Origin of the sequence: Veillonella agrestimuris (genome assembly GCF_943193065.1) — a bacterium.
Classification (GTDB): domain Bacteria; phylum Bacillota; class Negativicutes; order Veillonellales; family Veillonellaceae; genus Veillonella; species Veillonella agrestimuris.
In genome coordinates this window covers 1-115,343 of the sequence record NZ_CALPCS010000003.1, presented here as the reverse complement: position 1 = coordinate 115,343, position 115,343 = coordinate 1, and the positions used below count along the sequence as shown (strand labels likewise).

The 115,343-nt window shown below is 39.6% G+C and carries 112 protein-coding genes, 4 tRNA genes and 1 pseudogene (1 of these 117 running past the window's edge); 14 read left to right on the top strand and 103 right to left on the bottom strand.

The window, feature by feature from the left end; all coding sequences use genetic code 11:
• From NFR29_RS02430 to NFR29_RS02300, 27 genes are all read right to left on the bottom strand, one after another.
• Window positions 1-598 carry the 5' portion of a DNA polymerase III subunit alpha gene (locus NFR29_RS02430; RefSeq protein ID WP_251422707.1) on the bottom strand. 2,810 nt of this gene lie to the left of the window's left edge, so only the first 598 of its 3,408 coding nucleotides appear in the window; its start codon is at window positions 596-598; its stop codon lies off the left edge, out of view.
• An 11-nt stretch (window positions 599-609) separates the two neighbouring features.
• Window positions 610-1,356: a M48 family metallopeptidase gene (locus NFR29_RS02425; RefSeq protein ID WP_251422703.1), complete on the bottom strand. Its 747-nt coding sequence runs from the start codon at window positions 1,354-1,356 to the stop codon at window positions 610-612.
• Between the two features lie 141 nt (window positions 1,357-1,497).
• Window positions 1,498-2,061 (bottom strand): YagU family protein, encoded by a 564-nt coding sequence (locus NFR29_RS02420; RefSeq protein ID WP_251422700.1) that lies wholly within the window; start codon window positions 2,059-2,061, stop codon window positions 1,498-1,500.
• Between the two features lie 22 nt (window positions 2,062-2,083).
• Window positions 2,084-2,545, bottom strand: coding sequence for a helix-turn-helix domain-containing protein (locus tag NFR29_RS02415; protein WP_251422697.1), 462 nt, complete (start codon window positions 2,543-2,545; stop codon window positions 2,084-2,086).
• 9 nt (window positions 2,546-2,554) lie between these two features.
• Window positions 2,555-3,856, bottom strand: coding sequence for a glutamate-1-semialdehyde 2,1-aminomutase (hemL, locus tag NFR29_RS02410; protein ID WP_251422694.1), 1,302 nt, complete (start codon window positions 3,854-3,856; stop codon window positions 2,555-2,557).
• An 11-nt stretch (window positions 3,857-3,867) separates the two neighbouring features.
• Window positions 3,868-4,845 (bottom strand): porphobilinogen synthase, encoded by a 978-nt coding sequence (hemB, locus tag NFR29_RS02405; RefSeq protein WP_251422691.1) that lies wholly within the window; start codon window positions 4,843-4,845, stop codon window positions 3,868-3,870.
• Between the two features lie 23 nt (window positions 4,846-4,868).
• On the bottom strand, window positions 4,869-6,389 hold the full coding sequence (cobA, locus tag NFR29_RS02400) for a uroporphyrinogen-III C-methyltransferase (protein ID WP_251422688.1): 1,521 nt from the start codon (window positions 6,387-6,389) through the stop codon (window positions 4,869-4,871).
• Window positions 6,386-7,324 (bottom strand): hydroxymethylbilane synthase, encoded by a 939-nt coding sequence (hemC, locus tag NFR29_RS02395; RefSeq protein WP_251422685.1) that lies wholly within the window; start codon window positions 7,322-7,324, stop codon window positions 6,386-6,388. Before hemC ends, cobA begins: the two co-directional genes overlap by 4 nt.
• Before the next feature lie 3 nt (window positions 7,325-7,327).
• Window positions 7,328-8,599, bottom strand: a complete 1,272-nt coding sequence (gene hemA / locus NFR29_RS02390; RefSeq protein WP_251422682.1) for a glutamyl-tRNA reductase — start codon at window positions 8,597-8,599, stop codon at window positions 7,328-7,330.
• Window positions 8,568-9,212 (bottom strand): precorrin-2 dehydrogenase/sirohydrochlorin ferrochelatase family protein, encoded by a 645-nt coding sequence (locus NFR29_RS02385; protein ID WP_251422679.1) that lies wholly within the window; start codon window positions 9,210-9,212, stop codon window positions 8,568-8,570. Before NFR29_RS02385 ends, hemA begins: the two co-directional genes overlap by 32 nt.
• A gap of 94 nt (window positions 9,213-9,306) precedes the next feature.
• Window positions 9,307-10,092, bottom strand: coding sequence for a YlmH family RNA-binding protein (locus NFR29_RS02380; protein ID WP_251422676.1), 786 nt, complete (start codon window positions 10,090-10,092; stop codon window positions 9,307-9,309).
• Window positions 10,092-10,880, bottom strand: a complete 789-nt coding sequence (gene proC / locus NFR29_RS02375; protein ID WP_251422673.1) for a pyrroline-5-carboxylate reductase — start codon at window positions 10,878-10,880, stop codon at window positions 10,092-10,094. The genes NFR29_RS02380 and proC overlap by 1 nt, the downstream gene beginning before the upstream one ends.
• A 28-nt stretch (window positions 10,881-10,908) precedes the next feature.
• Window positions 10,909-11,397 carry a cell division protein SepF gene (locus tag NFR29_RS02370; protein ID WP_251422671.1) on the bottom strand — a complete coding sequence of 163 codons (489 nt, stop codon included), beginning with the start codon at window positions 11,395-11,397 and terminating at the stop codon, window positions 10,909-10,911.
• Between the two features lie 35 nt (window positions 11,398-11,432).
• A complete protein-coding gene (locus NFR29_RS02365) occupies window positions 11,433-12,119 on the bottom strand; it encodes a YggS family pyridoxal phosphate-dependent enzyme (RefSeq protein WP_251422667.1) in 687 nt (228 codons plus the stop codon).
• A gap of 76 nt (window positions 12,120-12,195) precedes the next feature.
• Window positions 12,196-13,056: a purine nucleoside phosphorylase YfiH/LACC1 family protein gene (locus NFR29_RS02360; RefSeq protein WP_251422664.1), complete on the bottom strand. Its 861-nt coding sequence runs from the start codon at window positions 13,054-13,056 to the stop codon at window positions 12,196-12,198.
• Window positions 13,053-14,777 carry a radical SAM protein gene (locus NFR29_RS02355; protein ID WP_251422660.1) on the bottom strand — a complete coding sequence of 575 codons (1,725 nt, stop codon included), beginning with the start codon at window positions 14,775-14,777 and terminating at the stop codon, window positions 13,053-13,055. Before NFR29_RS02355 ends, NFR29_RS02360 begins: the two co-directional genes overlap by 4 nt.
• Complete coding sequence (locus tag NFR29_RS02350; protein WP_251422657.1) at window positions 14,774-15,430, bottom strand: DUF421 domain-containing protein; 657 nt, start codon at window positions 15,428-15,430, stop codon at window positions 14,774-14,776. The genes NFR29_RS02355 and NFR29_RS02350 overlap by 4 nt, the downstream gene beginning before the upstream one ends.
• Before the next feature lie 8 nt (window positions 15,431-15,438).
• Window positions 15,439-15,894: a DUF3290 family protein gene (locus tag NFR29_RS02345; protein ID WP_251422654.1), complete on the bottom strand. Its 456-nt coding sequence runs from the start codon at window positions 15,892-15,894 to the stop codon at window positions 15,439-15,441.
• A gap of 110 nt (window positions 15,895-16,004) precedes the next feature.
• The gene (gene ilvC, locus NFR29_RS02340; RefSeq protein ID WP_251422650.1) at window positions 16,005-17,012 is read right to left on the bottom strand and encodes a ketol-acid reductoisomerase; all 1,008 of its coding nucleotides are present in this window, start codon (window positions 17,010-17,012) and stop codon (window positions 16,005-16,007) included.
• Between the two features lie 113 nt (window positions 17,013-17,125).
• Window positions 17,126-17,920 (bottom strand): ABC transporter ATP-binding protein, encoded by a 795-nt coding sequence (locus NFR29_RS02335; protein ID WP_251422647.1) that lies wholly within the window; start codon window positions 17,918-17,920, stop codon window positions 17,126-17,128.
• A gap of 73 nt (window positions 17,921-17,993) precedes the next feature.
• On the bottom strand, window positions 17,994-18,482 hold the full coding sequence (ilvN, locus tag NFR29_RS02330) for an acetolactate synthase small subunit (RefSeq protein WP_251422644.1): 489 nt from the start codon (window positions 18,480-18,482) through the stop codon (window positions 17,994-17,996).
• A complete protein-coding gene (gene ilvB / locus NFR29_RS02325; protein ID WP_251422641.1) occupies window positions 18,475-20,190 on the bottom strand; it encodes a biosynthetic-type acetolactate synthase large subunit in 1,716 nt (571 codons plus the stop codon). The genes ilvN and ilvB overlap by 8 nt, the downstream gene beginning before the upstream one ends.
• A gap of 25 nt (window positions 20,191-20,215) precedes the next feature.
• Window positions 20,216-21,439 (bottom strand): threonine ammonia-lyase, encoded by a 1,224-nt coding sequence (gene ilvA, locus NFR29_RS02320; protein ID WP_251422638.1) that lies wholly within the window; start codon window positions 21,437-21,439, stop codon window positions 20,216-20,218.
• A gap of 37 nt (window positions 21,440-21,476) precedes the next feature.
• Window positions 21,477-23,147: a dihydroxy-acid dehydratase gene (gene ilvD / locus NFR29_RS02315; RefSeq protein WP_251422635.1), complete on the bottom strand. Its 1,671-nt coding sequence runs from the start codon at window positions 23,145-23,147 to the stop codon at window positions 21,477-21,479.
• A 518-nt stretch (window positions 23,148-23,665) separates the two neighbouring features.
• Window positions 23,666-23,751 (bottom strand) — tRNA-Leu (locus tag NFR29_RS02310).
• A 14-nt stretch (window positions 23,752-23,765) separates the two neighbouring features.
• Window positions 23,766-23,841, bottom strand: a tRNA-Phe gene (locus tag NFR29_RS02305).
• A gap of 19 nt (window positions 23,842-23,860) precedes the next feature.
• Window positions 23,861-23,936: transfer RNA gene (locus tag NFR29_RS02300), tRNA-Asp, on the bottom strand.
• Between the two features lie 177 nt (window positions 23,937-24,113).
• Between NFR29_RS02300 and NFR29_RS02295 the strand changes: the two genes are divergently transcribed.
• Entirely contained in the window at window positions 24,114-24,749 is a 636-nt protein-coding gene (locus NFR29_RS02295; RefSeq protein WP_251422633.1) for a hypothetical protein, read from the top strand.
• A gap of 106 nt (window positions 24,750-24,855) precedes the next feature.
• On the opposite strand, the gene NFR29_RS02290 is transcribed toward NFR29_RS02295, so the two are convergent.
• The 26 genes from NFR29_RS02290 to NFR29_RS02165 form a co-directional block, all read right to left on the bottom strand.
• Window positions 24,856-25,239, bottom strand: a complete 384-nt coding sequence (locus tag NFR29_RS02290; RefSeq protein ID WP_251422630.1) for a PaaI family thioesterase — start codon at window positions 25,237-25,239, stop codon at window positions 24,856-24,858.
• An 85-nt stretch (window positions 25,240-25,324) separates the two neighbouring features.
• A complete protein-coding gene (menC, locus tag NFR29_RS02285) occupies window positions 25,325-26,470 on the bottom strand; it encodes an o-succinylbenzoate synthase (protein WP_251422627.1) in 1,146 nt (381 codons plus the stop codon).
• A gap of 14 nt (window positions 26,471-26,484) precedes the next feature.
• Window positions 26,485-27,957: an o-succinylbenzoate--CoA ligase gene (menE, locus tag NFR29_RS02280; RefSeq protein WP_251422624.1), complete on the bottom strand. Its 1,473-nt coding sequence runs from the start codon at window positions 27,955-27,957 to the stop codon at window positions 26,485-26,487.
• Between the two features lie 134 nt (window positions 27,958-28,091).
• Window positions 28,092-28,934, bottom strand: coding sequence for a 1,4-dihydroxy-2-naphthoyl-CoA synthase (menB, locus tag NFR29_RS02275; RefSeq protein WP_251422620.1), 843 nt, complete (start codon window positions 28,932-28,934; stop codon window positions 28,092-28,094).
• Window positions 28,935-28,938: 4 nt separating this feature from the next.
• On the bottom strand, window positions 28,939-29,799 hold the full coding sequence (gene menH / locus NFR29_RS02270; protein ID WP_251422617.1) for a 2-succinyl-6-hydroxy-2,4-cyclohexadiene-1-carboxylate synthase: 861 nt from the start codon (window positions 29,797-29,799) through the stop codon (window positions 28,939-28,941).
• A gap of 117 nt (window positions 29,800-29,916) precedes the next feature.
• Entirely contained in the window at window positions 29,917-31,656 is a 1,740-nt protein-coding gene (gene menD / locus NFR29_RS02265) for a 2-succinyl-5-enolpyruvyl-6-hydroxy-3-cyclohexene-1-carboxylic-acid synthase (protein WP_251422614.1), read from the bottom strand.
• Window positions 31,657-31,713: 57 nt separating this feature from the next.
• Window positions 31,714-32,856 (bottom strand): isochorismate synthase, encoded by a 1,143-nt coding sequence (locus NFR29_RS02260; RefSeq protein ID WP_251422611.1) that lies wholly within the window; start codon window positions 32,854-32,856, stop codon window positions 31,714-31,716.
• Between the two features lie 61 nt (window positions 32,857-32,917).
• Window positions 32,918-33,871 (bottom strand): magnesium transporter CorA family protein, encoded by a 954-nt coding sequence (locus tag NFR29_RS02255; protein ID WP_251422608.1) that lies wholly within the window; start codon window positions 33,869-33,871, stop codon window positions 32,918-32,920.
• A gap of 236 nt (window positions 33,872-34,107) precedes the next feature.
• Window positions 34,108-36,234, bottom strand: coding sequence for a heavy metal translocating P-type ATPase (locus NFR29_RS02250; protein ID WP_251422605.1), 2,127 nt, complete (start codon window positions 36,232-36,234; stop codon window positions 34,108-34,110).
• A 241-nt stretch (window positions 36,235-36,475) separates the two neighbouring features.
• A complete protein-coding gene (gene dnaB / locus NFR29_RS02245; protein ID WP_251422602.1) occupies window positions 36,476-37,828 on the bottom strand; it encodes a replicative DNA helicase in 1,353 nt (450 codons plus the stop codon).
• Between the two features lie 79 nt (window positions 37,829-37,907).
• Complete coding sequence (rplI, locus tag NFR29_RS02240; protein ID WP_251422598.1) at window positions 37,908-38,354, bottom strand: 50S ribosomal protein L9; 447 nt, start codon at window positions 38,352-38,354, stop codon at window positions 37,908-37,910.
• Window positions 38,351-40,378: a DHH family phosphoesterase gene (locus NFR29_RS02235; RefSeq protein ID WP_251422595.1), complete on the bottom strand. Its 2,028-nt coding sequence runs from the start codon at window positions 40,376-40,378 to the stop codon at window positions 38,351-38,353. Before NFR29_RS02235 ends, rplI begins: the two co-directional genes overlap by 4 nt.
• Window positions 40,379-40,397: 19 nt before the next feature.
• Window positions 40,398-41,354 (bottom strand): DUF2232 domain-containing protein, encoded by a 957-nt coding sequence (locus tag NFR29_RS02230; RefSeq protein WP_251422592.1) that lies wholly within the window; start codon window positions 41,352-41,354, stop codon window positions 40,398-40,400.
• A 159-nt stretch (window positions 41,355-41,513) separates the two neighbouring features.
• On the bottom strand, window positions 41,514-43,661 hold the full coding sequence (locus tag NFR29_RS02225) for a ribonuclease J (protein WP_338146896.1): 2,148 nt from the start codon (window positions 43,659-43,661) through the stop codon (window positions 41,514-41,516).
• 410 nt (window positions 43,662-44,071) lie between these two features.
• On the bottom strand, window positions 44,072-44,911 hold the full coding sequence (locus tag NFR29_RS02220) for a uracil-DNA glycosylase (RefSeq protein ID WP_338146895.1): 840 nt from the start codon (window positions 44,909-44,911) through the stop codon (window positions 44,072-44,074).
• An 11-nt stretch (window positions 44,912-44,922) separates the two neighbouring features.
• Window positions 44,923-46,185 (bottom strand): phosphoribosylamine--glycine ligase, encoded by a 1,263-nt coding sequence (gene purD / locus NFR29_RS02215; RefSeq protein ID WP_251422585.1) that lies wholly within the window; start codon window positions 46,183-46,185, stop codon window positions 44,923-44,925.
• A 46-nt stretch (window positions 46,186-46,231) separates the two neighbouring features.
• Window positions 46,232-47,761, bottom strand: coding sequence for a bifunctional phosphoribosylaminoimidazolecarboxamide formyltransferase/IMP cyclohydrolase (purH, locus tag NFR29_RS02210; protein WP_251422582.1), 1,530 nt, complete (start codon window positions 47,759-47,761; stop codon window positions 46,232-46,234).
• Window positions 47,754-48,374, bottom strand: a complete 621-nt coding sequence (gene purN / locus NFR29_RS02205; RefSeq protein WP_251422579.1) for a phosphoribosylglycinamide formyltransferase — start codon at window positions 48,372-48,374, stop codon at window positions 47,754-47,756. Before purN ends, purH begins: the two co-directional genes overlap by 8 nt.
• A gap of 77 nt (window positions 48,375-48,451) precedes the next feature.
• A complete protein-coding gene (gene purM, locus NFR29_RS02200) occupies window positions 48,452-49,516 on the bottom strand; it encodes a phosphoribosylformylglycinamidine cyclo-ligase (protein ID WP_251422576.1) in 1,065 nt (354 codons plus the stop codon).
• Window positions 49,503-50,921, bottom strand: coding sequence for an amidophosphoribosyltransferase (gene purF / locus NFR29_RS02195; RefSeq protein WP_251422573.1), 1,419 nt, complete (start codon window positions 50,919-50,921; stop codon window positions 49,503-49,505). Before purF ends, purM begins: the two co-directional genes overlap by 14 nt.
• Window positions 50,922-50,935: 14 nt before the next feature.
• Complete coding sequence (gene purC, locus NFR29_RS02190; protein WP_251422570.1) at window positions 50,936-51,664, bottom strand: phosphoribosylaminoimidazolesuccinocarboxamide synthase; 729 nt, start codon at window positions 51,662-51,664, stop codon at window positions 50,936-50,938.
• A 91-nt stretch (window positions 51,665-51,755) separates the two neighbouring features.
• Entirely contained in the window at window positions 51,756-52,241 is a 486-nt protein-coding gene (gene purE, locus NFR29_RS02185; RefSeq protein ID WP_251422567.1) for a 5-(carboxyamino)imidazole ribonucleotide mutase, read from the bottom strand.
• Window positions 52,242-52,591: 350 nt separating this feature from the next.
• The gene (locus tag NFR29_RS02180; protein WP_251422564.1) at window positions 52,592-53,032 is read right to left on the bottom strand and encodes a hypothetical protein; all 441 of its coding nucleotides are present in this window, start codon (window positions 53,030-53,032) and stop codon (window positions 52,592-52,594) included.
• Window positions 53,033-53,041: 9 nt separating this feature from the next.
• Window positions 53,042-53,491 carry a YbjN domain-containing protein gene (locus NFR29_RS02175; RefSeq protein ID WP_251422561.1) on the bottom strand — a complete coding sequence of 150 codons (450 nt, stop codon included), beginning with the start codon at window positions 53,489-53,491 and terminating at the stop codon, window positions 53,042-53,044.
• Between the two features lie 143 nt (window positions 53,492-53,634).
• Window positions 53,635-54,210, bottom strand: a complete 576-nt coding sequence (locus tag NFR29_RS02170) for a xanthine phosphoribosyltransferase (RefSeq protein WP_251422558.1) — start codon at window positions 54,208-54,210, stop codon at window positions 53,635-53,637.
• Between the two features lie 158 nt (window positions 54,211-54,368).
• The gene (locus tag NFR29_RS02165) at window positions 54,369-55,274 is read right to left on the bottom strand and encodes a LysR family transcriptional regulator (protein ID WP_251422555.1); all 906 of its coding nucleotides are present in this window, start codon (window positions 55,272-55,274) and stop codon (window positions 54,369-54,371) included.
• A gap of 188 nt (window positions 55,275-55,462) precedes the next feature.
• Between NFR29_RS02165 and NFR29_RS02160 the strand changes: the two genes are divergently transcribed.
• The 4 genes and pseudogenes from NFR29_RS02160 to tnpA form a co-directional block, all read left to right on the top strand.
• Window positions 55,463-59,206, top strand: coding sequence for a phosphoribosylformylglycinamidine synthase (locus NFR29_RS02160; protein WP_251422551.1), 3,744 nt, complete (start codon window positions 55,463-55,465; stop codon window positions 59,204-59,206).
• A 163-nt stretch (window positions 59,207-59,369) separates the two neighbouring features.
• Window positions 59,370-60,608, top strand: coding sequence for an FprA family A-type flavoprotein (locus NFR29_RS02155; RefSeq protein WP_251422550.1), 1,239 nt, complete (start codon window positions 59,370-59,372; stop codon window positions 60,606-60,608).
• A gap of 167 nt (window positions 60,609-60,775) precedes the next feature.
• Window positions 60,776-60,866: transfer RNA gene (locus NFR29_RS02150), tRNA-Ser, on the top strand.
• A 195-nt stretch (window positions 60,867-61,061) separates the two neighbouring features.
• A pseudogene (gene tnpA / locus NFR29_RS02145) lies at window positions 61,062-61,385 on the top strand (IS200/IS605 family transposase); the annotation flags it as partial.
• A 67-nt stretch (window positions 61,386-61,452) separates the two neighbouring features.
• Here tnpA and NFR29_RS02140 read toward each other — a convergent pair.
• From NFR29_RS02140 to NFR29_RS02090, 11 genes are all read right to left on the bottom strand, one after another.
• A complete protein-coding gene (locus tag NFR29_RS02140) occupies window positions 61,453-61,776 on the bottom strand; it encodes a CxxCxxCC domain-containing protein (RefSeq protein ID WP_251422547.1) in 324 nt (107 codons plus the stop codon).
• Window positions 61,773-63,437 (bottom strand): phage tail family protein, encoded by a 1,665-nt coding sequence (locus tag NFR29_RS02135; RefSeq protein WP_251422545.1) that lies wholly within the window; start codon window positions 63,435-63,437, stop codon window positions 61,773-61,775. The genes NFR29_RS02140 and NFR29_RS02135 overlap by 4 nt, the downstream gene beginning before the upstream one ends.
• Window positions 63,438-63,443: 6 nt before the next feature.
• Window positions 63,444-64,484, bottom strand: a complete 1,041-nt coding sequence (locus tag NFR29_RS02130; protein WP_251422543.1) for a hypothetical protein — start codon at window positions 64,482-64,484, stop codon at window positions 63,444-63,446.
• Window positions 64,485-64,568: 84 nt separating this feature from the next.
• Complete coding sequence (locus tag NFR29_RS02125; RefSeq protein ID WP_251422541.1) at window positions 64,569-64,976, bottom strand: hypothetical protein; 408 nt, start codon at window positions 64,974-64,976, stop codon at window positions 64,569-64,571.
• A gap of 125 nt (window positions 64,977-65,101) precedes the next feature.
• On the bottom strand, window positions 65,102-65,962 hold the full coding sequence (locus NFR29_RS02120; protein ID WP_251422538.1) for a hypothetical protein: 861 nt from the start codon (window positions 65,960-65,962) through the stop codon (window positions 65,102-65,104).
• Window positions 65,963-66,329: 367 nt separating this feature from the next.
• Complete coding sequence (locus NFR29_RS02115; RefSeq protein WP_251422535.1) at window positions 66,330-67,373, bottom strand: helix-turn-helix transcriptional regulator; 1,044 nt, start codon at window positions 67,371-67,373, stop codon at window positions 66,330-66,332.
• Window positions 67,374-67,479: 106 nt separating this feature from the next.
• On the bottom strand, window positions 67,480-67,644 hold the full coding sequence (locus NFR29_RS02110; protein WP_251422531.1) for a hypothetical protein: 165 nt from the start codon (window positions 67,642-67,644) through the stop codon (window positions 67,480-67,482).
• A 222-nt stretch (window positions 67,645-67,866) separates the two neighbouring features.
• Window positions 67,867-68,967: an MBL fold metallo-hydrolase gene (locus NFR29_RS02105; protein ID WP_251422528.1), complete on the bottom strand. Its 1,101-nt coding sequence runs from the start codon at window positions 68,965-68,967 to the stop codon at window positions 67,867-67,869.
• Between the two features lie 167 nt (window positions 68,968-69,134).
• Window positions 69,135-70,148: a homocysteine S-methyltransferase gene (gene mmuM, locus NFR29_RS02100; protein ID WP_251422525.1), complete on the bottom strand. Its 1,014-nt coding sequence runs from the start codon at window positions 70,146-70,148 to the stop codon at window positions 69,135-69,137.
• A 17-nt stretch (window positions 70,149-70,165) separates the two neighbouring features.
• Window positions 70,166-70,951 carry a basic amino acid ABC transporter substrate-binding protein gene (locus tag NFR29_RS02095; RefSeq protein ID WP_251422522.1) on the bottom strand — a complete coding sequence of 262 codons (786 nt, stop codon included), beginning with the start codon at window positions 70,949-70,951 and terminating at the stop codon, window positions 70,166-70,168.
• A 223-nt stretch (window positions 70,952-71,174) separates the two neighbouring features.
• Window positions 71,175-73,115: an OPT family oligopeptide transporter gene (locus tag NFR29_RS02090; RefSeq protein ID WP_251422519.1), complete on the bottom strand. Its 1,941-nt coding sequence runs from the start codon at window positions 73,113-73,115 to the stop codon at window positions 71,175-71,177.
• Between the two features lie 206 nt (window positions 73,116-73,321).
• Between NFR29_RS02090 and pepT the strand changes: the two genes are divergently transcribed.
• Window positions 73,322-74,545: a peptidase T gene (gene pepT, locus NFR29_RS02085; protein ID WP_251422515.1), complete on the top strand. Its 1,224-nt coding sequence runs from the start codon at window positions 73,322-73,324 to the stop codon at window positions 74,543-74,545.
• Window positions 74,546-74,650: 105 nt separating this feature from the next.
• On the opposite strand, the gene NFR29_RS02080 is transcribed toward pepT, so the two are convergent.
• The 3 genes from NFR29_RS02080 to NFR29_RS02070 all read right to left on the bottom strand — a co-directional run bounded on the left by NFR29_RS02080 (window position 74,651) and on the right by NFR29_RS02070 (window position 77,228).
• A complete protein-coding gene (locus NFR29_RS02080) occupies window positions 74,651-75,265 on the bottom strand; it encodes a DNA glycosylase (protein ID WP_251422804.1) in 615 nt (204 codons plus the stop codon).
• A 107-nt stretch (window positions 75,266-75,372) separates the two neighbouring features.
• Window positions 75,373-76,311 carry a hypothetical protein gene (locus NFR29_RS02075; RefSeq protein WP_251422513.1) on the bottom strand — a complete coding sequence of 313 codons (939 nt, stop codon included), beginning with the start codon at window positions 76,309-76,311 and terminating at the stop codon, window positions 75,373-75,375.
• Window positions 76,312-76,430: 119 nt separating this feature from the next.
• Window positions 76,431-77,228 carry an MBL fold metallo-hydrolase gene (locus NFR29_RS02070; protein WP_251422510.1) on the bottom strand — a complete coding sequence of 266 codons (798 nt, stop codon included), beginning with the start codon at window positions 77,226-77,228 and terminating at the stop codon, window positions 76,431-76,433.
• 225 nt (window positions 77,229-77,453) lie between these two features.
• Here NFR29_RS02070 and NFR29_RS02065 point away from each other — a divergent pair, with 225 nt between their 5' ends.
• Window positions 77,454-78,080, top strand: coding sequence for a TetR/AcrR family transcriptional regulator (locus tag NFR29_RS02065; RefSeq protein ID WP_251422507.1), 627 nt, complete (start codon window positions 77,454-77,456; stop codon window positions 78,078-78,080).
• Here the strand turns inward: NFR29_RS02065 and NFR29_RS02060 are convergent.
• From NFR29_RS02060 to NFR29_RS02020, 9 genes are all read right to left on the bottom strand, one after another.
• The gene (locus NFR29_RS02060; RefSeq protein WP_251422504.1) at window positions 78,077-78,790 is read right to left on the bottom strand and encodes a helix-turn-helix domain-containing protein; all 714 of its coding nucleotides are present in this window, start codon (window positions 78,788-78,790) and stop codon (window positions 78,077-78,079) included. The two genes, NFR29_RS02065 and NFR29_RS02060, sit on opposite strands and share 4 nt — an antisense overlap.
• Before the next feature lie 174 nt (window positions 78,791-78,964).
• Complete coding sequence (locus NFR29_RS02055; protein WP_251422500.1) at window positions 78,965-79,645, bottom strand: hypothetical protein; 681 nt, start codon at window positions 79,643-79,645, stop codon at window positions 78,965-78,967.
• Window positions 79,646-79,654: 9 nt separating this feature from the next.
• Window positions 79,655-80,611 (bottom strand): flotillin-like protein FloA, encoded by a 957-nt coding sequence (floA, locus tag NFR29_RS02050; protein ID WP_251422497.1) that lies wholly within the window; start codon window positions 80,609-80,611, stop codon window positions 79,655-79,657.
• A gap of 15 nt (window positions 80,612-80,626) precedes the next feature.
• On the bottom strand, window positions 80,627-81,097 hold the full coding sequence (locus NFR29_RS02045) for an NfeD family protein (RefSeq protein WP_251422494.1): 471 nt from the start codon (window positions 81,095-81,097) through the stop codon (window positions 80,627-80,629).
• A 24-nt stretch (window positions 81,098-81,121) separates the two neighbouring features.
• On the bottom strand, window positions 81,122-82,405 hold the full coding sequence (gene uraA / locus NFR29_RS02040) for a uracil permease (protein WP_251422491.1): 1,284 nt from the start codon (window positions 82,403-82,405) through the stop codon (window positions 81,122-81,124).
• Window positions 82,406-82,436: 31 nt separating this feature from the next.
• Window positions 82,437-83,714 carry an FtsW/RodA/SpoVE family cell cycle protein gene (locus tag NFR29_RS02035; protein ID WP_251422488.1) on the bottom strand — a complete coding sequence of 426 codons (1,278 nt, stop codon included), beginning with the start codon at window positions 83,712-83,714 and terminating at the stop codon, window positions 82,437-82,439.
• A gap of 1 nt (window position 83,715) precedes the next feature.
• Complete coding sequence (trmB, locus tag NFR29_RS02030) at window positions 83,716-84,372, bottom strand: tRNA (guanosine(46)-N7)-methyltransferase TrmB (RefSeq protein WP_251422485.1); 657 nt, start codon at window positions 84,370-84,372, stop codon at window positions 83,716-83,718.
• A gap of 28 nt (window positions 84,373-84,400) precedes the next feature.
• Entirely contained in the window at window positions 84,401-85,093 is a 693-nt protein-coding gene (locus NFR29_RS02025; RefSeq protein WP_251422483.1) for a carboxymuconolactone decarboxylase family protein, read from the bottom strand.
• A gap of 214 nt (window positions 85,094-85,307) precedes the next feature.
• Window positions 85,308-87,062 (bottom strand): 1-deoxy-D-xylulose-5-phosphate synthase, encoded by a 1,755-nt coding sequence (locus NFR29_RS02020; protein ID WP_251422480.1) that lies wholly within the window; start codon window positions 87,060-87,062, stop codon window positions 85,308-85,310.
• Window positions 87,063-87,238: 176 nt separating this feature from the next.
• Between NFR29_RS02020 and NFR29_RS02015 the strand changes: the two genes are divergently transcribed.
• Complete coding sequence (locus NFR29_RS02015; RefSeq protein WP_251422477.1) at window positions 87,239-87,736, top strand: MerR family transcriptional regulator; 498 nt, start codon at window positions 87,239-87,241, stop codon at window positions 87,734-87,736.
• Window positions 87,737-87,834: 98 nt separating this feature from the next.
• On the opposite strand, the gene NFR29_RS02010 is transcribed toward NFR29_RS02015, so the two are convergent.
• Together NFR29_RS02010 and yedE are read right to left on the bottom strand one after the other, a co-directional pair.
• On the bottom strand, window positions 87,835-88,086 hold the full coding sequence (locus NFR29_RS02010; RefSeq protein ID WP_251422474.1) for a putative Se/S carrier protein: 252 nt from the start codon (window positions 88,084-88,086) through the stop codon (window positions 87,835-87,837).
• A 64-nt stretch (window positions 88,087-88,150) separates the two neighbouring features.
• Window positions 88,151-89,212, bottom strand: a complete 1,062-nt coding sequence (gene yedE, locus NFR29_RS02005; protein WP_251422471.1) for a YedE family putative selenium transporter — start codon at window positions 89,210-89,212, stop codon at window positions 88,151-88,153.
• 103 nt (window positions 89,213-89,315) lie between these two features.
• Here yedE and NFR29_RS02000 point away from each other — a divergent pair, with 103 nt between their 5' ends.
• Window positions 89,316-90,464, top strand: a complete 1,149-nt coding sequence (locus NFR29_RS02000) for an aminotransferase class V-fold PLP-dependent enzyme (protein WP_251422468.1) — start codon at window positions 89,316-89,318, stop codon at window positions 90,462-90,464.
• Between the two features lie 25 nt (window positions 90,465-90,489).
• On the opposite strand, the gene NFR29_RS01995 is transcribed toward NFR29_RS02000, so the two are convergent.
• From NFR29_RS01995 to NFR29_RS01960, 8 genes are all read right to left on the bottom strand, one after another.
• Window positions 90,490-91,320, bottom strand: a complete 831-nt coding sequence (locus NFR29_RS01995) for a radical SAM protein (RefSeq protein WP_251422465.1) — start codon at window positions 91,318-91,320, stop codon at window positions 90,490-90,492.
• A gap of 12 nt (window positions 91,321-91,332) precedes the next feature.
• A complete protein-coding gene (locus NFR29_RS01990; RefSeq protein WP_251422462.1) occupies window positions 91,333-92,052 on the bottom strand; it encodes a 4Fe-4S binding protein in 720 nt (239 codons plus the stop codon).
• Between the two features lie 55 nt (window positions 92,053-92,107).
• Window positions 92,108-92,971 carry a substrate-binding domain-containing protein gene (locus NFR29_RS01985; protein WP_251422459.1) on the bottom strand — a complete coding sequence of 288 codons (864 nt, stop codon included), beginning with the start codon at window positions 92,969-92,971 and terminating at the stop codon, window positions 92,108-92,110.
• Between the two features lie 178 nt (window positions 92,972-93,149).
• On the bottom strand, window positions 93,150-93,380 hold the full coding sequence (rpsR, locus tag NFR29_RS01980) for a 30S ribosomal protein S18 (RefSeq protein WP_004693795.1): 231 nt from the start codon (window positions 93,378-93,380) through the stop codon (window positions 93,150-93,152).
• Window positions 93,381-93,419: 39 nt separating this feature from the next.
• A complete protein-coding gene (locus tag NFR29_RS01975) occupies window positions 93,420-93,818 on the bottom strand; it encodes a single-stranded DNA-binding protein (protein ID WP_251422456.1) in 399 nt (132 codons plus the stop codon).
• Window positions 93,819-93,838: 20 nt separating this feature from the next.
• Complete coding sequence (gene rpsF / locus NFR29_RS01970) at window positions 93,839-94,123, bottom strand: 30S ribosomal protein S6 (RefSeq protein WP_251422453.1); 285 nt, start codon at window positions 94,121-94,123, stop codon at window positions 93,839-93,841.
• A 123-nt stretch (window positions 94,124-94,246) separates the two neighbouring features.
• On the bottom strand, window positions 94,247-95,638 hold the full coding sequence (locus NFR29_RS01965; RefSeq protein WP_251422450.1) for an alpha/beta hydrolase-fold protein: 1,392 nt from the start codon (window positions 95,636-95,638) through the stop codon (window positions 94,247-94,249).
• A gap of 7 nt (window positions 95,639-95,645) precedes the next feature.
• Window positions 95,646-96,821, bottom strand: coding sequence for a multidrug effflux MFS transporter (locus NFR29_RS01960; protein WP_251422447.1), 1,176 nt, complete (start codon window positions 96,819-96,821; stop codon window positions 95,646-95,648).
• 274 nt (window positions 96,822-97,095) lie between these two features.
• On the opposite strand from NFR29_RS01960, the gene NFR29_RS01955 reads away from it, so the two are divergent.
• From NFR29_RS01955 to ychF, 3 genes are all read left to right on the top strand, one after another.
• Window positions 97,096-98,325, top strand: coding sequence for an LL-diaminopimelate aminotransferase (locus NFR29_RS01955; protein WP_251422444.1), 1,230 nt, complete (start codon window positions 97,096-97,098; stop codon window positions 98,323-98,325).
• Window positions 98,326-98,415: 90 nt separating this feature from the next.
• On the top strand, window positions 98,416-99,390 hold the full coding sequence (locus NFR29_RS01950) for a diaminopimelate dehydrogenase (RefSeq protein WP_251422441.1): 975 nt from the start codon (window positions 98,416-98,418) through the stop codon (window positions 99,388-99,390).
• Window positions 99,391-99,649: 259 nt separating this feature from the next.
• Window positions 99,650-100,756 carry a redox-regulated ATPase YchF gene (gene ychF, locus NFR29_RS01945; protein ID WP_251422438.1) on the top strand — a complete coding sequence of 369 codons (1,107 nt, stop codon included), beginning with the start codon at window positions 99,650-99,652 and terminating at the stop codon, window positions 100,754-100,756.
• Window positions 100,757-100,865: 109 nt separating this feature from the next.
• Here ychF and NFR29_RS01940 read toward each other — a convergent pair whose 3' ends face one another.
• From NFR29_RS01940 to NFR29_RS01925, 4 genes are all read right to left on the bottom strand, one after another.
• Window positions 100,866-101,120 carry a putative Se/S carrier protein gene (locus NFR29_RS01940; RefSeq protein ID WP_251422435.1) on the bottom strand — a complete coding sequence of 85 codons (255 nt, stop codon included), beginning with the start codon at window positions 101,118-101,120 and terminating at the stop codon, window positions 100,866-100,868.
• Window positions 101,120-101,737, bottom strand: coding sequence for a sulfurtransferase-like selenium metabolism protein YedF (gene yedF / locus NFR29_RS01935; RefSeq protein ID WP_251422432.1), 618 nt, complete (start codon window positions 101,735-101,737; stop codon window positions 101,120-101,122). Before yedF ends, NFR29_RS01940 begins: the two co-directional genes overlap by 1 nt.
• Window positions 101,738-101,756: 19 nt before the next feature.
• Window positions 101,757-102,788, bottom strand: a complete 1,032-nt coding sequence (gene selD, locus NFR29_RS01930; RefSeq protein ID WP_251422429.1) for a selenide, water dikinase SelD — start codon at window positions 102,786-102,788, stop codon at window positions 101,757-101,759.
• 106 nt (window positions 102,789-102,894) lie between these two features.
• A complete protein-coding gene (locus tag NFR29_RS01925) occupies window positions 102,895-103,110 on the bottom strand; it encodes a DUF951 domain-containing protein (RefSeq protein ID WP_251422426.1) in 216 nt (71 codons plus the stop codon).
• A gap of 580 nt (window positions 103,111-103,690) precedes the next feature.
• On the opposite strand from NFR29_RS01925, the gene rbr reads away from it, so the two are divergent.
• Entirely contained in the window at window positions 103,691-104,239 is a 549-nt protein-coding gene (rbr, locus tag NFR29_RS01920; protein ID WP_251422423.1) for a rubrerythrin, read from the top strand.
• Window positions 104,240-104,370: 131 nt separating this feature from the next.
• Here the strand turns inward: rbr and thiD are convergent, their stop codons facing one another.
• Genes thiD through modA form a run of 4 tightly spaced genes read right to left on the bottom strand, consistent with a single transcriptional unit; the run spans window position 104,371 to window position 107,259 of the window.
• A complete protein-coding gene (gene thiD / locus NFR29_RS01915) occupies window positions 104,371-105,162 on the bottom strand; it encodes a bifunctional hydroxymethylpyrimidine kinase/phosphomethylpyrimidine kinase (RefSeq protein WP_251422801.1) in 792 nt (263 codons plus the stop codon).
• Between the two features lie 12 nt (window positions 105,163-105,174).
• On the bottom strand, window positions 105,175-105,798 hold the full coding sequence (locus NFR29_RS01910; protein WP_251422420.1) for an ATP-binding cassette domain-containing protein: 624 nt from the start codon (window positions 105,796-105,798) through the stop codon (window positions 105,175-105,177).
• 13 nt (window positions 105,799-105,811) lie between these two features.
• Entirely contained in the window at window positions 105,812-106,480 is a 669-nt protein-coding gene (gene modB / locus NFR29_RS01905) for a molybdate ABC transporter permease subunit (protein ID WP_251422417.1), read from the bottom strand.
• Window positions 106,481-106,491: 11 nt separating this feature from the next.
• A complete protein-coding gene (modA, locus tag NFR29_RS01900; RefSeq protein ID WP_251422414.1) occupies window positions 106,492-107,259 on the bottom strand; it encodes a molybdate ABC transporter substrate-binding protein in 768 nt (255 codons plus the stop codon).
• A gap of 268 nt (window positions 107,260-107,527) precedes the next feature.
• On the opposite strand from modA, the gene NFR29_RS01895 reads away from it, so the two are divergent.
• Window positions 107,528-108,517, top strand: a complete 990-nt coding sequence (locus tag NFR29_RS01895; protein ID WP_251422411.1) for an AEC family transporter — start codon at window positions 107,528-107,530, stop codon at window positions 108,515-108,517.
• Window positions 108,518-108,619: 102 nt separating this feature from the next.
• Here the strand turns inward: NFR29_RS01895 and NFR29_RS01890 are convergent, their stop codons facing one another.
• The 9 genes from NFR29_RS01890 to NFR29_RS01850 form a co-directional block, all read right to left on the bottom strand.
• Window positions 108,620-108,904 carry an ArsR/SmtB family transcription factor gene (locus NFR29_RS01890; RefSeq protein WP_251422407.1) on the bottom strand — a complete coding sequence of 95 codons (285 nt, stop codon included), beginning with the start codon at window positions 108,902-108,904 and terminating at the stop codon, window positions 108,620-108,622.
• Between the two features lie 89 nt (window positions 108,905-108,993).
• Complete coding sequence (locus tag NFR29_RS01885; RefSeq protein ID WP_251422404.1) at window positions 108,994-109,440, bottom strand: universal stress protein; 447 nt, start codon at window positions 109,438-109,440, stop codon at window positions 108,994-108,996.
• Window positions 109,441-109,684: 244 nt separating this feature from the next.
• Window positions 109,685-110,947, bottom strand: coding sequence for a hypothetical protein (locus tag NFR29_RS01880; RefSeq protein ID WP_251422402.1), 1,263 nt, complete (start codon window positions 110,945-110,947; stop codon window positions 109,685-109,687).
• Between the two features lie 58 nt (window positions 110,948-111,005).
• On the bottom strand, window positions 111,006-111,764 hold the full coding sequence (locus NFR29_RS01875; RefSeq protein WP_251422399.1) for an amino acid ABC transporter ATP-binding protein: 759 nt from the start codon (window positions 111,762-111,764) through the stop codon (window positions 111,006-111,008).
• A gap of 9 nt (window positions 111,765-111,773) precedes the next feature.
• Window positions 111,774-112,427 carry an amino acid ABC transporter permease gene (locus NFR29_RS01870; protein ID WP_251422396.1) on the bottom strand — a complete coding sequence of 218 codons (654 nt, stop codon included), beginning with the start codon at window positions 112,425-112,427 and terminating at the stop codon, window positions 111,774-111,776.
• 67 nt (window positions 112,428-112,494) lie between these two features.
• On the bottom strand, window positions 112,495-113,304 hold the full coding sequence (locus tag NFR29_RS01865; protein WP_251422393.1) for an amino acid ABC transporter substrate-binding protein: 810 nt from the start codon (window positions 113,302-113,304) through the stop codon (window positions 112,495-112,497).
• A 133-nt stretch (window positions 113,305-113,437) separates the two neighbouring features.
• Window positions 113,438-113,929, bottom strand: coding sequence for a hypothetical protein (locus NFR29_RS01860; protein ID WP_251422390.1), 492 nt, complete (start codon window positions 113,927-113,929; stop codon window positions 113,438-113,440).
• On the bottom strand, window positions 113,926-114,423 hold the full coding sequence (locus tag NFR29_RS01855; RefSeq protein ID WP_251422387.1) for a hypothetical protein: 498 nt from the start codon (window positions 114,421-114,423) through the stop codon (window positions 113,926-113,928). The genes NFR29_RS01860 and NFR29_RS01855 overlap by 4 nt, the downstream gene beginning before the upstream one ends.
• Window positions 114,424-114,679: 256 nt before the next feature.
• Complete coding sequence (locus NFR29_RS01850; RefSeq protein ID WP_251422385.1) at window positions 114,680-115,156, bottom strand: hypothetical protein; 477 nt, start codon at window positions 115,154-115,156, stop codon at window positions 114,680-114,682.
• Window positions 115,157-115,343 lie beyond the last annotated feature (187 nt).

Here is a 115,343-nt window from a genome sequence, read left to right as displayed (position 1 = left end):
GATCGTATTCCTTAGCCAATTCACACAATACTTGCTCAGCTCGCAATTCTTCAGGCAAACCATGATTTTGAATTTCTAAAAAGAAATTATCTTTCCCATAAGTTTCTATATACCACTCAATAGCACGGCGAGCGCCATCTAAATTATCTTGTAAAATCAGTTGCGGAATCTCCCCTTGAACGCAAGCGCTGAGAGCAATAATACCAGTATTATATTGGCGCAATAAATCTCTGTCTACGCGGGGCCGAAAATACATGCCTTCTGTAGATGATTTAGAAACAATCTTAACGAGATTACGATACCCTTCCATCGTTTCTGCTAAGAGAATCAAATGTTTCAGTTTTTCCCTGCTTCGCCCTTCCGGTTTGTCAAATCGAGTATGATCCGTCAAATAGACTTCACATCCAATGATTGGTTTAATTCCTTGGGCCACACATTCTTTATAAAAATAAATAGCTGCATACATATTGCCATGATCAGTCAGCGCTAAGGCTGGTTGATTCAATTCTTTGGCACGGCGCACCATATCAGACAACCGGCTAATGCCATCGAGCAAACTAAATTCAGAATGGCTATGTAAATGAACAAAAGGCTGCATGGTACACCTCCTTACGGTCTATGAGCAAAATATAGATTCAATGATTTTTTACGCTCTTTCCAATCTGGTAAAAATTGAGCCACTAAATGATGAAAGTTCTTGGAATGGTCCCAATATTTAAAATGAGCAAATTCATGGATCATCACATATTCAATATATGCTTGTGGCCCTTCTAATAAACGCATATTCATTTTAATCAACTCTTTCGTTGGCGTACAAGAACCCCAACGACTTTTCATACGTTGCTGCTTCACTGTTGGCATTGGCACATCAATACCAGCTTGTTGAAATCGTTTATACACAACTTGTGCCCAATGATGGAATACTTTTTCTCCTAATTGACGCCAAAAGATATCCATCAATTTATACTTATCTTCATACGTATAACCAGGTTTTACAAACATCGATAAAAGCCGAGCTCCATCAAATTTAATATGTGCTTTCTCATTCGTTTCTACTACTTCTAATTGAACTGGCATGCCTAATATCGACATAGTCTCGCCTGTAGTATATGTTAACGCTTCTATTTTCTTTGATGTTAAAGCTTCCAATTTAAAGAGAGCGCGCTTAATAAAAGGTACATTATCAATAACAAAAGCATCGATGCGATGGTCTGGTACATAAGCATTGGCCGATACATGAACAGTGCCATCTTTAGCGATGCGCATATTTACATTTTTAACCTTTTTGATAGTTAATATATATTCTATTATTTCCCCATTATAGGTAATCCTTCTAGTTTCTCTTCTATCATTCATATATATTATTTTACCACATCTGTATATAGGGCAAAGAGAAAATAAAAAAGCCATTATAGGAGAAGTTATAATACTCTACGAGTCCTCTCTATAATGACTTTTACTATTGTTTTATGGCCTATGTAAATAATCTATATTTGATTATCGACTACCTAATGGAAACTCAGGATCTGGTTCGTTTGTAATACGGTTACGAAGATCTCGACGAGCAATTTCCATAATCCATAACCACCAAAGGTGACCAAATAATTCAGAGAATTGTTCATCAAATGGAATTTCGCTTACTGGTGGTACTAAACCCATCCAAGGCATTACCATGTTGTGTGCAATGATGAATACGAAGAAGCCGAATACGCAACCTTGCCACATTTTAATGCGCGGCCAGTATTCTGCAATTACGCAGTACATCAAACCAAACACAATAGAGAATAATACGTGAACGATAAATACATCCATTGGCAATGCGTAGCCAGAGAAATGTACCGTCCAATCGCTAACACCAAACATGTCTAAGAAAATTTTAGGTGGTGTTACACGGCTCATAGCATCAACAGGCCAGAATACATCTGGATTACGTGGTGGGAATGGCACCTCCCACCCCCATTTAGCAATGGCACCAATAATACCTACAATAATACCAAGAATTACAGATAAGCCCACACGACGACGGGATGGTTCTGTAATATAAGTAAAACCTGCTTTCATAACTATCTCCTTTCATGAAATTCTAGCGGTTTGTATCTTGCCGTTTTGCACCGCGGCTCCCGGCAAGGTTAGATCCCAACATACCTCCTCGATTAATATGAGGATTAATTCCTTTAGACGACTCGTCCTTTACAAGTTTTGATTTTTCAAATTGTTGAAATAATCTGTCTAATTCTTTAATAATCACTTTCTTTTGAGATTCTTTTAAGGCATACACAGCGCCTTTAAAACCGATATATTTCCCTTTCACGAGAGGATGTAAATCATAGACTTTAATTGTATCATCTGTATCTACATTAACTAACTCATCTAAAGTAATACCATAATAACGAGCCAATGAAGCTAAGGTCTGCAAATCTGGTTCTCGATAGCCTGTTTCATAATTTGATAAAGCTGCATTACTAATACCTACAGCTTTCGCTACTTCAATTTGCGTCTTTCCCATGCGCACCCGTGCGCGTTTTAAGTTTTTATAAAACTGCATACCCTTCACCTACAGAGTATTAGCGATTTCTTTAAACGCTTCTTCTGCAACAGCTAATGTCCGTTCAATATCGGATTGTTTATGAAATACAGATAAGAAATTGCTTTCATAAGGACTAGGCGCCATATAGATTCCATGACTCAAATTGTAATGGAAGAATGTTTTAAAATGCTCTTCATTACATTGACTAGCATCATCAAAATTTTGTACTGGTTTATCTGTAAAGAACACCGTAAACATAGATCCAACACGTTGCACCACAATAGGCACATTATATTTAGCGCCTAACTGTTCGTAGCCTTCACACAATGTTTTTGTCGCTTCCTCTACTTGTTTGAAAATAGTCGGATCTCGTTGCAACATAGATAATGTAGCAAGGCCGGCCGTAACGGCAACAGGATTGCCGCTCAAAGTACCAGCCTGGTAAATAGGACCAGATGGAGCAATTTGAGACATAATTTTCACAGAGCCCCCAAAGACAGCCATAGGCATGCCACCACCTACAATTTTACCTAAACAAGTTAGATCAGGCTTAATATTATACAGCTTTTGCGCGCCTCCACTGCTAGCGCGGAAGCCACACATAACTTCATCAAAAATGAGCACTGCCCCATAATCTTTCGTAAGACTCCGTAACGCTTCAAGGAAACCTGGTACTGGTGGAACACACCCCATATTACCAGCTACAGGTTCTACAATGACAGCGGCAATGGTATCTCCCATATCATCAAATAATTTAGTAATTGCTTCAATATCGTTATATGGCAATGTGATCGTATTTTCCGCTACCGCTTGTGGTACGCCAGGACTATCTGGAACGCCAAAGGTAGCAAGTCCTGAACCAGCTTTTACCAGTAAAGAATCACTATGACCATGGTAACAACCGATAAATTTTACAATTCGATCGCGACCTGTATAACCACGAGCTACACGAAGCGCACTCATAGTTGCCTCTGTGCCAGAGCTAACGAGACGAATCATTTCCATGGAAGGCATGAAGGCTTGAATTTTTTTAGCCAATTCTGTTTCCAATAGCGTCGGCGCACCATAGCTAGTTCCGCGAGGAATGGCTTCTTGTAAGCTAGCCACTACTTCAGGATTCGCATGTCCAAGAATCATAGGCCCCCAACTAAGCACATAGTCAATATACTCGTTATTATCGATATCATAAATACGGCTACCACTAGCAGAGCTAATGAAAGGTGGATTAGAACCTACACTGCGATAAGAGCGAACAGGGCTATTTACACCGCCTGGCATATATCGTTTTGCTTCTTCAAAAGCTTTTTCAGATTTGCCTAATTGTAACATAGTCTCTCCTCCTACTGCTTAGCCAACCAACGCGCTACGTCAAGAGCGTGATAAGTAATGATGATCTTAGCACCAGCGCGTTTCATAGATAACATAGTTTCCATAACGAGGCGCTCTTCATCAATTAAACCAGCTTGGGCTGCACTTTTTACCATAGCATATTCACCAGATACATTGTAAACAGCTAATGGTAATTCATACCGATCTCGTGTTTCTCGTACAATGTCTAAATAAGACAAGGCTGGTTTAATCATGATAATATCAGCCCCTTCAGCAATGTCTAATTCAATTTCACGCATCGCTTCTAAGCGATTAGCTGGATCCATTTGATAAGACTTACGATCTCCAAATTGAGGCTTAGAGTTAACGGCACCACGGAATGGCCCATAGTAAGCAGATGCATATTTCGCAGCGTAACTCATAATAGATACATCTGTATACCCAGCTTGATCTAAGGCTTCACGGATAGCACCTACGCGACCATCCATCATGTCCGAAGGCGCTACCATATGAGCGCCTGCTTCTGCTTGACTAACCGCCACTTTGCACAATAATGGCAATGTTTCGTCATTCAAAATTTCATGATCTTCAATCATCCCACAATGACCAGTAGACGTATACTGACATAAGCAGACATCGGCGATGACCAATAAGTTAGGTACTTCTTTTCGAATCTCTTTAATCGCTTGTTGCACAGGCTCATTCATATCCCAAGCAGATGATCCTTGTTCATCCTTATAGGTAGGAATGCCAAAAATTTCAACGCCTCGAATTCCTAGTTCATAAGCCTCTTTCGCCACTTTTACCGCTTCATCAACGGAGAGATGATATTGTCCAGGCAATGTATCAATTTCACGTTTAATACCTTCACCAGGAACGATAAACAAAGGATAGATTAAATCGGATGTATCTACCGTTGTTTCTCGCACCAAGTCTCGCATTTCTGGGGAAATGCGAAGACGGCGAGGACGATATGTTAAATCATACATAGTCGTACTCCTTCATATATAGATTAATTATTTTCTCGTACATCTTCTATAATAGCATCTACAAGACCATCTGTAGTATATACAGGACTGATAACGTGAATTTCTAAGCCTTCACTCATCGCCGTAGCTGCTGTAATAGGGCCAATACAAGCGACTTTTGTATTCTTTAATAGCTCTAGGGCATTGTCCCCTAATAATTGTAATGTATTCGTTACCGTAGAGGAGCTAGTAAATGTAATATAATCTACTTCGCCTTTTGTAAGCGCTTCCACTAAAACTTCTTGTTGCGATGTATCTTGCTGTGTTTCATAAATGCGCAAAATATCTACTTGTACATCCATATGACGCAATTCACGAGGAATGACATCTCTCGATTTTTTCGGCTGAATCAACAGAACTTCATCGCCAGCACTCACTTTACCGTCTAAAGCGCGCACTACCGATTCAGCTTTATAATCAGTAGGCACAATATCAGGAATAATACCAAAATGCATCAATTCACGCGCTGTTGCACTACCGATGGCACATACTTTTGCATACCCTAAGGCGCGAGCATCTCGTCCCATGTCTTTCAATAGGCTAAAGAAGTAGCGTACGCCTTCACCAGAGGTAAAAACAATGGCTTTATATTGATCGACGCGGTCCATAATACGGCGGTCTTCGTCGAACAATTCTAAAGCTGTCGTCTTGATGGCAGCGCTTTGAATAACACGGGCACCTTGTTCCTGCAAAGCTTCTTTGAAGCGACTCGCTTGGGATCGCGCACGAGTAACCACAATAGTTTTGCCAAATAATGGTTTATTGTCGAACCATTGCAATTGCTCCCTCAAATTAACAACGTCGCCTACAACAATAATAGCAGGGGCTTTTAAATTCGCCTTCACTACGTCTTCTACTACATGTTCTAAGGTAGATACTAAAACTTGTTGAATCGGTTTCGTACCCCACCGCACTAAAGCTACTGGCGTGTCTTTAGGACGGCCGTGTTTCATCAAGTTGTGAGCAATCATTTCTAGGTTTGTAACACCCATAACAAAACAGAGTGTATCTACAGCGGTTGCCAAGCCTTCCCAATGAATGCCAGACACAGATTTTGTTGGATCTTCATGGCCTGTAACGACTGCAAAGGACGTCGCCATTGCTCGTTGTGTCACAGGAATCCCTGCATAAGCTGGTGCTGCTACAGGCGATGTAACGCCAGGAACAAATTCAAAAGGAACTCCCCCCTCTTTAAGGGCCATCGCTTCTTCACCACCGCGACCAAATACGAGTGGATCACCGCCCTTCAAACGGGCTACGATTTTACCTTCTTTCCCTTTTGCTACGAGGAGTTCGTTAATTTCCCATTGGTGCATCGTATGATCTCGGCATTGTTTTCCCGCATAGATCAATTCCGCATCAGGTCGTGCCCACCCAAGAAGGTCTATATCTGCCAAGTAGTCATATACAATTACATCTGCTTTTTCAATGCATTCTCGGCCTTTTACAGTGATTAATTTAGCATCTCCAGGGCCAGCACCGATTAAATATACTTTACCTGTCATTTTATGATTCCTTCCTTTACAAGAGCATCCACAATATGTTTGCCACCCTCTTCGTACAATGCTTTAGCTAGATTTTTGCCTAACATTTTACTTTTACAAGCAGGGCCAGATAACTCGCCTTCATAGACAGTTTTTCCATCTAATGATGCAATGAGCGCTTTCAAAGTCAATTGCCCTTTATCAATAGTGCCATATACCCCCATCGGCACTTGGCAGCCGCCATTCAATTGATTGAGGAAACTCCGTTCCCCTTCCACAGCTAACCGAGTTGGTTCATCGTCGATGTGTGAAAGCATAGCTAACATTTCATCATCATCAGCACGGCATTCAATAGCTAATGCCCCTTGTCCGACAGCAGGAATCATTTCATCAGCCGTAAAGACTTGCGTAATTTGATCCTCCAAACCTAGTCGCTTTAAGCCCGCTTGAGCAAGCACTACTCCATCTAAGCCTTCAGAGTTAATTTTATTCAACCGCGTCTGTACATTGCCGCGAATCACTTTGATTTTTAAATCAGGACGAACGTGCAGCAATTGTGCTTGACGCCGCAAGCTACTAGTCCCTATGCGCGCACCTTGCGGCAGTTGATCCAGTGTTTTATATACAGGGCTGATTAACGCATCATGAGGTACTTCACGTTTTGAAATAGCCCCTAATGTCAAGCCTTCTGGTAGTTCCGTGGGCATATCTTTCAAGCTATGTACAGCGATGTCGATGTCTCCAGCTATCATAGCAGCTTCTAATTCAGCCGTAAATAAACCTTTTCCCCCTACTTCAGCGAGAGGTTTTTCTAAAATACGATCACCTTTTGTGTTGAAGTGAACTAATTCAACAGTAATCCCTGGATATAATCGTTGTAATTCATCTTTGATATATTCAGCTTGCCACAATGCAAGGGCACTCTTACGAGTACCAATTTTTATATGGTCTCTCATGTGCTATCCTTCTTTCTTCAGATTGAACATATCTTTGAATAAGTCCCAATATAAGCCTTCTTCTTCTGTTCCGGCGATTTCATTGAAATGAATCATCGGTTCTCTCAACATTTTGCGGACGATCATGCGACTCATAGAGTCCATAATGCGACGTTCTCTATCGGAAATATCTGGTAATTTAGCTAAGGCACGATGTAATTCACGACTACGAATGCGATCTGCTTTATCCGTCAATAAGGCCATCATAGGGCGAACTGATAAATAACTTAATTTATCTAACACATCTTCAATAGCTTCATGAATAATCGGCTCAGCTCGTTTAGCCTCTTCTTCCCGTTGCTGTTTATTTTCTTCTACAACGCTTTCAAGAGCATCGATATTGAAAAGATAAATTCCATCAATATCCGCTACAGCAGGGTCAATATCGCGAGGTACAGCAATATCGATCATAACCATAGGCATTCCATTTCGTCGCGCAGCAATACGTCGAGCTTCTTTTTCATTAATAATATAATGCGGCGCCCCTGTGGAAGTAATTAAAATATCTGCTTCTACCGCATAGTCTACTACATCGTCTAACTTAATGGCGTGCCCATTAAACTTCTTAGCCAATGTTTCTGCTTTAGCAAAGGTTCGATTCGATACAAAAATCGTTTTAACTCCTTTTGATTGCAAATGAATAGCTGTTAGCTCACTCATTGTACCCGCCCCTAAAATGAGGACTGTCGCTTCTGAAAGCGGTTTATCTAAGCTATCTTCAGCAAGGTTAACTGCGGTATAGCTAACCGATACAGGCGTATTGGCAATACCTGTATTAGTACGCACTTTTTTACCCACACTAATGGCGCGTTGGAATAAAATATTAAATACTGTGCCTGTAAACCCAGCACTATATGCCTCTATGTAAGCCACTTTTAATTGACTTAAAATCTGACCTTCCCCCAATACGAGAGAATCTAAACTGGCGGATACGCGGAATAAATGATCCACACACTCTCGATCTTGGTAGAAGAAAAAAGCAGATTCATCAATAGAATCAGCGTCTTTTAAGTCTTTCATAACATCTAACATGTATTGCTTTGGCTGTTCTACATCTTCTAATACAGCATATAGTTCTGTTCGATTGCAAGTAGATAATATAACACATTCTGAAATTCTATCGTATTCATAGATTTTATTAAGAGCTGCTTTGACTTCATCTTTCTCAAAGGAAAAGCGTTCTCGTACCGCTACTGCAGCACTTCTATGATTTAGACCTAATACCACTAATTGCATAGTGTAGTTTCTCCTCTATATAAGGCCAATTTCCGTCTAAAATAGCCTGAAACGCAGTTTCATCTAAATGGGTGCGCCAAAATTGTTGACGCTCCGCTACACTGGGAAGAATCGATTTGACCTCTTCCCTTATTATTTTAAGTCTCGGTATAGCAATTTTCAACTCACTATAACGGTTTGTCATATCTTGCCGAACGAGACGATTAATGCGTGGACCTCCATTATTAGCGCCAATAGCAATCTGCAAATCACCAACTTCTAAGGTAGCGGGGATTGTAAAATCACAAGCTTCTGGTTTATCGCTGCGATTCATCCACACCTTATAATCCTTAGCGAGGGATTCAAGTTTATCATTCAATTCTCTATTGTTGGTGCTAATAAAAAGAAGTTTACTCGCTTTTAATAACTCTATATATGTATCAGTAAATGGTGTCTCATGCCAAAGAATCAATCCTTCTACAGCCCACTTACGAATAGTCTCTGTTACAGTAGGGCTAATAACAACACAACGAGCCTCATTCATCACTAAGGATATTCTTCGTTCCGTTACGTCACCGCCACCAATAAAAAGGATGGTATCATCTTGCCGTAATTGTAATGTAATAGATAGCATAGAAATACCTCAATCTATAATTTCTAGTATACCAATCAATCTAGAGAATATATAAAAAAATCGGCTTGACAGGCCAAGCCGATTTTCAATTTTCTTACATAAATCGTTTCAAGTACACGCCAATGCGTCCCTTTCTCGATGTGCCTGTTATGGCTTCTACTTTCATTCGGCCGCGACCGCGCATAGAAATCACATCTCCTTCTTTTACTTCTTGAGATGGTCCTTTCGCAGGTTGCCAATTCACTTGCAATAACCCAGCGTTAATAGCGCTCACCAACTTTGTTCGAGACACGCTAAACCCAGAGCTAGCTACTGCATCTAATCGCAAAGATGCGACAGTAGTACGTACTTCTTTAATTTTTTCTTCTTTCGGTGCAATATCATCTAGCGAAATGATCTCTGCCGAAACAGTAACCATCGCGATTTTTGTAAAGTTTTGGACAATAAAATCGGCAATAGTATTATCAACTAATACTTGAGCGTCCCCTTGAACCATAATAATATCGCCAAATTTAGTACGCTCCATGCCTAGCCCTAATAGAGATCCTAGTACATCGCGATGAGTTAAGAGTCTAAATCGCGGATCCCAAGATACTTTAAGGGCTGTAATCCCCATATCGACAGTGCCTTGAAAATGATTATCTACAAAGGCAATGCGAATGCGTTCGGCCCCTTCGTAACCACCATAGGTTTTTACTTGTAGTTCTGGATAGGCCGCCTTTATTGCATCGGCAATGACAAGCCCGGCAGGACTTGTAAAATCGGTTACCCGAAAGGGTTTCCCTTTTACTACTTGTTCAGCCAAATCTAACATACGACGAGCTTCTTCGCCGTTGCCACTAGCTTCAAAATATCGAATTAATTTACTTGTATCAGCCATTATTTCCCCAATTCATTGGAACGTTCGTAGGATGCTAACACCCCATCTTGCAAAGCGCTACGCAATCCGCCTTTTTCCATGGCCCCAATACCAGCAATCGTAGTGCCACCAGGGCTTGTTACTTGATCTCGTAACACCGCTGGATGTTCACCACTAGATAGAGCCATTTTGCCAGCCCCATACATAGCTTGTGCAGCTGCCTTAATCGCTAAAACTCGCGGTAAACCAATGCGCACACCAGCATCTGCTAAGGCATCTAAAATGACAAACATGTAACCTGGTCCAGTCCCAGAGAGGGCTCCTAAGCGGTCTAAATCAGCTTCACTAACGACCACTACTTCTCCAACCGCTGCAAATAAAGCTTCTACTGCAGAAGTATCATCTGCGACATCTGTGGCCAATGCGGTCATACCACATCCAATAGATGCGGGCGTATTCGGCATAGCTCGATAGATAGTAGCCTTTGGTAAGGCCCGTTGTAAAGTACTTAACGTAACGCCTGCAGCCACAGAAATAACAGTAGTCCCTTCTCTAAGAGAATCCATTTGAGACAATACAGTAGGTAATACTTGAGGCTTCACTGCTAAAATAATGGTTTGAAAGTCTTCTAATGGAGGCATTTTGATAAAGCCAATAACACCTAGTTCAGCTCTAAGCGATTCTAATTGTTCTGATCGCCGCACTAACACAGACGTATGATTAGCGTTCAATATGCCCTTGTCTAAAGCCCCTTTTAGCAATGCACTGCCCATCGAGCCTACACCGATAACAAGTGTTTTCCCTAACATAGTATCACCTCAGCCCCTAATGGACTTATTATTTTTGCCAAGCAAATTCTTGCGCTTCTGTTCCACTTTCAGATTCACTATTATAATCAATGGAAACGTTCACAGGTACGCACATGAAAATGTCTTTGCCTACCTTTTCAAGTTTCCCATCTAATGCAAATGTTGCACCAGATACGAAGTCAACGATACGAGCTGCTTCATGAGGGTCAGTATTCTCAAAATTAATCAATACAGGACGCATGTCGCGTAATTGATGAGTAATGCTTTCAGAATCTTCGAATACTTTTGGTTCAATTACAACTACTTTCATGGATGTTGGTCTTTGTGTCATGGCAGAAGTGCCTCCTACTACTTTACGAGGTTGATATTCAGATGGTGTTTGTTGCGCAGTATGTGTTTCATCTGCATCATCATAGTCATCTTCGTATTCATATTCGTCATCATATTCATCATAACGGTCATCGTTATTGAATCCTACATAATTTTTAATTTTTTTCCAGCCATCTCCTAAAGCCATAATCGTTCCTCCTCTTACTTTATGTACTCAATATATTATGTATATACACGTTCGCCAAAGATAGCCGTACCTATGCGAACGATGTTTGCCCCTTCTTGCAAGGCCACTTCAAAGTCATGAGTCATGCCCATTGATAAATACTCGATTTCACCATCAGGGAAATAGGACTTCATATCTTCAAATAAAGCCTTTGCAACCCGGAAAATAGGCCGTGCCTCTTCTGGGTCATCAAAGAATGGCGCCATACACATTAATCCCCGAATCCTCACATGAGGTAGTGTCTTAGCGTATTCCCGGATATGAGGAAATTCCTCTACGGACATACCAGACTTACTCGCTTCTCGCGCTATATTGACTTGCAATAGTACGTCTTGTACTTTATCGTGCTTCGTTGCCACTTTTTCAATTTCATCAAGCAATTTAATACTATCCACAGAATGAATAAGATCAAACATAGGCACTGCTTGACGCACTTTATTAACTTGTAAATGGCCTATTAAATGCCACACCAAGTCAGGCCCCTTGTATAAAGCTTGTTTTTCCTTTGCCTCTTGTACGCGATTTTCACCTACATGAGTACATCCAAGACGAGCTATTTCTTCTACAGTCGCAACAGGGTGATTTTTCGTTACCGCCACTAATAACGCTGTATCTACGCGACCCACACTCGCCATAGCATCAGCCATGCGTTGTTGGATAGCATGTAGGGATTCCTCAATCATAAGTACCTCCCATTTATATTACACAGAATATATTTATAGACTCATTTATTATATAATATTTAGCTTAGAATGTATATCATTTCAGAGATTTAAGCATCCCAAACAATGCCATGCGCCCCGTTGTTCCCGATTCGCGACGATAGGAAAAACAGTCTTCACTCGTCATACTATCAGTACCACCGATGCAAATGCGGTCCTTCAGAACCCCACGTTGCAAAAGATCCGCTTCTATAAACGCCCACAAATTAATATGTGGCGTTTTCTGAGTAGCTCCGTCTCTTTGTATATATTGAACTAACTCACCATCGGTACGATTTGTGACGGTCTTCCATTCCCTTTTGAAAGTATCCGCTAATTCTTCATTTACTTCAAAAGAGCCCGGTCCAATACTAGGCCCTAAGTACACATAACAATCTTTAAAGTCCGTACCAAAGTCACGCGCCATTCCTTCTATAGTAAGAACTGGTAAGTGACCGACAGTTCCCTTCCACCCAGCATGTACGACTGCCAAGGCATGATGAACAGGATCGTAAATAGCTACCCCCACACAATCCGCCGTAAAGAGGAATAGTGGTACATCTACAAGATTTGTGTAAATGGCATCGCAATCATGAATAGCTGTGTCTTCCCCATAAGCACCAGAGCCAATCAATTCTTCCGTAATGCGCATGGCGCGCAATCCATGAACTTGATTAGCGCAGGTAATTCGATTCGATGCAACACCTAAATAATCCGCAATCATAGCTCTATTGACTATGACATCATCTACTTTGTCTCCTACGTGAAAGGCTAAATTAAGGGAACTGAAAGGATCCTTCGAGATTCCACCATGACGATAGGTATCACCCAAGATAAGAGGCCATTTACTACACCAATCAGGCGCTTCGTAAGACCACGTCGAACCTTTGTGATTAACATTGACTATATGTTTACTCATTGACACACCCCACATCGCTTACATCCCTCCATACAAGGTGGCGTATAGGCTTCATCGAGAGCACGTTGCCACTCTAGTTCTAAATAGCCTTCCTTCATCCCCATGTCGAGATGGCTCCACGGCAAGTATTCATCAAATTGTCGCTCTCGATAGTTGAAATCATCCATATCGAGACCAGCCGCTTTCATTTCAGGTTTGAAAGACTTACTCCCTTTATCCATGGCACAAGCAGCAATAACCCTACTCAATCTTCGATCGCCGCGAGCCAATACGCCTTGAATATACGCTTCTTTAGGTGATTCAATGAGCACTTCTATGCGGCGATTCTTTTGCAACGATTTCTTAATGTATTGCAATTTCCTCTCTACCGTTTTCTGATTGTCCATAGGGGCCCACTGAAATGGCGTAAACGGCTTTGGTATGAAGGGATTAATACTCAGTGTCAATCGTCCATTGCACCCTACTTCCGCCATATGCGCCTGCGTACGCTCTGCTAATCCAATAATGGCATCAATATCTTCATCTGTTTCAGTAGGCAGTCCAACCATAATATAAAGTCGCATATGCTGAATACCTGATTTAGCAGATAACTGAGCGGCAGTACGCAAATTGTCTTCACTAATACCTTTATTAATAACTCTCCGCAATCGTTCGCTCCCTGTTTCTGGGGCAATGGTAATCGTCTTCTGCCCACTGTCAGCCAAGCCATCAACGACAGCTTGCGTCAACGAGTCAGCACGCAACGAAGCACAAGAGTAACGCATCTCTTTCGACCGAATATAGGTCACTAATTCATCCACTTCTGGGTAATCAGAAATAGCCGCCCCCATAAGGCCTACTTTTTTGCCTAATGCATGGGCTCGATCCACACCTTCCTTGAGTACCTCTAAAGGGCGTACCCGAGGAACCCGAAAGCAATAACCGGCCATACAGAATCGGCAGTGGCGGCCACATCCACGAGCAACTTCAATAATATACATCGCACCAAACTCAGTAAAGTCCGTAGCAATCACAGTTTCTCCGCCACTGGTGAGAGGCTCAAAATGGCGCTTAATCGTTTTTGGCGCCTTCTCTGCCAATGTATAACCTATAAATCGATTGTCTTCATATATTGGTGTATATAAAGTTGGTACATAAATGCCCTCAATGGAAGCTAAGGAAGCAATGATATCAGCACGACTTTCACCATTGTTACGCCCCTCCCGAATACGATCTAACAGGCGCGTCACAAGGCCTTCCCCTTCGCCAATAACACAAGCATCTATGAAGTCCGCAAAAGGTTCAGGATTAAAGGTCGTACAAGGTCCTCCAGCGATAACAATAGGGTCAAACTCAGTGCGATCCGCACTCATAACAGGCACTCGACCATGACGGAGCATCAATGGAATATTGAAATAATCCATTTCAAAGGTTACATCAAAAGCAACTACATCAAATTGATGCATAGGACGCTGTGTTTCCACACTCATGAGGGGCATTTTCGTTTTATCATAGGCATCTAATTCTTTTTTCTCTGGCAAAAAGATACGTTCACAAACGCTATCAGGGCGCAAATTGATTTCTTCATAAATAATATGAAGTCCTAAATTACTCATCCCTACAAAGTATGTATTAGGATAAACCATCGCTACCCGTTGGCTACTATGAGGGTTAATAGTCACGCGACTATCTTCGTTATAATATAATTCTTGTAACCGATCAATTAAGTCTTTCCGATTCAACGACGTCCCTTCCTCTTTTTCTCATATGGATAAATCACAACTTGCCCATTAATATATTCGGCAATATATATTTCATTCACTGTATAGCCTTGTTTCTCGATTTCCGAACGCAACCATAGGTCATCTTTATCAATTAAATCGAGCACTAATGTATTGATTTGTCCATCATTAATTAAATCAAGGCGTATATTATCTTCTCCAAACTGTACAACATTAAGTTGCCCATTTTGTTCGAGTACAGCTCGTTTTACATCCTTTACGTATTGGACACCAGCAGCTCGCAATTTTAATTCTGCCGCCTGAATACCGTAACGCATACATTCTTCTGTGAAAATCTGTCCTTTTTCTATAACGATAACAGGGTGTCCATCTAAAATTGTTTTGAAAAAGCGAATGTTTCCTTTTAAAAATTTTAAGGTCATCACAAGAATAGTCCATAAAATAAGGACTAACATAAATTGCAAAATACCAATGGCATCATTGTAAATAATAGCCCCTATAATACCGCCTAGTACATAGTTCTGTAATTGATCTAATGCAGAAGTAGGCGCTAAATTACCTTTTCCCATTAAATTGATTTGCAAAATAATTGCTAACAAGCCTATGGCTAGCTTTGCAAAGACCATACCATACGCCATTAATGCTCCCGACATAAATATTCCTATTCTTTCTCTGTATCAATAATGCGGTTTACATTGCTAATCGTATATACCCGTTTCAATGTATAGGATGTAAACTCTGGATTAAAATCAATCGCATAATAAGTATTTCCTACTTTTAAGATCATATCATCTCGTATTTTTAAAGAATTAACCTGCAATTGTTCTAATGGCACATTCTGATTCTGGCTGAAAGATTTCAAAAACGTCAACATCCTAGAGGAATCTTCCAAATAATTTTGAATCCGGCTATATTCTAAATATTCAAAACCTAAGAAAAAAGCCACAATGAGCGACAAGATGACCGTCAAATCTCGATAACGGCTCGTAAAGCCATTGCGCAATGTCAGTATCCCGATGATCAACAAAGATACTAATACGACGGATAACAATATAAACAGCCACGTCTCTTGATTCGACACTTGGCTCTCTACATATGCAGTAGTATAAAAGTCCATACAGTACTCCCTTTAATAGTATTTTCTATATTATATCATATGCACAGCAGTTTTTTTCGATATACAACAAAAAGGCGACCCTCCTGGGTCGCCTTTTTAAGACAGTTATATTATTTCAACCAGCTCATTAAGCCACGAAGTTCAGAACCAACTGCTTCGATTGGATGTTTAGCTGCTGCTTCACGATGTTGTTTTAAGAATGGTTGACCATTTTTGGAGTCAGCCAAGAAGTCATCAGCAAATTTACCGGATTGGATATCTGCCAATACTTGTTCCATCGCTTTTTTAGTATCTGCAGTGATGATTTTTGGACCAACATAGTAGTCACCGTATTCTGCAGTGTTAGAAATGGAATGGCGCATTTTTTGGAAGCCACCTTCGTAGATAAGGTCTACGATCAATTTCATTTCATGTAAACATTCAAAGTAAGCGTTTACAGGCTCATAACCAGCTTCTGTTAATACTTCGAAACCAGTTTTGATCAATTCTGTTACGCCACCGCACAATACAGCTTGTTCGCCGAAAAGATCAGTTTCAGTTTCAGATTTAAAATTAGTTTCCAAAATACCAGAGCGACCACCGCCTACACCAGATGCCCAAGCTAATGCTACTTCTTCAGTATCTCCAGATGGATCTTTTTCTACTGCGTACAAGCAAGGAACGCCGGAGCCTTCTTGGAATGTACGACGTACTAAATGTCCAGGACCTTTAGGCGCTACCATGAATACGTTAACGTCTTCGCGAGGTACGATTTTACCGAAGTGAATATTGAAACCGTGAGCAAATGCTAAGTAAGCGCCTTCTTTCAAGTTAGGCTCAATATCATTTGCATATACTTCTGCTTGTAATTCGTCTGGAATCAATACCATAACGATGTCTGCGCCTTTAACAGCTTCAGCTGTTTCTTTTACAGTTAAACCAGCTTCTTCAGCATCTTTCCAGCTAGAAGAACCAGCGCGCAAACCGATAGTTACGTCCATACCATTTTCTTTCAAGTTCAATGCATGTGCATGACCTTGGGAACCGTAACCTAATACTGTAATTTTTTTGCCTTGCAATTTAGAAAGATTGCAATCTGCATCATAATATACTGTAGTACCTAAAATTTTACCTGCCATATTAGACAACCTCCAAAACTATATTCAATAGAATCTTCAATAATATATACTACACAAATTTGCGTATAATTGCAAGTTGTGATGTACATCTGTATGCTGTGAATGGATATATTTTATTTCACAATAACCCAAGGACGTTCTCGTTCCCATATTACGGAAACCTCCATACCAAAAACATCGGTCAACACAGAGTCCCTCAATATGTCTCCTTTTTTCCCCGCATAGGCTATGCGGCCTTCTTTTAAAATGGCCACATGCGTAATGCTAGGCATAATCTCATCAATTTGATGCGATACATAAATGTAAGGCGTCCCCTCATGTTTCGCCATTTGCTCTACCGTTCCCAAGAATTGTTCGCGAGCCGGCAAGTCGAGGCCCGAACAAGGTTCATCTAAGATGAGGAGATCTGGATTCCCCATGAGAGCTCTCGCCAGCAATACGCGGCGCTGTTCACCAGCAGACAACGTAGCATAGCGATGACCTTCCAAATAAGAAATCCCAAAGGACTCCATCAATTGATGGCCTCGTTCTCGTTGTTCACGAGATACGTCCTGATAAATACCTATGCTACTGAAAGCGCCAGAAATGACTACATCTTCTGCAAATTGTTTATTCAATGTCGACTGAAATTGACCTAATGAAGAGCTCACAAAGCCTACTCGTGATTTGATATTAGCCCATACATATTTACCAAATTCATAGCCAAATACGCGAACAATCCCCGCTGTAGGTACTTGGTACGCTGGGATCATGCTGAGTAACGTTGATTTTCCAGCCCCATTCAGCCCTAAGAGAGCCCAATTTTCGCCATCTTTTACCTGCCAATTTACACTTTGTAAAATTTCGCGGCCATCGCGCCGAAACACAACTTCTTCGTAATATAATAATTCATCCGCTACAGGATTCATACTATCACTTCCTCATCGAACTGTTCATACTATGAGTACCTTGACTAATCGCCTATCTCCATTGAGACAGATGCTATATTTTTTCACCTCTGCTCATAGCGGTAATACCAGTTTTAGCAATTTCAAGAATGCCATAGCTTTCCATAATTTGAATGAAGCCATCTAATTTCTCTGCGCTACCAATAACCTCTACAATCATAGAGGTAGGTGAAATATCGAGGACATTACCGCGATATACGTCTGCAATCTGAACGATTTGAGAGCGCGTAGCTGCTGTTGCTTTCACTTTGATGAGCATCAATTCACGACGTACTACATTTTCTGTAGCCAACACTTTGACTTTCACTACATCAATGAGTTTGTAAATTTGTTTTTGAATTTGATCGAGCGCTCGATCATCAGCTTCGACGGTCAATGTAAGACGAGCATATCCTGGTTCATTGCTAACACCAGAGGTCATTTTCGTAACATTGAAGCCCCGTCGATTAAATAGTGCCAAAATACGGGTTCCTAAACCAGGAGTATTTTTAGCGATTACTAGGACTTGATGTTCTTTATTCATCGCCAAGCACCCCCTTTTTCCCCATCATGCCACTCACTGTACCACCTGCTGGAATCATAGGTAGTACATTTTCTTCACGGCGCACGCGACAATCTAAGATAATATTATCTTTCGATGTAATGGCCTTTTTAAACGTACCCTCAAAATCCTCAACGGAATCAATACGATAAGCCGTTAAGCCGAAGGCATCTGCCAATTTGATAAAATCTGGACTCACCTCTAAATCAACGTAAGAATAACGGCGTTGATTAAAGATTTCTTGCCATTGACGAACCATGCCTAAATAACCATTGTTAATAATAACGATTTTGATAGGCAAGTTATATTGTTTAACCATCATCAATTCTTCAAAGGTCATTTGGAAGCCTCCATCCCCTACAACGAGGATCACTTGCTTCGTAGGTGCCCCAATTTGGGCCCCAATAGCAGCGGGTAAGCCGTACCCCATTGTACCAGCACCGCCAGATGTAACGATGGTATGCGGCATTTTGTGGGTTAAAAATTGTGCCGCCCACATTTGATGTTGTCCTACATCAGTAACGATGATAGCATCGCGATTAGCAATTTTGTTGAGCTCGGACAACACATATTGGGGATTTAATTCACCATCTACCAAGCCAGGCACTGTTAATGGATATTCTTCTTGCCAACCTTTTATTTGTTGTAACCATGCCTCATGTTGTTTCGCCTCGACGAGAGTATTTAACTCAGTCAAAACTTGCTTCAAGTCCCCTACGATAGGCACGTCAATGATGACATTTTTATCAATTTCGGCTGGGTCAATATCGATGTGAATAATCTTTGCTTTTTTACAGAAGAAATCAGGATGGCCTGTAATGCGGTCGTGGAAACGAATGCCGGCAGCAATGACAACGTCTGCTTCTTCTGTACTATAGTTAGCAGCTACCGTACCGTGCATGCCTACCATGCCGAGAGCCAATTCATGGTCCCCAGGGAATCCACCGAGACCCACCAATGTATGGCCTACAGGAATATTAGCTTTTTCTGCTAACTCTTTAAGCTCATCCATGGCACCAGATTTTAAAATACCCGCACCAGCAATGATCAATGGACGCTTTGCATTCTTAATTAATGTAGCGGCCTTTTTAATTTGCCCTTGATGGCCTTTGTACGTTGGATCATATCCTTCTAAATGAATCGGCGCTTCAAAGAGCTTATTATATTCTGCCATAGTAATACTCATGGTTTGAACATCTTTAGGAATGTCCACTAAGACCGGTCCTGGTCGGCCCGTTCTAGCGATAAAATAAGCTTCTTTTAAAATACGTGGCAAATCAGTGATATCTTGCACTAAATAGTTATGCTTTGTAATAGGCATAGTAATGCCTTGAATATCTGCTTCTTGGAAAGAATCTTTACCAATCAATGCACGTCCCACCTGACCTGTAATAGCGAGCATTGGTACGGAATCCATGTAAGCTGTCATAATACCAGTTACTAGATTAGTAGCACCCGGTCCAGATGTGGCAAGACAGACACCAACTTTGCCAGATACGCGAGCATAACCGTCAGCAGCATGGGCTGCTCCTTGTTCGTGGCGCACAAAATAATGCGTTATTTCTGGGAAGCTATAAATCTCATCATAAATTGGAATCACTGCACCGCCAGGATACCCAAATATATCTGTTACCCCTAATCGGTGAAGTGTTTCAAGGACGATGCGAGCTCCGTTAATAGTTTCACTCATAAATATCCTTTCTGATACCTAGGGCTTATTCAGACAGAATTTCTGAAGAATTTAAGCGCTTAATGGTATACCCTCTTTGTTTGAAATCTTCAATAATTTTTTTAATGTGATCTTCTCCATTCGTTTCCACTGTGACTTGTAACTCCACTTCGTGGAAACGGTCGAGATTTTTAAATTGATTATGATCAAGTTTAATAACATTCGCATCAGCTTCTGCGAGCATTTGTGAAACCGCTACTAATTGACCTGGTTTATCTGGTAAATTAACAGAGAATGTAAAAATACGACCACGTAACACTAAGCCTTTATTAATCATAGAGGAAATAGTAAGTACATCAATGTTCCCGCCACTTACAATAGCTACTACTTTTTTATGTTTGCAACTTAACTTTTTCAATCCTGCTAATGGCAAAATCCCTGAATTTTCTGCTACCAATTTATGTTTTTCTACAAGCAATAAAAACGCTTCCATCAATTCATAATCAGATACAGTAATAATTTCATCTACATATTGTTTAATATAATCCAATGTGGTAGATCCAATAAGGGCTACAGCAGTACCATCAGCAATAGTAGAAACCTCTTGTAGCTTAACTGGCTTACCCGCTTCAAGACCTGCTAATGCACAAGCTGCACCTTCTGGCTCTACACCGATAACTTTTATTTGAGGATTTTTTAATTTTGCAGCAGCTGCAATGCCTGCTACAATACCACCACCGCCAACAGGAACAAGTAAAACATCTGCATCAGGCAGTTCATCTAGCACTTCTAGTGCAATCGTACCTTGCCCTTCAATAACATCTTCATCATCAAAGGGATGTACAAATACATACCCGTGTTCCTTCTGTAATTCCATTGCCTTTTGATAGGCTTCATCGTAAATCTCACCATACAAAACGACGTCAGCACCATATTGGCGAGTAGCATTTACCTTGATCAACGGTGTATGCTTAGGCATAACAATAGTAGCTTTAATGCCCAAACGTTTAGCAGCAAGTGCTACGCCTTGCGCATGATTACCCGCAGAAGCAGCAATAACGCCACGGACCTTTTCTTCATCATTTAATTTTGAAATTTTATTATAGGCACCACGTACTTTGAAAGAACCTGTAATTTGAAGATTTTCAGGCTTAATATATACATCATTGCCCGATTCTTCAGAAAATACATCACTGTGAATTAACTTTGTTTTCACAGTAACCGTTGACAAGCGCTCTCTGGCTTCCATAAAATCATATAGTTTATGCATACATACCCCTTCTCCTGAGAAAATGAATAGACTTCTATTAATCTTCTAAGATTTCAATAGCCCCTTGTGCCGCAGAGGATACATGGAGGGCATATTTTTTCAAATATCCTGTAGCATTACTTTTAAATGGTGGCAATGCCGCTTTACGACGAGCAATTTCTTCGTCGCTTACAGCTAATTCTAATTTGCCATTTGGAATATCGATATTAATAATATCACCATCTTCAACGATAGCGATAGTGCCACCGGCTGCAGCTTCTGGCGATACGTGACCAATAGACGCACCTCGAGTGGCACCAGAGAAACGGCCGTCAGTCAATAAAGCTACGTCTTTATCGAGACCCATACCAGCAATGATAGATGTTGGTGTCAACATTTCGCGCATGCCTGGACCACCTTTTGGACCTTCGTAGCGGATAACTACCACATCGCCTTTCACAATTTTGCCATTTGTAATCGCTTCTACTGCATCTTCTTCGCAGTTAAATACTTTTGAAGGGCCAGAATGGACAAGCATATCTTCTGCTACGGCACCAGCTTTTACAACGGAACCGTCTTCTGCTAAGTTACCTTTCAAAACAGCAATACCACCTGTTTCGTGAACAGGATTATTCCAAGGATGAATTACATCTTCATCTACTACTTGTGCAGCAGCAGCGATTTCACCTTGCGTTTTTAACGTTACTGTTTGGCAATCTGTATGCAAACGACCATTTTCAGAAAGTCGTTTCATAACCGCACTTACGCCACCAGCAGCATATAAATCTTCAATGAAATAAATACCGGATGGCGATAGTTTAGATAATTGCGGCGTAATTTGGGCAATGCGATCAAAATCATCTAAGGATAATTCAACACCTGCTTCATGAGCAATAGCTGGTAAGTGAAGCGCTGTATTAGAAGAGCCACCTAATGCCATATCTAGCGCTACAGCATTTTCAAAGGCTTCACGCGTCATAATATCTTTTGGACGAAGGTTGGCTTTCAACACCTCTACCGCTTGCATACCTGACAATTTAGCAAGACGCATACGTTCGGAGTAAACGGCTGGAATCGTACCATTACCAGGCAATGCCATCCCTAATGCTTCTGTTAAGCAGTTCATGGTATTTGCCGTATACATACCGGAGCAAGAGCCACACGTAGGACAAGCGCTATTCTCAATGCTCATTAACTCTGCATCATCCATATCACCGGTTTTATGTTTACCTACTGCTTCAAATACATCGGATAAACCAATTTTTTTACCTTTATGTACGCCAGCAAGCATAGCTCCGCCAGATACAAACACAGAAGGAATATTGAGACGAGCAGCGGCAATTAACATACCTGGTACAACTTTGTCGCAGTTGGGAATAAATACCATGGCATCAAATGGTGTAGCCATAGCCGTAGCTTCGATGGAATCGGCAATAATGTTGCGCGTTACCAAGGAATATTTCATCCCTACATGATTCATAGCAAGACCGTCACAAATACCGATTGTATTAAACTCAATAGGCACACCACCGGCATTGCGAATACCGTCTTTTACGGCTTGCACTATATTTTTAAGACCTACATGACCTGGAATAATTTCATTAAAGGAGTTAGCAATACCGATAATCGGTCTGCCCATTTCTTCGTCAACAAAGCCCAATGCTTTCAACAACGATCTATGCGGTGCACGTGCAACGCCAGCAGTTAAATTCTCACTTCTACAACTCATGATACTCTCCTTACTAGTGAAAGCAACACTTGTGCTTTCACAGACGAATAAAAAAAGACGATTCCTAAGAATCGTCTTAAAAGTATACAAATGAAATTACTTATGTTTACAGAATTCCACTGTAGGCTCATTATCTACTAAACCTATCCCCTATGGATATACATATACATAAGATACAATACCGTCAAAACCTTATTGATATATATTAAACCATTCGCGGAACTTCTAAGACAAAACGTGTTAAGTTGTTGTTCATAATTCGAATGTTTTTAATAATCGTCGCCAAGACGATAATCAACAAGCTAATGACTAAACCTAACATGTTTCCTCCTAAAGATAATCTGTAATATAAAAATATTATAGATTATCTTGGCTTAGATTTCAATATATATACATCAATTAATTCAAACTTTATCATATAAAACACCAGAAGTAATATAGCCAAGCAATAATAAAATCAATTGATAAACAATAAAAAGTGCCTTATCAAAATTTGATAAGGCACTTTTTTACTAGCTTGGTGCGGTTGGAGGGACTTGAACCCTCACGAGCGTACGCTCACCACCCCCTCAAGATGGCGTGTCTGCCATTCCACCACAACCGCATGACATATACAAATGGTGCCTCAGGACAGAATCGAACTGTCGACACACGGATTTTCAGTCCGTTGCTCTACCGACTGAGCTACCGAGGCATTTTTTTGTAAAAAAAAATGGCGACCCCGATCAGATTTGAACTGACGATCTTCGCCGTGACAGGGCGACATGTTAACCGCTACACCACGGGGCCGCGTAACAACTCTCGTTGATTACTTGTCTATAATATCATGAAATGTTACAGCGTGCAATACTTTCTATAAAAAATTTTAAGGATTTTTAATACTTTTTTCTATACCTCTATTAAATACTTTGTTTCTCAAGATAATATGCTACAATACATGTATATGAATCATAGGGAGATAAACATATGAATAAGTCAAAATCATTATTAATAGTAACTATTATCGCCTTAATAGCAGCTCTCGGTGCAGCTTGGTATTTTTTATGGTATATTCCACGCACACCTATTTATACGTTCCAAATTATTCGCCAAGGCATAGATGAGCGGAATCCTGATAAAGTAATGCAACATATTGATGTAACGGCTCTTGTTAACAATATTGTAACTCGCGAAGGCAATACCTATGTCGACCCTACTACGCCATGGGGTAAAGCTGCTATCGGGGCCACAAAAGTATTTGGCCCTGCTTTATTAGAAGATGTCATTCGCAAATATGTAGAAGATCCAGATAGTTTTAAATCACCGCCTCTAGAAGGGACCGAAACTACTAATGCAAGTGCTTCTTCTGAAAGCACACAATCTACCTTCTCTATGATTGATCGGCTACAACGAGGCGAACTATTTAAACAACATACGGTAGAAGTTAAAAACATTACCTCTATCGAAGACAATGGCGTCGCTACAGTGACAGTGACGCTGCAAAATAATCGCTTACACATGACAGAAGATGTACGCATATTATTAAAATACTTAGGCAATGGTAAATGGGCTATTTACGACATCCCTGACATCGAAACATTATATCGCATTACGAGAAAATAAAAGAACAGAAGAGTCTCTGCCTAACAGCAAAGGGGCTCTTCTGTTCTTTTTATCTGTTACAAATAAGTAATGTGTCTTATCAATCTCGAGCACTAATTTCATGTATTTATCGATGTTTCGGTACTACTGCACAAGTGACAGTCACTTGGGAAATTAGACTACCTTCAACGTCTTTCATATCAAAACGCCATACATGAGATGTTTTGCCTTTTAGCAGCAATTCTCCTTCAGCCATTAATACACCTTCTGCTTTCATAGGGCGCAAATGATTCGCTGTAATCGATTGACCTACTGCGAAAGCATCTTCTGGCAACATAGCATTGCTGAGCATACCTGCCAAGATTTCGCCGAAAGCTAATGTAGCGCCACCATTGAGATAGCCTTGCGGTTGGCTATGGTACGTACCCAAGTTCATCATACCACTACCGGTAAATTCACCTGTTACTTGTACTTCCGTAATTTGCAAAGCTTCTATCATCGTTGTATTCATTCGTATTATCTCCTATTTACCACTATAATATGCATACATATAGTGTCACTTATATGTTATATCGATTTCATTATAACATGTTTCACTATAAGGTCCATGTACCAATAGTATAGTCTAATAAACGATCTTCCAAAACAGATACACCTAGCCCTGCGCCTGTAGGAACCGTCATACGCCCATCTACAAATGATATGTCTGGATCTGTTAAGTCTCTTTCAAAATAACGCGATGAATCAGATAAATCACCTGCCATATAGGAATCGCCTAATGCAGCCAGTTGAACGTGCATCATCTTAGAAATACTAGACTCTACCATACTGCCAATCCAATAGTGTATACGATGTTCACGACACAAGTTAATAGCACCTTGCGTTTGCATCAATCCCCCTAAACGGCCCACTTTTATATTGGCTACATCGATTAAGCCATGCTCTATGGCATAAGACAAATCATCGCAAGATAAAATAGACTCATCTAAACAAATAGGCGTCTTAATAGGCCAATGTTCACCTTGTTCTGCCCGCCACTGTCTATACTCTTCTAAGCTTCCTATAGCAAAAGGTTCTTCTATACATTTTAAAGACAAATCATTATATCGTGCTATATCATGCAGTTGATCATAGGTATAGCTTTGGTTCGCATCGACAGCCAAATCAATATGCGGATATGCACTTCGCACTAATTTTGTTCGCTCGTACCCATCCCGAGGTGTTACTTTCAATTTGATGCGCTCACATCCTTGTTCCACATAGCGTTGCACAGCTACTAGCACTTCGTCTATAGGTATATCACCAATGACTACTCCCATTGGAATGGTATTAACTAAGTCTGCTTTCATAATATGAGCTATGGAATTAACCCCTTTTCTACTGCAGCTTAAATGAATAAGAGCATTTTCTAAGCCTGCCATAGTCATAGGCATGGCGTCTCGTTTCAGCCACATTTGCAGTTGCCGCATATAATTTTCTAAGGGATAGGGCCGCATAGCTCGGAGATTAAAGATATAATCTTCTACCAATTTATTCCAACTAATCTCTACTGTTTCAGCCGTATAAAAGGGATCGGTGAAAGCTACACATTCCCCATAGCCCACATAACCATCTATATCTTCTATACGGATGACGATTGTTTCACGTATCCGAACTAAACCTTTTGCCGTTTTAAAATCAAACCGCAATGGCAATGCTAAGCGATATGCTGTTATAGATCTAATATTTAGAATATCTCTCATATATCGCCCCTCGGTTAATCGTTCTCTAAATAAGTAGCCAATTCCTTCCTCATAATTTTTCCCGTTCCGTTTCGAGGTAATTGAGGTAAAATTGTTATATACTTAGGCACTTTATATTTCGCTAAGTGCTGCAACATATACTGCTGCAATTCTGTTGTAACAAATTCTTTAGAGTCCCCGTTCCCCTCATGAATAGATACAAATAATGCCGGCACTTGACCCCACGTATCATCCACTACAGGAACGACAGCACATTCTTTCACCATATGGTGCGCATAGAGTAAATCCTCAATTTCCTTAGGATAAATATTCTCCCCACCAGAAATGATTAAATCTGTACGCCGATTCAAAATATAGACATACCCATCGTCGTCGATATAACCAATATCATTGGTATTAAAAACACCATGAATCGGTTCTTTTCCGTAATACCCAGTCATCACCATAGGCCCTTCTAGGAGGATTTCACCAATTCCGTCTGCATCAGGATTGGCAATGTGTACAGTCATGCCTGGTAACGGTAATCCAACGGAATCAAGGTTATCCAAATTCGACAATACAGGCATAGTCACACTTTGACTGAAAGTTTCTGTCATGCCATATGTTTTATAAATAGGCAACTGTTTAGCTACACAAGTGTCGATCAAAGGACGGTGAATGAATTCGCCGCCTAATAAAATGACCCGTAACGCATGATCTTTAATGCTCGGCTCTAGTCGTTGCAACAAAGTCGGCACTAAAGACATCATGGTAATCTCTTTGTCTTCGATTAACTGTAGTACTCGCTCTTCATCGTACGATGGAAGGATTGTCATAGCCGTTCCATTATATAAAGACCGCATCAAAATAGATAAGCCACTAACATGGAATAACGGTAATACAACGAGCCAATTATCCTTATCATCTACCCCCAATACTTGTTGAGAAGCTGCAACGTGAGCTTGAATTTGGCCCCACCGGATTGGCACCGACTTGAAGACCCCTGATGTAGCACTTGTATTCATAATTACCACTACATCATCATCGATAAATTGCCAATTAAATTCTTCAACTATAGATTGATCGCCTTCAAAGTCCAGCAAAACATCTTGTTGAGACAAATCTTCAGCTGTCTTCCAATCCATATATTTCAACACTTGTTCATCAAAAGGAATTACTCGCTCCGCAGTAGATGGAATTTGTCTCATCCTTTCAGTACTACTAATAACAGTAGACACTTGCAACACATCTAATTGTTTTTCAATTTCTGATGGTTTCAAATGAACATTTAACAAAAGAATTTCCTTATGTAACAACATAGATGCCAAAATATAAACCGCCATTGTAACAGAATTGTCCGAAATAATAGCAATTCGTTTTGTATTGGCAAGAACTGAATCTAACTGTTTCGCTACATATATAACAGCCCTATATATATCATCATAACTATATTCATTAATACATAATCTATGAGGCTCTCGCTCTACCCATTCTTTAAGCCATTGCATAATTTACCTCACAATATATTTGCTTTCATTCATCTGCATGTTTGTATCTAACACATTTTACTCTAAGTATATAACAGTATAGCATAAAGAAAAAGCAAATCCGCTAAGAATAACCTTAGCAGATTTGCTTTATATTATGGGAATTTAGGGAATTTACCGAAGTCTGGTTTCCGTTTTTCTTTAAACGCATCGCGGCCTTCTTTCGCTTCATCAGTTGTATAATACATCAATGTAGCATCGCCAGCAAATTGTTGTAATCCAGCAAGACCATCTGTATCAGCATTGAAGGATGCTTTCAACATACGGAGAGCCATTGGGGATAAGGCGAGGATTTCATTACACCATTGTACGGTTTCTTCTTCTAATTTATCGAATGGTACAACGCAGTTAACCATACCCATTTCATAAGCTTGAGCAGCTGTATATTGACGGCATAAGAACCACACTTCACGAGCTCGTTTATGCCCAATCATACGTGCTAAGTAACCAGCGCCGTACCCAGCATCAAAAGAGCCTACACGAGGGCCTGTTTGACCGAATTTCGCATTTTCAGAAGCAATCGTCAAATCACATACAATGTGAAGTACATGGCCTCCACCAATAGCAAAACCATTAACCATCGCAATAACAGGTTTTGGTGTGACACGAATCAAACGTTGTAAATCAAGTACGTTAAGACGAGGAACATTGTCTTCTCCTACATAACCCCCGTGGCCGCGCACGCTTTGGTCACCGCCAGAGCAGAATGCCTCTTTATCTTCTCCTTGACCGTGATTAGCACCAGTCAATACGATAACCCCAACTTCTGCATCTTCTCGAGCTACTGTAAACGCATCGATGAGCTCCATTACTGTTTTAGGGCGAAATGCGTTACGCACTTCTGGACGATTAATAGTAATCTTCGCAATGCCGTTATAGGTTTCATAAATAACGTCTTCGTAATTACGATCTAATACTTTCCAATCAAACTTACTCATGGATTCAACCTTTCTTATATAAAAATTCTGTAACAGCTGTCATAAATGGACCTGGCGCTTCTAGATGTACATTATGTCCCGCCTGTTCAATTTGCACATGTTGAAAGCTCTTTAAAGGGCCAAATAGTTCTCTTCCTATTGTAGTATATTTTGTATCTAATGCGCCACTAATATATAGACCATCCATTTGTAATTCTTCTAAGCAATGACCTACATAAGGCATCACACCTTGTCCAGAACTGCGTAACGTTTCGGCTAGCGCATAAGGGCTGTTATGTGCTCTCCGGCGGAATAATTTCTCTCGTATCCCTTCAGGCAACCGATTTTGGGATTCAAAAATTGATGCCGCCGACCATTTCTCAGCAAACCAAAGATTACCGTTCTCTTCTATAGCAGCAGCTAACGTGTCATCACTCAATTTTCGTTGCGCCCGCTCTACCTCTGATGCAATACCTACGGATCCGCTCTCTAAAATGAGCTTTTCAATACCTTCACCATAGTCTAAAGCATATAGCAACGCTAAGCGAGCCCCCATAGAATAGCCCATGAGAACATAGCTTTCACCAGCGACGGCAGTCATAACCGTATGCAAATCATCTAGCATTTGAGGAATGGTAAAGGCCTTCCTATCTTCAGGAATATCGGAATCACCATGACCAATAGTATCAATACGAATCAATTGGTATCCAGGTACGACAATACCATCCCAAGTATAACCCGATTCAGAAAAGCCATGCAAACAAACGAGAGGCTTCCCTTCGCCAGTCATAGTCAATCCGTAACGATAGTCACCGAAATCGATATACATGCGGTGACCGTTATGATTTTGTAATATATCAACAATGCTACATGCATATGAACCCATGGTAAACTCCATTGAAATATAAGCACTAATTTTATTTCATCAATTAATTCATTACATTTTCGTTATATCTATTAGCTAATAGCTCCTTCATATTAATCATGCACCTTATATTATACCTTAAAATTGTTCAATATATCCTTTTAATTCCTCTATATCTCCATTTAATGCAGTATAAGCGTCATGCAATTGACTACTCCGTTCTTTATCTGTAGGAACTTCTATAATATGAATACCTTTGCTAGCTACAGCTGTTTTGAAAGCTTTTGCGAAATCATCTGCCTTCTCAATGCGCTCATAGGAGCATTTATACAAAGTAGCCGCACCACTATAGTCTAAGCCTTGTTCAGTAGAAAACAAGTAGTCGAAATACTTCACCTCTTTTTGCGGTAAATATTCAAAAATCCCACCACCATCGTTATTATGGAGCACAATAGTAAGGTTAATGTTCTCATTCGCCATAGCCAATCCATTTAGATCGTGAAAGAATGCCAAATCGCCTGTAATTAATACAGTAGGTTTTCCATTTTGAGCAAGACCTATAGCAGTTGATACAGTGCCATCAATGCCATTGACACCGCGATTACCATATACAAAAATATCTCCTATTCCACTCCAATAGCAATCCATATAGCGAATCGACATACTATTGGCAATCATTAACTGTCCACCTTTAGGCATAAAACGTTGTATTTCTATTATGGTGCGCCCTTCAAAGCAAGATGGTTCATAAGCGATGGTTCCATTTAACAAAGTCCTTATCCCTTTATCAAGATAATCCCATCGATGTAGATAAGAATAGACTACTCCGTTGTTTTCTTTCACATGCATTACAGTAGTACTACAATTTATAAGAGATCTACAGAAAGCCGAAATAGAACTTTGTATATGTATTGTCGTTATTCCTACTGGATTTATATAATCCATAGTAGGATGAACCACAATATATTCAGCATTATTGCAATAATTCAAAAATTGTTGCGCCCGTTTTGATATTAATACATGACCAAATTGGATAATTACATCTGGCTCTAATAATGACCACAATTCTTTCTTCTTTAAAAAGACATCATAAGCGCTAATAATTCCAGTGGTGCCTAAGCGTCTCACATTAGATAACGGATCCGACAATATAGTTGCCCCCAAAGCTTCCCCGAGCGTTACAATAGCTGCCCCCTCGTCCAATCTAACTTGAGGTCCTGCAACGATAAGCACTCGTTTGCCCCTAAGTTTAACTGCTAAGTCTTGTATAAATACATCATCAAAATAACTTTGTAAATCTCCACGCCTAACAATCTTGAACGGAGTATATCCTGCTTCAAAATGGCTTCGTTCTAACTCAGGTACTAATGGTTCAAATAAAGGCACATTAATATGTACAGGACCTCGCTTATCATCGAGAGCCTTCATCACTGCTTTTCTAGCCACTAACCGAGGATATGTATAATAATGGCCCTCTTGCGGCACTGCTAGTTCTTCATAATAATTGACAGCATGACCGAATAGCTTTTGTTGATCAATCGTTTGCGGTGCTCCCATCGATTGCAAGGTATGAGGACGGTCTGCAGTGAGTACAATGAGAGGAACGCCGCTATATTGAGCTTCTAATATAGCTGGTACATAATGAGCCATTGCCGATCCCGATGTACAGACTAGAATGACTGGTTCATCATGGCCTTTGGCAATGCCAAGCGCCATAAAGGCGGCTGAACGCTCATCGATATTCATATATGTTTGAAATCCGCCGTGCTCCGTAAATAGCATCGCCATCGTCGTAGACCGGGATCCTGGGCTAAAGACAGCATATTTTACACCTAATCGGTAAAATTCATCCACAAAAGGCGCGATATATTCATTCATACGATTCTCCTTCGTAAAGTATTTGTGTACTGCTTATCTTCCTGTAATTTCCCATCTTTACAAAGCATCCAATATAGTGCGCATCTTCACATTTGTTTCTTCATATTCTGCATCACTATCAGAACCTGCCACAACACCACAACCAGCATAAGCATAAAGCTTATTCCCCATAACGAGGGCTGACCGAATGGCAACGATGAGAATACCATCCCCCATATCTTTCATAAACCCAAAGGGTGCTGCATACATGCCCCGTTCATGAGCTTCATACTGCTCGAGAAGGGCTAGCGCTGACTCTCTCGGTTCGCCTCCTAAAGCGGGCGTTGGATGAAGTAGTTGTCCCCACTCAATAAGGGATTTCGTACTATCTACAGCAGTAATAATAGTGCGCAAATGATAGAGTCTAGACAACTCCATAATCTCCGTATCTCCTACAGACACGTTGGAAGTAATCCGTTTCATAGTATCCACAATACGATCTCGCACAATATTGTGTTCCACTCTATTTTTAGGGTCCTCTAATAATTGTTTTTTAGTCCAAGCATTAGGCCCTAATTTAGGGGCTGTTCCGGCCAAGGCGTAACTTAAAATTTGAGAGCCCCTATGGCGTACCAATATTTCTGGAGAAGCACCGAGGAATACACGACCGTCTTTTTCATAGGCGAAAATAAAACAGTTCGGATTATTTTCTACTAATCGATCTAATATGCTCGGCACATCGAAATCTTGATCACTGGTAAACTCCACTTCTCTAGAGGCTACAACTTTCGTCGTTTCTCCCTTAGCAATACTTTCATGAATGGCGTCCATCAACGTATCCCAATCCGATTTATCATGGCTCGTTTCTCTAAACACATGGTCAATGCGATGAATAGGGAACCTTTCAATGTCCTTACGCGCTCCTTGGTAGAGATAAAAGGATTCGCCGCCTTCTACAATATAGTAATGAGCAAAAGCAATCATTTCATGTCCCATGCCTTGCCATTTAGGATCGGTGGTAGTATCAAAAAAAGTACCGCCATAAAAGACATAGGCGTATTGTTTTCGCTCTTCATCGTCTTTCACAGTAGCTAACCGTTTAGCACCTACTACAACGCGATTGCTTTGACGGTCTACCCAAAATACCCGTTCTTCATTGGGAAAATTGAGCCAAAACTCTAGGGGATTGTCTAATTGTAATTTCTCTTTCCTATAATTCATAATTCCCACCAGGTTATATAAAAGACAAGCCGAGGCTATTACCTCGGCTCTGTCATGAATGTTAAAATAAATCTTTCTTCCACATTCCAATAATAGCTATAATTGAGCAAGTAATCGATATGCCGATAATAATGTAGAATCCTCGTGGATCATCTTGGAATGGGAGGGCCACATTCGTCCCCCACAAACTAAAGATAATAGTCGGTACCGCCAATGTAATAGTCAAAGCGGCTAACATTTTCATTACCATATTTAGATTGTTAGAAATAATTGATGTAAAAGCGTTCATCATATTCATCAAAATATTGGAATACATTTCAACCATTTCGATGGCCTGTTTATTTTCGATGATTACGTCTTCTAATAAATCTTCATCTTCTTCGTACATTTTTAACAAATGTTTATATGTACTATGACCACGCAAGCGTAACAATCGCTCCATAACTGTTCCATTCGTGCGCAGTGCGGATGTAAAATATGTCATGGATTTCTGTAATTCCAACAATTGGAAAAAGTCTTTATTTTTCGTAGTGTGCCGCAATTGAATTTCAATGTCGTCTGTACGGCGATTGATTTGTTGCAAATAGCGCAAAAACAATGTAGCTGTACGATATAAGATTTGGAATAAAAAACGAGTCTTCTTATAAGTATAGAATGTAGATAGTTGATTAGAAATAAATGGATAGAGTACTTCCGATTCTTCTAAGCAGACAGTAATGAAAAAGTCTGGTGTTAAGAAGATACCGAGTGGCACTGTATCATACATATCGCTACCGCGAATGGCAGGAATGTTAATAACCACAAAGATATAATTATCTTCTAACTCTACGTGAGACCGTTCTTCCATATCGAGGGCCGTCTTTAATACGTCAGTAGGAATTTCTGTGAGGATATTAATAAGGGATAACTCATCGGGGTCTGGGTTCACCAAATTTACCCATGAACCTTTTGTGGCATCTGATACGGTGTAATCCGCAACGAGTTCTTCTTCAATATGCTTGTACACTGTGATCATATTATCCCTCCTTCCAACATAACGATTAAAATAATAGGCTATCTTAAAATTATATACTATTTAAGTAGTCTATTCAAATAAAAACACCTTCATACACTATTTTACATATCTCCCATTCACGGAAGATAGATAAGTTAGGTATGAAGGTGTTTTTCTGGAGATAACGAATGAGTTCTCTTGTCCTACGTCCCACTTCTTATTTCTATACATCAATTGACATCGATAATCTATACTATTTATTGACGATTTAGTATACGAATGGAGTTTAAAATACAGAGAATAGATACCCCTGTATCGCCAAACACAGCCCACCACATAGATGCGTAACCCATGACACCGAGAATCATGATGATGACTTTCACAGCAATAGCAAATACTACATTTTGCCACGCCACAGACAATGTCGCCTTTGCTAAATCAATAATATGAGCCACTGCGTTTAATGAAGAACGAAGGAATACTACATCAGAAGCTTCAATAGCAGCATCAGCACCACTGCCCATAGCGGCACCTACATCAGCACCAGCCAATACAGGCGCATCATTAATACCGTCCCCTACAAACATAGTAGGCCCATAGGCAGCACGCGTGGATTGCACAACCGACAATTTATCTTGTGGCAACAAGCTCGCATGTACTTCGCTAACACCAGTTTGTTCTGCAATATAATTAGCACTTGCTGGCGCGTCGCCAGTGAGCATAATTGTTTTAATACCGTTTACATTGAGCTTTTTAATCGCTTCTGCAGAATCGCTGCGAGGATCATCAGAAATAACAATACGGCCCACATATCGATTAGCTACGGCCACCAATACTTCTGTACCGTAAGGAGATGCCTCTATTGGATAATCCTTTACATCGTAACGATTTAACAAGCGACGATTGCCTACCAACACTTGTTGCTCCTCAACTTTACCGACAATACCTTCACCAGCTAATTCTTGTACTGTATCAGATACAGTGAAGGTAATATTGCCTTTTGCCGCCGCAGTTACAATAGATTGTGCAATAGGATGTGTAGACACAGACTCAATGGAAGCTGCAACGCCTAATACGTCGCTTTCAGATATACCACTATGAGCCGTTTCTACAGAGTGAACTTTGAACTCGCCAGATGTAATAGTGCCTGTTTTATCGAGAGCCACTGCTTTCACACTAGCTAACGCTTCTAATACGCGACCGCCTTTTAGTAAAATTCCATGTTTCGAGGCATTCCCAATGCCTGCGAAAAATGCCAACGGCACACTCAATACAAGAGCACATGGGCAAGAAATAACGAGGAATGTTAAAGCCGTGTAAATCCATGTATTCCAATCACCTGTAATTAAAGATGGTACCACTCCGATAATTGCTGCCAAAGCTACTACGATAGGCGTATATACACGAGCAAAACGAGTAATAAAACGATCAATTCTAGGTTTAGAAGAAGCCGCATTTTCTACGGCATCTAAAATTTTTGTTACCATAGACTCCCCAATCGGCTTGTCTACGCGCATCGTAATGCGTCCACTTTCATTGATGCAACCAGATAACAGTTCTGTCCCCGGTTCTGCTTTCACCGGCACTGGTTCGCCTGTTACAGGCGCCGTATTTACGCGAGTAGTACCACTCAACACAGTACCATCTAAAGGGATTAAATCGCCAGGGCGCACTTCAATAGTCCAGCCTACTTCTACTTTTTCAGGCTCCATAACGACAATATGACCGCCGCAACATTCATCAACAACGCGTACTTCTTGAGGACGCATATCGATGGCCCCCATAATTTCTTGGCGACTCCGTTCTGTCGCTTTATGCTCAAAAAATTCCCCAATGCGATAGAACAAAACTACCCCTACTGCTTCTGGCAAAGCATCGATGGCAATAGCCCCTAATGTAGCAATAGACATAAGGAAATTTTCATCAAAAATTTGCCCCTTTAAGATATTGCGAAATGCCGTTTTAAGAACTGGATAGGCTAATACAATATACGCCAAATAATAGATGGGAGTTTCAATCGCTTCTGGCATAGAAATACTAGGCACAACGATAGTCAATGCTTCATAAAGCATGAACAACGTACCTGCAGCAATAACAGCAATAGTCAAGCCTTCAGAACCATGGTCGTCATGATGTCCTTCATCAACGCCTTTAGCAGATCGTTCGTAATCAGCTACTGTCACACCATCTTCAATAGAATCGCAGATAGCTTGGATATCTGTTTTTAATTGCTCTCGATCTGCCCATTCCCCAGTGAGGTTCAATTTATGTGTAGCAATGGAGAAATCAGCGCTTTGCACGCCATCCATTTTACGAATTTTATCTTCAATTTTAGCAGCACAATTAGCACAATTAAGATTTTTCAAGAGTAATGTTTCTACCATAGTATCTCCTTTATACTATTTCATATGAACATTTATTCATATGTTTATATTATTGCAAATTACTCTCTTTGTCAATAGAAAATAATCATAAAAAACGACAGTCTTTAATCCTTGAGACTGTCGTTTCTTCTATTATTCTATTATATTATATGACGCTTATTATCCTGTATAACCTTTATTATCTTATATCTTTTTATCCTCTATTACTATCCAATAATATATGCAATTAACAAATAGATTTTTATTGTTCTGGCCCCATATCTTTGGCAATATTTCTAAAACGCGTCAATTCTCCAATAAATTGAAGTCTTACGGTGCCAATAGATCCATTACGATGTTTACGAATGAGAATTTCTGCATTGTCCCCCTCTTCGGAATTTTCATCGTAATACTTGTCACGATACAAGAAAATAACGATATCCGCATCTTGTTCCAAAGAGCCAGATTCACGCAAATCGGAGAGCACTGGCCGTTTATCAGGACGACTCTCTACGCTTCGCGAAAGCTGCGACAAGGCAATAACAGGTACATTGAACTCACGAGCAATTAGTTTTAAATTACGAGAAATTTCGGATACTTCTTGTTGGCGATTTTCATTGCTTTTATTACCGCTACGCCCTTGCATAAGCTGAATATAATCAACAATGACGAGATCAAGTCCATGTTCTACTTTCAAACGCCGCAATTTAGCGCGCATATCTTGCACTGTAAGGCTACTCGTATCATCGATAAACAACTTAGATTGGCTCATGCGGTCAGCAGCAGTAATCACCTTATCCCAATCGCCTTGTTCCATATCGGCACGGCGCAATTTATCGGCTGTTACTTCCGCTACAGACGACAAAATACGACCTACCAACTCTTCTTTGCCCATCTCTAGAGAGAAGAAAGCAACTGTTAAGTTTTCCATCATCGCCACATTTTGTGCAATATTCAAGGTAAAAGCTGTTTTCCCCATAGCAGGACGAGCGGCTACGAGGATAAGGTTGGATCGATTTAAACCATTTAAAATATGATCTAAATCGATAAAGCCTGTAGGAATACCTGTTAAGCCCCCTTCTTGTTGTTGCAACACGTGGAGGCGTTCCAAATTAGTCAATACCACATCTCCAATAGGCGAAAAACTTGATTCCCCTTGTGTTTGACCACCTACGTCTAAAATAAGCTGCTCCGCTTTATTCATAATAGTTTCTGGCTCATCTTCGCCGGCATAGGTCATACCTACAATTTTATTCCCAGCATCGATGAGTCGACGCATTTGTGCTTTTTCGGAAATGATACGCGCATGTTCTTCAATATTGTAGCCGGTCGCTTCATTAGCAAGGGATGTAATGTAAGCAATACCACCTACAGTATCTAATTTCTTACGACGATCTAGTTCTTCACTTAATGTAATGAAGTCCACCGTCTTATGACCTTTAATGAGCGCTTCAATGGCTTCAAAAATAATGCGGTGAGCATCGCGATAAAAATCTTCTTTTTTTACAATGGATGTGACTACATCTGCTACACCCGAATTAACACCATCTGTTAACAAGGCGCCTAATACGGCTTTTTCCGCCTCTTCATTGTGCGGTGGTATGCGTACGTCCACAGTTATCCTCCCCAAGCTAGAAAAAGAATCACCACACTCGCCGAGCATGGTGATATCTATTTGTCTATTGTTACATCAATTATTCTGCTACTACTTTTACTTTAATAGTACTAGTAATTTCAGGATGTACACGAACTAATACATCGTGTGTGCCCAATGTTTTCAACGGTTCTTTAATTTCGATTTTCTTTTTATCGATATCTACTTTATATTGTGCTTTAGCAGCTTCAGAAATATCTTTTGCAGTAACGGAACCGAATACACGGCTATCTTCACCCATGCGAACCGGTACTGTTACTTCTACTTTTGTCAATTGTGCAGCCAATACTTTCGCTTCGTCATTAGCTACCGCTTTATGATGTTGTACGGAGTCTTGTTTTTGTTTCGCATTATTTAAATTTGTAGCAGTGCCTTCAAGACCTAAGCCTTTTTTGATCAATACATTACGTCCATATGCGTCGCTGACTTCTACAATTTCACCTTTTTTACCTACTTTTTTTACATCTTCTAATAATACTACTTTCATTCTTGTTCCTCCTCAGCTTCTGCGGAATGAAGCGCTTCTAAAGCTTGTTCCAATATAGCTTGTTTCGCTTCATCCATAGTCATATCTTGTAATTGAGCGCCTGCTACAGTACGATGACCGCCGCCACCCAATGCTTCCATTACAACTTGGACATTGACTTTTCCTTTGGACCGAGCGCTAACACCAACACCACCATCATTTAAGGAATAGAGCACAAAGGCTGCTTCAATATCTTCATTACTGATGAGCATATCAGCACCTTGTGCTGCTAATGCCATCATATCTTTCATACCTTCTGGAGCGGCACTAATAGCAATACCTTCCGTACGACTCGCTTCAAATACTATTTTAGCACGTAATTGAATAGAATCGAATGTTTCAATAAACAATTGGCGAACTCGTTCAATATCGGCTCCGCTTCGTTTAAGAAAAGCAGCTGCTTCAAATGTACGCGCCCCCGTTTGTTGGTTAAAGTTTTTCGTGTCTAATACGATACCTGCGTAAATACCAGTGGCTTCTTCTTTCGTCAATTTCACTGGCACCCCTGCATACTGTACCAGCTCAGTAACTAGTTCACTAGTAGATGATGCAGCTGGTTCTAAGTACGTTAAGAGCGGATTTTCAATAAAATCTGCGGCTCGGCGATGATGGTCGATGACAATGCGTCGATTTGACACAGCTAAAGCTTCTGGTGCCGCTACCATGGCTTCACGGTGCGTATCACAGACGATAATCAGTGTATTACTATCCACCCATTCTTCTGCCACTTCTGGCGTGATCATATGAGTATGCCAAAACTCGTCTTTATCGAGTAATTTAACCATTTTTTGGATGGCACTCGTTTCTTTTGAAAGTGCCAATCGTACATCTTTACCTAAAGCTCTCGCAATAGCCACCATACCAATGGTACCCGCAAGGGCATCGTAGTCTTCCCGTTGGTGTCCCATGACTAGAATTTTTTCGGAATCATTCATTAATTCACGGATTGCTTGTCCTACTACGCGTGCGCGAACGCGAGTATTTTTCTCAAGTCCTGCCGTAGTACCACCAAAGAATCGCGTATTATCACCATCAATAATACATACTTGGTCACCGCCGCGGCCTAAAGCGATATCAAGAGCGGCTCGTGCACGACCAGACACTTCTTTTACAGATCCTACATTTTCACTAATACCAATACTAATCGTAGCTGGTACAGAACGAGGAGATGGTAATTTGCGAATCCGTTCTAATATTTTAAATTCCCCTTGCTCCGCTTCTTTCAAAGCGCCCCGAGAAATAGAAAATATATACATATCATCTTGGAAATTACGAACGAAACCATCTAGTTTATCGATTTCTTCAACGATAACATTGTTAATATCCGCCCACAGATTTGTATATTCTCTGTCGCCCAAACCTTTTGTTAAGTCCTCAATATTATCAATTTGAATCATCCCCCATACAGGTTGTGCTTCTTCCGCACGAATGCGGTCTGTTTCAATATCTGTAATATCTTTGAAATACAAAGCCATCACCGCATGTTCTACTAATTCATCATCACCATCAATATCTTTACGAGAATCGCTGGGATTAATATATTTATAGACTACTTGATAATATTTACCATGATATTCTTCTCTCAAGAAGCCAGATTTTCCCCACAATTTATCAATTCTAAAGCCTGGAATAAGGGCAGATAGTTTTTGCAATTTATTCCAGTCCACATCAACCCAATCAGCAAAAACGCTATTATTCCACACCAATGTGCCTTGTTTATTTACCAATGCAATAGCAGTTGGCAAGTTCTGCAACGCAAAATTAGATGCTTGAGTCACATTTTGAGCCATTGCAGAAAACTGCTCTCTAGCTAAACGACGACGATTGTGTAGGGTATTATAATTTACTAAATAGCCAGCTATCACGACAATAGCTGCGAGAATAGCCAACATCCAATTCAAATATGCAATTATTAATAGCAACATTGCTACTACAGCTATGATGGAAATTTCTAATATTCTCCATCGACGTTGAAAAGATTTCATAGAAACCTTCCTTTTCTTACTAACCTCGCGGTTGATAGCGAGACCGCAAATCCATAAACATATCGATAATACCGAAAACAACTAAAGATATAGGCGCCATAAAATAGAAGAATATAACGATAATTACCTTTAGAAATCTCGGTACATTATAGGCATTTAATAATGCTAATAAACATGAAATCCCGTTCAATCCACAAACAAAGGCCCCAAATAACCCTAAATTCATCCCCACAATAGTAAGGATTTCATTATGAATACCTAAATAAGATGACCCATATACAATAATAAGGCCTATTGCTAATATTCCGGCACTCCAAATCGGCATTTGCCAGAAAGAAATAGGTGGGATTGTTTGAACAAGATTATTCGTTCGTTTCGCTAAAAAACTCGTGAATCGAGCCATAATATAAGATAAAATCGCCATCGTAGAAAAGCCATAAGCAACGACCATTTTCTTCACTTGTTCAAAACTTTGGTCAATTTGCGTCATATATACTTCCACTTGTTCTGGCGTCATTTGTTGTTGCTCTAAAGAAGATTTTAACATCTCTTTAAATTCTGCATTAGAAGCCTGTAAAGCACTTGTTACATCAAAAGAGGTGGCCCCAAAGGCAGCCGCCATAGTCAAAACAGTGGTAATACATAAAGCCACTGCTGGCAACAAAATCAACTTCGTTGGATTCCAATAATTTCTAAAGCCCATACCGAGCAAAATACTCGGTGGCCCATACATAAAGACAGTCCCTACCGCTGCTAAAGGCCCTAGCACAATAGATACTAATAGTAAAGAAACTACAGTGGATGCAATACTATATTTCATGCCCCAGCGGATCCCGATTAAGGCGATGGCCGCAGGTGCTACGATAGTCGCTAGTAAAGATAAAAATGGTACCGTACTCCCTACAATGGTGAGCATCACTATAATAGCAGAGATAAATGCAGTCTCCACCATAGCTCGTGTATTCGTTTGAGTCATATACGCTTACCTCACAAAAGGATAATTAGTATCTTTTAATTATATCAGTTTGATTTTATAACTTCAAATATACAAGAGCTATCTTCCAACGCCTATGAAAGCCTCAGAAAATAGCTCTTTTCTACTCTATTATATTGTCAGGCACAATAAGTGTACGGATTAAACATCTTGAATAATTGGTAAGATCATCGGTCTACGACGTGTTTTTTCGTAGAAGAATTTACCTAATGCATCTCGTACGTTTTGTTTGATAGTAGTCCAATCTTTGATGCGTTGTACTTCGCAGTTGTGAATAACATCATGAACACGATTTTCTGCTTCACGCATCAATTCTTCTGCATCACGAACATATACGAACCCCCGAGATACAAGATCTGGACCAGATACGATTGTACCCGTTGATATGTCCATCGCCATAACGACGATAACCATACCTTCTTGGGCTAATTGTTGGCGATCACGAATAACGATATTACCTACGTCACCTACACCAAGACCGTCTACGAAAACCGCACCAGCTTGAACACGGCCGCCCATACGGCCACCGTCTTTATCAAACTCAAAGATTTGACCATTGTCGCCAACGAGAACTTTTTTAGGATCTACGCCCATAGCAACACCTAATTCACCATGACGACGAAGCATACGGTATTCACCATGAACAGGGATAAAGTACTCTGGACGAACAAGGTTTAACATTGTTTTCAATTCTTCTTGACTAGCATGGCCAGATACGTGAATACCACGATCTTTGCCATATACTACGTGGCAGCCTAATCGCAACAAGTTATCGATCGTTTTGCCAACAGCCCCTTCATTGCCAGGAATTGGGGTAGCAGAAATGATAACTGTATCATTAGGAGCCAATTCAACAGTACGATGGTTATTGGTAGCCATACGAGATAAACCGGCCATCGGCTCCCCTTGAGAACCAGTCGTCAAAATCATGATTTGATCATCTGTGTAATTGTGCATCACATCTACATCGATAATCGTATTTGGAGGTACATTCAAGTACCCTCTTTCTTGAGCAATTTCTGTAACATTTACCATGCTACGCCCCATTACGACAATTTTGCGATTGTACATAACAGCCGCATCAATAGCTTGTTGAATACGGGATACGTTCGACGCAAATGTAGCTAATACTACGCGCCCTGTCGCTTCTCCAACGGCTTGTTTAATGGCTGGTCCTACAGAGCTTTCAGAACCAGTAAAACCTGGTTTCTCTACATTAGTAGAATCAGACATTAACGCCAATACGCCTTTATTGCCTAACTCAGCAAATTTGTGCATATCCATCAATTTACCATCCACTGGCGTTTGGTCGATTTTAAAGTCCCCTGTGTGAACGATTGTACCGATTGGCGTATCAAAATATACAGCACAAGAGTCAGGAATAGAGTGATTTGTTTGAATCAAACCAACATTGACAGAACCAATCTGAATTTCATCACCTGCTTCTACGATGCGAAGTTGTTTGTTAGATACTTTATGTTCTTTTAATTTACCTTCAATTAAACCGCACACAAGATTTGTAGCATACACTGGGCAATCAATTTCTTTCATCAGATATGCTAAAGAACCGATATGATCTTCGTGACCGTGTGTAATAACAACGGCTTTGACACGATCTTTATTTTCAATCAAGTATGTCATATCAGGAATAACAATATCTACGCCAAGCATATCTTCACTTGGGAAAGCAAGACCTGCATCTAATACGATGATTTCATCTTCATATTGGAATACAGTCATATTTTTACCAATTTCACCAAGACCACCTAATGGTATGATTTGGAATTTGCCTTTGTTGGCGCCATTTGGCTGGCGACCAATTAATTCCACTGTTTCTTGTGAATTTTTATCATGGTTACGAGCCATTGGGCGATTATTCGTACGTTGCCGGCGACCAGTCATTTCACCATTGCGATTATCACCACTGCGGCGATTGTTCGTACGTGTAGTACGAGCGTTTTCGACTTTCTTAACAGTATCGCCTGCTGGCCTACGACTTTGACGAGGTTTACGTTCTGTTTGTTGCATATCCCCTTCATTAGCTAGACGAGTACGACGAGTAGTAGCACGACCATTAGAAGCACGACGAGTACGAGTTTCGCCGTTATTGCTCTCACCAGTGTTACGTTTCTCCCCTTGTGCAGGACGACGCGTATTTGTTCGGCGTCGAGGTTTGTGTTCCTCTTGCACTGCTCCTGTATTTGATTCTGCAGTCACTTGTGCAGTACCTTGATTATCTGTTGTATTCACAGTTCCTCCTAAAATTTTGTTCATTAATTTGTTTAACATATTTTCTCACCTATTTACTTAAATTGATCTTTACCGAGAAAATGGCACAAACGAAAAAGGCGCTATTTACTAGCGTCTCACGAAAAAAGGGCACAAAAATAGTGCTACTCAATTGTTACCGTTCTAGTTCATTTGTCATTTGCCTCGTGCAAATGAATATAATGCATTACCAAACGCAGAACTGCACCGTTCATAATCCTTGCAATTCATCTATGGTTTGACAATCAATATAATCCGATCGATTTGATGAAAGCAACTGCTCTCATGCGTTATGAATAGTATATCACAAAAATACCGTCAACAAAAGTCTATTGTTAACGGTATTCTATAGTAACTTAAATTGGTATTGTATTGTGTTATATCCCTTACATTCAATTTATATTATGTAAGCTACATTCCAAGCATACAAATTATATACTTATACGATGCAAAGCCTCTTTAAATCCTTTACGATATAAATTCGCCCCTCCGTTAGCAGGATGGCGTAGACCGATAGCGTCTAAACCAAAAGTAGCTAACGTATTAGCCGACTTTTGGCCTACGGCTACGACTAAAGGAGTTACACCTCCACATTGTTTGTGCAGTGCTAACAATTGCTCAGTATAAGAAAAACCAATCCGCTGTTCCTCTTCTGTAGGAGTCCGATTTGTCAGTGGCTGCTGTTCTTTATGTGGGTGAAAAGGAAATATATTCCACAACAACACATCATAAGTATCTAATCCTGCTTCTAAGATAGCATTCCACACTACCGTATCGGTAGGTTCATTAAAGCCCTGTTCTCGTTGCGTTCGTTTTAACAGCTCGCTAGATACCGAGCTAGTACGGAGCAAATCAATTTCTGTAACAGCCTTAGACTCTATAGTTTTATGATACCCCAATAACATCCGTTCACAAGTAATAGCAATGCCAGTAAAGCGCCCTCCTTGGTAGCCTACTGCCTCTGCAACTACAAACAGACTAGCGCGCCCTAGTCGTGGCAACAAATAAACAATTAAATTTTTTTGCCGTATCTCTCTCGCTTCCATTGAGTAATCTAACTCGAGATCCACATCGCGCCACGGGTTAAACACATGAGTGCCGCTGTACGTTTCTAATTCCTTTACAAATGCCTCAATGGCTTCTACTTCTTCGCGCGGAAAAGTAGACACATATCGCTCATATTTCTGGCGATATGTGTCCAATCGTTGGCTTTCTACATGTTGTTGCTGTTTGCTACGAGGAGATAAGAGTTCGTCTGGAAATAAAGTCATAGAAACCCCTGTTACTTAAAAGCCTTAGCACCAATATCCTTGCGATATTGCATACCATCAAATGTAATTCTATGTACACGATTATAAGCTATTTCAAGAGCTTTTTTCAAATCTTCACCTACTCCAACTACCCCAAGAACGCGGCCACCATTTGTTACAAAATGATCTCCTTCAAGACGCGTTCCAGAGTGGAATACGAAAGTATGCTCATCATTACTCAAATCTCCACCGATGATATCACCTTTTGACGACATTTCTGGGTACCCTTTAGATGCAAGGATGACACAAGCTGCACTACCGTCTTTCCACTTTACTTGATCTGCTGATAAGGAACCAATAGCACAAGCCATCATAATTTCACCTAAATCACCTTCTAAAAGAGGCAGTACCACTTGTGTTTCTGGATCTCCAAAGCGAGCATTAAACTCTACTACTTTTGGCCCTTCGTCAGTAATCATAAGGCCTGCATACAAACATCCTACATAAGGCATTCCTTCTTCGGCCAGGGCTTTCACCATAGGTTCTAATATGGTACGCATTGCCACAGCTCGCAATTCATCAGTCAATACCGGGGCTGGTGCATAAGTCCCCATACCTCCTGTATTCGGACCTTTATCACCATCAAAAATGCGTTTATGATCTTGCGATGCAATCATAGGTACTATGGTCGTGCCATCTACAAAGGCTAGCAAACTTGCTTCTTCGCCGACCATAAATTCTTCAATAACTACTGTACTACCAGCATCACCAAAACGATTACCGCTAAGCATATCATCTACAGCACAATGCGCTTCTTCTACTGTCATTGTTACAACAACACCTTTGCCAGCTGCTAATCCATCAGCTTTGACTACAATAGGAGCACCTGTACGATCAATAAACGCCTTCGCCTCTGCCGCATCGGAGAAGACGCCATAAGCAGCCGTAGGAATGTCGTATTTCTTCATTAAATCTTTGGCAAACACTTTGGACCCTTCTAATTGAGCGGCTCTTTTGGACGGACCGAATACAGGGATGTTAGCTTTTCCCAATTCATCTGCTAAACCAGCCACCAATGGCGCCTCAGGACCAATGACAACTAAATCCACTTCATGCTGCTTCAAAGTAGCAATGAGCATCTCTGTATTTGTCCAATCCTGCGCAATAGACTCTGCTACATCTCTCATAGCATCGCTGCCAGGTACAGCATATACAGCTTCTACCGACGGAGAAATAGATAAACGCCAGGCGATAGTGTGTTCACGCCCACCGTTACCGATTACACATACTTTCATAAGGAACTCCTTTACGAATATATAATCATAGAGTAACAGTCATATCTTAATGACGGAAATGGCGCATATCAGTGAATACCATAGCAATACCATGCTCATCGGCAACCTTAATTGATTCTTCATCGCGAATTGATCCGCCAGGTTGAATAATAGCCTTAATGCCATGTTCTGCTGCAGTAGTTACAGTATCACCGAATGGGAAAAATGCGTCTGACGCCAGCACAGCTCCGTCTGCTAATTCACCAGCTTGCTCAAGGGCGATTTTAGCAGAGCCAACGCGGTTCATTTGACCAGCCCCAACACCTAATGTACGTTTTTCATTAGACACGAGAATGGCATTCGATTTAACATGTTTCACTAGCTTCCAAGCAAATTCAAGAGCTTTCCACTGCTCTTCAGTAGGCTGCACCTTAGTAACAACCTTATAATTAGCTCGATTTTCAACAATATCATCTTCCGTTTGTACTAATAAACCGCCAGATACCTTTTTTACTGTCACTTGTCCTAACTCTGGTTTAGACAATTCAATGAGGCGAATCTGTTTCTTTTCTTTTAAAATTGTTAACGCTTCATCTGTGAAAGCTGGCGCCATAATGACTTCTAAGAAAATCTTTGCCATTTCTTCCGCTGTAGCTACATCTACTTCTCGATTTAGCGCCACGATTCCACCAAAGGCGGATATGGAATCTGCTTCGTAAGCATTAACATAAGCGTCTCGCAAACTTTCAGCCACTGCTGCACCGCACGGATTTGTATGTTTTATAATACACGCTGCAGGATCAGCAAATTCCCATACCATATTCCAAGCTGCTTCCATATCTACAATATTGTTATAAGATAGTTCTTTACCATGTAATTGCTTAAGAGCACCCATACCATGAGTATGACCAAATTCTTTATAGAAAGCCGCTTGTTGATGTGGATTTTCACCGTATCGTAAATCGGATACTTTTTCGTAAGCACTCAAATAGACAGGTGGCGTAGGACCTTCGCCTATAACACTACTCATATAATTAGCAATAGCCACATCATAAGCCGCTGTATGAGCGAAAGCCTCTTTTGCTAAGACAAAACGATACTCTTTCGTAAGCTCACCATAATCTTTTATCATGCTTATGATAGTTTCATAATGTTCAGGATTGACTACAACTCCTACATAAGCATGATTTTTTGCTGCCGAGCGAACCATTGTAGGGCCACCAATATCGATATTTTCAATAGCCTCTTCTAACGATACATTGGGTTTTGCAATGGTTTCACGGAACGGATAAAGGTTGACTACGACTAAGTCAATAGGTTCCATATTATGAGCCTCCATAGCAGTGCGATGATCTGCATTGTCCCGAACAGCTAAAATACCACCGTGCACCTTTGGATGCAAAGTCTTAACACGGCCGTCCATCATTTCAGGAAATCCTGTAAGGGATTCTACCGGCGTAGCAGATACACCAGCATCAGTAAGAACTTTCAAAGTGCCTCCTGTAGAATAAATCGTTACGCCTAAAGCAACTAACCCGCGAGCAAAGTCAACGATACCAGTTTTATCAGAAACACTGAGAAGTGCATTTTTAATCATTATCTTTTCTCCTTACAATGCGCCCATCCATAACGAGAGCGTCCTTACAAAATAGAGCTAATGCTTCTATGTACGTTTGATGTTCTACTGGAAGTAACCGTTCGGACAAGGTTTCTTCTGTATCATCAGCATAAACAGGTACAGTACATTGCAAAATAATAGGCCCCGTATCCATACCTGCATCTACGAAGTGAACAGTACAACCAGTCACTTTCACACCTGCATCAAGAGCTTGCTGATGTCCATGTAGTCCCGGAAACGAAGGTAGTAAAGCTGGATGAATGTTGAGAATTTTATGCTCATAAGCGGCAATTAGTTCAGCCCCCACAATGCGCATATAACCCGCCAACACGATACCATCTATATCATACTGAGCCAATACTTGTAATTGAGCCCCTTCAAAATCTTCTTTTGAAGCATAATCACTTCGTTCAATAACGAATACGGGAATCCCCCATGATTTCGATCGTTCAATAATCCCTGCATCACCATGATCCGTAATAATGAGAGCAAATTCTCCATTAATACGGCCCTCTTGCATAGCCTTATACAAAGCCTCTCCATTGGTTCCTCTCCCACTGGCAAATAAGGCTAATCGTTTCTTTTTACTCATCTTTTCGTCCTAACTACAAAAGAATCGGCCCCATTTTATAACTAGTATGCTACATTTTTACCAATATGAATCCCTTTTCAGAGTTTAGTAAAACCAGTACCAGTCAATACAATAGGTCCATCACCGTCCACAATACGACCGATCTCAAAAACCGCTTCACCACGGTTTTGTAAATTTTCTTTTACCGGTGCTACATCAGCACGGTCAACAATGAGAATCATACCGATTCCCATATTGAAAGTGCGATACATTTCAGGCCAGTCAACGTTGCCCCACTCTTGTAATTTAGTAAATACTGGCAACGTTGGCCATGTATCAACATCGATTTCAGCAGTTACGCCTGTTGGCAATACACGAGGAATATTTTCATAAAAACCGCCGCCCGTAATATGAACCATACCTTTAATGTAATTTTCTTTTACCAGTGGCAATACGGCCTGTGGATATAGGCGTGTTGGAATCAATAATTCTTCCCCTAATGTTTTACCAAACTCTGGAATTTCTGAATCAATAGTAAAGCCTTTATGGTCAAAAACGATTTTGCGAACTAAGGAAAATCCATTAGAGTGAACCCCTGAAGAAGGCAATCCCAAAATGACATCGCCAGCTTTGATAGATTCGCCAGTAATGAGTTTAGGCCGATCTACGATACCTACAGCAAAACCTGCTACATCATAATCGCCATCTCCGTAAAATCCGGCCATTTCCGCCGTTTCACCGCCTAGCAAAGCACAACCGGATTCTTGACAAGCCTTCGCTACGCCTCCTACGATATGAGCTACTTGTACAGGATCTAATTTACCAACCGCAATATAGTCGAGGAAAAACAAAGGTGTTGCCCCTTGTACAAGGATGTCGTTTACACTCATAGCTACACAGTCTTGGCCGATAGTATCGTGTTTATCCATCATAATAGCAAGACGCAACTTAGTGCCTACCCCATCTGTACCAGATACGAGCATAGGCTCTTCCATGGAATGACCCGCCAAGGAATAGAGTCCTCCAAAGCCACCTAAATCGCCTACAACACCATCCGTATAAGTAGCTTTTACAGAATCTTTCATCAACTGTACAGCGCGGTTACCAGCATCGATATCAACACCTGCATCACGGTAGGTCAATCCTTTATTATTCGAGCACATATTTAACCCCTTCCTCTTGATCTATCGGTATATTCACACTATATTGCCCATCGAAACAAGCAAAGCACAAATCATCCGCATCAATACCAGACACTGCGCGACACAATCCGTCTTTGGATAAATAATGCAATTTATCTGCTTGTATATAGTTTCTAATTTCTTCCACCGTATGGGTGGCTGCAATCAATTCTTTACGCACCGATGTATCGATACCATAATGACAAGAATATTCAATAGCTGGTGAACTAATGCACAAATAAATTTCTTTCGCTCCTGCTTCTTTTAACATCTTTACAATAAGTCCGCTCGTCGTTCCTCGCACAATAGAATCATCGATGAGAACGATGCGCTTATCTTTCACCACCTCTGGCAAGGCATTTAGCTTCATGCGTACCGCTAGTTCTCGTTCTTCTTGATTCGGCTTGATAAAAGTCCGCCCACTATAGCGGTTTTTAATGAGCCCTTCCACAAAAGGAAGTCCGGAAGCCCGCGCATAGCCGAGAGCTGCCGTCGTTCCAGAATCGGGAATGGCCATAACAAGATCTGCATCATATTGAGTTTCCTTATATAATTCACGCCCCATATTGAGCCGACATTGGTACACCGATTGTCCATCAATATGACTGTCAGAACGAGCAAAGTAAATATATTCAAAAACGCATAATTTCTTATCTATTTTTACAGAATCTGCATAGATAGTGCTGCGCACACCGCTCTCGTTAATGACGACCATTTCACCAGGCTCGATATGACGGATAAATTCCGCCTTAATAGCATCAAAAGCACAGCTTTCACTAGACAATACATAACCATTTTCTGTTTTCCCCAAACAAAGCGGTCTAAATCCATTGGGATCGCGCAAACCGATAAGGGAATCATTGGTGGCAATAACGAGAGAAAAAGCGCCTTCAATTTGACGCGCTGCTTCGGCAATACGAGCTTCTGCTGTCGCTTCTTTCGAACGAGCAATGAGGTTTACGATAACTTCCGAATCCATGGTAGTTTGGAAAATAGAGCCTTGATCCTCTAAGCGACGACGAATGTCCAAGGCATTGGTCAAATTTCCATTGTGAGCCACCGAAATGTGACCTCCTTGATAATGAATCACAAGAGGTTGAATATTGCGTGGATTATTAGATCCCGTCGTAGAGTAACGGACGTGACCATTTCCAATATGACCGCTTAAAGAAGGTAATTCCTTAATGGCTTCTGTTAAAAGGCCCATCCCTTTTTTTAGTTCCACTTCATGCCCATCAGTAATAGCAATACCAGCGCTTTCTTGGCCTCTATGTTGAAGCGCAAAAAGCCCCCAGTACACATATCTTGATACATCTAAGGTGCGGTCAAATATACCAAAAACACCACACTCTTCATGCCACTTATCAAAAATCGGATCGTAATTCATCAATAACTCCTAGGTTATGCTTTCTCACCAGTTAATCGAAACAACATTTCTTTATAAGCATCTTCAATATTGCCTAAGTCTCGACGGAATCTATCTTTATCAAGTTTTTCACCTGTTTTGCTATCCCAGAAACGACATGTATCAGGAGAGATTTCATCCCCTAAAAGAAGAGCTCCATCATGAAGCCCAAATTCCAGTTTAAAATCGACTAATGTTATATTTTTAGTCGCTAAGAATGTAGTAAGAATGGAGTTAACCTTCATAGCAATTGCTTTAATTCCATCAAGTTGTTCTTGTGTAGCCCACCCAAAAGCTGTAATTTGAGACTCATTGGCAAAAGGATCGCCTAATGCATCATTTTTATAACAAAATTCTAAAATGGGATGTTTTAGTGAGGTACCTTCTTCAATACCGAAACGTTTTGCCATTGAACCAGCTGCAATATTTCGAACAATAACTTCTAGAGGAAGAATATCTAATGTTAACACCAATTGATTTCGATCATCTTCACGGCGAATGAAGTGTGTTGGTACCCCTTCATTTTTAAGCAATTCAAAAAAGAAAGAAGAAATTTTATTATTCAATACACCTTTTCCGAAAATAATATCGTGTTTTTCCCCATTAAAAGCTGTAGCATCATCTTTGTAATGAACGATATACGCTGCAGAGCTACCTGTTTTATATACTTCTTTTGCTTTACCCTCGTACAATAACTCTAATTTATCTAAATTAATAGCCACCATGGTATCCCTCCTGTAACACTACGTCAATTGTATCTAACAAGCTATTTCAAACTTCAATTATTTAGCAATCCTTCGCTATTCCAATATACTCCTACAAAGTCTGTTGTAATACATCATTATCAGCCATCACTTTATCGGCCATATCTTTCCGATACGCTACATATCGTGCTTTCAAGTCTTCATTGAAAGCAGCCCCAATTTGAACAGTAAATAGAGCAGCATTTTTAGCCCCATCCACAGCCATAGTTGCTACAGGCATGCCTGACGGCATTTGAACGATTGCCAAGAGTGCATCAATTCCTTTTAAAGCTGTTGCATTAAGAGGTACGCCAATGACTGGCAATGTAGTAAAGCTAGCTACTACACCTGGTAGATGAGCTGCTGCACCAGCGCCAGCAATAAAAGCAATAGCGCCTTCTGACTCCAATCGCTCCACAAAGGATTTTACCGCTTCTGGTGTGCGATGTGCAGATGCAATGACCATTTCATAAGGCATTCCAAATTCTTTTAATATAGCAGCGGCAACTTGCATCGTACTTATATCGGACTTACTGCCCATAATAATACCAACTTTCATTGTTCCTCCTAAAATAAAAAAACTCAGCCCACAAAAGGCCGAGTTTGCGCACCACTAGCGTTAACAGAAGAAGGCACACTAAATTTATGGACATTCATTACTACTTGCATATTAGTCTTCATCATATTAATCGCCTCCAATCATTACGTAAATTGTAACAAAGAGTGTATCACCCGTCAACCAATTTTTCGAATAATTTTATATTAAATATTTTTATCATTCGTTATATTCCGAACTTTAACTTTCAAACTTTTATGATAAAAAGAAGGTTCCTATGCGGATCCGCATAGAAACCTTCTTTTTCATTAACTATTTTATGAATACTCTATTTAATTTTATTCACTATACAATTATTGTATGTGACTGTCAAAAGCAACTTTGAAATAACTCACTGCTTCTGGAATGTAATCTACAATAGACGTCATAAGTGCATACATTAAGGCTGGTTCAAAAGCATCATCTGCACTCATATAGATACAATCTAAATAGAGACTATTATCTTGTTCATCTACATACAATTTAAAGTTCTTATATGTCGCATTTTCACGATTGATCAAAACATTAAGAGCTTGTAAATTTTGTTCAGTCACCTTCTCAGGACCGACTACTAATCGAATGACACTATAAATGCTATGATCTAAAATGACGAACAATGGCATGTCCCATAAAGGCGATTTAATATAAGACCGATACACAACTGTACCGTCTTCATCTTCAAAATCTTTACGCTCAAAAGCGGTGATTTCTTCTTCCTTTAAAAATTTATCAAAAGCTAACGCTTTAGGATTCATAGTAACCTCTTATTTTTGGCCTGCTACTGCCAAGACATCTTCGTGTACTTCTACTAAATGTGGTCGAACTACTTGTAATAAAAGATTAACTAATAAAGCAGGATCAAAATTATCGTCGCCAGTTGGAACAGACGCATCTAAATAGATATTGCTGTCACTATCTAATAAATAGTATTTGAATGCTTTATAAGTTTGGTTTAATTCATTTAATTTCGTTACAATTGTTTTTACTTTTCGTTTATCTACGCCATTTGTCGTTAATGCAACGCGAACGAAAGAAAATACGGAATTGTCTAATACGACAAAAACTGGTAAATCACGGTCGTTAATATTTAAATGACCATGGTATACAACAGTACCAAGCTCATCATTTTCCACAACATCCTTAACAAACCAAGTGTTACCTTCTTTATTTAACTCTTCTACTAATACATCAAATTGTGCTGCTTTATTATTCATCACTTTCACCTTACAAATACTATAAATATATATTTAAGTACTAAGTACTAACACAAACTAGCTTTTACTAGGATATTCGAAGGACTATAGTTCTCCGAACATCTGCAATGTCTGTCTATAAACCTTATCTGTAATACTCGCTATTAATCATCTAAAAATACACAAGTATTATCTTTGAATTCTTTAATACGAACTAAAGATTCTACGCGGAACCCTGCATTTTCTAAACGTTCTCGCCCCGGTTGGAATGATTTTTCAATAGCAATCGCCATCCCTACCACCTCATCACCAGCATCTTTAACGAGATTAGCAAGGCCCATAGCTGCTTCTCCGCTAGCCAAGAAATCATCAATGATCAATACTTTCTCACCAGCTGGCAAGAATTTCTTAGAAATAGTAATGTCGTAATTTTCCTCTTTTGTATAGGAATATACAACAGAATGATATACATCATCGACCATTAAAATCGATTTTTTCTTACGTGCAAATACTAAAGGCACGTCTAATTCAAGGGCTACCATCAAAGCCAAAGCAATACCAGATGCTTCAATCGTTACGATTCGTTGCACCCCTGCATCGCGATAGCGATTTGCAATTTCTTTACCAATGGCTTTAAACAATTGAGGATCAATTTGATGATTTAAGAAACCATCCACTTTCAACACTCGATTGTTGAGAACAATACCTTCCTCACGAATGCGTTGTTTTAATAATTCCATGTTGTTTACCTCCGCATTAACTATTATTAAATTTTATCGTATTATCCCCCTTAGGGTCAACTAAAAACACACTTTATCTGTAAAAGAATAAAGTGTGTTTTTTGATAAATGTATAGGTTTATAACTAATTGAATTCTATTTATACCATAGATTCAAAATTATAATATTTTATCCCGCTTATCTTCTTGGTTCACCAATAACGAAGTAAATCGAGCAGCTCCTTCCGATTGTGGAACGAGACGAGACCGTACTAATACGATATCGCGTGTCGGTACAGGAATATCCGTATCGATTTTCACGATAGAGCCTTCTTGCATTTTTTCTTGTACTACATTACTCGGCAACATAGCGATACCCATATTAATTTCCACTAAATCAAGGAGTACATCGACGCTACTCAATTCAAAACGAGGTTTACTACACGCACCATGCGTCACTTCATCAAAGAATGTACGACTAGCCGTGCCCTTTTCTAAGAGCAACATCGGTTCATTTAACAAACGCCCCTGATCGTAAAATCCAGCGCCCTTATATTCGTGACCGCCTACGAAAATATCTTGAATGCTCGCCAATGTGGTAACTTCTAATTGAGGATTACTTCGCAACCCTTCATAATCGTTAACAACAGCCAATTGTGCTTCTTTATTAATTACTAACTCTACACAATCAGGAGACGGCTTATTAATAATATGCAATCCAAATTCACTTTCTTGCAATTGCCATTTATGGAAGTAAGGCAATAAGAAATGGCGACACAACGTATCGGTAGCGGCTAAATTTAGACTTTCATAAGCTTGATTAACCCGTTCTTGTAATTGGGTAACACCATTATCTAAAATGGAGAACGCTTTCGCAACGGTATCGAAAAGCTCCTTCCCTTCCGGCGTGAATGTTACCGATTTAGTAGTACGCACAAATAACGGCATATTCAATTCACTTTCCAATTGTTTGATACTTTGGCTAATTGCAGATTGGGAGACGCCCAATTCTTTTGCAGCTCTTGAAAAGGATAAATATAATCCAACACCTAAAAATGCTCTGTATAAATCTGCTGATACTGCCATTTTCGCCTCCACTGTTATATACTATATATCGACTGATTGCTTTATTTTCAATCTTCATAAGAAATACAAATTCATTAGCAAGATTAATTTGTTTATAAGTAAGATTATCTTTACTTATAAGTCTAGACCTACTATACTTATCTTGTCAACTCCATCGATTTATTATTCTGCATAGTACAGGAGGCTATATGGCTATTCAACGATTATTTGTAAGAAAACAAGATGCCTTCGCCCACGAAGCGAATCACATGTTAAAGACTATTCAAGAAGAATTAAATATTCCTGCTACGAAGGTGACTATATATGAACGGTACGATATCGAACATCTCGACGAAGAAGCCTTAGAGAAAGCTAAACACTTAATTTTCTCTGAACCTCCTGTTGACATCATCACCCATGCCATCGACACGCCGAATGATGCTTTCACATTTGCTATTGAATATGTACCTGGCCAATATGATCAACGTGCAGATAGCGCGGAGCAATGTATTTCTATGTTGACCCTCACTACAGGTCACACCGTACGTTGCGCTCGCCTCTTTGTCATTGAAGGCGCCCTAACAGAAGAGCAACAAAGCACCATCAAAGCACACTACATTAACCCTGTCGATTCTCGCGAAGCAAACCTCGACATACCATCTACATTAGCCTATCAATTAGAAGAGCCAGCACCTATTGCTAATATTAATGGGTTTACAACCATGAGTAATTCTGAACTAGAAATGCTCATCAAAGACTACGGTTTGGCTATGACCTTAGCAGATATTAAACTCATCCAAAAGCAATACGCTACGGTAGAGCACCGTAACCCCACAGTGACAGAAATCCGCTTGTTCGATACCTATTGGTCTGATCACTGCCGTCACACTACATTTATGACGGAGTTAACAGACATTACAATTGAAGAAAACCGTTTTACTACACCCATCGTAGAAGCATTAGAATCCTACACAGAAGGGCGCAACTTAGTGTATACAACGAAGGTAAAAGGCCGCTCTCTCATGGATATGGCTACATTAGCAGCAAAAGAATTACGGCTCGTTGGCGGCCTTGCCAGTCTTGACGAATCCGATGAAATCAACGCTTGCACTATCATCGTACCTGTAGATGTAGATGGAAAAGAAGAAGAATGGCTCCTTCTTTTCAAAAACGAAACACACAATCACCCTACTGAAATCGAACCATTCGGTGGTGCTGCCACTTGTTTAGGTGGTTGTATTCGAGATCCATTAAGCGGCCGCTCCTATGTATACCAAACGATGCGTGTCACTGGCAGCAGCGATCCACGAACACCTTTAGCAGACACATTAGAAGGCAAATTACCTCAAAAGAAAATCACTCAAGAGGCTGCTCGTGGATATGCTTCTTATGGCAACCAAATCGGTCTTGCCACAGGTGAAGTAAAAGAATATTACCATCCTGGCTACGTAGCAAAACGAATGGAGATTGGTGCTGTTATCGGTGCAGCTCCACGCGCTCAAGTACGCCGCGAAGTCCCGATTGCTGGAGACGTAGTCGTTTTATTAGGTGGTAAAACAGGTCGCGACGGCTGTGGTGGCGCTACCGGTTCTTCTAAAAAACATACCATCGACTCCCTTTCTACTTGTGGTGCAGAAGTTCAAAAAGGCAACGCCCTAACAGAACGCAAAATTCAACGTTTATTCCGACGCCCTGAAGTTACGACTCTCATTAAGCGTTGCAACGATTTTGGCGCTGGTGGCGTGTCTGTAGCGATTGGTGAATTAACAGATGGCGTTACAATCAATCTCGACTTAGTACCGAAAAAATACGACGGTTTGGACGGCACCGAACTGGCTATTTCCGAATCACAAGAACGCATGGCCTGTGTCATTGCTCCAGAAGACGTAGCAGCCTTTGCTACATACTGCGATGAAGAAAACCTTGAATGCACTGTTGTTGCTGATGTAACAGATACGAACCGCCTCATCATGACTTGGCAAGGTCAAACTATCGTAGATATTAGCCGAGACTTTTTAAACACAAATGGTGCTGCACAACAACAAGAAGCAATCATTACAGCACCAAACGAAATATCTTACTTCCGCCGTGGTTCTGCCAGTGCAGACAACTTCAAAGAGCAATGGCTATCTGCTGTATCTACACTCAACACATGCTCACAACAAGGTTTAGCCGAACAATTCGACAGCACTGTAGGCTCCAATACAGTTCTTATGCCTTTTGGTGGTAAATATCAAAAAACACCAACCCAAGGGATGGTAGCTAAACTTCCTGTATTACACGGCGAAACGACTACTACCAGTATTATGACACACGGCTTTGTACCAGAGTTATCTGCTTGGAGTCCATTCCATGGCGCTCAATATGCTGTACTTTTATCAGTAGCTAAAGTCGTAGCTCTTGGCGGCCGCGTAGAAGATACATACTTAACACTCCAAGAATATTTTGAACGTCTCCATTCCAAAGAATCTTGGGGACAACCTGTAGCAGCTTTGCTAGGCGCTTATAGGGCGCAAAAAGAATTAGGCATTGCTGCCATTGGCGGCAAAGACTCTATGAGTGGTACCTTTATGGACTTAACAGTGCCTCCTACTCTCGTATCTTTTGCCGCTACTATGGCGCCAATGTCACGCATTACAAGTCAAGATATTAAAGGCGTTAACAACCGCCTTGTGATCCTCGATTTACCACGCACCTATAACGATACGCCAGATTGGGATCGCTTCAAAGAAAACTGCGAAATCTTACAAGAACAAATCGAAAAGGGCCGTGTGTATTCAACTTATGTAGTCGATCAAGGGGGCATTCCTGAAGCAGTTACAAAAATGGCTCTCGGCAACAATATTGGCGTAAAATTTGATACCTATGCAGAACGAGCTATTTTCCAACCAGCTATCGGTTCTTTCATCGTCGAAGTAGATATTAAAGCAGTAAACGCTTTATTAGAATTACCTGATGTGAAAGTCATCGCTGTAACCCAAGAAAAACCAGTTATCGAATGGAATGGTCAAGAAGTATCTCTCAAAGAAGTGCAAGAAGCTTACGAAGCACCACTACAAGATATCTTTCCATTACAAGCAGAATCTAGTACCGGCGAAGCAGTGGCGTACATTCACGACCAACAAGCATCGCCGCGCATCAATCCATTAGGAGCAAAACCGAAAGTCTTAATTCCTGTATTCCCAGGTACAAACTGCGAATTCGATTCAGCGCGCGCCTTTGAAAAAGCTGGTGCAGAAGCAGATATTGTAGTCATTCGCAACCAAACGACAGCGCAATTACAAGAATCTATCGATGTGATTCAGAAAAAATTAAAAGAATCTCATATCCTTATGTTCCCAGGCGGCTTTAGCGGTGGTGATGAACCAGACGGGTCTGGTAAATTTATGGCTACTTTATTCCGCAATCCAGCCTTATCAGAAGGGTTAGAAAACTTGTTATACCAACAAGATGGTCTCGTTCTAGGCATTTGTAATGGCTTCCAAGCGTTGATTAAACTAGGTCTTCTCCCTGGCGGTCACGTTGAACCGTTGACAGAAGCACATCCTACATTGACTTTCAACACCATCGGTCGTCATGTCTCTCGCATGGTACAAACCAAGGTTATTTCTACAAAATCCCCTTGGATGAGCGATGCCAAAGCTGGTGAAATCTATACAGTACCTATTTCTCACGGTGAAGGTCGTTTTATTGCGAGCCCACAACAAGTGCTCGAATTTAATCGTTCTGGTCAAATCGCTACGCAATACGTTGATTTCGAAGGCATTGCATCCATGGATGCACGGTTCAATCCAAACCAATCAGTAGCCGCCATCGAAGGTATCTATAGTCCAGATGGCCGCGTATTTGGTAAAATGGCACACTCTGAGCGCTGCGGTGATGGCATTAGCAAAAATATTCCAGGATTATTAGAGATGCCAATCTTCACGTCTGGTGTTAAATATTTTAAATAAGATAATCTTTAAAATTTCTAACACCTAATAGTAGGTAAACATTGATTTTTACCGAAATAATTAGTATTATTTATAAAGAAATATTGCTACGATATATAAACCTGGCATATTCACTGCAATATGTCAGGTTTAACATATTGCTTATGTAAGAAAGGATTTTACTATGCATTGTGCTCAGAAAATGACCCATAACATTTACTGGATTGGCAGTAATGATTGGACAACTGAACGTTTTGAAAACTTATTCCCTATCCCTAACGGTGTTTGCTATAATAGCTATTTCATCGATGACGAAAAAACTTGTGTGGTAGACAGCGTTGATGCGGAAATCCGCGAAGCCTTCTTCGATAACTTAACGCATCTATTAAATGGTCGCGAATTGGATTACATCGTGGTTAACCACATGGAACCAGATCATTGCCAAACATTGTTGGAAACATTAGAACGTTACCCAAATTGTAAAATGATTGGTAATGCCATTACGTTCCGCATGTTCGAACAATTTTACAACTCCCCAAAACCAGACAACTACTACGAAGTCAACGATGGAGATGAAATCAATTTAGGTAAACACACATTAGTATCCTATAAAATGCCAATGGTGCACTGGCCTGAAGTAACTTGTACCTACGAAAAAACGACTGGTACATTGTTCTCTGCTGATGCATTCGGTACATTTGGTACTATCGATGGCAGCATCTTTGCAGATCAAACTGATTTCGTTCGCACTTATGAAAACGAAGCGCGCCGTTACTACACAAACATTGTTGGTAAATACGGTCCGCAAGTACAAGCGGCTATCCGCAAAGTATCTGAATTGGAAATCAAACGCATTGCGCCTTTACACGGCCCAGTTTGGCGTACACCTGAAAGTATTGAATACATTGTAAATAAATATTTACATTGGTCCAGCTACACAGCGGAAGAAAAAGGCGTTGTAATCGCCTTTGGATCTATGTATGGTAACACGCGTGATGTAGCGCAACAATTAGCAAAACAATTAGCTCGTCGCGGTGTAACAAACATCAAAATCTACGATGTATCTAAAACAAATCCGTCCTACATCATCGCCGATGCGTGGCGATATACCAACCTCGTTACGATTGCCCCAACATACAATATGAACCTCTACCTTACAATGGAAAACTTTATTCACGAATTGAAAGCATTGAACTTCCAAAACCATAAAGTATCCATTATTGGTAACTACTCTTGGGCATCTGCAGCTATGAAAAGCATGGTACACCATTTCGAAAACGACTTCAAAGATATTGAAATCGTATCTGAACCAATTGATATTAAATCGTCTTTAAAAGAATCAGACCTACCATTACTTGAAAAAATGGCAGACGATATTAAAGCATCTATTGATGCTGCAGAAATCAAAGCGGTCTCTTTATAATACTCTTTCATCAACCAATGAAAGCCCACCAAATGGTGGGCTTTTTTATTACCATTGAGACGATTTATACACAACTGAGGCGGTTATAAAATTTCCTTAAATTATTATTGACAGGACAGGACCTATCTCGTATACTAGATAAGTACCTGTTACAAAACAACATACATGGAGAGGTGTCCGAGCGGCTTAAGGAGCATGATTGGAAATCATGTGTGCGGTGATACCGTACCGAGGGTTCAAATCCCTCTCTCTCCGCCAACATGAAAGAGGCAGAACGTAATGTTCTGCCTCTTTTTATTTTTTGTCTTTAAAGTAGTTCGCGATGAAATTACGAATCATAAAGCCACCTGCTATACGGCTACGGAAACGATAGTTATACTAAAAAATCACCTCTAAATTATTATATAATGAAGGTATTCAAGCTACATTATATGCAATAAAGAGGTGATTTCTATAGCGACAAAGGCACAAAACCTAGCGCACACGATATGGTTGTGTAAATACCATATTGTATTTACTCCTAAGTATAGACATAAAGCTATATGTAATCAATATCGAGAAAGTATTAGAAAAATATTTAAGCGATTATATGAATACAAAGGGAGTAATATAATTGAAGGACATTTAATGATTGATTATATTTATATATTAGTGACGATTCCACCCAACATATCGGTGTCGAGTTTTATGGGATATCTTAAGAGAAAAAATGCGCTGATGACATTTGATAAGCACACCAATACCAATTTAAAATATAAATATGAAAATAGACACTTTTAGGCTGAGGAATATTATGTATCAACGATAAGACTAAGCTTTTACTATTATTAATCAAAAAAGCTAACTAATAAATTTCCAGTTCATCAATAAATATAGCTAGTTTTTGACAATTAGCTATAAAGCCTTTTTCTTTGTTCAATTGATAACATACTTTCAAATTAATCAGTATAAATTCACTTTCACTCATAGTATGAGAAAAATATTCATCATACATATGCTCTACATTACAGAAAGCAGGCCGATTATTATAAATCGTACATTTATAAGTATTACAATTCAAATAACGACAGCAATCTTTTTCTACATCGTACAAGTATTTTACTTCAGGTACTTCATTAACTTTATAACAACAAAGACCACATTCTATACAGGGAAATTTTTCTTTCACTTATCAGAACCTACTTTTTCTTTAAGCCAAGAGCGAATATTACTACTATTTTGATAATCAAAAGGAATATCTAATTTGCGCTTTTCTGTTTCTCGATGCAAATATACAGCTAATTGTTTCGGTGTACCAGCTAAATAAATCTCATCAACCAAGTAAGCCAACTCATCTGTATCTAAGTTAAATTCTAATCTTACATATTCAGCTATTTGCTCATCTAATATGCGATTGATCTCTTGATATTGCTCGAGTATCTTCTCATACTTAGATTTTGTAGATTCAAAAAAAGCGATAATTTTCTTCATTATCGAACTATGATCAAAGAAAAATACTATGCCTACAGTCATAATCCCTGTGGCTACAGCAGATAAAAAATTAGCTATATAGTTGCCACCTGGAAACTGTAGAAGATTAACTAAAATCGACTGTAAATAAAGGCCGAGTACACCACTTATAGCAATCGAAATAATTTTTAAAGCTTCTTTAATTCGTTCCGGCCAGGATAATTTATCAGGATTAAAAATAACTAATTTAGCAGCGCTAACAATACTACCAAACGTTTCACGAATGATTCGTACCCAAAATTTACCAGTTGTAAAAAAAGTATTAATCAAAGTCGTTCCTAGACTTGTTAAGGCACCCATAATAGAAGATTCTAAAAAGACATCTTTAATTTCTTGAAATTTTAACTTAATTTTCTTCCAGATATGTTGAATGGCAGTTTTTAATTCATTGAAAAATGTTCCTAATTTAAAATTAGTCTTACATTTTTCATAAATTCGAGGCAACTCCTTCTTCAGCCCAAGCCATATTTCTCTAAAAATGACACCATATACTTGCTGAATGCCCATTTTAAATCCACTTTTAATTGATGCAATACTTGCATTCTCTAAAAACTTCTTACTTGTATAATACTTTTTATTGATAATTTTATCCTGTGCCTTTCTTGATTTCTTTGCTTCTGCTTTTATCAAGTCAGGCTTGGTCGCTTTCAAATTATTTAAATTCTCTTTTTCTTTGCGTAGCTTATTTTGTAACTTTTGCCGCTCGTGCCGAGTCTGCCCATCACTGCCACTTATGTCTGATAATTTTTGTTCTAATGTATAAATACGATTTTCTTTTTCTTTTACCATGGTTGGCAAATTATCTGCAAAATCTTCTGGTGACATATCAGATTTTCTTAAATTAACATATGCAGTAGTTTCAACAAAATTATCCTCAATGTTTGCTAAATCCTCTGTCTTAATTTCAGCTAGTACACGTCCAGCATCATCATGTACTTCATGACCTGAGATAGTATGATCAGTATGAGTATTCTCATAGGGGTTCAATATTTTATTTGAATATCTATCAACTAAAGTTCCCGCTTCCTTTTCTGCTTTCAATCTCCGTTTATTAGCAATAAATGTCGAATCTTTATGAACAGCCGCAGAATCATAATCTCCGCGGTTGTTGTACCGTAAACGTTCTTCTTCTGTTGCATAAATACCTTTGCGTACATTATGAATAGTGTTTACATCACCACCATCTTTATCTTCAAAAAGAAGAAATCCTAATCCAAATGTTGTAGCTAGCTCTTTAGTTATAGTCTTATCTAATTCTTCCAACCAATCAAACTGTTTTGTTAATATCCCATCCATATTATTTTCTAAGTCCTCTGTCAAACGGATTTATTTAAAATTTAATACTTTGTCCATTTCCTTATCATTAGTAATAAAGCATTGATCTCCATCAGTTTTAGGTACTAGTCTTGATTCTCCCGTTGTTTTATCTGTTTCTTTACGCATTTTAAATAAAGGCGTTGCAATGATATCAGCTAAAATTGCTGCTAACATATAGCCATTAGAAATATCTGTTATGATATCTTCTGATGCATTATCAATCTCTTCATCACTCATGACAGAAGCCATTTTTAACTTTTCAATATATTTATTAAACCTAAGATTTAACCGTTTTAATTCTTTTGTAATACGGCTGACATATATTTGAATGCCTTCATGTTTTTCACAAATAGTATTATACTTTTCTATAATTTCATTTACTTTTTTCTCATATTGTTGGGCGGCTTTTAATCCTTCTTCCATTTTAGATTTGTATGCCCGACCAGCAATAGCTATAACTGGTGCAGCTACTAAACCTCCAAGAATAGCAGTACCACCCGCTACACCAAGACCACCTGCAGCTAAGGAGCCACCACCAATAGCAGCTAACGATGCATTTGTAGCCGCTACACCAGATAAACCAGCAATTGCAGTGCCTGTAGAAGCAGTCCCAAAGGTCATGACACCACCATACACAGCAAATCCTGCTGCAGCACTACTTGCTACACCTTTAGCGGTTGCAGCTAAATAATCATCAGCTTCCATTTCTATGCATTTAATCTGCTCGAGCTTATAGTCCTTTATAGGAATCTCTATCATTTTTCCTTCTCCGACACCAGCTTGATTCATTTTTGCAATCAAATCATCTGCCAATGTTCTAAACGTTGTAAACGATTGACTGATAGATAATTGTAGTAACCCTAATTTTTCTAAAGAAGATTCTGTTACTTTTATACACTTATCAGCTTTCTCTTTTCCCTCATCGTAACGTCTCTCAGCTGAACGTTTTAAACGTTCAGCTTCATCCTGCATATTTTTGCCATCAATGCCATCTTTAACACCTTTTCCGCCTATAAGTACTGCCGCTCCAATTAATAATGCTGGTAACATAATAATCCTCCTAAATGTAATATATTATGGGACTAAGCAATCATACCCTGAACACTTTCAGAAAAATACAAATTGCCTATACAACTAAATCTTAATAAACATTTGTAAATTTGCATAAACCTCTTTCAACTGTTCAATAGAACGCTTTGCACGCTCTACATCATTTTGAGTAAGTTCTGTAGCCTTAATAAATTGTTGCAAAAATTTTTCTTCTAATTCATCCATCTCATTATCTGCTAATAATAAAGCTACTAATTCTACTACAATTTTCTTAAGATCTTGTTGGCTGCTAATCGCAATTAATTCATTAATAATATCTGATAATTCCTTGTTTACTACATATGAAGTAGGCGCATCAATTCCCATTTCACGAGCGTACTCCTGTAGCATCATTTCTTCTTGTCCTTCTAATGAATCATTAGCTTGTGCAGCTAAAATAGCTAAGTCCATAAATAATACTTTTTGCTCTAATTGTAAATCTTGTAAATACATAAATATCTCCTTTTACACTGATCGTTCTATTAAAATTAATTAACTTTAATATCTTCTTGAAAACGATTCTATCTCTCCTATAACTTCATCACAACTAACCAGACTATCAATAAAATTAGCATATCCTAAAAATCTATAATAGTTCGTAATTTGTCTAATTGTGCGTTTTCGCCTATTCTACATACTACTAATGCATGCGCTAATGCTAATAACTTATCTGCTTTCACACTATTATATGTATAAGGATATGTATTGTTAGTACTAGAATCTACTTTTACTAAGAAATGTTTACTACATATATCTTTCAAAAGAATCACTATATCTGCTATATTAATAATTTTAGCTTGTTCTAATTTAGTTAATTGTGACCAATCTGGTGTTCTATAAACAAGATTGGTCACCTCTGTAAGTTCCATCTCATAGATAAATATGATAGATTCCAATAGTTTTCTATACTCTTCAATACCAGTTTGTATAATATCTAGTTGAGTAACTCTATCTTTTAATTCACTTATGAACTTTTCAATCTGACTATCCTTACGACTAGAGCCAAAAAGACCAACTATCCCTCCAAGAACCCCTCCTACTGCTGATAGACTCGCTGTCGTTGTCGCTGTCCCTACCATTACTAGACTATCTTCAGAACAGCTTACTTCTACCTCAACTCTATTTTCATTATTATCATTATTTGTATTAGTGGCAACGAGTGTTGCTATGCGACCACTATTAAGAACCCCTAAATTCTGGAATGAATTTATTATATCGTCAAAATAAATAAAAGATTCTATAATCGATGTTTCATATCGACTTAAGCGTTTATAGCTAACCCATACTTCTTCCTGCTTCTTAACTAATATATCATTTGACTTATGTATCACTTCATCATAGGAACTCGAATTACTAAAAAAACCACTTGCTACACCGACTAAAAGCTCAACTGGATGTTTGTTTCTAGTTGATATATCTAAAAACTCCTTAAATCTCATGTCTACTCCTCACTTTCTATGCTATTATCTCATTACAAATTCATTGTATTAAATGTCCCCCCCCCCGTCAACATTTAACACTTATTTGTCCATATATTTTCAATTACTCTATAATATCTACTACTTACATAATACCTATTACCTAAGACAAACATATGTCCCACTTAATTATTTATAGCTTATTGCACTACTACTTATAGTATCAGTGATTCAATGATTTACATAAAAAAATAACTAGATGAATAGAAATGCTACTTTCCTTCTCATCTAGCTATTGTTACTATTCAATTAAATTGTTAAGTTATATCAATACAATGACTTCGTCCATTAATAGATTGCTACCTTACATGTAATATCATTCTATTAACTATGAAGAGTAACTTTCATACATAGTTGCAATTTCATCTCGCATCTCATCAACAAAATCTTGCGGCGCCAACACTTTTACTTTCGAACCTTGTGAAAGTAATACCATTTTAATACCATCACCTTCTATGTCCGCTTCTAATATAGTTTCTGTCGATAGAGTTTCTATAATACGTGCTGTAGGAATCCTATCTAATATAGCGTTTATTGATGGACCGTTATAAGAGAAACGAATGCATCGTTTTTTCCCAGAAAACATGTACTGCACTTTTTGTCTCACTAAGCCTTCGTTAATAGCGGTATGTCTATCTTTTCGAAAATGATCATTATGAACAGTCATATTCAATATTCGATCGACGCGAAAATAAATAGGAGTCCTTATTTCATCGTCACAGCGATAGCAAATCAAATATAAATAATATTCTGATACCATCATGCTAAGGGGTTGTACTCGGCGGACTACTTCTTCTTTATCCATTTTACGATAGGCAAGAGTAAGTTCCTTTTGTTCATAAATGGCACGAATAAGACTCCCTACATAATCCATAATTCCATTATTATCTCGTGCTACTTCCTGATACTCTTGTAGTTCTCTTTTAATAATGCTATCCATCATCGTCTTATTAACAGACGACATGGCTCTTTTTAACTTTCTTATAATGGTTTCTGTTTCATCTTTGCTAAGTAACCGGGAACTCAATAATACTTTTATTATGATTAATAACTCTTCATTTTGTAAGCAGTCTTCACTATCTAAATGATGCATTTTCATTTTATGAGAATATATAATCTTAGTGTTACCTACAAGGCTACGGGAATCATACAAGAAATTTTTAATCGTTGATAAATCTCTTGATATACTCTTTTCAGAAACGCCCAATTCTTTTGCGGTAGTACTAATAGAAATACTGTTTCCCCGCATAAAAGTGTACATCAAATAAAGAATTCTCATAATTTTTTCTGTTGATTCTTTCTGATTTTCACCTAATGTAACCGCCTTCTTAGACACCTTTTCTTCCCAATCTGCTGTAAATTTATTATTCATATATATTCTTCCCACAGTTTTATACGCCATTGAAAGCCTAAAACTTACAACGAGCTCATAATCTACTTAATAAATTCACCCTGATTATAACAAATTCTAAAATGACTTACCACAGATAGCGTGTTCTCTTTTTCCGTCTCTCTTCTTCTCGTTCCGACTCTTCTTTCATCACATTCCACAAAACACCAAGTATGCCTAAACTAATTTTACCAATTATACGAATTTGATCAGCAAGAAATTCTTCTGGTTGTTTTCCATCTGGTAATCTCATTATAGATTGTATGTTTGTAATTTTCATATCAATTCCTCCTTTTATAATTATTATAACTAAGAATATAGACAACTATTTGTCCTTATAAAATTAAGTTAGACTAGTAAGATTACTAGATGTTAATTAAAACTAGTACAACGTATTCAAACATTACAAAAAAAGCCAGTAAAAGCAATCAAAATCAGCTTTACTGGCTTTCACTATATTTGAATTATAAGATATTTACTTCCACCAACGATTATGCGGCGCCTCTCCATCGAGGTTCCACACTTCACCAATCATAGGGGTTACATAATCATAGTCTTTTCCTTCTGACGCAGCGAGCAAACGCTCCATCGGTTCTTGCCATTCATGGCGAGCGAGAACGAATTTACTATTGTGAACAGACACAACTTGTTTTGCTTGTACATCGAGGGCAATTTGAGCTACTTCTTCTGGCATGCTATGGATCTTACTCCAATCTTCATTGTATTGACCATTTTCGAGAATAGCAATATCCATAGGGCCATAAGTAGTTCCAATCTGTTTAAAGAAATCACCATAGCCACTGTCGCCACCAAAGTAGACTTTGCGTTTCGGTGTTTCAAAAACGAAGCCAGCCCACAATGTAGGGTTTGGAGTTAAGAAACGGCCTGAAAAATGTTGCGCTGGTACAACGTGTATACGTAGGTTTTCATCAATAGGCACGGTAGTGTTCCAATCTTCTTCAATTAATTGCTCTGGTTTTGCACCCCATCGTTCTAAATGAGCACCAACCCCTAGAGGCGTCACAATGCGCTTCGTTTTAGGAATTAAGGCTTTCATCGTAGGATAATCTAAATGATCGTAATGATCATGAGATAAGATTAGCACATCAATTTCTGGAAAATCTTCCGCATCATACACATGACTTCCGTTGAAAGCTTTATTAATAAACCACAATGGCGATGCATAGTCAGATAACACAGGATCGATAAGAATGCGTTGACCACTTAATTGCATATACAATGTGGAATGACCAAGCCAAAGAATCATATCTTCGTCACGAGGTATAGATTTCAAATCAACTTTCACAGACGCTGTAGGGATTGGATTGGCTTCTAATTTTGATTTATCGCCAAACAAGAATTGATAAATTCCTTTCCAGCGACTACCATCACTTGTATTCATAGGTACTTCTACTATATTGCGGAATTGACCATCTCTGTAATTCGGAGATTGCTCAATACGAGCTAATCGCGCTCCCTCTGGCTTTGCTCCCCACAAAGGATGTTGCAAAAACCAATATATACCGCCTCCGATAAGAACGAGCATGCTTAATACTACTATTACTATATATCGCATTATATATCCTTCTTCACTAACTTAATACAAGACACTTTACATATGATGAGTTAAAGATACTCTTTTTAGGAATATACTACTAATCACATAATGAGACCTAGCTATATTAAAATAGCTAGGTCTTCTTCGTTAGTATTATATCATTCTATTCAGTGCACAACAATCTGCTAAACATGTAATAATTTAGCTACTTCACTAATAACTGTTGGATTAGTTCGACAACAGCCACCGATAATATCAGCACCCGCAGTACGCCATCGTTGGACATAGTCCAAAAACCCCGACTGCCCACCAGACCAAGTTTTTGTTAGCCCATCATAAACTTCACCTAAATTAGGATACACAATGATAGGTTTATCCGTTACAGAGCGAATGTCTTTGATGAGAGACTCTACATATTCTGGGGCGGTGCAATTAATGCCAATACCTGTAACAGGTCGCACTTTGTGAATCATTTCGGCACATTTAATAATCGTTTCACCACTAGAAATATGATGATTATCTTTACAAGAAAATGAAATCCATCCTGGCAAGCTACGAGTTGTGAACGGATCCGATAAAACGCGAGCAATAGCGATGGCTTCATCATAAGAAGGCACCGTTTCGCAAGCTAATATGTCTGGATTTTCTTCAGCAAATAAAGCCATCCGTGGGAAATGAAATACTTCTAAATATTCTGTCTTTACTCCGTAGTCGCCGCGGTATTCTGATCCATCAGCGAGAAATGCTCCATAAGGCCCTACCGAAGCGGCAACTAACGGCTTTGGCAACGCCCCTTCTGAAAAGTAACGAACGCCATCAGCTGTTTCTTCACCTAAGGTAATGCCTCGCAGTGTCGTTGCACCATTTGCTTTCGCCTCCACAAACTCGTTGCGCGCCTGTACTGCTAATCGAACGGACAACTTAACTAATTCCAACGCTTCTTCTGTACCATAACCATGCGCTTTAAATCCTGCTACGGTCGCTTGGTAACCAGAGCTTTCAATAATATCGGCACCCGCGGCTAAGTAGGAAATATGTACTTTTTTAATCATTTCTGGATTGTCCATAAGTACCTTAGAGGACCAAAGGGGATCATTAATATCACAACCTTGTCGTTCTAATTCCGTACCGAAGGCACCGTCTAAAACGAGTTGACCTCGTTCTTTCAACACATCTAAAAAAGCAGTCCTCTTAGCCATAGTTACCTCTTCTTATCTTACTGTTGCTCTGCTGGTGGTTCCTTACCAAACCATTTTTTGTAAATCTCTCTATACTTACCGTTTGCTTTGATTTTCGCTAAACCGCTGTTAATTTTTGCCAATAATTCTGTATTGCCCTTCTTCACAGCGATGCCTAATGGCGCTGCTTCGTAGTCTTCGCCCACAATTTTGGCAATGCCACGACCTTTGTTAGCAATATAGAACTCATTCACTGGTGTGTCATTAATAACAACATCAACACCACGGTTTTGCAATTCTAAGAAAGCATCTACGATGAGATTAAATTCACGAACGTCTGCATTCGGAATCTTACTAGCTATTTCTGCCCCTGTAGAACCGATGGACACACCAATCGTTTTGCCCGACAAGTCGCTGAAACTAGTAATATCTGTATTATCCGTATTAACTACGAGACCACTACCAGCAATGTAGTAAGGATTACTAAAATCTACAGACTTAGCACGCTCTTCAGATATGGTCATATCAGAAATAGCAATATCTAATGTATTACTTTGTAAGGCTGGTAAAAGAGCGTCAAAGTTCAAATTCTGAACTTCCGCCTCCATACCTTCTTCTTGAGCAATGGCATTGATAATATCAATATCAAATCCATCGATTTTACCCGTATTTTTCTCTTTAAAACCAAATGGCGCATACGTTGCATCCGTCCCAACACGCCATACATTGCTTTTCGTTTCTGTATCACTTCCACAACCAGCAATGAATAGACTCGTCGCTAATGTGAAAGCCCCTAACAAGGCTCCTAATCTCTTTATTCTCATAGTTCTATCTCCTACACTACAAAGTTGTTTATTTCAATACATTTATAATAACAAAGATAAAATGTAGGGTCAACAATTCCAATCATATTAATAGGTTTTAATTATATATAACCTCTATCTATAACAAAAGAACTGTTATAGGGCGATTCTTCTATAACAGTTCTTACCGATTTTGTTTTATTTAAATTATTACTACAACATATCTACTATGTAATGATTAATATTATCCTTCAGATTTACTTTCTTTCACATACATCGCCACTTTATATAAGAACACACTGAGCAAGAAGTACATAAAGATGCCTAAATATGTTGCTTCTGGTGTTTCTACCCATTCGCTGGCGAATACGTCTACCCCTGCGATGCGGAGAACGGCACTAAATAGAGAACCTATAGCTCCACCAGCTACGAGACCGGAGGCGATGGTGCTACCTTTAGAGAATCTAAGTTCTGCTAACGCTTTATCTTTCGTGCTATTTTGTACGAAGTAAGCAATTAAACCACCGATTAATAGAGGTGTGTTGATTTCCATTGGCAAATAGGTACCAAGGGCAAATGCCAATGGCGGAACGCGAATCATCCACAAAATAACGGCAAATAAAGCACCTGCCATATATAATGGCCATTGTGCGCTACCGCCAGTCATCATCGGTTCAATAATGGCTGCCATAGCATTAGCTTGCGGCGCATTTAACGCCCGGTCTCCTACGAAGCCATAAGCATTATTCAAGAGAATCATAACGCCAACGGACAAAACAGCACACATAATAGTACCTACAATTTGCCATTGTTCCATTTTCTTCGGCGTTGCCCCTGTTAAATGAGCTACTTTCAGTTCTGCCATGAAATTCCCCGCCATACCAATAGTAGTGCCGATGAAAGCAGCCATCATAAGAACTGCAATCATACCAATCTCGCCAGATACACCTACAGCAGTGAGACAAACAGCAGAGATAATAATCATAAAGATAGTCATCCCCGATACAGGTTCAGTCCCTGTGTAAGCAATAGAGCTAATGCCTACTACAGACAATAGGAAAGACATAATCAATACAATCGCAAAGGCCACCATCGTTTGCACGAAACTTTCAGCGTACATGACATGGAAATACAGTCCAAACAAAACAGTACAAACGAGAATGCCTAGACCAATCCAAGATGTAGGAATATCTCGTTGTGTACGGAGAATATTCACTTCTACGGTTTTAGAACTAAAGATATCCAAAATGGCTTGTTTTACCACATTGCTCACCACTTTAGCCATCGAAATAAGACCAATAATACCGGCCATAGCGAGCATACCAATACCAATGTGACGCACATAATCGAGGAATACTTTGCGAATTGGCGCATCCCCTAGCAATACTGGATTGCCATCGATCATCATTACATGTTCAGGAGCTAAGAAATAGATAATAGGAATACACACAAACCACGAGAAGAAAGAACCTGCAGCAATGATGGAAGCATAGCGCAAGCCTGTAAAATACCCAAGACCTAACAAATCCGCATCAGTATCGATAGCAGCAGTTAGTTTTGTTTTTTCTGCCAGTACACTGCCCCATTTAAAGGTTGTAGTGCGAATGATTTCTTCCCACCAACCAAGGCTATTGAGAATGAAATCGTACACTAGCGCAATAAGACCAGAACCAATCATCAATTTCGCTTTACTACCTTCATTACTCATCAATACTTCGGCAGCAGCGCGCCCACTTGGGAATGGATAAACATAATGCATTTCTTCACAGAAATAGCGGCGAAACATAATACACAATAAGACACCAAGGATACCGCCTAAAATAATAGGAATCACCATTTGCACAAAACTCACATTGGTAACATTCCAAATGTATAAGGCTGGTAAGAAGAACATTGCCCCTGCTAGTGTATTTGTACTAGAACTGGCTAACGCTTGGATATGAACCGTTTCAGCAAAAGCATTTTGTCGCTTCAAAATGACTGCTGTCCCCATAGCCAATACAGATACTGGCGCAAAGGCATCCACTGTTTGACCAATTTTCAAACATAAGTAGCCTACGGCTAAGGTGAATACAGCGGCGTAAAACAATCCCCAAAAGACTACGTAAGAATTGATTTCTTCGTATTCTTTTGTAGGATCCAATACAGGCTGTATCGGTGCAATAACACGACTTTCATCAGACATAGTAATCCCTCCTTTTACTAAGAATTGCCTCTGTGTACATCCATTCCTTTATATGACGGTTCTGTGCATGTACTTTCAATAAGAAGTGCATATTCTGTATATATTAAATGTATTCTCTTTGCATTTTCTTTTCTCCTGCTCTACAATGAAAGTATAGAATCAATTTAGATCAGATATTCATAAAAAGCTATAAGGAGGTTATGTCTATGGAAACTATGGTCCAACGATTTATTCGCTATGTTCGTATAAATACACGGTCCGATGAACATAGCACTACAGTTCCCAGTACGCAAAGCCAAGTCGACTTTGCCAAACAAGTGCTAGTACCCGATTTAGAAGCTATCGGCGTAGACCATGTTATGTACAACAAAGAAAATGGTTTTGTTATTGGTACCATCAATGCCAATACAGATGAGCCAGCCCCTTCCATTGGGTTTATTGCTCACATGGATACTGCCGATTATAATGCGGACAACATCAATCCTCGCATCATCGAACATTACGACGGCACCGACATTTGCTTAAATGAAGAAAAAGGTATTTACAGTCGCATTAGCGATTTTCCAAATCTTACCAACTATATTGGTAAATCCTTAATTGTCACCGACGGTCTTACCTTATTGGGCGGCGATGATAAGGCCGGTATTTGTGAAATTATGGAAGCCCTCCGATATATCAAAGAACATCCAGAAATTAAGCACGGAAAAATCATGTGTGCCTTTGGCCCTGACGAAGAAATCGGTATCGGCGCAGACCGCTTCGATGTATCCCAATTTCCTGTGGACTATGCCTACACCATCGATAGTGAAAGCATCGGTCACTTAGAATACGAAACATTTAATGCTGCCAGTGGTACAGTAATTTTAAAAGGCATTTCTGTTCATCCTGGGGCAGCCAAAGATATTATGATCAACTGTAGCAAACTAGCTATGGAGTTTGACGCTATGTTACCAGGCGCTGCCGTGCCAGAACACACATCGGGGCGAGAAGGATTTTTCATGCTCACTAGCATGGATACACAAATTGATACAGGTACAATGAATTACATCATTCGGGACCACGATAAACAACTATTCGAAGCGAAAAAAACGTTCTTCACCCAAGCAGCACGTTCCTTAAACGATCGCTATGGTCGCGAAGTCTGCGAAGTCATCGTCAAAGACCAATATTACAACATGTACGAAGTCATTAAAGACCATATGGAATGCGTAGAAGTTGCTAAAGCAGCTATGGTAAAAGCTGGCATTACACCTATTTGTGCACCAATTCGCGGCGGCACAGATGGATCTAAAATCTCCTTTATGGGCATCCCTACCCCTAACATCTTCACAGGCGTAGAAAACTTACATGGTCGACATGAATTTGCTTGTATTGACGATATGGAAAAAGCTGTAGAGGTTATTATTAATATTGTGAATATCGATAAATAATGACATTATACAGGTAGATAAATAACAAAAAGGAGCTGACACACTTATGCGTCAGCTCCTTTTCTATGTTCTTTAACAATTATACATTTCAGTCACTAGTTTACACTATTCTCCATCATATACCTCTACGCCAGAATCAACAAAAAATCCCTTATAAGCCTCTGCTTTCTTTTCTAGTTTTAGCGGATAGGCTCTAGACGTCGATGGTAGTCTAGTCAATGTAAGCTGTCGCCCTTCAAATACATAAGGAATCGTTTCTCCCACTTTGGGCATTTTTACGTCCTCATCTAACAAGCTTAACAATACTTCTGTAGCTTTACCTCCAGTAGTAGCTATGTGCTTACAGTCTGGAATTTGTTGTAACACCTCGGCTAAAGGGACTGGTTCTACTACTTTTAGAAATGCATCCGATGCATTGCCTCGTTCTCGGATTGCTTTGAGTACTGTCGGACAATAAGCGATGCCTCGCTCGGTAAGAAATGCTTTGATTTTCTCTGCATCGAAGGCTTTTTCTTCGCCTTTTCTAAAATAATCTTTATCATTAAAAAATACTAGTCCGTAAACGCGCCACATATCGTTTTGAAAGTTGGGGTAATGAAAATCCATAGCCCTCTTTTCCGATGTAGGCGGAAATGTACCCATTAACATAACTATTACTTTAGGTGGCAAAAATGGTGGAAACGGTCTCGTTTCCACCACTTCATTAGCACCTATAGCCATCGAGTCTTTAACGGCCTTTGTTTTCGCACTAGCGTTAGACTTACTAATCCGTATTGTCCTATTGGTTACTTTCGATGTACTATTTGCTTTCATACACAGTTCTCCTATTATTCTACAACAGGTTGCAACATTAAGGCGTTAATATCATCAAAACCAGTTGGCACTGGAGATACTAAGTACAAGCAAATAACAGCAACTACGGCAAATCCAATCGCTAAGTAAGAGAACGAGCCTCGGCGTTCAAATTCGTAGAGACCAAATACACGAATACCAAGGGCAGCACCAATAGCCGTAATAAAGGATGGCAAAGAGAATGTAATATATACCCCAAAGATAACCATCAATCCCGCAAAAGCACCGATAGCTATAATCATAGGCATCATGCGATCCAGTTTACTGCTGTAGTCACGCGTTAAACCTGCAGTATAGTGGGAGCTTTCAATACCAAAGAGACCTAAGAAAAGAGTAAATCCCGTCCAGATGAAGTCCCATACCCCTTTAAAGGCACTGCGATGGTTCCCGGCATACCAAGCAAAAGCAGTAATGATCAAAATCGCCAAGCCTACGAGTCCGAAATAGTAGTCACCACTAATCATAGGCCCTACATAGGCACCGATAGCCGTTAAAATAGCAGCTAATATAGAGAATCCAATGACGCGAGACGACACAGGACGTTCCTTCTCGGGAATGCGTTTATACACGGTAGCGATCAATTCTGCAATAAAGCAAGCCATAAAGAAGGCGATCCCTGCAGGTGGTACAAACACTGTAATGAGCGCTGTTAATACAAGAGGAATGGCGATTTTCCAACGAGGGAATAACACCAGTTCTTTGTAATTCAATCGAGCATCTTGCGTTTCTGCTGTTAAATTGTTATACACCACAAATAACAGCATGAAGGCTACAACGTCGAGTGGCGTTGCACCCCAAATCAACAAGGTAGGAACGATGATCATCGACATAGCTACTCCAGAAATGCGCGACAATCCAGCTGCTACAATGCCGAGGAGCAGAAAGGGTCCTAATACTTCAATAAATTCTAGCATAATTAACCTCCATTATCATATAGATTTAAGTATATAGTAATTATGCATAAAATACTATACCCAATAACAAATAACAGAAAATGACTCTGACAGATATCTCTGTAGAGTCATTTTGTATTTTATTTATCTGTCCAACGTTCTCCATCTTCTGGCATTACATAATTAGTAATGCCGCGTTTTGCAAGAAGGCCACGCATAGACCTACGTGTAATTTGTGCATGAGCCACAGTATCCATATGCGATACGATAATTTTCGCCTCTGGCAAAGATTGCGCCACACAATCTATATCTTCATCATTCATAATCAAACGGCCATGGCCTACTAGTTCTGCAGCACAAGCATTAACAACAACTACACCTGGTTTATGTTCTGAAAGCACATTTGCTACAGCTTCGTACCAAATCGTATCCCCCATAATATACAAAGTATCTTCATTATTTGCTTTGAAAAGAACACCTACCGCATCACCAGCAGGAACAATTGTCCCATGACGCCCTGGCGTTTTTATTAATGTAACACCATTTATATCAGTACCTTCATCACTAAGAACTCGTACATCAACAAAGCCAGATCGTTTAAGCGTTTCTGCGTCAACTTCACTTTGTACAAATACGGGAACATTTTTGTCTAATCCATCCCCTACTGTCCCATCAGCATTCATATCGATATGGTCAGGATGAACATGAGTAACGATGTAATAATCAACGTCTTTCAAAACCTCTTCTTTGCTGTATGGTAAATCACAAAGAGGCATTGCCAAGTTCATTTGTACTGGATCAACAGTAATAAATGGACGACCAGGAATATCATTCATACTTCCCATTTCACCTTTACCACATAACCAAGGATCTACCAAAAATGTTTTCCCACCATAATTAATTTTAAGTGTTGCATTTCTAATTTGATCAATAATCATAAATCCTCCATTTTATTTATATTTATCTCTTACTGGATCATATTTTATTTATTTTATAATACATATAGTCATTTATTTGACATAGTGTATGATAATTATTATGCTAAACATAAAAAAATAAATCAATAGACACATCCCTTATATCTGTTTAATAATAAACATATTTCTAAAACTGTCTATTAAATAGAAAACATGAGAAATCACAACAAAGTAAAGGAGATACTTATGACAAAAAAATTAGATCGCCGCACCTTATATACGCAAACAGCCATCAAAGATAGCTTTCTAAATTTATTAGAAAAACAATCATTTCCTAAACTCAATGTAACGGCTATTTGCAAAGAGGCCGATATAACAAGATCCACATTCTACTTACATTATATAGATATCTACGACGTACTCGACCAAGTTCTCAACGATGCCTTAGATGCTACTACTATGAAAAATAAAGCAGCCCCTTGGGATATTGCAAAGATCATTGCAGAATCATCAGATCCAGTTAAATTTATTGATACTCATATTTCTGACCTTCCTATCTGCCATCGTGTAGCTCTGATTCCTAAATACAAGGCTTTATTTACTGATGAAACATTAAATTCTTATATATTACAACATATTTTGACAAAACAAAAAACAGAAGTTATCCATAATATGGTAGCGCACTTTCGTATCGATTCTGCTCTAGCTGAAAGCCTCTATACATTCCTCATTAATGGTTCTTTCGCTGTAAATCAACAATACAAATGGGAAAGCACTCCTCAATGGCGAGCTGCCCAAGCTATGATATTTCGTTTTATCCATAGCGGCATACAAGGTCTACTCGAGGGTAGAAAGAAAGAAACTAGATACTAAAATTTTAACCGCCGTCGTACAGCTGATATTGAACAATTCATTTGCCTCGCAATAGCTGCTACAGAGAATCCTTCACCGCGAAGGCGTTGTATTTCCTTTTCGTCAATATTTAATGTTTTGCCTCGCAAAGAAACACCTTCTTCTCGCAAATAGAGGGCAATCGTATTAGACTGCAATCCATAGGCGAGTCCGATATCTTTTGTACTCATGTGATGTTCCGTATATAAATAAGCCATTTCTTCAATAGGTTGTAAGCGCCGTTTCCGGCCTCGTATGGATACGTTCATTTTCCGTAATATATGGAGTACTTTCCACCTAGTAAGCCCCATCATCTTCGCAATATCAGTGGTGCTATTGCCGCTTTCATAAGCCTTTTGAATGCGTTCTGGATCTACGACTGATTGCTTGAATACTGGTTTTCGATATAACCCGTATTCCCGCAAGCGATTTGTAACGGTGCTCATAGACACGCCAAGGGAATCCGCTACACTTTGAATATGACCTTTATTATCATAATATGTGCGACACAATTCCTCTTTGCTAATATCTTTTTTCGTTTTTCGCCGCTCTATATCATACGATTCCATGCGTCGTACAATAGTATCTACACTACATCCAAAATACGATGCTATATCTCGCAAAGTCCATTTCTCTTTTACATATAATAGTTCCAATACTTCTTTTGAAATAATTTGTACTGCACGATACACTATGATACCACCCTTCTTCTATGAGGAAGATCCTTATATGCGCAAACACGTAACTCCTTACCTCTAGTATGACTACTGGAAAAGGATAATACAATGGAAAAAGGTTCCTAATAGTGACCATTTGACACTATTAAGAACCTTTTGTTTATTTTATATTCAGTTGTATGCATCATATTAACGATATTTTGGTCGTAACGCTTTCGGCTTATCTAATATGATAGCCCATTTCATACCTTCTTTAGCTGAAAGTGTAAGCTTAGCCCTGTTTCGCTTTTCAGATGGTTCTGCTCCATCTAGCTTTTCTGTACTATAATCGAGAACTGGTCGCTCTTCCTGTATTTCTAACTCTTGTGAAGCAGCTGTACGTTCTGCATTATACTGATCTAACCGCTCTTCTAACGATAGAGCGCGCTTTTTGTTCTTCTTAACAGGTTCTACATCTTCAGTAATCTCTGTTTTAGTAGCCACAACGATAGGTGGTGCAGATTCAACTGAGGCTGGCTGTACGTCTTCAATGGTAGTGTTAAAGGTCTCCACAGGAGTTATGACCTCTTCTTCTACCGGCACAGGCTCATCTTTTCGAGCAATTTTGATACCATACGCCCGCTCCATATCTTCCCAAGTCATAGAACTAGTAGAACGCGAATGATGGCCTTCTGCTGGATTTTCTTCATAAGGATTATTTTCATAAGTATGTCCAGTATCATAAGGGTCATTGTACTGTTCATCATAGCTTGTATCATTAGATGATTTACCAGATTTTAAAAGATTAGGAAGAACGATAACGATCAGCGCTAGCGCAAAAATAGGATTATCCGTTAATATAGAAATAACGCTGCCTATAATGTCGCCCATAGGCCCCTCCTATTCACCGTCAGCGAGGTTTTCACGCATTTTAGTATCCGCTAGGATATTATTCATATTATAGTAATCCATAACACCTAAATTACCATCTCTGAAAGCTTGCGCCAAGGCTTTTGGTACTTCTGCTTGTGCTTCCACAACTTTTGCTTGCATGTCTTGTGTTTTAGCTCGCATTTCTTGCTCTGTAGCCACCGCCATAGCACGGCGTTCTTCGGCGCGAGCTTGGGCGATTTTTTTATCTGCTTCCGCTTGGTCTGTCTGTAATTGAGCACCAATATTACGACCTACGTCAACGTCAGCAATATCGATGGATAAGATTTCAAAAGCTGTACCTGCATCGAGACCTTTTCCCAATACAGTACGAGAAATATGATCTGGATTTTCCAATACATCTGTATGTTCTTCACTAGAACCTACCGTAGTAACAATCCCTTCACCAACGCGGGCAATGATTGTGGCCTCCCCTGCACCGCCTACGAGGCGATCAATATTAGCACGTACCGTAACGCGAGCGCGTACTTTCAGCTCAATACCATTTTTAGCTACTGCGGAAATAATTGGCGTTTCAATGACTTTTGGGTTAACGGACATTTGTACCGCTTCCAATACGTCACGACCAGCCAAGTCGATAGCTGCAGATCGTTCAAAAGTCAATGGAATCGATGCTCGCTCTGCTGCAATCAATGCATCTACAACGCGGTCTACATCACCACCAGCGAGATAGTGAGCTTCTAATTGATTAACTTGCACATCGAGGCCCGCTTTATTCGCTTTAATTAAAGGCATAACGATTTGAGATGGATTTACACGACGTAGACGCATACCTACTAATGTGAAAATACCTACATTAACACCAGCTGCTAAAGCAGATACCCATAAACCTAATGGCACGATGTATAACAAGATCATAATGCCAATTAGCAGTATAGGTAAAATAATAAAAATACCTAAATCCATAATATCCTCCTATATTTACTCTACGCTATGAGATCTAACGATATTGCGACCGCCTACAACGCGGATGACCATAATTGGTGTTCCTTCATCGATAAAGCCGCCTTCAGTAACAACGTCTACGAGATTATCATCGATGAGAGCAATACCAGCAGGTCTCAAAGTAGTATGAGCAATACCAGTTTTACCTACCAAATTACTTTGTACATCATTGGATATATATCCTTCTTTAGTCGTCGTCCGTTGACCTAATGTAAAGAGCTTACCAATCCAAGTTTCCGAAAAATGATTGAAAAATACAATCAATAAAATGACCAATATAGCCGTAATACCTAGAACCATATATAAGGCAAAGTCACCACCGCCAAGTCCCGTAAAGAGGCCCCACATAAACAAACCATATCCAATGAGGCCTATAATACCGCCAGGAACAACTATTTCAGCGGCCATCAACAAGGCACCGATAATAATCCAAAAAATATAATCCATAGATACCTCCTTGTAGAATCTATGTTATACTTCACTATTTTTCACTTGCTCGTTGCCGGCTCCTGTTTTTTGCAAAATGAGAAGAACAATACTCATCAACATACCTACCACTGTAGCAAGGCCCATTCCTTTCAAGACAATAGGACCAATCACTAATTCAGCACCGCTTAAGCCTACTACGAGGATAACAGAGGTAAGAATCATATTCACTGGATTTGTATAGTCCACTTTGCGTTCTACTAACATACGCAAACCAGAAGCAGCGATAATGCCAAAGAGAAGAATGGATACACCACCCATAACTGGTACTGGAATAGCGTGAATTAAAGCAGCCACTTTACCAACGAAGGAAACGATCATAGCTAGTACAGCAGCACCACCAATGACCCAAACGCTGAAGCAACGAGTAATGGCTAATACACCGATATTTTCGCCATATGTCGTATTTGGTGTAGCCCCAAAGAAACCCGATAACATATTAGCTAAACCGTCACCTAGCAAGGACCGTTCTAAACCGGGATCTTTCATCAAGTCCTTACCAACGATATTACTAGTTACCACTAAGTGGCCAACGTGCTCTGCAAATACTACGAAGAGAGCCGGCATAATCATAATGATGGCGTTAATATCAAATACTGGCGAACCATAAAAATGGGGTAACGAGAACCAAGGCGCTTGTTCTACAGCTGTAAAATCTACAACTCCCATGAAAGCAGCTAGTACATAGCCTGCCACAACGCCAATCAGCACAGGAATAACAGCTAAGAAACCTCTAAATACAACAGTACCTAAAAGGGTAACAATCAAAGAGAAGAGAGAAATAATAACGGCTTGATCATGAGACATTCCGAGGTTTTGGTCTCCAATGAGACCAGCCATTCCCATCGCTACTGGCGCTAATTCCAAACCGATAATAGCAACGATGGCCCCCATGGCAGCAGGGGGAAATAATTTATCAATCCAACCAATACCGATATAGCGTACTAAAAATGACAGTAGTACAAAGGATAAACCAAATACGACAAAGGCTCCTTTTGCTGCCTCATAGCCTAAACCAGCGGCCAATACAGCCCCTACAGGGGCGATAAAAGCGAAGCTAGACCCTAAATAAGCTGGGATTTTACCTTTACAAACGAACAAATAGAGCAATGTCCCAATGCCGTTCATAAATAATGCTGTAGCCGGATCTACTTTCAGTAAATACGGCACTAGCACAGTAGAACCGAACATGGCAAAGAGATGTTGCAAACTGAGTGGTAACATTTGTCCCCACGATGGGCGTTCTTGAATATCAATGTAATCTTTCATAGTGTCCCTCGCTTACAAAATAAAAAATGGATTATAATTGCTCTTTCGGCTTAAAGCGGCTTCGCGTCTCTTCTCGCAAGGATGGAAGTACTTCTTTTTTGCCAATGGATTTTACACCTTCTATACTACGGCGCGAAATATTCGCCAAAATGCCGATAGCCATGCAGTTCATCAATAGCGAAGAACCGCCATAGCTAATAAATGGCAATGGTACCCCTGTTACAGGAACGAGGTTCGATACCATAGCAATATTGAAAAATGCTTGTCCACTAATGAGCATGGTAATGCCAATAGCAAGCCATTTTCCAAACTCATCACGAGCCTTGCTAGCAATGCGGAAGCCGAAATAAGTAAAAATAGCCACTAACAGAATCACCGCTAATGCCCCAATAAAGCCCATTTCTTGAGCCCAAATAGCAAAGGCAAAATCGGTATGTGCTTCTGGTAAATAAAAATACTTAGCCGTACCAGCCATAAAGCCTTGTCCTAAAAAGCCACCAGACCCGATGGCAATCAAGCCTTGTACCGTTTGATACCCTAAATCTTGCGCATATGGCCAGGGATCTTGCCATGCCAATACACGTTCCCAACGGTATGTACTAAAGCGAGCCATACAGAATCCCAAAGTCCCGCTAGCAATCAAGGAACCGGCGAAAAATGTCTTATCAAAACCCGCTAAAAAGATCAGCAAATACGTAAAGCCTACAATGAGTACTGACGTCCCCATATCTGGTTGTAACATAGTGACTCCAGCAAAGATAATAGGCCATAACAAAACATATGCCATATAAGAAAGGCGTTCTACGAAATAACCAGCCGCTACTTCCGACCCCGTCATTTGCCGTTTCCGTTGAAATATAGATTTAAACTTAGGATTTTGCCATGGTTTCTTTGCCAAAATAGCGGATGTCCAAATAAGAGCAGATAATTTTGCAAACTCCGATGGTTGTATCGATACAGGACCAATGACAATCCATCGACGAGCACCATTGATAACGGCCCCCATGATTAATACCAGAACCAACATTCCCAATGTAACAACCATTACATTCCTTAGTATCGTTCGATTCTGCAATCTTCGATAGTCGAAATTATATAAAAAAATTCCCGCTACGATAGATAGTAACAAAAAGAATATATGTTTCGGAAAATATCCTAACAATCCTGCATCCGTCGTGATGGACTCAATATAGGTAGCACTAAAAATATTAAAACTCCCAATAATAGCAAGGATTAACATAGGTATCAAAATACCTTGCAAGTCATTTTTTAAGATTGGCTCTCGACGTTGTCTCCCCTTTTCGTCCATCTTAGGCCTCCTTAGATTTCGGTTTTACCGCTTCTAATCTAAAAATAGGCTGACCTTTAGAGCTAAATTTCTCTTCGTATTCTGTTTTTACATTTGGTAAATCAGTGCTATGCAAATCATAGGTTACATTTTTCAATTCCCATCCACAGTTTTGAAACTCTTCTAGGGAGAACATAAATAACCCTTCATTATCTGTTTTAAAATGTACTTCTCCGTCTTCTTTTAACAGTCGCGCATAACGATCTAAAAAAGTGTGGTACGTCAAACGACGCTTTGCATGTTTCGCTTTTGGCCAAGGATCGCAGAAGTTGATATAAAAACGATCCACCTCGCCAGGTGCTACTACATCTTCGATGCCCGCAATATCGAATAAAGACACTTTTGCATTGTCTCGTTGCCCTTCGAAAATCTTTTGCGCCGCATAGTAAATAACACCGATTTGTACTTCAAAGCCTACGAAGTTCGCCTCTGGATACGTTTCCGACATACCTTCAATGAATCGACCTTTACCAGTGCCGAGTTCCATATAGAGAGGTCGTTCTGGATGAGCAAAGGCTTCACGCCATTTTCCTTTATATTGTTCTTGTCCAGATAAAATAATATGTGAGTCATATTCGTGGATTGCTTCATCAATCCACGGCTTTCTACGAAGACGCATCGTTACTCCTTATTTCTTACACTATCTTTTATTGTTCAAGCATACTTTCTAAATATTCGATTTGTTCTGCATTTAAGCCCATTTCTGAAAGGTTTTTCTTAGACGATTCAAAAATAACATTCGTCGTCCCTACTCGCGTACCTAAGGCAGCAGCAGTAACAATTTCTTTATCTAATGTGCCTAAGCCAGAGCGTTTAAAATTTTGCGGCTTTGGCTTTTTCACGCGGAATGTATTATATTTGATTTGATGTTTGTCCCCTTCCTCGGTAATAGGTAAGTATCCACCATCTGAAGTTTCTTCACTCCGATAGTCGAGCAATGCACTAAAACCTACACGGCGAGGTACAAATTTATCATAGTCCACACCAAATTCAGGTCGATCTTCTCGTAATTGCTCAAAAGTAGCCACCGCCTCATTGCGCCGCTTTAAACCTGCTGCAGAATATAATTGACGAATCGCTACCCCTACTTCTGTTGGTGTTAATCGACCTCGTTCAATGGAATCGCTAATCACTGCCCGCAACGAATCTTGGTTACCGAGCGCTGTAAATTGACCAATAGCCACTAAATCTTGATGACGAGCATTCAAATCTTTTGGTGTATAGCGATTTAAATCTAACATAGGCGGTGCTTGTGCTGGTTCAGGCGCCCCATAGGCTGTAAATACATAAGTTCCACAAAGAGCCACAGCGACTAGCCCTAACGTTGCCAATCGTTTCAACCTTATAGCCTCCTAATATATATTCTATACGCATAATTTTGCGCATCGTAAGTACAGTAATATGTTTTCTATTTCTCTGCATATTATATACTACTTTAGGCAAATTTTATAGGTTTAAAGCACATGAAAGCACAAAAATAGAGCCCTCCCCAACGGAAAGACTCTATTTTAATAGGCTTGGTAATAAAATATAGGCTTATTCATTAACTAGTAATTATTTCACCAAGTGAAGCGCATCGGCTACAATTTGTTCTACCGATGTACCATTTTCTTTTAACAATTCTGCCGCATCGTAGCGATCATGAAATTCTTTTGCAATACCGTAGTTTTTCACTTTCACATCGGAAGGGCCGTAGAAGCTCGCTACGCGCTCGCCCCAGCCGCCTTCAATAACCCCATCTTCTAACGTGAATACAACGGAGTGGTTAGCTTTCAAAGATTCAAGCAATTCTTTGTCGATACCAGAAGCAAATTTAGGGTTCACTACTGTTGCTTCGATGCCTTGTTTAGCTAACTCATCAGCAACTTCGTTAGCCATGTGCCAGAAATTACCTAGCCCAAGTAAAGCGATAGTAGAACCATTACGAGTAATTTCAGATTTATTAATTTGGCTATAGTCAGTCGTATCTTCAATACCTGTAGAAATAAATGGACCTACTGGTACACGGATGGCTACAGGATGTTCGTTTTGATGCACTGCATAGTGAGTCATAGCCATCAATTCTTCGTAGTTTGTTGGCGCTAAGTACACGAGGTTTGGAATATTTGTCAACATAGGAATATCAAAGAAACCTAAATGTGTAACGTCGTTCAAACCATATACAGAAGCATAGTGGTTAAGAATAACAGCGCTATTATTATTAACACACAAATCTTGTACCAATTGGTCATAAGTGCGTTGCAAGAACGTACTCATTACATTAAATACTGGTTTACCACCGTTTTTAGCAATACCAGAAGACATAGCTACTGCATGTTCCTCTGCAATACCAACATCAATGTATTGGCGACCAGCTTCTTTTCGCCATTCTGGACCAAATCCGAAAGCGCCTGGTGTACCAGCATTGATGGCTACAACAGTAGGGTCCGCTTTGATTTGTTCCATCAAGTATTCTGCTAATTTACCAGAGTAGCTAGGACCTACTTCTTCCTCTTTTAATTTACCTGTTTCTAAATCGAACGGCATAGACCAGTGGAATGGCTCTTTGTTTTCTTCCGCAATTTTGTAGCCTTTACCTTTTTGTGTCACAATGTGAAGTACGATTGGATGATCGATATCTTTTACGTCTTTGAACACATTGATTAAAGTTTCTAAGTCATTGCCATCCGCTACGAAACGGTAATCAAGACCCATTGCTTTGAAGAGATTGTTAGGGCTTTCACCATTTGTTTCACGTAACTCGCGAAGACCTTTGTAGATACCACCATGGTTTTCTGCGATAGATTGGTCATTATCATTCAGAATAGCAATGAAATTACTTGGCAATGTAGCGATATAATCGAGTCCTTCAAAAGCTTCGCCACCGGACAAGGAACCGTCACCAATGATAGCAATAATGTTTTCTTTGTCCCCTTTTAAGTCACGCGCTGTAGCTAACCCAGAAGCCAAGGACATGGATGTCGATGTATGACCGATGTTGAAGAAATCGTGTTCACTTTCATTTGGATCCGTGTAGCCTGTTACATCGTCATAATGGTGGTGGTCAAGGAATGCTAAAGCACGGCCTGTTAACATTTTATGTACGTAAGATTGGTGGGATACGTCATAAACGATTTTATCGACTGGAGAATTGAACACATAATGCAACGCAACAATCATATCCGCTGCCCCCATAGGAGGACCGAAATGGCCACCGTGTTCAGATACTTTTGTCATCAACGCTTGACGAGCCTGTGCTGTCAAATCTTTTAATTCTTCTAAGGATAAATTTTTAATATCCGCTGGGGATTTTACATCAATTAACTTCATGGTAACTCCTTTATGCAAGTCATTGCTCTCTATAGATGAGCATGGTATACTTATCTTACTTCAAGTATGTTTATATTTTACGACTTAAAGCAAACTTTAAGTCAAGACTAGATTAAAAATTTTTTTATTTTTATGTTCTCATATAGAATCATATCCCCTCATAGGAGCTATTATATATGATATACACTGTAGGTGAAATCGCAAAAAAATTAAATGTCGCCACTTCCACCATTCGCTACTACGATAAAGAAGGTCTCCTTCCCTTTGTAGAACGATCAGAAGGCGGCATTCGCATGTTCCGGGAAGAAGACATGGAATGGTTTTTAATCATCGACTGTTTAAAAAATACAGGCATGCCTATTAAACAAATTAAGTACTTCATCGATTGCTGTGTCGAAGGCGATGCGCGCATCGATGAAAGACTAGAACTCATCAGTACACAACGAGACCGTGTATTACTCGAAATTGAATCATTAAAAGAACGATTAAAAATGCTCAATTTCAAAACATGGTTCTACGAAGAAGCACAACGCCGCGGCACGGCTAGCTTCCATCAAACCGTGACACCTGCTGAAGTGCCCGAAGAATACCATCCATTCTTTGAACAAAAATGGAAACACGACAAAAAAGCCGCCCAAAAAGGAGAAGCTCCTGGGCAGTATGATATGCCGTAATTACATAAAATTTATATAGTTAAAGCCCCATTATCATATTTTATGCCTCGAACAGCTTTGCTAATCGAAAGACCTAAAACATAGTAATGGGGCTTATTTCAGCGTAAAAAATTGCTATCGTAAACTACCTCATATCCGCACCCCAGTACTTTCACAATTTGATCTATCTCCCCCTGTGGATCGTTTGAAAAAGTAAATCCACAATCCGCTTCAAAAACGGCACTCGTTCCACAGGAGGTACTCAAATCTCTCGGTACGGGCATGAGTACGACGTTATGCACACCTTGTGGCGGCTCTTTTTTAAATCGCATGGCACCAAAGTGAGAATAAAAAGTAGCAATATATTTCATAGTGTCTCCTTATCTATGTAGTGGAAATATCCAACGCCTTAGCATAAGGAGATATGTTGTCCTCTTATGCGCTAGCTCGTTTTGTATTAACGATGGCAATAATAAAAGCTACAACAAATCCAATAGCTACAGCGATTTGACCGTTTGCAGTAGGACCAGTACCAGATGCGGCTAAGCCAAAGTTATGAGCAAATGCTGCGCCAGCTGCTAAGCCTAACACAGCCACAGCCGCATCAGAACTGCCTTCACCAGTCATAATCAATTGACGAAGTGGGCAACCACCTAACAATACGCTACCAAAACCAGCTAAACCCATACCGAGAAAGTTCCACAAACCATCAGTGTGAGCAATTGGTTGACCTTCAAAACCAGGATGGAAATTCCCAAAGCTAATATTAACAGCAAATACGCCAATCAAAATCGCGATATAGCCTAATAGCAATGGAGATTGTTTAAATAAGAACAAATCGCGGAAGCCACCAACGGTACACATACGGCTAAATTGAGCCAATCCACCCACTACGAGACCAGCTACTAAGGACAATAACCACGGCGCATGCATAGAACCAGGTCCTTTTTGACTAAAGAATATAAAAGCTGGCGCCGCTACTAATAATATGAGTAATGCAATTTGGCCAATAGGCATGAGAGAAGATTCTAATTTACTAATAACATAACTGCGTTGTAAAGCATAGCCTTTTTTCAAGAAAAATGTACCTACACCAACACCAGCGGCAAAACCACCTAAACCGAAGAGTGCATTCCAATCGCCTCCCCCGATACGTAAAATCATACGTGTCGGACAACCAAGAAACATCAAACAGCCAATCATAACAAAAAAGCCGAGAATAAATCGCGTAATCGGTGCAGAGCCACCTTTACTCTCATGTTTGCCTCGAATCATGGACAACACATAAGCACCTAAGATGAGACCAATAATTTCAGGTCGAATATATTGTACCACCCCTGCTCTGTGAAGACCTAAACCACCTACAGTATCACGAATAAAACAGGCAATACAAAAGCCCATATTAGCTGGATTTCCAGCTAATACTAGAAAGCCCGCAATAGCACCTATAATGAGGCCTGCTATGACGAGCACTCGTTTTTCACTAACACTATTCATGCTAAACTCCTTTCAATACTTACAACGTACCAATAACTTCATCTATTCTAACTATGTAATGGTATAATAAGAATATATATTCACCATCATAGGGAGAACCATTATGAACTATATTTACCTCGATAATGCCAGTACCTCATATCCCAAAGCTCCTACAGTAGGGCCGGCTATGGAGAAATTTATTAATACCTCTAGCATAAACATAAACCGTGGTTCCTACGCTCCTGCTTATGATGTGGAAGAAATAGTCTTTTCCACGCGCCAAACTCTATGCAAAATGATGAATGGCTACGACGAACAATATGTAACATTCACTCAAAATGTGACGATGAGCCTCAACATGGCCTTGCAAGGTTTACTCAAAGCAGGTGACCATGTTCTCATTTCTGGTATGGAACATAATGCGGTGTTACGTCCTCTCACCTACTTAACGGGAAAAGGAATATCTTACGATATCATTCCGTGTACATCGAATGGATCTATCCAAATAGATAGTATTACAGAGCCCATCAAACCATCTACGGCAGCCATCATCATCAATCATGCATCCAATGTATGCGGTACTGTACAAGATATTAGCACTATCGGCTCCATCTGTAAAAATCACGATTTACTCTTCATTGTCGATAGCGCCCAAACAGCAGGTATTTTACCTATCGATATAAAAGCTAGTTATATTGACGCCCTTTGCTTTACAGGCCACAAAGGATTGATGGGACCACAAGGCATTGGCGGTATCATTTTATCGCCTACTGCAGCTACTTCTATAGAGCCACTCATCTACGGAGGCACTGGTAGTTATTCAGATGTACTAACAATGCCACTTATCTTTCCAGACCGATTAGAACCAGGTACCTTAAATTTGCCAGGTATTATCGGCTTACATGAAAGTCTGCGATATATTCAAGATGTGGGAATCGATGCGATTCACCAAAAAGAGTTGGATTTAACACAACAATTCTTACAGGGTATTAAAAACATTCCAACTCTTCGTATAGTAGGAAAAGAAGATTTAGATAATCGCGTCGCAGTCGTCTCTGTTACTTGCGAGGAGAAAGATAATGCACACATCGCTTATCAACTCGAATCGGAATACAATATATTAACCCGCGTCGGTTTGCACTGCGCACCACTAGCGCACCAAACATTAGGCACCTATCCAACAGGAACGATACGCTTTTCCTTTGGCTATAGAAATACTATAAACGATATAGATACTGCTATCATGGCACTCCATCAATTAATAAAATAATACCGTGTTAAACACATATGGCTACTTATGACTCACATAATTTTCCAATTGCATCAGCACGGCAGCGACGACAGTGGGTCATTTGCGGCACATATTCACCAATAAATTGTCGCAACGAGTCGATATCCTCTGCAGTAGGACTCGTATAGTTAGCAAAAGGCGTATCGTGAACAGGAATCATAGGAATACAATTCATCAAATCAACCCCCCAGACTTTTGCTTGTTTTGCTATATCTGGAATATGTGCCATATTAACCTTTGGTACAACAACTGTATTTAACTTAACAATAACATTATGTTCTTTTAATCTACGAATGGCTTCATCTTGTTTCTCTAATAATAACCGAGCTGCCTCTATCCCTTTATAAATAGTATTGTTATAACGTACAAAGGCATACATATGTTGCGCTATTTCAGGGTCAATAGCATTAACTGTAATCGTTACATGCGAAATACCGAGTTCAGCAATGTCTTTTACATATTCTGGCACTGCAAGACCATTAGAAGACAAACACAACATAACGTGAGGAAATGATGCTTTCACCAATCGGAATGTTTCTAACATGTCCTCTGCATCACACATAGGATCACCAGGATCTGCGATACCTACTACAGAAATATCTTGACGTTTCTTAAATAATGTATGGAGAAAATCTACCGCCTCTTGAGGTGTGTAGATTTTTTGCGTTACTCCTGGTCGATTTTCATTAGCACAATCATACATGCGATTACAATAATTACACTGAATATTACAATGTGGCGCTACTGGTAAATGTACGCGGCCCCAGTGAGCAGAAGCCTCTTTGTTATAGCAAGGATGATTTTGCAGGAAACTTTGTCCTTTTACATCAGTCATAACCTATCCTTTCTACCATTTCATACCAAAATGGATAGCATCTTTGTGGCACACATGTAAACAAGCGCCGCAATTGGTACAATTCATTTCATTAGGCCGTGTTCCCATTTCGCAAACGCGACGGCATGCATTGCAATCATCGCAATCATCTGTTTTATAAACTTTGAAAATAGAAATCTTCCGTAAAAGCTCCATAATCCCGCCTGCAGGACAGACAAATCGACACCATACATTGGCAATAATAAGAGACGCAACAATGAAAGAAACGACAGTAATTGTCCGTGTCACCCAATACCATTCACCAAAGCTAACCGATAAAATAACGGCGTTGAAATATTCATCACTAGTCCTAATAGGAATCATAATACGCGGATTACCATACACAAAATAAACAACAAGACCCGCCAAAATCATCAAAACCATGCCAATTTGTAACCCTCTAATCCAAGGTTTATCTGAATTTAGTTTAACCATAGAAAATTTGCCTAACATTTGATTAACCCAACCGCTAGGACAGAGCCAACCACAAAAAGCACGTCCAAAGAGAATGACCAATATAGGTAATGCAATCCACCACCCATAAAAATACGTCGTAATACGCCCCCAACAAGTAATAATGGAACAACTTTCACAATTAACGAAAGGAACAATATATGGACATCTAAACACACCGTAATACATCCATTTACCAAGGATAGCAAGAAATATAATTTGCACGATACGTCGCCACATAGATAATTTAGTAGTATTACAATTGCTAGTTCCGCCGCTCGTAGTCTGACATTGATTACACATCTTTCACACCAAACCTTTCGATTAAATCGAGTCCTCTTGGACTATGAACAGAGGTAAATCCGTGATTTTCTAAAATTTGCTGGCCTTCGCTGGAACGAACAAACTCCACATAATCTGCTGCGAGCACTGGGTCTTTTACATATTTCATAGTATTCATAGTGAACGTCAACGGTGCGGGTGGTACAAATTGCCCTGGTATAGGCATCCAATCGATTCTATCTTTAAATCGATCATGGGTAATGAGGCGTTTTTCTACAATTGATACGTCGCCTTCACCCTCTACTAGCTCGCACATCATAGAAATAACACAAGCCCTATTGGCTGTCATATTTCTCATAATACCCTCTGTAGTGCCAGACAATTTCATAATGCCCTTTACCGATTCACTGCCAGGCGGTGATGCCCCTAACGGCAACATGACACGTACACCAGGCTCTGTCATATCTTGTAAATCACGAATACCTTTCGGGTTGCCTTTCGGTGTAACGATAACATAATCAGTAAAACATAATGGCTCAAATTTAAGGCTAATTCCCTTTTTACGCATATTCTTCGCTAGCGCTAAACCTCTGGCACCAAACATTTCAGTTTGACTCTTCTCCGCCATTAATGACTTACCAATAGCGCCTGCAAAGGCTCCTGTATATTGGATATTGTGCCCTGTTTTCATTTCATAAGTTTGATTAATATCTAAAAAAGCTTCCGACAGGCCCCCACACGTCCAGACCTGTAACGAGTCTCTCTGTGTTGGTTTATACGCACCACGTATAAATGAGGGCACTGCGGAAGCTGCCGCCAATGCTAAGGCGCTACCTATAAATTGTCGCCTAGAAACATCTTTTTTTAAGAACTTCATGTATAATCCTCCCTTTACTGAACCTACAGGAAATACGAGGTACTACACTTACTATTATTTATAATATAGCATAAAAATACATATTTGCATATTAATTAGATTATATAGATTAAGCAAATTTACAAAACAAAAACCCCAGTAACCATGATAGTTACTGGGGTTTTATGTTTATACTCTATTATTCTGCTGTGAATGGCAATAATGCAATTGCACGTGCACGTTTGATAGATGTAGTTAATTTGCGTTGATGTTTTGCGCAAGTACCGGAAATACGACGAGGTAAGATTTTGCCGCGTTCAGTCGTAAAACGACGAAGTTTAGCAACGTCTTTATAGTCGATTTGATCGATATGGTCTGCACAGAAAACGCATACTTTTCTTCTTGGCTTTCTGCCTCTATCTCTTCTCATTGCGAATCCTCCTTTTCGAATTAGTAGGAGTCCCTAACACTAGAACGGAATGTCTTCGTCATCTCCGCCTGAGCTGAAACTATCAAAATTGGACCCACCATCGAAAGAATTAGTATTCATATCAAGGGATTGGCCCACAAAGTTCGCTACTACTTCAGTAACGTACCGTTTTTGACCATCCTGCGTTTCATAAGAACGAGTTTGCAAACGACCTTCTACAAAGCAGCGACTGCCTTTACGAAGATTGCCTGCAGCTTCACCAAGCTTGCCCCACGCTACACAATTGATGAAAGCAGTTTGTTCTTTCGTTTCATTTGTTGTGGAGTCAATATAAGTGTTTGTAGCAGCAACTGTGAAAGTCGCTACAGCTCTACCAGTCTTAGTAAAACGTACTTCAGGATCACGAGCTAAATTACCTAGAATTTGTACAGAGTTCATCTTTTTCCTCCAGGCTTTAATTATGCTTCGTGTTTAACAATCAGGTGTCTTAGGACTTCGTCGGTAATTTTCAATACGCGATCGATTTCTTTGATTTCTGCAGGATTTGCTTCAAAGTTAACCAATACGTAGAAACCGTCAGTGAATTTTTTCACTGCGTAAGCAAGACGACGCTTGCCCCAACGATCTACCTTTTCTACTGTGCCGCCTACACGAGCAATTAAAGCTTCCACTTTTTCAATGACAGCATTAGTTGCTTCTTCTTCAGCTGGTTTCACAATAACCATGACTTCGTATTTGTTCATACAAAATCACCTCCTCTTTCGGACTAATGCCCCTATCGACACATAGGGGTAGGAAGTGCTTACCATCAATAAGCTTCACTATTATATCTTATTTAGCTATTAAAATCAAGGGCACCCCGTCAATCATTTCTCTGATTTGCTTTGACTAAAGAGCCAGTCTCTGATTCCTTCAATAGAATACGCTACAGACCAAGTATACATATGGCTGCCACCTTCAAAAACAGAGTAGTTAATATTTGCCTTCTGTGCTTTCATATCATTTACTAACACATCAAACTGTTCTGGCGTAGAGTAACTATTCCACATAGGACTACGTGCCACCTTTGCACCTAAGTCTTCCCAGTTTTTCGTAGCAGTATTCATAGATGGATACGCCTTCTCATCACCTTCGGAAACGAGAATCCACAACTTCTTATCTTTTAAGACTTTCATTTCTTCTGTATTCCATTGGCACGCTACTAAAAATTGAGCAGTGAATAAATCGGGATAGCGATCGGAAATGGCAATATTAGCCATGCCCCCTTGAGATTGTCCAGATCCATAAATGCGATCTGTGTCAACAGGGTAGGTCTCGATAATGTGATGAATCAAATCGGTTACTAGTTGCAAACCTGGTGTCCACACATTTTCATCAGTAGTCATCATTCCTAGTTGATCTACCAAATCCTGCGTATACTGAGGTGCTAAAATAATGGCTTCGTGTTTTGCCTGTTCTTCTGGTGCAGCAAAAACCATTGCTCCATCACCTTGGAACAATACCGTTTTATCATTATTAATATTTGTACTCGCATCTCCAATAAATACATACAATGGATATTGTTTATTAGAATCATAGTTCTTAGGCAAATAAATATTATACGGCATCGTTGCTCCTACAGCTTCATCCGTAAATGTATAGGTCTTAAACTCATCAATTAAGGACGGTTCCACTGTGGTCGATGTAATAGCAGATGTTGTAGGCACATATTGCTTTCCTGTTTTCGACTCCACGACCTTCTTTTGTTCTACCGAGGATGAAAGCACTGGCACTTTGCGATCAGAGCGACTACTCGCATCTTTAGGAGCTGCATTATTTTCCGAATTATTTCGTTTCGGTCTATCTGCCATAGTAAATGGTGTGGAGTTCACATGTTCAAATTCAACGATAACGTAAGGCCCACTTTTCTTATTCCCTTTAACGTCCATAGCCGGTGTGTCATTCACATAAACCCGGTTGATCGTCTTTCCTTCTACGACATAGGTATCTTTTGAAAGCGACGATGCTTTCACCGGTTCTGGGTAGGAAATGGCTACAGCAGCAACTTGAATACCATCACCATAAACAACAGGAATATTACTAATATGACGGATTGCATCTGTTGTTTTCGCTGTCTCCTTAACACTATGTAATGCTACAGGCGCTACTTGTTGTACAGAAAGACTTTCACCAGGCACATCTTGAGCCATAGTTATAGTAAAAGGAACCGCTGCCATAAGGCTAGCACAAATCATAGTTTGTAAACGTAATTTCATCATAACTCCTTTATATACGACTATATCGCTCATCTTCTGGATAGGCGATGATAGCAGAAATAATAACAAAGACACCTATAACCATCATCATTGGTATAGGGGAATCATTAGGCAGTACCGTGAGAATTAAAGACGACACAATACCACTGCCATATTGCATAGCACCAAGCAAAGCAGCACCGGATCCAGCAATACGTCCTGCTCTATCGAGAGCTAACGCATTTGTAACAGCTGCGATAATGCCATTCATAGAGAAAAATAAAAAGCACCCCACGACAATTAACGTTAACGATGTAAAACCAGCCAACATCAACGCTAATACAACAATAACGCAAAGGGCTGAAAACATAGTAGAATACCGCAACAATCGGTCTAATCGAATGGCGCTTACGATACGTCGATTAACAGCGCTCAAGAGCATAACACCGATGATATTTAGAGCAAATAAATAGCCGAAATTCTCTTTTGGCACATGGAATACATCAATATATACGTATGGAGATGCCGTTAAAAAGGCATAAATAGCCATATAAAAAGATGTAACGCAAAGAGTATATTTCATAAATCCCTTATTGCGCAACAAAATCCAATAATTTCCATAGGTAGCGGCCATAGAGCGATGACTGCGGCGTTCTTCTGGATGTGTTTCCGGTAAAAATAAAATAAACGTTAACATAATAACCCCAATGACGACAAGGAGCCAAAAGATACTATGCCAAGAATACCACAACAACATATGGCCTGCTAACATAGGCCCTGCAATAGGAGCAATGGCCATAACGATAGCTAAGGTGGACAACATTTTAGCGGCCTCTGCTCGGCTATATAAATCTCGAATCATCGCCCGCGACAACATGGGGCCTACACAAGCCCCAAAGGCTTGGAATACGCGCCACGCTAACAATTCATACATAGATGTCGCCAAGGTACATCCTACAGAGCCGATAACAAACAAAATCATTCCAACAATAAGAGGAATCTTCCGGCCTATTTTATCGCTAATAGCGCCCCAAAATAGTTGAGCAAAGGAAAAGCCGATGAGAAATCCCGTTATAGTTAATTCCGCATCACCTTGTAGATCACGTCCCATTTCAGGCATAGCCGGTAAATATATATCTGTCGACAGTGATGTAAAGGCCATTAAGCCACTCAACACACTGATAAATAGCCACCCTTTTGTATCCATTGTAAACAAGATAGTACCCCTTCCTATAAACAATACCTAAAATATCTAATAGATACTATATTAATATAGCTTTATACAATAAACAATCGTACTTTTTATTATGTATACTTCAATTTTCTTTATACTTAAAATTCTATAGAAAATTATTGCACCGAAAATGTATATCATTTATTATATAAAGAGATATAAATGTATATACACCATATATGCGTCTGTACTTTTACATATATAAGTGCTATAAATACATCATATCTTTTAGAGAAAAGGAGTTAGTATGGCTAATATAAACGAAAATCATTTAAATCTTAAAGGTACGTACCTATTTGTACGAATCGCAGAAAAAGTAAAAGATTACCAAAAGGCTCATCCTGATGCAGATATTATTCGCCTTGGCATCGGCGATGTTACCCTTCCATTGGCACCTGTCATTGTAGATGCTATGACAAAAGCTGTTCAAGAAATGGGTAAAGCAGAAACATTCCGTGGCTACGGTCCTGAGCAAGGTTACGATTTCCTTCGCCAAGCCATTGTAGATGGCGACTATAAGCCATTAGGCATCAATATCGCTATGGACGAAGTATTTATCTCTGATGGTGCAAAATCTGATGTAGCTAATATTCAAGAATTATTTAGCGAAGACAATGTTATCGCTATTACTGACCCTGTATATCCAGTATATCTTGATAGTAATGTAATGGGCGGCCGCACTGGTGAATCAGTAGATGGTATCTTCCCTAAAGTCGTATACCTTCCTACATCGGCAGAGAACAACTTCTCCCCTGAATTCCCATCAGAGCGCGTAGATATTGTGTACCTTTGCTCCCCTAATAATCCAACAGGCACAGTGCTTAGCCGTGCCCGCTTAGCAGAATGGATCAAATGGTGTAAAGACAATGACGCTGTATTAATGTTTGACTCTGCTTATGAAGCTTTCATCAGCACAGAAGATACCGTTCATTCTATCTACGAAATTGAAGGAGCTCGAGAAGTGGCTATCGAATTCCGCTCTTTCTCTAAAACGGCAGGTTTCACTGGCACTCGTTGCGCCTATGCAGTCATCCCTAAAGAAGTGACAGCCAAGACAAAATCTGGTGAGCGTCACCCACTCAATCCAATGTGGAACCGTCGCCAAGCTACAAAATTCAACGGCGTACCGTACATCGTTCAACGCGGCGCCGAAGCGGTGTACACAAAAGAAGGGCGCGAACAAACAAGAGCGAACATTGCGTACTACAAAGAAAACGCCCGCATCATCAAAGAAGGCCTTGAAGCTCTTGGTCTCACTGTATACGGTGGCGTTGATGCTCCATACATTTGGGTAAAAGCACCAAACAATATGAATAGCTGGGATTTCTTTGATATCTTATTAGAACAAGCACAAATCGTATCTACCCCAGGTTCTGGTTTCGGTCCTCATGGCGAAGGCTACCTTCGTATGACCTCCTTCGGTACACGAGAAAATACAATCCGTGCTGTGGAGCGCATTAAAAACATCAAATTTTAATCTCAACTAGTTCTAATGCTATCATAGTATAGTAAAGACCTATGTATCATAATTATGTATAAAGTATATGTTAATCACAAGGAGGCTAATATGAGCAACATTCGTATTGGTATCGTAGGCTACGGTAACTTAGGCCGCGGCGTAGAAGCATCTGTTAAATTACAACCAGATATGGAATTAGTAGGCGTATTTTCTCGCCGTAAAGGCTTAGAAACAGTATCTGGTGTACCTAGCTATACAATGGAAGATCTTCCAAATTTCAAAGGTAAAATCGACGTTATGGTATTATGCGGTGGATCTGCTACTGACTTAATTGAACAAACACCGATGATTGCGAAATATTTCACTTGCATCGACTCTTTCGATACACACGCTCGCATTCCTGAACATTACGAAGCAGTTAATAAAGTAGCCAAAGAAGCCGGCACTGCAGCTCTTATTTCTTGCGGCTGGGACCCAGGTATGTTCTCTTTGCAACGCGTATTTGCTGAAAGTATCTTGCCAAAAGGCAAATCTTACACATTCTGGGGTCGCGGTGTATCCCAAGGTCACTCCGACGCAATCCGCCGTATCGAAGGTGTAGTTGATGCTCGTCAATATACAGTACCTAAAGAACAATACTTAGAAGAAATTCGCAATGGCCAAACTCCTGATGTAGACGGCTACAAAGGCCACCTTCGCGAGTGCTACGTTGTAGCTGCTCCTGATGCGGACAAAGCAAAAATCGAAAACGAAATTAAAACGATGGAGAACTACTTCGTAGGTTACGAAACAATCGTTAACTTCATTTCTCAAGAAGAACTTGATACGAACCACAAAGGTATTCCTCATGGTGGCTTTGTTCTTCGCTCTGGTGAAAGTACAGACGGTACTCGCCACGTTATTGAGTACTCCTTGAAACTTGATTCCAACCCTGAATTCACTGGATCTGCTCTTGTAGCTTACGCGCGTGGCATCTATCGCCTCGCGAAACACGGCGGCACAGGTTGCTACACAGTATTCGATATTCCACCAGCTTGGATTTCCACACAAACACCGGAAGAGTTAAGAGCACATTCTTTATAATCAAAGTTGCACATTAAAGAAAGTTGTCTCTTATTCTATAACCTTATCTTCCCTTCATATAATGAATACACTACAATTAAATATATGAAAACAGTAAGAGTAAAAAAATAGGTCACTACCTACGGTAGTGACCTATTTGTATTCGTAAATATTTTAAGTTATCATTGCATCTATGATATAATAAATAGTCAATAAAGTTTCTATGAAACTTTCACAATCATTGCACGTATTAATATAATTATTATATAAAGGTGGTACCATGAGCACAAATTTAGAAGTAGGCATTGTAGGCCTTCCAAATGTTGGCAAAAGTACATTATTTAATGCCATTACTAAAGCTGGTGCAGAAGCAGCGAATTATCCATTCTGTACAATCGAACCAAATGTAGGCGTTGTTGACGTTCCTGATGATCGTTTGAAAGTCCTCGCTGACATGTATGGTTCTAAACGCATTCTCCCTGCAGCGATGCGCTTTGTTGATATTGCAGGCCTCGTAGAAGGCGCCTCTAAAGGGGAAGGATTAGGAAATAAATTCCTTAGTCATATCCGTGAAGTTGATGCCATTGCACAAGTAATTCGTTGCTTCGATGACCCTAATATTACCCACGTAGCCGGTTCTATCGATCCAATCCGAGATATTGAAATCATCAATACCGAATTATGTTTAGCAGATCTTGAGTCTGTAGAAAAACGAAAACAACGCATCGAAAAATTAGCTAAATCTGGCGACAAAGATGCCCGCGCAGAACTACCCGTATTAGAACGCATTATCGAAGGTTTAGGCGAAGCAAAACCAATTCGTGCGCAAGGACTAGACGAAGACGAATTAGCACTAATTAAAGATCTATCTTTATTAACAGCAAAAGCTTCTCTATATGTAGCTAATGTATCAGAAGACGAAGTAGCTGATTATTCTGCCAACGAGCATGTAAAACGCGTTGAAGAGTACGCTGCTGCCGAAGGTTCTGGTATCGTCGTTGTATCTGCACGTATCGAGTCTGAAATTGCAGAGCTTTCCGAAGAAGAAGCAACTGCTTTCTTAGAAGATTTAGGATTAGCAGAGTCTGGTTTAACAAAACTAATCAAAGCTAGCTATTCCCTCTTAGGTCTTATTAACTACTTCACAGCAGGTGAAATGGAAGCTCGTGCTTGGACCATCGTCAATGGTACAAAAGCTCCACAAGCAGCTGGCAAAATTCATTCTGATATCGAAAAGGGCTTTATCCGCGCTGAAATCGTATCGTTCTCAGATCTAGAAGCTTGCGGCAGCCAAAACGCAGCGAAAGAAAAAGGCCTTGTACGCCTAGAAGGCAAAGATTATATTATGAAAGACGGCGATGTTACACATTTCCGCTTCAATGTATAAAACAATCATCAAATATTATAAAAAAAGAAAGAAGAGCATATACCTAACAATTAGGTGTATGCTCTTCTTTCTTCATCCCCTCTATCATTGAGTCAAACAAACTCACCTTTTACTGTGAGCCTTTATATACAATAGGTTCCTCTCCTCTTGTATACCAATAGATGTGAGATGGACTAATATGATTGTCTTTCATAATTGCTTTGACTGTATCAATCAAGCTAGGTTGTATACGGATAGCCATGCCGCAAGCATCAGAGATTTCAGGTGGGACAGCAATCAATTTAAAAGCAATACCTTGGGCCGTCAAAATTTTATCTAACTTATCGGCAAAATAGTAAGACGTAAATACAATGACAATATCCATTATAGTTTTACCACGGCTTCATTCATAAGAGAATCTGTAATAGCATAGAGATTCGTAATAGTCCCGACATCAACTTGATCTTTTACGCCATAATAGTCTAAACAAATACCACATGCTGCAATGTCAACGCCGGCTTTAGCAAGTTCTTTCAAATTGTCTAAATGAACAGAATCAGTAACGACCATTTTGACCGCACTATTAATGAAGTAAATTGTTTTTGGCTTTACGTCAGCTTCTACCACACAAGTCCAGAATGTTTTCATTAAATTACGACCTAATTCTTCACTACCTTCACCTAGATAGTCTTTTGTCATCAGAAGTACCCGATTACCTACATGAGCGCTTTCCTGTAATGTATCTATATTTACAGTAACATCATTATGATTCATATCTCCTGGCACCAAAGTAAGGTAAAAATCCTTTCCCTCTTGAGCAATAGTAACACTATACCCTTTAGATACACCAAATTTTTCTACATTATCTCGACTCACTTCATTATCTACAATAGTCGTTATTACTTCTCCTGGTGCTTTATCAACAACCTGTTTTGTTTCTATTACCGGTTTAGGACATAAACTACCGCGAACATCGACAATAATTCCTTTTGTACTATTCATTATATTGTTCTCCTTATATTTACGCTATTACCTGTACTGAAACGCCGCTAAAGCTTTCACACATACCTATCATAGTCGCACTCGTTACACCAGCACTATGTAAATCGGCTAATAATTGATCGCTTTCACTCGGCGGCACAGCTAGCAATAAGCCCCCCGATGTTTGGGGATCAAACACGATATCTTGCCACACAAGATCCAAGTCACTACCTATAGCTACATCGGTAATGGCTTTTCGGTTACCGTAAGTAGCAGCTGGCACTAAACCCATGCGCGCTCCTTCCAGAACGTCATCAAAGAGCGGCAAACTATGAGCATGCAAGTCAATAGTAATACCTGAAGCAGCTGCCATTTCTACACTATGCCCCACCAAGCTAAAACCCGTAATATCTGTACAAGCGTGAATCGTGTAGTTTTGGGCTACTTCAGCAGCATATTTATTGAGTGTACTCATGCTCGCCACCGCTTGTGCTACACCAGTAGGAAATAAATCTCCTTTCAAAGCATTACTCATAACGCCTGTCCCAATAGGTTTCGTCAAAATCAGCACATCACCTTCACGAGCACCTTTATTTTTCCACACCTTATCGGGGTGTACAGAACCAGTAATGGACATCCCAAAAATAGGCTCTTTATTTTCAATACTATGTCCACCTACGATAGCAGCTCCGGATTGACGCACTATATCCGCTGCCCCATTAAGAACATCTGTCAAAACACCTTGTTCCACTAACGGCACAGGAAAGCCAACTATATTCATCGCTGTTAAAGGGGTTCCTCCCATAGCATATACATCGCTAAGCGCATTACAAGCCGCAATCTTACCAAACAGCGTAGGGTCATCTACAATAGGGGTAAAAAAATCTAAGGTCTGTACGAGCGCCGTCGTATCATTTAATTTATAAATGCCCGCATCATCAGCCCCGGTCATATCTGCTAATACATTATCATTGGTTACGGGCTTTACACTATCTAACACGCGTTGCAAAATATGAGGGCCGATTTTACATGCACAGCCCCCACTTGTTACATATTCTGTTAATCGTACCATGTGTCCTCCTGCATATATCGACCTATCAATGAGATGACACAGTATATCATCAGCAATGTCATTAAATAGTATATACATAGTAAAAGTGTATAGTAATCATTCGTTGTTATTCTGACTTTGTTTCATGCTCTGGTAAACGAGATATTAAGGTTTTTACCGCTTTTTCAAATTTAGGGCGCGCCATCAACAATTGATGACCGCAACCTTGGCAGACGATTAAAAAATCTGTGCCAATCCGTTTCACTTCCCACTCGCTACTACCGCAAGGGTGTCGTTTTTTCATGCGTACCACGTCGCCTACATAATATCTAGTAAAAGCCATTGTTCCTCCTATAGATGTTATCATATGCATATAATTATACAGCAACGGAGCATCTTAATTATACAGCATATTTTATTATTTCTATTTTTCTGTTAAATTCTCCTTTAAGGGGCCATAACTTTATAAAAAGATCCTAATATATGCCGTTACATTTTGACATTCATCTCATCCTTAATCAATAATGATTTTCCATTTTGTTTTTAATTATCAATATGAGTTCTAACCTATAAATAGGAAGCCCTCTACTATCTAGTTCTATAAAAGCCCGCCGTTACTACATTGATAATATTTATCATTTAAAAAAATTATAGATTTTTTTGAATTTACCTCTTGCATTTCTCAATTAGACACGTTATAATGTAGTCAACAATGATTATTCGTTAGGTATGCGAATCCATTGTGTAGTGTATAGAGGCAAGTGCCTCATATCAGTTAAGTTAAGTACATATTTAGAACTAGGCAAGTGCCTAATCTAATGTAAAGACAAGTGTCTTATTATGTTACAGTCTCGACCAAGGGGTTTAGAGATATATGTAAGTATCTTTTTAGACATATCCGTAAGTACAAAGGAGAAAGAAAAATGGCAGAATTAAAAGGCTCAAACACAGAAAAAAATCTTCAAGAAGCATTTGCAGGCGAATCTCAAGCGTTCCAAAAATATACATTCTACGCAGCAGCAGCTCGTAAAGCTGGCATGAACCAAATCGCTGACTACTTCGAAGAAACAGCTCACAACGAATCCGCACATGCTAAATTGTGGTTCCAAGCTCTTCATGGTGGCGACATCTCCGCTGATATCGAAGCCAACCTTCGTGACGCAGCAGCTGGCGAAAACTACGAGTACACTACAATGTACAAAAACTTCGCTGATGAAGCAGAACGCGAAGGCTTCGCTAAAATCGCTTACCAAATGCGTGAAGTAGCTCGCATCGAGTCCCAACACGAAGCTCGTTACTTAGCATTAGCAGCTCGTGTAGCTGGTAAAACTGTATTCCGCAGCGATGACGGCCCTATCGCTTGGATCTGCGCTAACTGCGGTTACATCCACGTTGGTGAAGAAGCTCCAAAACTTTGCCCAGTATGTGCTCACCCACAAGCTTACTTCCAACGTCACGTTGAAGCTTACTAATCTGTAAGTAAAATTACACATTACGACCAAGTGGTCTTAAAAAGCCCCATCCGCGGATGGGGCTTTCTTTTTGTGTTCTTATCGAGATTATACACTAAAGACTCTATTTACATGTACTCTTAATATATACCTTACCACTCGTGATACGCCATATGATTGACCGGTCCACTCCCTCGTCCCAATCCAGGATTCAGTTCTATGGCTTTCGTTATATATTGTTTAGCTAATCCTACAGCATCAATGATGCTCTTCCCTTTCGCTAGCTCTGCTGTAATGACAGCAGAAAAAGTACAGCCTGTACCATGAGTATGTTTCGTATTAAACTTAGGGCTGCTCCAGCGATAGCTTTCACCGGTGTGCAAAAATAAATAGTCCACCGCATCGATGCCGATATGCCCGCCTTTAATAATCACCCCGTGAGGACCTAATTCCTTAATAATAATGCGACCAGCTCGGTAAATGTCGTCTACTGATTCGATAGACATGCGGGCTAGCACTTCTGCTTCACTGCGGTTAGGCGTCACCAAAGTAGCTAAGGGTATCAGTTGAGACTGCAACGTCTGCACCGCTTCATGAGAAACCAATCGGTCTCCACTGGTAGCAATCATAACGGGATCCATAACATAAACAGGAGACTTTTTAACATAAGGATATATAATATCCATCATTTGTGCCGTCCCAATCATACCAGTTTTTATCGCATGAGGCGGAATATCGGAATAGACTGCATGCAGCTGCGCTTCGATAACCGGTAGTGGCATATGCTCTACTAATTGTACGCCTGTCGTATTCTGCGCCACTACCGAAGTAATAACAGCCATACCATACACATGACGACTTTGAAATGATTTTAAATCTGCCATAACACCAGCTCCGCCGCTAGGGTCAGTGCCAGCAATCGATAATGCAGTGCGTAATTTCATCATCTAGCCTCCTCAAATAGTAATCAATCCATTATCACATGCCCAATGGTGATCTGCTACTGTATCTACATCATTGATATTATGGGTTACCCATAAACAAGGTACTTGCCATTCTCGAATAATTCCTACTAATTCATCTCGTACTTGATGATATAGATTCCAATCTAACGCCGATAATGGTTCGTCTAAAAGAAGTACGGTCGGTTTAGAGTATAAGGCACGCCCTAATGCAACTCGTTGTTGTTCCCCTCCCGATAAGCGTCCAGCCTTCGTATGACGATATACTTCTAAGCCAAGCCGCTTTAAAAGAACCTCACAAGTCTCTTTTGTACCTCGATTGCTATAGGTAATATTGTGCTCCACCGTCATATGAGGAAATACAATATTCCCTTGTGGCATATAGCCTACTTGCCGCTTCTGTACCGGCACCCAAATACGATTCATCCCATCAAACCAAGCGGTATCATTATAATAAATAGTTCCTTCGTCAGGCTTGACAAGGCCTGCAATACTTTTGATAAACGTAGTTTTACCACTCCCCGAAGGACCAGTTAATACAGTAATCCCCGATGGTAATGTGCCCGTTGCTTTCACAGTGAAAGTCGATCTTGAAACAGAAAAATCAAAAGTAATCATATAATCTCTCCTATTAACGACTTTCATTATGACGGAACAATGCCCCCTTCGTGAGTAAATGAATGCTACTCAATAAGGCTAATGTAAGAACACAAATATAAATGACGAACTCAAAAGCCTCTGTATACTGGCCCGCTTCCACATAAGAATAAATGGCTAACGGCATCGTCCGAGTAAGACCAGGAATATTACCAGCAATGAGAATGGTGGCCCCAAATTCGCCCATCGCCCGACAAAAGGCGAGAATAGCGCCTGTAACAATCCCTTTCCACGCTAACGGCATGGATATGGTCAAGAAGATGCGCAATTCCGAAGCCCCTAATGTACGGGCCACATCTTCTATATTGTGATCCACCGATTGCAAGGCGGCCCGCACTGTTTGATAAAACAACGGAAAGGAAATGACGGACGATGCAATAATAGCACCTAACGCAGAAAAAACGACACCTATGTGATGTGCTTCTAACCAGGCACCAAAGGCATAGCCAGGAGAAAACACCATCAGCAAAGCAAAACCTACCACTACGGGCGGCAATACTAAAGGTAATGTAACTAGCGAATCGATGATAGCAATCACATTACCGCGCCATCGATTCATCCAAAAACATAGGCATAATCCAGTAATAACTACAATAATAAGAGCTATGGTGGCAACACCTATGGACAACCAAAAAGGACTCATCCTAACCTCGCTTACTGAGCACTCGTAAAGCCGTATTTTTCTAATACAGCTTGGCCTTCTTTAGATACGATATATTGATAGAAATCGCGAGCCAATGTATTGTCGTATTTCTTAATAATACCGATAGGATATATAACAGGATCATGGGAATCACTTGGAGCAGTAGCTGCAATCGTAACGGTATCACCAGCGGCAATGGCATCTGTTTTATACACAAAGCCTGCATCCCCTGCACCTTGACTAATGGCAGCCGTAACGGCTTTCACATCTTTAGCATACACAACTTGTGGTTCTACTTGCTCCCATAAGCCTAAATTGGTCAATGTTTGTTTTCCATAATTCCCAGCTGGCACTGTTTCTGGATTGCCCAATACAAGGCGGTTCACTGTAGGCAATTGATCGATACTGATCATGTCACGGCCATGAGGAACGATAAGAACTAATTCATTCGTAACGAACGGCTTTACATCTGTCATCAAGCCTTTTTCTTCTAACATAGTCATATTTTTTTCGTTCGCTGAAATAAATAAACTAGCTGGGGCGCCTTCTTCAATTTGTTGGCGCAATGTTCCAGAACCAGCAAAGTTAATGGCAATTTGATCATCTTTCAAATTGTGCGCTTGCTTATAGTTATCGGAAAGCTCCGTTAAAGCGCCTTTCAAACTAGCAGCAGCCTGGATAACAATTTTATCGTCCCCTTGCTTAGTATTGGAAAGACCACAACCGAGCGACACAAGGAGAACACAAATCATCATACATAGAAATAGAAATCGTTTCATGCTTAACCTCCTGTACAATTATCCTCTTCAAACCAAATTTACACGACCAAGACATACAATTTTGTTTATCTCATAGGTACAAATCAATTTATTTATCTTACAAGCATATATATACTTATTATACATCTAACATACATCGATGTATATTAAAACCATGGAATATACTACAATGTATATTAAAACAGAACTATATTATATTTAAGGATGTAGTGCTATAATAAAATTAGTCAATACTCTAATTCATCAATAAAAAGAATCAGGTGAGATCATGAATCTGTTCACGATTATGGGGCATATTTTTATTAATTCTATGGTTCCCATATTTATGCTCATTGGTATGGGCATTCTATTAGATCGAAAGTTCAAGCTCGATTTATATACGCTGAGCAAGCTTAATTTCTTTGTATTACTGCCGGCTTTCGTCTTTAAATCGCTGTACGAAGCGCATTTCAGTTGGAGTACCATAGAAATTATATTATGTGCCATTACGGTACTCATAGCGAATTATTTTATAGCTCATATAGCAGGGACGTTACAAAACTATGATGCTGCTAAACGAGCAACCTTGCGAAATTGTGTCATGTTTAATAACTGCGGCAATATGGGCGTCGCCTTAGCCATCTTCGTATTCAGCAATGTGCCGTATATCATAAATGGCGAAACACCTTATGCGAATTTAGGTCTTCTCATCGTCGTATCGATTATGGTCGTCCAAACGATTACGAGCAATACCTTCGGGTTCTATCAAGCTGGTACCGGCCGACTAACAGCGCAAGAAGCCATCAGCGTCGTCCTTCATATGCCTATGATTTACGCTGTGCCCCTCGCTTTATTGGCCAAACTATTGCCTTATGATTTACAATCTTGCTTTGCCTATGCGCCACTCACTATCTTCGCTCATGCTTTCGTAGGGGTTGCCATGATTGCCTTAGGTGTACAAATCAATCGAACACCATTTAACTTCTGGAAGAAAGATGTACTCTTAGCCGCCTCCCTCAGACTTATCGGGGGACCGATTATAGCGGCCATTATGACTACCTTATTTATCGTCTTCTACGCCCCCATGCACCCTATTGCAGCACAAGCAATTGTCATTACCTATAGTGTACCGTCCGCCATCAATATGGCCCTCATCGCTATTGAAATGAGAAACAATCCAGAATATGCTACACAAATCGTCATGAGTACTACTATATTATCAGCCATTACAATGCCTATCTTCGTCACCATGGCGTACTATCTATTCCCACTCCATTAGACTATGAAAGCAACATAAAACAACTATTAGAATAAAAGAAAACATAAAAACCGCCTTCCTTAACGTTAGACCAAAACTCTAACGGCAAGGAGGGCGGTTTTTCTATTGATGGGCTACGTGATCCATACCCATGCGAATTAAAACTTCTACGTGGTCATCATTTAAGGAGTAAAATGCAGTTTTACCTTCTTTGCGATACGTAACAAGGCGCGCTTGTCGCAATACCCGTAGTTGATGGGAAATCGCTGATTGTCCCATTTCCATTGTTTCTGCAATGTGGTTAACACACATTTCATTTTCTAACAACAAGGATACAATTTTTAGCCGTGTTGGATCTCCTAAAATTTTGAATAACTCCGCTAAATTCAACAACGATTCTTCGCTCATATAATCCCTTTCTACACCGGCATCTACAATATCTATATCTATATTATAACTAAAAAAGGCTTTGTTCCAATAACAAAGCCTTTTGCAGATTACTTAATAATCAATACTGGGCAAGAGGAATGGCTAGTTACATAACTACTTACGCTACCCATGAATAAGCCTTTCAATGGTCCTAAACCACGGCTACCCATTACGATTAAATCAGCATCGTATTTTTTAGCCACTGCTAATAAAGCTGGTCCAGGAGAACCTACTTCGAATACGCTTTTCACTTTCACGCCAGCAGGAATTTCTTGTACTACATCATTTAAAATTTCTTTCCCTGTTTCTTCCATATCTTCCGCGATTTGCTCAGATACATAGCCACCGCTAATTGGCGTTTGGTCGAAATTAGAAATGGCAGATACGATATTCGCTACGTGAACGATAATCAATTCTGCTTGATTTCGATCTGCTACAGCTAAGGCATGCTCTAAAGCACGTTTTGCATTTTCAGAACCATCAGTAGGTACGACAATAGTTTTGTAAGTAACCATAATAACCCCTCCTATTTCTAATCCCTCATCGGGGATATGATTAAAAACCTCTTCGTTTATATAAGTATAAACGCTACAACTTATCTTATACTTATATATTCTTTACGAATTGAGCAAATCCCTCTTTTTCGATTAAGATTTATATACATTATAGCATATTTTTCCACACATAAAAGGATTCCCTATGAATTCAGTATCCTAAAATATAGCACCTATGAAAGCACGATAACAAGATACTACTGAATTACAGCACTGTCGACGAATTATTGATGGATAAGGAATTATTCAGTTTAAAGCCATCCAAAATATCTACCAATGGTTCTGTCGTCAAATCAGTACCTACAGGAGCCACTAAACGGGCCACCCCTACATTGCCACCACTACCGAGAATGATGGACGCTGCAAAGGCTACTGGCTCAGCTGCCGATGTATCAGACGTATCTGGATTTTTCATAGTTCCTGCCATATAGAAAAGAACGTCTCCATCGTTGATATGCGTTTCATAACGGTCGATATTCGCTTGGTTAACTTCTACTAAAGATTTTATATATTGATCCCCTAGCATTTGTTTCCCCATCATAGTAGGCATAGCAGAACTAACTGCTTGAATAGGGACTGCAAAACTTTCTACTTCGAGACGGATAGCATCTTTTTTAAAGATAATCTTTTGTGGGTCTTTGACTTTAGAGAACCCTTTTGGATAAGCAAATTTAATGCCTTCCGCTACCGTAATATCACCGGTGCCTGTTAAGAATTGTTTAACACCGCCAATATCAAAAACATCTTTCTTTTTATTGAGCAATGCAAAGGATGGAATTACTGTTTCCAATATTCCTGGCTCCATATAAGCAGACCCTTTGAGCGGATAGGTGCTGGCTAAATTATAACGATGTGTTGGGTCTTTTTCCATAATAAATTCTGCTTCAAATAAAGATTGTCGACTCCCTTCAGCCGGCGTTGTGCCACTCGCTTTATGCGTGATTTTACTCCATCGTGCCGCTTGAGATCCTTTTTTCTCAAAGAGCCCCCCGCTAACGTCATTATTGTCGAACACACTACTATGTTGACGCCAAATGCGTAAATATTGATCGTCCGTCATACCTTTAATAGGCACATCATACCATGTCGTATTCCATACTTTTTGAGATACTTTTCCTTGTGGCGTATTATTTCTCTTCGTGAAAGATACCGTATACGTCTCTTCTTGGTTAGGACCTGTTAAATTAAAGGAGTATCCTTGAATATGCTCGCTTTCAGTGCGCACATCCATATCGACCATAACGCCATCGTTAACGCGCCAAGGAATGATGAAAGTATATCCATTTTTACGATCTTTCACGATGGTATTCATTTTCGTAGCATATTCTTTGTACTGCTCCGGCAATACCATCATAGCCCCTTCTTGAGAAGCGTGAATTGCTTTTGGTGCTGCCACTTTATCAGCTGCGTAAGATGCGACAGGCATTATAACAAATAATCCTGCTAATGCAAGAATTGGTAATTTCATATCATTCCGTTCCTTCTTAACTATTATGTAAACTCCTATGATAGTTACTATGAAAGTATTATAACATATTGTCTAAGAAAGCTTTTGTTCTAGGCGATTGAGGGTTGGTAAAAATTTGTTCTGGCGCTCCTTCTTCTTGAATAACGCCATCAGCCATGAAAATAATGCGATCCGATACTTCACGAGCAAAATTCATTTCGTGTGTGACAATAATCATGGTCATATTATCATCCGCCAATTGCTTAATCGTCTTCAACACTTCTCCTGTCAATTCAGGGTCAAGAGCCGACGTCGGTTCATCAAACAACATAATTTCTGGACTCATCGCTAACGCGCGGGCAATGGCTACCCGTTGTTGTTGACCGCCTGATAAACGAGATGGATACATATCTCGTTTATCCCACAAGCCCACTTTATTAAGCAATTGTTCTGCCATAGGTAAAATATCAGCATCTTTCATGCCTTTCACCATGCGCGGTGCAACCATAATATTTTCAAGAACCGTCATATGCGGGAACAAGTTAAAGGACTGAAATACCATGCCCATGCGAAGCAATAATTCTTGTTGCGTCGATTTATTAGCATATCGTACGGCACCGCTTTCATCAGTGCTAGCCAATACGATGCCATCCACAGCAATAGATCCACCGTCGATGGTTTCCAATTGACCTAAACAGCGCAAGAATGTCGATTTGCCAGACCCAGAAGGACCAATGATAGATACGATTTCCCCTTTATTCATTTGTAGTGAAACGTCTTTTAATACACTTTGATTATTAAATTGTTTCTCTATGTGCTCCATATTTACAAAACTCATAAGTACCTCTTATTCATCATATACAGAGAAACGTTTTTCTAAGTAATTGAAGATATTCGTCAAAATAAACGTGAAAATCAAATAGAATACGGCTGCTACGAGGAATGCAGAAATATCAAAATCTCGTTGTACAATGGACTTCGTAATCCGCAAAATATCGTTCATCGCCAATACATATACTAACGATGTATCTTTTAACAAACTAATCGTTTCATTTGCTAACGGAGGTAACACTCGCTTAAACATTTGTGGCAAAATAACGATGCGCATTGTTTGCATATAAGTAAATCCAAGCACTTTGGCACCCTCATATTGACCACGAGGTATAGATTGAATGCCACTACGAAAAATTTCACATAAATAAGCTGCATAATTAAGTACAAACGTAAATACTGCTGCTGTAGCATCATCCATTTGGATCGCTCCATCAGTAATGATCGGTAATGCATAATAGACGAACAAAATTTGTAACATCAATGGCGTGCCACGCATTAAGTATACAAAAGCATCTACTATTTTATCTATTAATGGCAAGTTAGATAATCGAATTAATGCTAAGGCAATACCGCCTGGAACGGACAAAATCCATACTATGCCAAATAATGATACTGTAATTTTCAACCCTTCTGCTATAGCGGGGGTAATCTGTAATAAATAATCCATTACGTACTCCTTTAAAGACGACTAAAGAAGAGGCTCTACAACCTCTTCTTTATCGCACTATAGTTAATTATTTAGCATCTGCTTTATCTAAATCAGTAGCATTGCCAAACCATTTTTCTGCAATTTTATCAGCAGAACCATCTTTTTTCATATCAATTAAAACACTGTTGAATTTATCGCGTAAAGCAGTATCTTCTTTACGGAAACCTACACCGAAATCGTCAGAACCGTAATCTACACCTTCTACGATTTTATATTTACCTGGTTCTTTTGTCATTAAGTAGCGAGAAATAACACCGTCTGCTATAACTGCATCAATACGACCAAGTCCTAAATCCATAAAAGCGCTTACAAAATCAGCATACGCTTTCGTATCTTTTACTAATTTGCCACTTGGATCAGCAGCTAAAGCCTTTTCACCAGAGCTTGCTTGCTGTACACCAACAACCTTACCAGCTAAGGACTCTTTACTAGTAATAGAATTATCATCATTACGAACTATAATATATGCTTTATCTTTCATGTATGGATTAGAGAAAAGGATATTTTGTTTACGTTCTTCCGTAATTGTCAAGCCATTCCATAATGCATCAATCTTTTTAGACTTTAATTCTGCTTCTTTACTAGACCAATCAATCGCTTTGAATTCTACATCCATACCAGCGCGTTTTGCTGCTTCTGTTGCCATATCAATATCAAAACCAACTAATTTACCGTTTTCATCCTTAAATCCCATCGGTGCAAATGTATCATCTAAACCAACAACAATCTTTTTCGGTAATTCATTTGTCGTTTTAGTATCACTGCCGCAACCTGCTGCGAAAGCCATCATAGAAACTGCTGCTAGGCCTAGGGCCATCATTTTTTTCCAATTCATAAGAAACCTCCCATATAATTGATTACTATACATAATTTATGGGAATCCTACAGTCATATTAGAGGTTCCCTTTAACTTATGAACCCATTATACTTTAGTATATTAAAGTTGTAAAGTATTAAATAAAAAATTTTTAATTTTCTTTAGACTTATCTTCTCGATAGTCTTGCAAAGCCTCATACATTCTCATTTTATCTACATAGGATACTAATTGTAAGTCTAAAGGTATTACATAAATCCCACCGTGCGGTGTGACAGCTTGTAGCTCTTTCCATTGCTCTGTAAAACCAACAACCCTATCAAAAGGCACATACACATAGTAATCATCGCTATGCAAGATACTATAAAAATAATCTCGAAAGGTCGTAGGCCTTCGTTTCACAACAAAACCGTGTTCACAAATATACACTAACACTTCATCTAAACTATGCATCCACCAGAAAATAGAAAATAGCAACATATAAAATAATACTTTTGATCCTATTTCACTAGGCATCCATTTGATTAGCGCCACGCATAGTAAGAGCCCTATGACTCTACCAATCCATTTAATCCCTTTATGAGTGCTTACCTCATAGGTGACCTTGCCTCCGCCGAAACGTTCTACTACTTCGTTTGGTTTCATTGCCGCTCCTTTTTAACTTTTTCTAAAAGTGCTTTAGATTGTTCTTCTTTTTCTTTAGCGTCTCTATATAGTTCTTCTACTATCCGTTTATCTTTTGGAGTCAGCTCATCTATACTTTCTATAATAGTAAAATTAGGCCAATACGTATAAGATAAACGTTTTAAAGTACTATGATATTTACTGACTCGATCCTGCCACGTTAATTTGTCATAAAACTTTTTATCAGGGAGCTTTATTATCGAAGGGAATATAGGTCTAAGCGAAACAATAGTAATACCACTCTTACCATATATATACATATAGTTATCTACTACCTTATAGGAATATATATGTCCCTCAAACCCTTCATCCCACAAGATATCTCTAAATGTATGTTTGCTATATAGTTCAAATCTGCCTAATGAATAAAATTGGGCATGATGATCTAAGAAAAACATAACAACAGGAAACATAAGAAAAACTGTAGTTATAAAGATTAGAATATATTTAATCATAAAATTCCCCGCTAATAAGGTTACATGAAACTATCCTGTAAGATTAGCCAATAAGGCTAAGCACTATGAAAGCAATTCTCCCTCATTTTCATTATACTCTAAACAGACTTATCTCATAATCTTCACTAGCAAAAATAACCTCCATTTCAAACTTATTTATACTGATTATCATAAATTATCGCTCCAGTTTTTTCTATCGTGTAAAAAATCTACCAAGAACTTGGTTTTCAGCATTTGAAATAATGTCGAAAACCTTTTATATGCCCTGTGACTCGAAATTATTTTTACGGTCTTTTAATATATTATAAACTTCCAATTCCTTTAAAGAGAGCAAGCTTTCATCATAAATAATTTTAATTTTTCCATTATAATAATGTTCATTCTTATAAATTAATGCTTTTGATTCTGTGTTAATTTTATCTACATATGCAATAATCATATCACTCTTAAAAAAAAGTTTGTTCTCAAGAATCAAAAATACTCCTTCTTTATAGGCGTATATGTAATCACTATCTTTATAAAAAGATTGTCCCTCAGTCATTAAATTAATACCTACGGATTTATCAGATATACTATTATATCGACCGATAATTACATATTGATAAGCATAGTAGTCAAATGCAACCCGACCTACTATTGGTAAATAAAGTACCAAAAATGCAGCTACGATGGCCAAACCAATATTCCGAATACCTATCACTATATTATAAATCACCTGACTCACTTTTCTCATGACACTCCCCATGCTAAGTTTTACAAAATACATACAAAATTTACAGAGAGGAACCTGTTACAATTTATAATATGATTTTACTAAACACATATACACTGCACTATTTATTCAGGCTCTCTGTCAAATGTTGGGGTGCTTATCCCTAATCATTTGTTTGGCACCAATCACTTATGTGGTTGGTGCCATT

Bases quoted from the DNA above. Each gene is read 5' to 3' on its own strand.
- NFR29_RS02425 (WP_251422703.1), bottom strand. From the start codon at position 1,356: ATGAATGATAGAAGAGAAACTAGAAGGATTACCTATAATGGGGAAATA.
- NFR29_RS02420 (WP_251422700.1), bottom strand. From the start codon at position 2,061: ATGAAAGCAGGTTTTACTTATATTACAGAACCATCCCGTCGTCGTGTG.
- NFR29_RS02415 (WP_251422697.1), bottom strand. From the start codon at position 2,545: ATGCAGTTTTATAAAAACTTAAAACGCGCACGGGTGCGCATGGGAAAG.
- hemL (WP_251422694.1), bottom strand. From the start codon at position 3,856: ATGTTACAATTAGGCAAATCTGAAAAAGCTTTTGAAGAAGCAAAACGA.
- hemB (WP_251422691.1), bottom strand. From the start codon at position 4,845: ATGTATGATTTAACATATCGTCCTCGCCGTCTTCGCATTTCCCCAGAA.
- cobA (WP_251422688.1), bottom strand. From the start codon at position 6,389: ATGACAGGTAAAGTATATTTAATCGGTGCTGGCCCTGGAGATGCTAAA.
- hemC (WP_251422685.1), bottom strand. From the start codon at position 7,324: ATGAGAGACCATATAAAAATTGGTACTCGTAAGAGTGCCCTTGCATTG.
- hemA (WP_251422682.1), bottom strand. From the start codon at position 8,599: ATGCAATTAGTGGTATTAGGTCTAAATCATAGAAGTGCTGCAGTAGCG.
- NFR29_RS02385 (WP_251422679.1), bottom strand. From the start codon at position 9,212: ATGCTATCTATTACATTACAATTACGGCAAGATGATACCATCCTTTTT.
- NFR29_RS02380 (WP_251422676.1), bottom strand. From the start codon at position 10,092: ATGGCTGATACAAGTAAATTAATTCGATATTTTGAAGCTAGTGGCAAC.
- proC (WP_251422673.1), bottom strand. From the start codon at position 10,880: ATGTTAGGGAAAACACTTGTTATCGGTGTAGGCTCGATGGGCAGTGCA.
- NFR29_RS02370 (WP_251422671.1), bottom strand. From the start codon at position 11,397: ATGGCTTTAGGAGATGGCTGGAAAAAAATTAAAAATTATGTAGGATTC.
- NFR29_RS02365 (WP_251422667.1), bottom strand. From the start codon at position 12,119: ATGATTGAGGAATCCCTACATGCTATCCAACAACGCATGGCTGATGCT.
- NFR29_RS02360 (WP_251422664.1), bottom strand. From the start codon at position 13,056: ATGAGTAAACATATAGTCAATGTTAATCACAAAGGTTCGACGTGGTCT.
- NFR29_RS02350 (WP_251422657.1), bottom strand. From the start codon at position 15,430: ATGTCGGGAGCATTAATGGCGTATGGTATGGTCTTTGCAAAGCTAGCC.
- NFR29_RS02345 (WP_251422654.1), bottom strand. From the start codon at position 15,894: ATGGACTTTTATACTACTGCATATGTAGAGAGCCAAGTGTCGAATCAA.
- ilvC (WP_251422650.1), bottom strand. From the start codon at position 17,012: ATGGCAGGTAAAATTTTAGGTACTACAGTATATTATGATGCAGATTGC.
- NFR29_RS02335 (WP_251422647.1), bottom strand. From the start codon at position 17,920: ATGAATCCTGTAGCGGATGAATTATTATATTACGAAGAAGTTGTGTTT.
- ilvN (WP_251422644.1), bottom strand. From the start codon at position 18,482: ATGAATAAAGAACATCAAGTCCTAGTAATCGCTAAAAATACTCCTGGT.
- ilvB (WP_251422641.1), bottom strand. From the start codon at position 20,190: ATGAGTGAAACTATTAACGGAGCTCGCATCGTCCTTGAAACACTTCAC.
- ilvA (WP_251422638.1), bottom strand. From the start codon at position 21,439: ATGCATAAACTATATGATTTTATGGAAGCCAGAGAGCGCTTGTCAACG.
- ilvD (WP_251422635.1), bottom strand. From the start codon at position 23,147: ATGAGTTGTAGAAGTGAGAATTTAACTGCTGGCGTTGCACGTGCACCG.
- NFR29_RS02295 (WP_251422633.1), top strand. From the start codon at position 24,114: ATGAATAAGTCAAAATCATTATTAATAGTAACTATTATCGCCTTAATA.
- NFR29_RS02290 (WP_251422630.1), bottom strand. From the start codon at position 25,239: ATGAATACAACGATGATAGAAGCTTTGCAAATTACGGAAGTACAAGTA.
- menC (WP_251422627.1), bottom strand. From the start codon at position 26,470: ATGAGAGATATTCTAAATATTAGATCTATAACAGCATATCGCTTAGCA.
- menE (WP_251422624.1), bottom strand. From the start codon at position 27,957: ATGCAATGGCTTAAAGAATGGGTAGAGCGAGAGCCTCATAGATTATGT.
- menB (WP_251422620.1), bottom strand. From the start codon at position 28,934: ATGAGTAAGTTTGATTGGAAAGTATTAGATCGTAATTACGAAGACGTT.
- menH (WP_251422617.1), bottom strand. From the start codon at position 29,799: ATGGGTTCATATGCATGTAGCATTGTTGATATATTACAAAATCATAAC.
- menD (WP_251422614.1), bottom strand. From the start codon at position 31,656: ATGAATGAATATATCGCGCCTTTTGTGGATGAATTTTACCGATTAGGT.
- NFR29_RS02260 (WP_251422611.1), bottom strand. From the start codon at position 32,856: ATGAATTATAGGAAAGAGAAATTACAATTAGACAATCCCCTAGAGTTT.
- NFR29_RS02255 (WP_251422608.1), bottom strand. From the start codon at position 33,871: ATGATCACAGTGTACAAGCATATTGAAGAAGAACTCGTTGCGGATTAC.
- NFR29_RS02250 (WP_251422605.1), bottom strand. From the start codon at position 36,234: ATGGTAGAAACATTACTCTTGAAAAATCTTAATTGTGCTAATTGTGCT.
- rplI (WP_251422598.1), bottom strand. From the start codon at position 38,354: ATGAAAGTAGTATTATTAGAAGATGTAAAAAAAGTAGGTAAAAAAGGT.
- NFR29_RS02235 (WP_251422595.1), bottom strand. From the start codon at position 40,378: ATGAAATCTTTTCAACGTCGATGGAGAATATTAGAAATTTCCATCATA.
- NFR29_RS02230 (WP_251422592.1), bottom strand. From the start codon at position 41,354: ATGACTCAAACGAATACACGAGCTATGGTGGAGACTGCATTTATCTCT.
- NFR29_RS02225 (WP_338146896.1), bottom strand. From the start codon at position 43,661: ATGTTAAACAAATTAATGAACAAAATTTTAGGAGGAACTGTGAATACA.
- NFR29_RS02220 (WP_338146895.1), bottom strand. From the start codon at position 44,911: ATGACTTTATTTCCAGACGAACTCTTATCTCCTCGTAGCAAACAGCAA.
- purD (WP_251422585.1), bottom strand. From the start codon at position 46,185: ATGAAAGTATGTGTAATCGGTAACGGTGGGCGTGAACACACTATCGCC.
- purH (WP_251422582.1), bottom strand. From the start codon at position 47,761: ATGATTAAAAATGCACTTCTCAGTGTTTCTGATAAAACTGGTATCGTT.
- purN (WP_251422579.1), bottom strand. From the start codon at position 48,374: ATGAGTAAAAAGAAACGATTAGCCTTATTTGCCAGTGGGAGAGGAACC.
- purM (WP_251422576.1), bottom strand. From the start codon at position 49,516: ATGTGCTCGAATAATAAAGGATTGACCTACCGTGATGCAGGTGTTGAT.
- purF (WP_251422573.1), bottom strand. From the start codon at position 50,921: ATGAATTACGATCCGATTTTTGATAAGTGGCATGAAGAGTGTGGTGTT.
- purC (WP_251422570.1), bottom strand. From the start codon at position 51,664: ATGGTGGCTATTAATTTAGATAAATTAGAGTTATTGTACGAGGGTAAA.
- purE (WP_251422567.1), bottom strand. From the start codon at position 52,241: ATGAAAGTTGGTATTATTATGGGCAGTAAGTCCGATATAAGTACGATG.
- NFR29_RS02180 (WP_251422564.1), bottom strand. From the start codon at position 53,032: ATGAATCCTAAAGCGTTAGCTTTTGATAAATTTTTAAAGGAAGAAGAA.
- NFR29_RS02175 (WP_251422561.1), bottom strand. From the start codon at position 53,491: ATGAATAATAAAGCAGCACAATTTGATGTATTAGTAGAAGAGTTAAAT.
- NFR29_RS02170 (WP_251422558.1), bottom strand. From the start codon at position 54,210: ATGGAATTATTAAAACAACGCATTCGTGAGGAAGGTATTGTTCTCAAC.
- NFR29_RS02165 (WP_251422555.1), bottom strand. From the start codon at position 55,274: ATGGCAGTATCAGCAGATTTATACAGAGCATTTTTAGGTGTTGGATTA.
- NFR29_RS02160 (WP_251422551.1), top strand. From the start codon at position 55,463: ATGGCTATTCAACGATTATTTGTAAGAAAACAAGATGCCTTCGCCCAC.
- NFR29_RS02155 (WP_251422550.1), top strand. From the start codon at position 59,370: ATGCATTGTGCTCAGAAAATGACCCATAACATTTACTGGATTGGCAGT.
- NFR29_RS02130 (WP_251422543.1), bottom strand. From the start codon at position 64,484: ATGTTACCAGCATTATTAATTGGAGCGGCAGTACTTATAGGCGGAAAA.
- NFR29_RS02125 (WP_251422541.1), bottom strand. From the start codon at position 64,976: ATGTATTTACAAGATTTACAATTAGAGCAAAAAGTATTATTTATGGAC.
- NFR29_RS02120 (WP_251422538.1), bottom strand. From the start codon at position 65,962: ATGAGATTTAAGGAGTTTTTAGATATATCAACTAGAAACAAACATCCA.
- NFR29_RS02115 (WP_251422535.1), bottom strand. From the start codon at position 67,373: ATGAATAATAAATTTACAGCAGATTGGGAAGAAAAGGTGTCTAAGAAG.
- NFR29_RS02110 (WP_251422531.1), bottom strand. From the start codon at position 67,644: ATGAGATTACCAGATGGAAAACAACCAGAAGAATTTCTTGCTGATCAA.
- NFR29_RS02105 (WP_251422528.1), bottom strand. From the start codon at position 68,967: ATGCGATATATAGTAATAGTAGTATTAAGCATGCTCGTTCTTATCGGA.
- mmuM (WP_251422525.1), bottom strand. From the start codon at position 70,148: ATGGCTAAGAGGACTGCTTTTTTAGATGTGTTGAAAGAACGAGGTCAA.
- NFR29_RS02095 (WP_251422522.1), bottom strand. From the start codon at position 70,951: ATGAGAATAAAGAGATTAGGAGCCTTGTTAGGGGCTTTCACATTAGCG.
- NFR29_RS02090 (WP_251422519.1), bottom strand. From the start codon at position 73,115: ATGTCTGATGAAAGTCGTGTTATTGCACCGATACAGCCTGTATTGGAT.
- pepT (WP_251422515.1), top strand. From the start codon at position 73,322: ATGGAAACTATGGTCCAACGATTTATTCGCTATGTTCGTATAAATACA.
- NFR29_RS02080 (WP_251422804.1), bottom strand. From the start codon at position 75,265: ATGGCTATAGGTGCTAATGAAGTGGTGGAAACGAGACCGTTTCCACCA.
- NFR29_RS02075 (WP_251422513.1), bottom strand. From the start codon at position 76,311: ATGCTAGAATTTATTGAAGTATTAGGACCCTTTCTGCTCCTCGGCATT.
- NFR29_RS02070 (WP_251422510.1), bottom strand. From the start codon at position 77,228: ATGATTATTGATCAAATTAGAAATGCAACACTTAAAATTAATTATGGT.
- NFR29_RS02065 (WP_251422507.1), top strand. From the start codon at position 77,454: ATGACAAAAAAATTAGATCGCCGCACCTTATATACGCAAACAGCCATC.
- NFR29_RS02055 (WP_251422500.1), bottom strand. From the start codon at position 79,645: ATGGGCGACATTATAGGCAGCGTTATTTCTATATTAACGGATAATCCT.
- floA (WP_251422497.1), bottom strand. From the start codon at position 80,611: ATGGATTTAGGTATTTTTATTATTTTACCTATACTGCTAATTGGCATT.
- NFR29_RS02045 (WP_251422494.1), bottom strand. From the start codon at position 81,097: ATGGATTATATTTTTTGGATTATTATCGGTGCCTTGTTGATGGCCGCT.
- uraA (WP_251422491.1), bottom strand. From the start codon at position 82,405: ATGAAAGATTACATTGATATTCAAGAACGCCCATCGTGGGGACAAATG.
- NFR29_RS02035 (WP_251422488.1), bottom strand. From the start codon at position 83,714: ATGGACGAAAAGGGGAGACAACGTCGAGAGCCAATCTTAAAAAATGAC.
- trmB (WP_251422485.1), bottom strand. From the start codon at position 84,372: ATGCGTCTTCGTAGAAAGCCGTGGATTGATGAAGCAATCCACGAATAT.
- NFR29_RS02020 (WP_251422480.1), bottom strand. From the start codon at position 87,062: ATGAAGTTAATTGATGTAAAATCCCCAGCGGATATTAAAAATTTATCC.
- NFR29_RS02015 (WP_251422477.1), top strand. From the start codon at position 87,239: ATGATATACACTGTAGGTGAAATCGCAAAAAAATTAAATGTCGCCACT.
- NFR29_RS02010 (WP_251422474.1), bottom strand. From the start codon at position 88,086: ATGAAATATATTGCTACTTTTTATTCTCACTTTGGTGCCATGCGATTT.
- yedE (WP_251422471.1), bottom strand. From the start codon at position 89,212: ATGAATAGTGTTAGTGAAAAACGAGTGCTCGTCATAGCAGGCCTCATT.
- NFR29_RS02000 (WP_251422468.1), top strand. From the start codon at position 89,316: ATGAACTATATTTACCTCGATAATGCCAGTACCTCATATCCCAAAGCT.
- NFR29_RS01995 (WP_251422465.1), bottom strand. From the start codon at position 91,320: ATGACTGATGTAAAAGGACAAAGTTTCCTGCAAAATCATCCTTGCTAT.
- NFR29_RS01990 (WP_251422462.1), bottom strand. From the start codon at position 92,052: ATGTGGCGACGTATCGTGCAAATTATATTTCTTGCTATCCTTGGTAAA.
- NFR29_RS01985 (WP_251422459.1), bottom strand. From the start codon at position 92,971: ATGAAGTTCTTAAAAAAAGATGTTTCTAGGCGACAATTTATAGGTAGC.
- rpsR (WP_004693795.1), bottom strand. From the start codon at position 93,380: ATGAGAAGAGATAGAGGCAGAAAGCCAAGAAGAAAAGTATGCGTTTTC.
- NFR29_RS01975 (WP_251422456.1), bottom strand. From the start codon at position 93,818: ATGAACTCTGTACAAATTCTAGGTAATTTAGCTCGTGATCCTGAAGTA.
- rpsF (WP_251422453.1), bottom strand. From the start codon at position 94,123: ATGAACAAATACGAAGTCATGGTTATTGTGAAACCAGCTGAAGAAGAA.
- NFR29_RS01965 (WP_251422450.1), bottom strand. From the start codon at position 95,638: ATGATGAAATTACGTTTACAAACTATGATTTGTGCTAGCCTTATGGCA.
- NFR29_RS01960 (WP_251422447.1), bottom strand. From the start codon at position 96,821: ATGGATACAAAAGGGTGGCTATTTATCAGTGTGTTGAGTGGCTTAATG.
- NFR29_RS01955 (WP_251422444.1), top strand. From the start codon at position 97,096: ATGGCTAATATAAACGAAAATCATTTAAATCTTAAAGGTACGTACCTA.
- NFR29_RS01950 (WP_251422441.1), top strand. From the start codon at position 98,416: ATGAGCAACATTCGTATTGGTATCGTAGGCTACGGTAACTTAGGCCGC.
- ychF (WP_251422438.1), top strand. From the start codon at position 99,650: ATGAGCACAAATTTAGAAGTAGGCATTGTAGGCCTTCCAAATGTTGGC.
- NFR29_RS01940 (WP_251422435.1), bottom strand. From the start codon at position 101,120: ATGGATATTGTCATTGTATTTACGTCTTACTATTTTGCCGATAAGTTA.
- yedF (WP_251422432.1), bottom strand. From the start codon at position 101,737: ATGAATAGTACAAAAGGAATTATTGTCGATGTTCGCGGTAGTTTATGT.
- selD (WP_251422429.1), bottom strand. From the start codon at position 102,788: ATGGTACGATTAACAGAATATGTAACAAGTGGGGGCTGTGCATGTAAA.
- NFR29_RS01925 (WP_251422426.1), bottom strand. From the start codon at position 103,110: ATGGCTTTTACTAGATATTATGTAGGCGACGTGGTACGCATGAAAAAA.
- rbr (WP_251422423.1), top strand. From the start codon at position 103,691: ATGGCAGAATTAAAAGGCTCAAACACAGAAAAAAATCTTCAAGAAGCA.
- thiD (WP_251422801.1), bottom strand. From the start codon at position 105,162: ATGAAATTACGCACTGCATTATCGATTGCTGGCACTGACCCTAGCGGC.
- NFR29_RS01910 (WP_251422420.1), bottom strand. From the start codon at position 105,798: ATGATTACTTTTGATTTTTCTGTTTCAAGATCGACTTTCACTGTGAAA.
- modB (WP_251422417.1), bottom strand. From the start codon at position 106,480: ATGAGTCCTTTTTGGTTGTCCATAGGTGTTGCCACCATAGCTCTTATT.
- modA (WP_251422414.1), bottom strand. From the start codon at position 107,259: ATGAAACGATTTCTATTTCTATGTATGATGATTTGTGTTCTCCTTGTG.
- NFR29_RS01895 (WP_251422411.1), top strand. From the start codon at position 107,528: ATGAATCTGTTCACGATTATGGGGCATATTTTTATTAATTCTATGGTT.
- NFR29_RS01890 (WP_251422407.1), bottom strand. From the start codon at position 108,904: ATGAGCGAAGAATCGTTGTTGAATTTAGCGGAGTTATTCAAAATTTTA.
- NFR29_RS01885 (WP_251422404.1), bottom strand. From the start codon at position 109,440: ATGGTTACTTACAAAACTATTGTCGTACCTACTGATGGTTCTGAAAAT.
- NFR29_RS01880 (WP_251422402.1), bottom strand. From the start codon at position 110,947: ATGAAATTACCAATTCTTGCATTAGCAGGATTATTTGTTATAATGCCT.
- NFR29_RS01875 (WP_251422399.1), bottom strand. From the start codon at position 111,764: ATGAGTTTTGTAAATATGGAGCACATAGAGAAACAATTTAATAATCAA.
- NFR29_RS01870 (WP_251422396.1), bottom strand. From the start codon at position 112,427: ATGGATTATTTATTACAGATTACCCCCGCTATAGCAGAAGGGTTGAAA.
- NFR29_RS01865 (WP_251422393.1), bottom strand. From the start codon at position 113,304: ATGAATTGGAAAAAAATGATGGCCCTAGGCCTAGCAGCAGTTTCTATG.
- NFR29_RS01860 (WP_251422390.1), bottom strand. From the start codon at position 113,929: ATGAAACCAAACGAAGTAGTAGAACGTTTCGGCGGAGGCAAGGTCACC.
- NFR29_RS01855 (WP_251422387.1), bottom strand. From the start codon at position 114,423: ATGATTAAATATATTCTAATCTTTATAACTACAGTTTTTCTTATGTTT.
- NFR29_RS01850 (WP_251422385.1), bottom strand. From the start codon at position 115,156: ATGAGAAAAGTGAGTCAGGTGATTTATAATATAGTGATAGGTATTCGG.